Annotated in this window: 89 protein-coding genes and 2 tRNA genes; 36 read left to right on the forward strand and 55 right to left on the reverse strand. The window is 48.5% G+C overall.

From position 1 onward, the window contains the following. Positions 1-266: 266 nt before the first annotated feature. Entirely contained in the window at positions 267-2,024 is a 1,758-nt protein-coding gene (locus LG219_RS12250) for an EAL domain-containing protein (RefSeq protein ID WP_226764772.1), read from the forward strand. A gap of 37 nt (positions 2,025-2,061) precedes the next feature. On the opposite strand, the gene LG219_RS12255 is transcribed toward LG219_RS12250, so the two are convergent. Then, on the reverse strand, positions 2,062-3,189 hold the full coding sequence (locus LG219_RS12255; protein WP_226764773.1) for a diguanylate cyclase domain-containing protein: 1,128 nt from the start codon (positions 3,187-3,189) through the stop codon (positions 2,062-2,064). A gap of 148 nt (positions 3,190-3,337) precedes the next feature. On the opposite strand from LG219_RS12255, the gene LG219_RS12260 reads away from it, so the two are divergent. Then, on the forward strand, positions 3,338-3,703 hold the full coding sequence (locus LG219_RS12260) for a hypothetical protein (RefSeq protein ID WP_226764774.1): 366 nt from the start codon (positions 3,338-3,340) through the stop codon (positions 3,701-3,703). A gap of 104 nt (positions 3,704-3,807) precedes the next feature. Here LG219_RS12260 and rpsT read toward each other — a convergent pair whose 3' ends face one another. Then, complete coding sequence (gene rpsT, locus LG219_RS12265) at positions 3,808-4,077, reverse strand: 30S ribosomal protein S20 (RefSeq protein ID WP_226764775.1); 270 nt, start codon at positions 4,075-4,077, stop codon at positions 3,808-3,810. A 156-nt stretch (positions 4,078-4,233) separates the two neighbouring features. Between rpsT and murJ the strand changes: the two genes are divergently transcribed. Further along, positions 4,234-5,769, forward strand: coding sequence for a murein biosynthesis integral membrane protein MurJ (gene murJ / locus LG219_RS12270; RefSeq protein ID WP_226764776.1), 1,536 nt, complete (start codon positions 4,234-4,236; stop codon positions 5,767-5,769). Positions 5,770-5,923: 154 nt separating this feature from the next. Here murJ and LG219_RS12275 read toward each other — a convergent pair whose 3' ends face one another. Next, the gene (locus LG219_RS12275) at positions 5,924-8,860 is read right to left on the reverse strand and encodes an HD domain-containing phosphohydrolase (RefSeq protein ID WP_226764777.1); all 2,937 of its coding nucleotides are present in this window, start codon (positions 8,858-8,860) and stop codon (positions 5,924-5,926) included. 208 nt (positions 8,861-9,068) lie between these two features. Here LG219_RS12275 and LG219_RS12280 point away from each other — a divergent pair, with 208 nt between their 5' ends. Then, positions 9,069-10,271: an amino acid aminotransferase gene (locus LG219_RS12280; RefSeq protein WP_226764778.1), complete on the forward strand. Its 1,203-nt coding sequence runs from the start codon at positions 9,069-9,071 to the stop codon at positions 10,269-10,271. 63 nt (positions 10,272-10,334) lie between these two features. Here the strand turns inward: LG219_RS12280 and LG219_RS12285 are convergent, their stop codons facing one another. From LG219_RS12285 to LG219_RS12295, 3 genes are all read right to left on the reverse strand, one after another. Beyond that, complete coding sequence (locus tag LG219_RS12285; RefSeq protein ID WP_226764779.1) at positions 10,335-10,898, reverse strand: hypothetical protein; 564 nt, start codon at positions 10,896-10,898, stop codon at positions 10,335-10,337. Between the two features lie 117 nt (positions 10,899-11,015). Continuing rightward, a tRNA-Asn gene (locus LG219_RS12290) sits at positions 11,016-11,091 on the reverse strand. A 58-nt stretch (positions 11,092-11,149) separates the two neighbouring features. Then, a tRNA-Asn gene (locus LG219_RS12295) sits at positions 11,150-11,225 on the reverse strand. Positions 11,226-11,299: 74 nt separating this feature from the next. Between LG219_RS12295 and LG219_RS12300 the strand changes: the two genes are divergently transcribed. From LG219_RS12300 to LG219_RS12315, 4 genes are all read left to right on the forward strand, one after another. Further along, on the forward strand, positions 11,300-12,577 hold the full coding sequence (locus LG219_RS12300; RefSeq protein ID WP_226764780.1) for an AsmA family protein: 1,278 nt from the start codon (positions 11,300-11,302) through the stop codon (positions 12,575-12,577). A 64-nt stretch (positions 12,578-12,641) separates the two neighbouring features. Further along, positions 12,642-13,661 carry a CAF17-like 4Fe-4S cluster assembly/insertion protein YgfZ gene (gene ygfZ / locus LG219_RS12305; protein ID WP_226764781.1) on the forward strand — a complete coding sequence of 340 codons (1,020 nt, stop codon included), beginning with the start codon at positions 12,642-12,644 and terminating at the stop codon, positions 13,659-13,661. Positions 13,662-13,721: 60 nt separating this feature from the next. Beyond that, positions 13,722-14,507 (forward strand): enoyl-ACP reductase FabI, encoded by a 786-nt coding sequence (locus tag LG219_RS12310; RefSeq protein ID WP_226764782.1) that lies wholly within the window; start codon positions 13,722-13,724, stop codon positions 14,505-14,507. A gap of 103 nt (positions 14,508-14,610) precedes the next feature. Continuing rightward, positions 14,611-15,390: a class II glutamine amidotransferase gene (locus LG219_RS12315; protein ID WP_226764783.1), complete on the forward strand. Its 780-nt coding sequence runs from the start codon at positions 14,611-14,613 to the stop codon at positions 15,388-15,390. A 317-nt stretch (positions 15,391-15,707) separates the two neighbouring features. Here the strand turns inward: LG219_RS12315 and LG219_RS12320 are convergent, their stop codons facing one another. The 8 genes from LG219_RS12320 to rplM all read right to left on the reverse strand — a co-directional run bounded on the left by LG219_RS12320 (position 15,708) and on the right by rplM (position 22,290). Further along, the gene (locus LG219_RS12320; protein ID WP_226764784.1) at positions 15,708-16,787 is read right to left on the reverse strand and encodes a hypothetical protein; all 1,080 of its coding nucleotides are present in this window, start codon (positions 16,785-16,787) and stop codon (positions 15,708-15,710) included. A gap of 157 nt (positions 16,788-16,944) precedes the next feature. Then, the gene (gene pap, locus LG219_RS12325; protein WP_226764785.1) at positions 16,945-18,444 is read right to left on the reverse strand and encodes a polyphosphate:AMP phosphotransferase; all 1,500 of its coding nucleotides are present in this window, start codon (positions 18,442-18,444) and stop codon (positions 16,945-16,947) included. 197 nt (positions 18,445-18,641) lie between these two features. Then, complete coding sequence (erpA, locus tag LG219_RS12330) at positions 18,642-18,992, reverse strand: iron-sulfur cluster insertion protein ErpA (RefSeq protein WP_173532332.1); 351 nt, start codon at positions 18,990-18,992, stop codon at positions 18,642-18,644. A 70-nt stretch (positions 18,993-19,062) separates the two neighbouring features. After that, the gene (locus tag LG219_RS12335; RefSeq protein ID WP_173532333.1) at positions 19,063-19,479 is read right to left on the reverse strand and encodes a bactofilin family protein; all 417 of its coding nucleotides are present in this window, start codon (positions 19,477-19,479) and stop codon (positions 19,063-19,065) included. A 10-nt stretch (positions 19,480-19,489) separates the two neighbouring features. Next, positions 19,490-20,170, reverse strand: a complete 681-nt coding sequence (locus LG219_RS12340) for a DUF6776 family protein (RefSeq protein ID WP_226764786.1) — start codon at positions 20,168-20,170, stop codon at positions 19,490-19,492. A gap of 42 nt (positions 20,171-20,212) precedes the next feature. Further along, entirely contained in the window at positions 20,213-21,256 is a 1,044-nt protein-coding gene (gene argC, locus LG219_RS12345; protein ID WP_226764787.1) for an N-acetyl-gamma-glutamyl-phosphate reductase, read from the reverse strand. Positions 21,257-21,439: 183 nt separating this feature from the next. Next, complete coding sequence (gene rpsI, locus LG219_RS12350) at positions 21,440-21,832, reverse strand: 30S ribosomal protein S9 (protein WP_173532336.1); 393 nt, start codon at positions 21,830-21,832, stop codon at positions 21,440-21,442. Between the two features lie 29 nt (positions 21,833-21,861). Continuing rightward, positions 21,862-22,290 carry a 50S ribosomal protein L13 gene (gene rplM, locus LG219_RS12355; RefSeq protein WP_226764851.1) on the reverse strand — a complete coding sequence of 143 codons (429 nt, stop codon included), beginning with the start codon at positions 22,288-22,290 and terminating at the stop codon, positions 21,862-21,864. 376 nt (positions 22,291-22,666) lie between these two features. Between rplM and LG219_RS12360 the strand changes: the two genes are divergently transcribed. Continuing rightward, on the forward strand, positions 22,667-23,086 hold the full coding sequence (locus LG219_RS12360; RefSeq protein ID WP_226764788.1) for an OsmC family protein: 420 nt from the start codon (positions 22,667-22,669) through the stop codon (positions 23,084-23,086). An 82-nt stretch (positions 23,087-23,168) separates the two neighbouring features. On the opposite strand, the gene LG219_RS12365 is transcribed toward LG219_RS12360, so the two are convergent. Together LG219_RS12365 and coq7 are read right to left on the reverse strand one after the other, a co-directional pair. Next, positions 23,169-23,966: a formate/nitrite transporter family protein gene (locus LG219_RS12365; protein WP_226764789.1), complete on the reverse strand. Its 798-nt coding sequence runs from the start codon at positions 23,964-23,966 to the stop codon at positions 23,169-23,171. A gap of 190 nt (positions 23,967-24,156) precedes the next feature. Further along, positions 24,157-24,792 (reverse strand): 2-polyprenyl-3-methyl-6-methoxy-1,4-benzoquinone monooxygenase, encoded by a 636-nt coding sequence (gene coq7 / locus LG219_RS12370; protein WP_226764852.1) that lies wholly within the window; start codon positions 24,790-24,792, stop codon positions 24,157-24,159. Positions 24,793-24,881: 89 nt separating this feature from the next. On the opposite strand from coq7, the gene LG219_RS12375 reads away from it, so the two are divergent. From LG219_RS12375 to LG219_RS12390, 4 genes are all read left to right on the forward strand, one after another. Then, the gene (locus LG219_RS12375) at positions 24,882-25,481 is read left to right on the forward strand and encodes a peptidylprolyl isomerase (protein ID WP_226764790.1); all 600 of its coding nucleotides are present in this window, start codon (positions 24,882-24,884) and stop codon (positions 25,479-25,481) included. A 26-nt stretch (positions 25,482-25,507) separates the two neighbouring features. Next, positions 25,508-26,011, forward strand: coding sequence for a peptidylprolyl isomerase (locus tag LG219_RS12380; RefSeq protein WP_226764791.1), 504 nt, complete (start codon positions 25,508-25,510; stop codon positions 26,009-26,011). 80 nt (positions 26,012-26,091) lie between these two features. After that, entirely contained in the window at positions 26,092-26,820 is a 729-nt protein-coding gene (locus tag LG219_RS12385; RefSeq protein WP_226764792.1) for a UDP-2,3-diacylglucosamine diphosphatase, read from the forward strand. Between the two features lie 102 nt (positions 26,821-26,922). Then, entirely contained in the window at positions 26,923-27,963 is a 1,041-nt protein-coding gene (locus LG219_RS12390; RefSeq protein WP_226764793.1) for an extracellular solute-binding protein, read from the forward strand. A gap of 172 nt (positions 27,964-28,135) precedes the next feature. On the opposite strand, the gene LG219_RS12395 is transcribed toward LG219_RS12390, so the two are convergent. The 5 genes from LG219_RS12395 to dnaQ all read right to left on the reverse strand — a co-directional run bounded on the left by LG219_RS12395 (position 28,136) and on the right by dnaQ (position 31,962). Further along, the gene (locus LG219_RS12395) at positions 28,136-28,690 is read right to left on the reverse strand and encodes a hypothetical protein (RefSeq protein ID WP_226764794.1); all 555 of its coding nucleotides are present in this window, start codon (positions 28,688-28,690) and stop codon (positions 28,136-28,138) included. Positions 28,691-28,863: 173 nt separating this feature from the next. Then, positions 28,864-29,349: a 2-C-methyl-D-erythritol 2,4-cyclodiphosphate synthase gene (ispF, locus tag LG219_RS12400; protein ID WP_226764795.1), complete on the reverse strand. Its 486-nt coding sequence runs from the start codon at positions 29,347-29,349 to the stop codon at positions 28,864-28,866. A gap of 68 nt (positions 29,350-29,417) precedes the next feature. After that, positions 29,418-30,182, reverse strand: coding sequence for a 2-C-methyl-D-erythritol 4-phosphate cytidylyltransferase (gene ispD, locus LG219_RS12405; protein ID WP_226764796.1), 765 nt, complete (start codon positions 30,180-30,182; stop codon positions 29,418-29,420). After that, positions 30,179-31,102, reverse strand: coding sequence for a glycoside hydrolase family 26 protein (locus LG219_RS12410; RefSeq protein ID WP_226764797.1), 924 nt, complete (start codon positions 31,100-31,102; stop codon positions 30,179-30,181). The genes ispD and LG219_RS12410 overlap by 4 nt, the downstream gene beginning before the upstream one ends. A gap of 8 nt (positions 31,103-31,110) precedes the next feature. Continuing rightward, complete coding sequence (gene dnaQ, locus LG219_RS12415) at positions 31,111-31,962, reverse strand: DNA polymerase III subunit epsilon (RefSeq protein ID WP_308444084.1); 852 nt, start codon at positions 31,960-31,962, stop codon at positions 31,111-31,113. Positions 31,963-32,627: 665 nt separating this feature from the next. Here dnaQ and LG219_RS12420 point away from each other — a divergent pair. Beyond that, entirely contained in the window at positions 32,628-33,428 is an 801-nt protein-coding gene (locus tag LG219_RS12420) for a DODA-type extradiol aromatic ring-opening family dioxygenase (protein ID WP_226764798.1), read from the forward strand. On the opposite strand, the gene rnhA is transcribed toward LG219_RS12420, so the two are convergent. Then, entirely contained in the window at positions 33,425-33,853 is a 429-nt protein-coding gene (rnhA, locus tag LG219_RS12425) for a ribonuclease HI (protein WP_226764799.1), read from the reverse strand. The genes LG219_RS12420 and rnhA overlap by 4 nt on opposite strands. Positions 33,854-33,880: 27 nt before the next feature. Between rnhA and LG219_RS12430 the strand changes: the two genes are divergently transcribed. After that, positions 33,881-34,174, forward strand: coding sequence for a hypothetical protein (locus LG219_RS12430; protein WP_226764800.1), 294 nt, complete (start codon positions 33,881-33,883; stop codon positions 34,172-34,174). Between the two features lie 91 nt (positions 34,175-34,265). Here LG219_RS12430 and LG219_RS12435 read toward each other — a convergent pair whose 3' ends face one another. Further along, the gene (locus LG219_RS12435) at positions 34,266-35,000 is read right to left on the reverse strand and encodes a class I SAM-dependent methyltransferase (RefSeq protein WP_226764801.1); all 735 of its coding nucleotides are present in this window, start codon (positions 34,998-35,000) and stop codon (positions 34,266-34,268) included. A gap of 32 nt (positions 35,001-35,032) precedes the next feature. Between LG219_RS12435 and gloB the strand changes: the two genes are divergently transcribed. The 9 genes from gloB (at position 35,033) to LG219_RS12480 (ending at position 44,781) form a co-directional block, all read left to right on the forward strand. After that, positions 35,033-35,782: a hydroxyacylglutathione hydrolase gene (gene gloB / locus LG219_RS12440; RefSeq protein WP_226764802.1), complete on the forward strand. Its 750-nt coding sequence runs from the start codon at positions 35,033-35,035 to the stop codon at positions 35,780-35,782. 83 nt (positions 35,783-35,865) lie between these two features. Then, a complete protein-coding gene (locus LG219_RS12445; protein WP_226764803.1) occupies positions 35,866-37,440 on the forward strand; it encodes a LysM peptidoglycan-binding domain-containing protein in 1,575 nt (524 codons plus the stop codon). Positions 37,441-37,569: 129 nt separating this feature from the next. Beyond that, positions 37,570-37,968 (forward strand): hypothetical protein, encoded by a 399-nt coding sequence (locus LG219_RS12450; RefSeq protein ID WP_226764804.1) that lies wholly within the window; start codon positions 37,570-37,572, stop codon positions 37,966-37,968. Between the two features lie 121 nt (positions 37,969-38,089). Next, positions 38,090-38,878 carry a HesA/MoeB/ThiF family protein gene (locus LG219_RS12455; protein WP_226764805.1) on the forward strand — a complete coding sequence of 263 codons (789 nt, stop codon included), beginning with the start codon at positions 38,090-38,092 and terminating at the stop codon, positions 38,876-38,878. Further along, positions 38,875-39,900 (forward strand): substrate-binding domain-containing protein, encoded by a 1,026-nt coding sequence (locus LG219_RS12460; protein ID WP_226764806.1) that lies wholly within the window; start codon positions 38,875-38,877, stop codon positions 39,898-39,900. Before LG219_RS12455 ends, LG219_RS12460 begins: the two co-directional genes overlap by 4 nt. A 224-nt stretch (positions 39,901-40,124) precedes the next feature. Then, the gene (gntK, locus tag LG219_RS12465; RefSeq protein ID WP_226764807.1) at positions 40,125-40,640 is read left to right on the forward strand and encodes a gluconokinase; all 516 of its coding nucleotides are present in this window, start codon (positions 40,125-40,127) and stop codon (positions 40,638-40,640) included. A 6-nt stretch (positions 40,641-40,646) separates the two neighbouring features. Further along, positions 40,647-41,990, forward strand: coding sequence for a gluconate transporter (gene gntU, locus LG219_RS12470; RefSeq protein ID WP_226764808.1), 1,344 nt, complete (start codon positions 40,647-40,649; stop codon positions 41,988-41,990). A gap of 181 nt (positions 41,991-42,171) precedes the next feature. Next, on the forward strand, positions 42,172-42,645 hold the full coding sequence (locus LG219_RS12475) for a putative pterin-binding protein (protein WP_226764809.1): 474 nt from the start codon (positions 42,172-42,174) through the stop codon (positions 42,643-42,645). Between the two features lie 3 nt (positions 42,646-42,648). Further along, positions 42,649-44,781 (forward strand): ATP-binding protein, encoded by a 2,133-nt coding sequence (locus LG219_RS12480; protein ID WP_226764810.1) that lies wholly within the window; start codon positions 42,649-42,651, stop codon positions 44,779-44,781. Here the strand turns inward: LG219_RS12480 and LG219_RS12485 are convergent. The 5 genes from LG219_RS12485 to LG219_RS12505 all read right to left on the reverse strand — a co-directional run bounded on the left by LG219_RS12485 (position 44,771) and on the right by LG219_RS12505 (position 48,816). After that, a complete protein-coding gene (locus tag LG219_RS12485) occupies positions 44,771-45,271 on the reverse strand; it encodes a GNAT family N-acetyltransferase (RefSeq protein WP_226764811.1) in 501 nt (166 codons plus the stop codon). The two genes, LG219_RS12480 and LG219_RS12485, sit on opposite strands and share 11 nt — an antisense overlap. Before the next feature lie 120 nt (positions 45,272-45,391). Then, complete coding sequence (locus LG219_RS12490) at positions 45,392-45,868, reverse strand: YHS domain-containing (seleno)protein (RefSeq protein WP_226764812.1); 477 nt, start codon at positions 45,866-45,868, stop codon at positions 45,392-45,394. A gap of 141 nt (positions 45,869-46,009) precedes the next feature. Continuing rightward, positions 46,010-46,801, reverse strand: a complete 792-nt coding sequence (locus LG219_RS12495) for an ABC-2 family transporter protein (protein ID WP_226764813.1) — start codon at positions 46,799-46,801, stop codon at positions 46,010-46,012. Between the two features lie 228 nt (positions 46,802-47,029). Further along, a complete protein-coding gene (locus LG219_RS12500; protein ID WP_226764814.1) occupies positions 47,030-47,818 on the reverse strand; it encodes an ABC transporter permease in 789 nt (262 codons plus the stop codon). Next, the gene (locus tag LG219_RS12505; protein WP_226764815.1) at positions 47,812-48,816 is read right to left on the reverse strand and encodes an ABC transporter ATP-binding protein; all 1,005 of its coding nucleotides are present in this window, start codon (positions 48,814-48,816) and stop codon (positions 47,812-47,814) included. Before LG219_RS12505 ends, LG219_RS12500 begins: the two co-directional genes overlap by 7 nt. Before the next feature lie 404 nt (positions 48,817-49,220). On the opposite strand from LG219_RS12505, the gene LG219_RS12510 reads away from it, so the two are divergent. Further along, positions 49,221-50,120 carry a helix-turn-helix transcriptional regulator gene (locus LG219_RS12510; RefSeq protein ID WP_226764816.1) on the forward strand — a complete coding sequence of 300 codons (900 nt, stop codon included), beginning with the start codon at positions 49,221-49,223 and terminating at the stop codon, positions 50,118-50,120. A 53-nt stretch (positions 50,121-50,173) separates the two neighbouring features. On the opposite strand, the gene LG219_RS12515 is transcribed toward LG219_RS12510, so the two are convergent. Continuing rightward, complete coding sequence (locus LG219_RS12515) at positions 50,174-50,947, reverse strand: TatD family hydrolase (protein ID WP_226764817.1); 774 nt, start codon at positions 50,945-50,947, stop codon at positions 50,174-50,176. 128 nt (positions 50,948-51,075) lie between these two features. On the opposite strand from LG219_RS12515, the gene LG219_RS12520 reads away from it, so the two are divergent. The 3 genes from LG219_RS12520 (at position 51,076) to LG219_RS12530 (ending at position 54,573) form a co-directional block, all read left to right on the forward strand. After that, positions 51,076-52,692, forward strand: coding sequence for a methyl-accepting chemotaxis protein (locus tag LG219_RS12520; protein WP_226764818.1), 1,617 nt, complete (start codon positions 51,076-51,078; stop codon positions 52,690-52,692). 329 nt (positions 52,693-53,021) lie between these two features. After that, complete coding sequence (locus LG219_RS12525) at positions 53,022-54,032, forward strand: TerC family protein (RefSeq protein WP_284691691.1); 1,011 nt, start codon at positions 53,022-53,024, stop codon at positions 54,030-54,032. Between the two features lie 130 nt (positions 54,033-54,162). Continuing rightward, the gene (locus LG219_RS12530) at positions 54,163-54,573 is read left to right on the forward strand and encodes a globin family protein (RefSeq protein ID WP_226764819.1); all 411 of its coding nucleotides are present in this window, start codon (positions 54,163-54,165) and stop codon (positions 54,571-54,573) included. Here LG219_RS12530 and LG219_RS12535 read toward each other — a convergent pair. Continuing rightward, positions 54,570-55,628 carry a DUF475 domain-containing protein gene (locus LG219_RS12535; protein WP_226764820.1) on the reverse strand — a complete coding sequence of 353 codons (1,059 nt, stop codon included), beginning with the start codon at positions 55,626-55,628 and terminating at the stop codon, positions 54,570-54,572. The genes LG219_RS12530 and LG219_RS12535 overlap by 4 nt on opposite strands. Before the next feature lie 218 nt (positions 55,629-55,846). Here LG219_RS12535 and LG219_RS12540 point away from each other — a divergent pair, with 218 nt between their 5' ends. After that, complete coding sequence (locus LG219_RS12540; RefSeq protein ID WP_226764821.1) at positions 55,847-56,707, forward strand: PIG-L deacetylase family protein; 861 nt, start codon at positions 55,847-55,849, stop codon at positions 56,705-56,707. 68 nt (positions 56,708-56,775) lie between these two features. Beyond that, complete coding sequence (locus LG219_RS12545; protein ID WP_226764822.1) at positions 56,776-57,120, forward strand: DUF1622 domain-containing protein; 345 nt, start codon at positions 56,776-56,778, stop codon at positions 57,118-57,120. 388 nt (positions 57,121-57,508) lie between these two features. Here the strand turns inward: LG219_RS12545 and LG219_RS12550 are convergent, their stop codons facing one another. The 3 genes from LG219_RS12550 to coaD form a co-directional block, all read right to left on the reverse strand. After that, on the reverse strand, positions 57,509-58,948 hold the full coding sequence (locus tag LG219_RS12550; RefSeq protein WP_226764823.1) for an exonuclease domain-containing protein: 1,440 nt from the start codon (positions 58,946-58,948) through the stop codon (positions 57,509-57,511). 141 nt (positions 58,949-59,089) lie between these two features. Beyond that, entirely contained in the window at positions 59,090-60,028 is a 939-nt protein-coding gene (locus LG219_RS12555) for a class I SAM-dependent methyltransferase (protein ID WP_226764824.1), read from the reverse strand. 87 nt (positions 60,029-60,115) lie between these two features. Next, the gene (coaD, locus tag LG219_RS12560; protein WP_226764825.1) at positions 60,116-60,601 is read right to left on the reverse strand and encodes a pantetheine-phosphate adenylyltransferase; all 486 of its coding nucleotides are present in this window, start codon (positions 60,599-60,601) and stop codon (positions 60,116-60,118) included. 242 nt (positions 60,602-60,843) lie between these two features. On the opposite strand from coaD, the gene LG219_RS12565 reads away from it, so the two are divergent. Continuing rightward, complete coding sequence (locus LG219_RS12565; protein WP_226764826.1) at positions 60,844-61,998, forward strand: ABC transporter substrate-binding protein; 1,155 nt, start codon at positions 60,844-60,846, stop codon at positions 61,996-61,998. Positions 61,999-62,064: 66 nt separating this feature from the next. On the opposite strand, the gene dnaJ is transcribed toward LG219_RS12565, so the two are convergent. From dnaJ to grpE, 3 genes are all read right to left on the reverse strand, one after another. Beyond that, positions 62,065-63,201: a molecular chaperone DnaJ gene (gene dnaJ, locus LG219_RS12570; protein ID WP_226764827.1), complete on the reverse strand. Its 1,137-nt coding sequence runs from the start codon at positions 63,199-63,201 to the stop codon at positions 62,065-62,067. 71 nt (positions 63,202-63,272) lie between these two features. Then, complete coding sequence (gene dnaK, locus LG219_RS12575; protein ID WP_226764828.1) at positions 63,273-65,198, reverse strand: molecular chaperone DnaK; 1,926 nt, start codon at positions 65,196-65,198, stop codon at positions 63,273-63,275. A gap of 126 nt (positions 65,199-65,324) precedes the next feature. Further along, complete coding sequence (grpE, locus tag LG219_RS12580; RefSeq protein WP_226764829.1) at positions 65,325-65,876, reverse strand: nucleotide exchange factor GrpE; 552 nt, start codon at positions 65,874-65,876, stop codon at positions 65,325-65,327. Between the two features lie 371 nt (positions 65,877-66,247). Here grpE and aceA point away from each other — a divergent pair, with 371 nt between their 5' ends. The 3 genes from aceA to LG219_RS12595 all read left to right on the forward strand — a co-directional run bounded on the left by aceA (position 66,248) and on the right by LG219_RS12595 (position 69,954). Next, positions 66,248-67,528, forward strand: a complete 1,281-nt coding sequence (gene aceA, locus LG219_RS12585) for an isocitrate lyase (protein WP_226764830.1) — start codon at positions 66,248-66,250, stop codon at positions 67,526-67,528. A gap of 99 nt (positions 67,529-67,627) precedes the next feature. Next, positions 67,628-69,199: a malate synthase A gene (gene aceB, locus LG219_RS12590; protein ID WP_226764831.1), complete on the forward strand. Its 1,572-nt coding sequence runs from the start codon at positions 67,628-67,630 to the stop codon at positions 69,197-69,199. A 131-nt stretch (positions 69,200-69,330) separates the two neighbouring features. Beyond that, positions 69,331-69,954, forward strand: a complete 624-nt coding sequence (locus tag LG219_RS12595; protein WP_226764832.1) for a glutathione S-transferase N-terminal domain-containing protein — start codon at positions 69,331-69,333, stop codon at positions 69,952-69,954. A gap of 63 nt (positions 69,955-70,017) precedes the next feature. Here the strand turns inward: LG219_RS12595 and LG219_RS12600 are convergent, their stop codons facing one another. The 7 genes from LG219_RS12600 to LG219_RS12630 all read right to left on the reverse strand — a co-directional run bounded on the left by LG219_RS12600 (position 70,018) and on the right by LG219_RS12630 (position 79,126). Beyond that, positions 70,018-71,106 (reverse strand): ABC transporter ATP-binding protein, encoded by a 1,089-nt coding sequence (locus LG219_RS12600; protein WP_226764833.1) that lies wholly within the window; start codon positions 71,104-71,106, stop codon positions 70,018-70,020. Between the two features lie 51 nt (positions 71,107-71,157). Continuing rightward, positions 71,158-72,012, reverse strand: a complete 855-nt coding sequence (locus LG219_RS12605) for a carbohydrate ABC transporter permease (protein ID WP_226764834.1) — start codon at positions 72,010-72,012, stop codon at positions 71,158-71,160. Positions 72,013-72,174: 162 nt separating this feature from the next. Next, on the reverse strand, positions 72,175-73,074 hold the full coding sequence (locus LG219_RS12610) for a carbohydrate ABC transporter permease (RefSeq protein ID WP_226764835.1): 900 nt from the start codon (positions 73,072-73,074) through the stop codon (positions 72,175-72,177). 92 nt (positions 73,075-73,166) lie between these two features. Continuing rightward, on the reverse strand, positions 73,167-74,411 hold the full coding sequence (locus LG219_RS12615; protein WP_226764836.1) for an ABC transporter substrate-binding protein: 1,245 nt from the start codon (positions 74,409-74,411) through the stop codon (positions 73,167-73,169). Between the two features lie 199 nt (positions 74,412-74,610). Beyond that, positions 74,611-75,261 (reverse strand): response regulator transcription factor, encoded by a 651-nt coding sequence (locus LG219_RS12620; protein WP_226764837.1) that lies wholly within the window; start codon positions 75,259-75,261, stop codon positions 74,611-74,613. Then, the gene (locus LG219_RS12625) at positions 75,258-77,636 is read right to left on the reverse strand and encodes a PAS domain-containing sensor histidine kinase (protein WP_226764838.1); all 2,379 of its coding nucleotides are present in this window, start codon (positions 77,634-77,636) and stop codon (positions 75,258-75,260) included. Before LG219_RS12625 ends, LG219_RS12620 begins: the two co-directional genes overlap by 4 nt. A gap of 35 nt (positions 77,637-77,671) precedes the next feature. Further along, a complete protein-coding gene (locus LG219_RS12630; protein WP_226764839.1) occupies positions 77,672-79,126 on the reverse strand; it encodes an aminoacyl-histidine dipeptidase in 1,455 nt (484 codons plus the stop codon). Between the two features lie 380 nt (positions 79,127-79,506). Here LG219_RS12630 and rquA point away from each other — a divergent pair, with 380 nt between their 5' ends. Then, positions 79,507-80,214 (forward strand): rhodoquinone biosynthesis methyltransferase RquA, encoded by a 708-nt coding sequence (rquA, locus tag LG219_RS12635; RefSeq protein ID WP_226764840.1) that lies wholly within the window; start codon positions 79,507-79,509, stop codon positions 80,212-80,214. Positions 80,215-80,580: 366 nt separating this feature from the next. Here the strand turns inward: rquA and LG219_RS12640 are convergent, their stop codons facing one another. From LG219_RS12640 to LG219_RS12655, 4 genes are all read right to left on the reverse strand, one after another. After that, positions 80,581-81,900: a hemolysin family protein gene (locus LG219_RS12640; RefSeq protein ID WP_226764841.1), complete on the reverse strand. Its 1,320-nt coding sequence runs from the start codon at positions 81,898-81,900 to the stop codon at positions 80,581-80,583. Between the two features lie 160 nt (positions 81,901-82,060). Continuing rightward, positions 82,061-82,537, reverse strand: coding sequence for a hypothetical protein (locus LG219_RS12645; RefSeq protein WP_226764842.1), 477 nt, complete (start codon positions 82,535-82,537; stop codon positions 82,061-82,063). A 123-nt stretch (positions 82,538-82,660) separates the two neighbouring features. After that, positions 82,661-83,998 carry an ATP-binding protein gene (locus LG219_RS12650; protein ID WP_226764843.1) on the reverse strand — a complete coding sequence of 446 codons (1,338 nt, stop codon included), beginning with the start codon at positions 83,996-83,998 and terminating at the stop codon, positions 82,661-82,663. After that, complete coding sequence (locus tag LG219_RS12655; RefSeq protein WP_226764844.1) at positions 83,974-84,636, reverse strand: response regulator; 663 nt, start codon at positions 84,634-84,636, stop codon at positions 83,974-83,976. The genes LG219_RS12650 and LG219_RS12655 overlap by 25 nt, the downstream gene beginning before the upstream one ends. Positions 84,637-84,792: 156 nt before the next feature. Here LG219_RS12655 and LG219_RS12660 point away from each other — a divergent pair, with 156 nt between their 5' ends. Continuing rightward, positions 84,793-85,596 (forward strand): pseudouridine synthase, encoded by an 804-nt coding sequence (locus LG219_RS12660; RefSeq protein ID WP_226764845.1) that lies wholly within the window; start codon positions 84,793-84,795, stop codon positions 85,594-85,596. A gap of 164 nt (positions 85,597-85,760) precedes the next feature. Here the strand turns inward: LG219_RS12660 and LG219_RS12665 are convergent, their stop codons facing one another. From LG219_RS12665 to tmk, 8 genes are all read right to left on the reverse strand, one after another. Beyond that, complete coding sequence (locus LG219_RS12665) at positions 85,761-85,994, reverse strand: TIGR02450 family Trp-rich protein (protein ID WP_226764846.1); 234 nt, start codon at positions 85,992-85,994, stop codon at positions 85,761-85,763. A 79-nt stretch (positions 85,995-86,073) separates the two neighbouring features. Further along, positions 86,074-86,328 carry a TIGR03643 family protein gene (locus LG219_RS12670; RefSeq protein WP_226764847.1) on the reverse strand — a complete coding sequence of 85 codons (255 nt, stop codon included), beginning with the start codon at positions 86,326-86,328 and terminating at the stop codon, positions 86,074-86,076. A 29-nt stretch (positions 86,329-86,357) separates the two neighbouring features. After that, positions 86,358-86,735, reverse strand: a complete 378-nt coding sequence (locus tag LG219_RS12675) for a DUF2237 family protein (protein WP_226764848.1) — start codon at positions 86,733-86,735, stop codon at positions 86,358-86,360. Positions 86,736-86,754: 19 nt separating this feature from the next. Next, a complete protein-coding gene (locus tag LG219_RS12680; protein ID WP_226764849.1) occupies positions 86,755-87,531 on the reverse strand; it encodes an MBL fold metallo-hydrolase in 777 nt (258 codons plus the stop codon). Next, the gene (locus LG219_RS12685) at positions 87,528-88,316 is read right to left on the reverse strand and encodes a TatD family hydrolase (protein ID WP_226764855.1); all 789 of its coding nucleotides are present in this window, start codon (positions 88,314-88,316) and stop codon (positions 87,528-87,530) included. The genes LG219_RS12680 and LG219_RS12685 overlap by 4 nt, the downstream gene beginning before the upstream one ends. Positions 88,317-88,380: 64 nt before the next feature. Next, positions 88,381-88,749 (reverse strand): PilZ domain-containing protein, encoded by a 369-nt coding sequence (locus tag LG219_RS12690; protein ID WP_221021382.1) that lies wholly within the window; start codon positions 88,747-88,749, stop codon positions 88,381-88,383. Next, positions 88,746-89,783, reverse strand: coding sequence for a DNA polymerase III subunit delta' (gene holB / locus LG219_RS12695; protein WP_226764856.1), 1,038 nt, complete (start codon positions 89,781-89,783; stop codon positions 88,746-88,748). Before holB ends, LG219_RS12690 begins: the two co-directional genes overlap by 4 nt. Beyond that, positions 89,776-90,414 carry a dTMP kinase gene (gene tmk, locus LG219_RS12700; RefSeq protein ID WP_226764850.1) on the reverse strand — a complete coding sequence of 213 codons (639 nt, stop codon included), beginning with the start codon at positions 90,412-90,414 and terminating at the stop codon, positions 89,776-89,778. Before tmk ends, holB begins: the two co-directional genes overlap by 8 nt. Positions 90,415-90,681 lie beyond the last annotated feature (267 nt).

Here is a 90,681-nt window from a genome sequence, read left to right on the forward strand (position 1 = left end):
AGCATCAATCCACCGTCCCATGGTGCGCTCCCAAAAATCAAAAGCGCAGCATGCCTGAATTAAAACGACAATTGAGGTGGAACGGCTGAGCCCTTACGTTTTTTCTACATCCGGTGAGCCCAAGCGATTCATGCTTGGGCTTTTTCTTATGTAAAGCGGCGTGCTATTTCAAAAAATGGTAATAAATAGGCTGTTGGCATATTTTGTAACAAAACATTCATCTCCCACTGTTACCTTACAGCCTCACACGAAACCATTGAGTTTGTATGATCCGCCACAGCAGCAATGAGCGCGCTTGCGCCGAACTCGCCGATATCATTCAACAGCAGCAACTGAGCGCCGTCTTTCAACCGATTGCGGCACTCAATCAAGCCAGCGCCTATGGTTTTGAAGGTTTGATTCGTGGCCCTAGCGATCATCCTTTACACGCCCCACAGCAATTATTTCAAGCAGCCGCGCAGAACCAATGCCTTGCCCAATTAGATTGGGCCTGCCATCAAGTGATTATTCAAGCGTTTATCGAACAGCAACTCCCCGGCAAATTGTTTCTCAATGTCTGCCCACTGAGCCTGATGCAAGACGCATTTCGCGCGCAAGCAATGCTCGATTTACTGCAAGCTGTGGGTTTAGATCCTCACCGAGTGGTTATCGAGCTGACTGAAACGCAAGCCACCAGCGATTACGCGCGCTTAGCCCAAGCGTTGCAACACTATCGAGAAATGGGGTTTCAAATTGCGCTGGATGATTTGGGCGAAGGTTATTCGAGTTTACGGCTGTGGTCTGAACTCAAGCCAGACTTTGTCAAGATTGATAAATACTTTATTCAAGGCATTAGCCAAGATCGACAAAAGCGCCAATTTGTACGCTCAATCCAACACATTGCCCTCAGCACCGGCTGCAATGTGATTGCAGAAGGCATTGAAAATCATGCTGAATTGGCAGTCATTGAGCGCTTAGGCATTCATTTAATCCAAGGATTTTTAATTGGCCGTCCCGAAATACAGCCCAATCCGTTGCTCGATATGCCCAAACACCGCACCGAACAGCCAGTCTACATCGGCCAAAGCAGTACTCACGCCGGTGCTTTGCTCCAAATCGTTCCTAGTGCCTGTCAAACCGATAGCAACGAAGCCGTTTGGCGACGTCTAACCCAGCAAGCCGATCTAAGCGCGATTCCGGTGGTCGACAACGAGCGTCCGATTGGACTAATCAAACGCAATGATTTATTAGAGTTATTTTCACGGCCATTTAGCCGCGAACTCTTTGGCGCACGCAGTTGTAGCACCCAAATGGATCGCCACCCCTTAATTATTGAGCAAGCCACCAGTCTGACTGAGCTGGCCCGTTTACTCACTTGTAGCGAGCGCAGTGATCTTAACGATGGTTTTATCATTACCGAGCAGGGACGTTATTTAGGGATGGGCACTGGCCGCGACTTGATCCGCGCAATGACTGAATTACAAATTAGTGCTGCGCGCCACGCCAACCCGTTAACCGGCTTACCCGGGAATGCCCCCATTCAAAACACCATCAGCCAATATCTACAAACTGAATGCAACTTCACCGTGGTGTACGTCGATCTGGATCACTTCAAGCCTTATAACGACGTTTATGGCTACGCTCGAGGTGATGAGCTGCTGCAGCTGTGCGGGCAACTGTTACAAAGTAGCGTCGATTCTCAGCTGGATTTTGTCGGGCACGTCGGTGGGGATGACTTTATTTTGTTATTGCGATCACCGAATTGGCGCTCGCATTGCGAGCAAATACTCAGTGATTTTCAACAACAATTAGCGCCATTTTTTAAACCCGCACACTGGCAAGCGCAAAGCTATTTGGCGCACAATCGCCACAATAAATTGCAATTACACCCGCTGGTTTCGATGTCTTTAGGCGCAGTAGAAATAGTCGCCAGCGAGTATCAAAGCCACCATGAAGTGGCGAACCATGCATCGAGCGCCAAACATATGGCCAAAATGCAAAGCGGGCATAGCCTATATATTGCCCCGCTAAGTAGGGGTATTTAACTGAAGGCCTTGCTCCATAAGGGCTAGATTAAAATACTCACGACGCGTTCAAATCATCGTTCGCTTCAATTTGCGACAGATCCCAATCTAAAGCCAAATCTTGTTGAGCCAAGACCAATAAAGGCTGTAGATTTTTAAGTAAGGCGCGCAGATGTGGACGCAATTCGTCCGTCATCCCTTTATGCAGCATCACCAAGGCCTCGGCGATCAGCGGCGTGTGCGGCATACTCTGGCGTTCGGGCATAAACACTTGGTTTGCCATCGGCGTAGCGTATAAACGATCTTGCGCGATGTGTAATATGCGCTCGCATGAATGCGCCTCATCGTGCCAAGAATTGGCAACGGCAATACTCGCGGTCACTCGCAATAATTGTTCACGATAATTAATGCGGGCATTGGCGACTCGATGTCGCAAACGCTCGGCGACAATTTTCGCTTCAGTCAATGGCGTGGCTGGGGAAATAATCGCAAACAGTGCCCCTGTTAAATGCGCCAAGGTGTCTTCTTTGCGCAAAGTGCTTTCGAGTAATTTGGCCAACATGCCTAACATTTGCCCGCACACGCGCTCGCCGAGTTTGTCGGTTAACATTTGAAAATGATTCACCTCCAATAACAATAAGCTCACTTGGCTATTGTGCCGAAGCGCAAAAGCTAAGGCTTGTTCCAATTGCAAATTCAATAAATAAGAACTGGCGACGCCGGTTAACTCATCACTCGTAGCGTGCACTTGCATCGCACGTGCGGCGGCCAATTCGCGCCGTGTCGCGGCCAATTCAAGATTGGCCTGAACCCGCGCCAGCATTTCGGTGCGATCCGTCGATTTGGTGATAAAGTCATTGGCGCCACATTCCACACAGCGCAGTTTGGTCGCCTCATCTTCTTCGCCCGAGATAATGATCACCGGCAAATAATGCAAACGCGCATCACCCGAGCTGCGCACGCGCGCCAGTAAACCCAAGCCATCGAGCTCAGGCATGGTTAAATCTGAAATCAACAAATTAATCATCGGCTCAGCCAGCAACAGCTTCCAGCCCGCCTCGCCATCGGCGGCCTCAAATAAATCAAAATGCACGCTTAAATGCTTACGCACCGTCGCACGAACGATACGAGAATCATCCACAATCAAGATTTGAGGTCGTGGATTTAATTCTTCACTTTCAATCATTGTCAATTCCACCTCATCCAACGCAGGCTTTAGCCTAGCACATGCAATTAAACGACGAGAGGCCGAAATAAGGCGGGATAAATCGGTCTACAACGATTCAATTGTCATGTAAGCTATCAGCTTACTCGCCTGCATCTAGGATGTGATCATGTCCAAGACTTATCGTTTACAGCTCAGTGTCTCTCCTGTCACCCGCCGTGAAGCCGACTATACGCTTGGTGCGATTCAACGCGCTTGGTGCACGCCGTCATGGGCCAATAAGCAATCGCTAGGTAATGAGATTTTATTGCTAGAAGTACGTCACGAGGCAGAAATCAAGGTTGGAGAAAGTGCCGATTGGTTTATAGAGCGCATCGCTGCGGCCATTTGGCAAGAAACCGGCCGCTTTGTGCGAATAGCCATTGATCTGGTCGCTGATGAAGCCGCTGATGGGCAATTTATTATCTTAGATGAAGCCGCGTATTGGCGAATTATGCAAAATTTTCGCCTCTCATCGCCGCGCTTTCACGCTTGAAATAGCGCCGCGTCTCGCTTTAAAACCGACGCCTCGCCGATTGACAGGCACAAAAAAACCCGTTTACACGGGTTTTTTGCTTTAGAACCTGTTACTTACAAAGCTTAGGCAGCAGCCATTGCTTTGATCGCAGCAGACAAACGGCTCTTATGACGAGCTGCTTTGTTCTTATGGTAGATCTTTTTGTCAGCCAAGCTGTCGATGGTGCTAACAGATGCTTGGTAAACAGCTGTAGCAGCCGCTTTGTCGCCAGCCGCGATCGCTTTCAATACTTTTTTAACTGCAGTACGGAATTCTGAACGTTGAGCGCCGTTGTGTAGACGTGCAACTTCAGCTTGACGAGCGCGTTTGCGTGCTTGTGCGGTATTTGCCATGGTAATTCTCCAAAGGTATAAACGGGTCTACTGCTTCGCCGGAGACACGGACTTTCGGCAGCACACACACCCTAGAAAGGGGGCAATTTTATGCCTTCTTCACGGCAAGTGCAAGTAGGCGTTATCATGCGCGCTATCAGGGACGGAAAAATAACAATGAATCTACTCAAAGCACTGGCCGCGGTCAGCTCGATGACCTTGGTTTCACGCGTGCTCGGCTTTGCCCGTGACGCGATTATGGCGACTATTTTTGGCGCTGGCGCCATGATGGATGCGTGGGTGGTTGCCTTTCGCTTGCCGAATTTATTGCGACGTATCTTCGCCGAAGGCGCATTCTCACAAGCGTTTGTGCCAATACTGGCCGATAAAAAAACCCGCGAAGGCGATGAAGCGGCCAAAATCTTTATCGCGCATGTGGCCGGTTTGTTAACTTTAATTTTAGCGGTGATCACCTTAATCGGGATTTTGGCAGCGCCATGGATTATTTGGAGTACCGCCAATGGTTTAACCAATAATCCCAATCAATTTGCCGTTACCACCGATTTATTGCGCATTACTTTTCCTTATATCTTGCTGATTTCATTGTCATCACTCGCCGGCGCGGTGCTCAATACTTGGAATCACTTTTCTGTGCCGGCCTTTACGCCAACGCTGCTCAATATTTCATTTATTATTTTTGCACTATTTTTAGCGCCCTATTTTAATCCGCCGATTATGGCGCTCGCTTGGGCCTTGTTGGTGGGCGGCGTTGCTCAGCTGGCGTATCAACTGCCTTATCTCAAAAAAATTGGCATGCTAGTTCGCCCGCGCTTGGATTTTAAAGACCCCGGTGTTTGGCGCGTGGTTAAGCAAATGGGTCCGGCGATTTTGGGGGTTTCGGTCAGCCAGATTTCTCAAATTATCAATCAAAGTTTGGCGTCATTGCTGGTCGTGGGTTCGATGTCGTGGATTTACTACGCCGATCGCTTAATGGAGCTACCTACTGGCTTATTGGGCGTGGCGCTCGGGACGATTTTATTGCCGTCGCTGTCTAAAACCTTGGCCAATAACGACACCGTAGAATATTCCAAACTACTCGATTGGGGCTTGCGATTGGCGCTGTTGCTGGCGCTCCCCTCGGCGGTCGCCTTGGCGGTGATTGCCGAGCCGCTGACGATTTCATTATTTCAATACGGCAAATTTACGGCCCATGATGCGCAGATGACGCAATTGGCATTAATGGCTTACGCAGTGGGCATTCCTGGTTTGATTTTGATTAAGCCCTTAGCGCCGGCATTTTATGCGCGTAAAAATATTAAAACGCCAGTCAAGATTGCGGTGTTTTCTTTAATTGTGACCCAAGGCTTAAACCTGATTTTAGTGCCCTATTTGCAACACGCTGGCCTCGCGTTATCGATTAGTTTGGCGGCCATCGCCAACGCAGGTTTGCTGTATTACCAGTTAAGAAAACAAGATTTGTATCAGCCTGAAACGGGTTGGTTGGGCTTTTTGATTAAACTGATTGTTGCGGTCAGCTTAATGGCATTGGCTTTATTTGGCGTGATGCAAATCATGCCGGAATGGGCGCAGGGCAATATGCCGTCGCGATTGCTACGCCTCTCAGGCTTAGTCATCGTTGGCATCGCGGTGTATTTTGCCGTGCTGGGTTTACTGGGATTTAGACCACGGCAATTCTCTCGCCGTAGCGTTTAAACTGCAAGGTAGGTATTTGCTGCAAGGCTTTTATATTAAAGCGCTGCAAGCAAATACCCTCTTGCTTATGCTGATATTCAGATTGAGTGCTGTGCCGCGCGCGTCGCTCTGGCACTTAAAACCGCCACACCGAATCCAAACAGCAGCGGACTGATTACGCCGAACTCACTGGCGTCGATAAATAAGCCTCAATCGCCACCGCATCAATTTGCTCCGCTTGCATAAATTGTTTGGCGTATTTCAAATACACACCCGACGTTAAAAACAATTGAAATAGCTCACGATCAATATGCTGATTTTCCACCATGCTCTGCATAATGCGGATCGCTTCCGAGAGTAATTTACCTTTTTTATACGGTCGATCCACCGCCGTGAGCGCTTCAAAAATATCGGCAATCGCCATCATTCGCGCCAATGGGCTCATTTGCTGTTGTGTGAGTTTACGTGGATAACCGGTGCCATCCATTTTTTCATGATGACCACCGGCAATTTCGGGCACTTGCTGCAAATGCCGAGGGAAAGGCAGTTTTTCTAACATAATGATGGTTTGCACAATGTGCTCGTTGATTTTATAGCGTTCTTCTTCGCTTAAAGTGCCCCGCGCTACTGATAGATTATAAATTTCACCTCGGTTATATAAGAGCTCAGGCACCTTGAGCTGAAAGCCCCAAGGGTTAATCGCTGGCATTTGCTCGCGCGGCGAGCGGGTAAATTGATGCTCGACTTTATCGGCCAATAACGACTCAAAAACCGGCAGTTCCGCGGCTGGCTCACGCGCTTTACGGCTATTTTCTTCATGCGAAATACCGATTCTATCGTCCAAAGTACGTAGCCATTGGCGCTGGGCAATGGCATTTAATCGCACAATTTTATCCTCGGCCATAAACTCACCGCCCTGATTACACTGCGCGATAAAGGCAAAGTCATCGTCAAGCTGCGCCAATGCTTGGGCCAATTGCATGGCCGATTGCTGCGGATCTGCTCCCTCGATTTGGGCTTGTAGCGCCTGAATTTGCGCGTCGCGCTTTAAGACTTCAAAGCGCATCCGCACTTCATGCAATCGATCGTAGAGCGTTTCTAATTTAGTGGCTTTATCCACCACGTATTCTGGCGTCGTCACTTTACCGCAATCGTGCAGCCAGCACGCAATATGCAAAGCTTCGCGCTCGGTTTCAGTTAAATTGAAATCCGCATATGGACCGATCGTCGTTTGACATGCCGCATTCGCGAGCATTTTGGTCAGTTCAGGAACCCGCTGGCAATGACCGCCGGTATATGGACTTTTGGCATCAATGGCACCGGCGAGTAATTGAATAAAGGCTTCTAGTAATACTTTTTGCTCTTCAATTAAGCGCTGCGTATTGAGCGCCACTGCCGCAGTGCCCGACAAAGCCGTGACAAAAGACAAGCGCTTGGCCGTGATGGCTTCTTCGGCGGTGAGCAATAAAGCCAACACGCCCAGCAGTTGCCCCGATTTATCCTTTAAGGGCAGGCCGACGAGTTGATAGGCGGCGGGCTCAGCGATCACAAAATTAAAATAAAGCTGCACCTGTTCAGGCGTCAGCAATATTGAACTGACTTGTTGCTGCAATAGTTGCAACACCGGATGCGTCTGATCGGCCTCCAGTTTAAGGGTGGCCAATTCGCCAAAGGCTTCACGAATTTGATCGTTATTTTGTGCTTGTACTACTTCGAGCGTGCCTTGCTTGGGCTCAGCTAAATATAAAATGCCACAAGGGGCTAAAGCCGCTTTTCGCATCTCGCTGACAATCAATACCAATAAACGCTGAAAGTTCGTTTCTGCCGCGAGCGCATTGGATAAATGTAAAAAGTCTTCAATCGTCCCCTTCATTTGATCCATCGATTTAGCCAGCGCAATAATTTCGGTAATTCGTGCTTCAACCTGAATGGGCTCACTAAAATCAAAGCGCGCAATTCTTTGAGCTTCGCTATTGAGTTGGATTAATGGTCGCGATGCCATTCGTGCCAGCCATAAAGCCAAACTCACCCCCAGCACTAAAAGCAGCGCAGAAATGACTAAAGCACGATTACGAATTTCAATCGCTGGCCCGAGTAATTCAGAATGCGGCGATGCCAACCATAATTGCAGTGATGCGCCACCGAGTACCGCAATGGATTTAGCCGACACCGCCCATTGCTCACCTTGAGTCGTCATCGTGATGCTTGTTCCGGCTGCAAGCGGTAAATCTTTTAATTGATTTAACCAATCTCCTTTTAATTCTGCCAGTAATGGCAGGCGCAATTGACCCTGTTCAGTGCGCTGCATATTGGGCAGACCATCTTGCATTAACATCACGCCCGTATCGGCCGTCATGAGTAAAAATTTTGATCCCGGTGTTTCTTGATAATAAGAAAGCACGGCTTCAATCGTTTCTAAACGAACATCAACGCCAACCACGGCCGATTGTTGATTGGCCGCCATCGAAATGGTCACCCCAGCTTTATCGGTCGTATAAAAAACATAGGGCAAACTACTTTGTACACCAACGTGGGATTGCGCGGCTTTAAACCAAGTGCGCGAACGCGGGTCAAATTGATAATCAGGTTTAATTCTATTTTCAATTAAATGCGCGTTTTGATCAAAAAATAGATAACGCCCAATTAAATGACCATTAATCACTTCAATACTTTGAGCAATCCAAGCGGTATTTTTAGGCGGATTAAAACGTTGAATCAGCGCCGCCTCATTACGCCAAGGCCGCAATAAAAAAAAATCGCCATTGGGATAGCCCACATACACCGCAGCTAAAGTGGGCCGCGTGCGCAATGCGGTCAATAAATACGGCATACTGTCCAGCCGTTGCTCGAGCGTTGTTGCACGCACAATCCGTTGATCGGCCATCAGTTCTGCGGTCACTGCCGCATTGCGATAGAGATTATCCAAATGATCGGTGGCCACTTTCGCAAAATTGTTCACTCGATTTTGCGCGTTCAACATTAATATTTTTTCTGTTGAATTTTGAAAAAACCAAGTTGTTACCCCAGCAAATAACACCATTAGTCCCACAAAAAAATAGCCCAGATGCAAATGAAATGGGATATGTTTCGATTTTTGTAACTGCGAGCGCATACCAGCAAGTCCTTTTGTTTTGTTCTTTCTACAAAATTAAAACGAATGAAATTATAAATATCATATTAATACTGATCTCGAAAGAAAATCGAAATTAATCCCGTAAAGCCTGCAGCGCCACTGGCCAGAGTCATGCTAAAATCACTTTTAAATTGATAGTAATTTAAGGCAAAACTGGCCTTTTCTCTTTATTTGAATGGAGCACTGCATGTCGTCCTCGATTTTTGCCGCCGTTGAAATGGCGCCACGCGATCCGATTTTGGGTCTAAATGAATCTTTTAACGCCGATACCCGTGACTTTAAAGTCAACCTAGGGGTCGGCGTTTATTTTAATGACGAAGGCAAAATTCCTTTATTGGCGGCAGTAAAAGCGGCAGAGAAAGCGCGCCTTGAAACGCAACCACCACGCGGCTATCAGGCGATTGAAGGCAATCCAGCCTACAACGCTGGCGTGCAAAATTTGTTGTTTGGCTTGGACAGCGAATTAACCGCTGCAGGCCGTGTTGTCACGGCACAAGCGCTCGGCGGCACCGGCGCACTGCGCATTGGTGGTGATTTCTTATATCGCCTCAATCCTAATGCCACCGTGTACATCAGTAATCCAAGCTGGGAAAACCACCGCGCCATTTTTGAAGCGGCCGGCTTTAAAGTGGCTGACTATCCTTACTATGATGCGGCAACGCGTGGCGTTGATTTTGTTGCAATGAAAGCCAATCTACTCACCTTGCAACCGGGCTCAGTCATTATCTTGCATGCTTGCTGCCACAACCCAACGGGCGCGGACTTGTCAGATGCGCAATGGGCAGAAGTGGTTGAGGTGTGTCGTGAACGCGGCTTAGTGCCCTTCTTGGATATGGCTTACCAAGGTTTTGCTGAAGGCATTGCTGAAGATTCAGTCGCAGTTAATGCATTTGCCGCATCGGGTCTGCAATTTTTGATTTCGAGCTCGTTCTCAAAAAGCTTCTCTTTGTATGGTGAACGTGTTGGCGCGCTGTCGGTTATCACCGCCAGCAAAGAAGAATCTAGCCGCGTGCTCTCGCAACTCAAACGCGTGATTCGCACCAACTATTCAAATCCACCGATCCACGGCGGTGCAGTGGTTGCTGCGGTATTGGCCAGTCCAGAGTTGCGGGCAATGTGGGAAGAAGAACTTGGCGGCATGCGCGTGCGTATTCGCAGCATGCGCTCAGGCTTGGTTGAAAAGCTCGCCGCTCGTGGTGTGGCGCAAGATTTTAGCTTTGTTACAGCGCAGCGCGGTATGTTTTCATATACCGGTTTAACGGCCGATCAAGTTGAAAAGCTCCAAACTGAATACGGTATCTATGCCGTATCGACGGGCCGGATCTGCTTGGCCGCATTGAATAATAAAAATATCGACTATGTTGCAGATGCAATTGCCAAAGTGCTCTAATAACTGCGCTTAGCCATCAAAAAGCCCACGCAACTGCGTGGGCTTTTTTGCTGCTCTGCTCAATTAATGCGCTGCTGATGGCTGCTCTGCGGCGACTTTCTTACCTTTTTTCAAGCATTCCCGCCAATTGGCTGCCGTAGCGCCGGCACTTCCTTCGACCAAGCAATCACCTGCCTTGAGGCGTAAATAATTTTCACTTTGCTGATCGACGCTACTTTCAGCATGATTCGCTTCCGTTTTAACCGCCGTACTACCTTCGCCATTGGGTTTTAATTCCTGTCGACGCGTCGTGCGCTCTTGCTCGGCCAGTTTGTCTTCTAGCTCGGTAATATGGTCTTTTTTAGCACGCAGCTCGACTTTGAGCTCGGTAATGTCGTGCTCTAATTCCGTACGTTTTTCCAGAGAACCCGATAGTGCATCTTTTAATTTTTCAATCTGGGTGAGATAAAAATTCTTTTCGAAGTTTTTTTTCGCCATCCCAAGGGCAATGCCAATCATTAAAAAGATCAGCACTAAAAAAAAACCACTCAAACCGAAAATAATTAAACGATAGCGCGAGAAAAAGCTGACAGGATGAGGTGGCGCTTCAGTCTCAGGTAAGTCAATGGCATGCTCTTCAGCAGACATCTCTACATCCTTCTTGATATGAGGGGTAATAGAGACAGCATAATCGTGAAAAAGCACAAAGGGGAAGAAAATTAATGCAATAAAAAAGGGCTAGCTTTTCAGCTAACCCTTTTAATTTGGCTCCTCGACCTGGGCTCGAACCAGGGACACACGGATTAACAGTCCGTTGCTCTACCAACTGAGCTATCGAGGAATTGATCGGTAAGATCAAAACTTGCAGTGCTATTTACAGGAAATAAACACAGAATTCTTGGCTCCTCGACCTGGGCTCGAACCAGGGACACACGGATTAACAGTCCGTTGCTCTACCAACTGAGCTATCGAGGAATTGGTATGGGGCGTATAATAGACACTCTCGACTGTTTAGTCAAGAACATCCTAATAAAATAATCGATAAAATGATGACTAGCACCAAAAATTTCCTCATCGGCAGCACGATTTTGCTTAGCATTGCCGCGTCCTTACCGCTGATTATGCCCTACGGAGTTTTCAAAAACAGTTTAGAAACAAAGCTCTCCCAAATGAACGGCGGGAAGACGCAAATTGCACAGATCGAATTTAGTTATCAACCTAAGCCAGTCTTTATTTTACGCGATGTGGTGATCGAGCGGCCTGAGACCGCCAAAATTGCAGAGATTATTATTCCAGTCACGAGCTACAATATTTTAAATTGGGGTCAGTCGATGCGAAATGTATTGATTCGCAACGCCGTTTTATCGCGCTCCTTTGCGCTTGATTTGCCAAATCGAATCAAAACGGACCAGCGCAATGGCTTTAAAATCGATCGACTGGCGCTAGAGAACGTCTCGATCAAACTGGATCGCCGCACGGTAGGACCCATCGATGGTGAGTTACGCTTTAATGCCAATGGCAATATCGAAGACCTCGTTATTCGTGGCGATCAAAACCGCGTAGAAATTCAAGTCCACCCCACAGAACCGGGGCAATTCAAAGTACAATTTAACGCCAGAAACTGGGAGCTGCCTTTAGGTCAACCAGTTAAATTTGAATTTCTTAAACTCATCGGCACCGCCGATGTCAATGGCTGGCGCATTTCAGATATTCGCGCGGATCTGTATGGCGGCCTTGTCACCGGCTCAGCACAACTGAACTGGCAATCGAACTGGCAACTCACCGGACAAATTTTTGCCACGAATATCTCCGTCGAGCCACTAATGAGTTTATATAGTCCGATTACACGCAGCACCGGTCGCATGAATGCCGATGCCCGCTTTAAATATCAAGGTGCAACGGAACAACAATTGTTTAAACAAGCGCAAATCCAAGGCCGCTTTCTTATTCAAGATGGTACTTTGCATAACTTTGATTTGATCACGCCACTTAAATCGCAAAACCCAACGATATTACGGCGTGGCGGGCAAACCAGTTTTAGTAGTTTTTCAGGGGGTATTGCCCTCAACGACAATACTGTTGTGCTACACAACCTAATACTCCAGTCGGGTAAATTTCAGGCCCGTGGCGATTTACGCATTTCACAACAAAAAATGAGCGGATCGATCAACACTCAACTCGCAGCAGGCGCAATGATGGCCAATAATCAGCTCAGTATTTCCGGCCTATTGGCTGCGCCTGAATTGAATAGTCGTGGTGCGCTACGCCCCAATCATGAAGAACGAACGCCCATCATCGACACCGAAGCGCTTAAATCCGAAAACTAATCACTCAATATCAATGGACGATACGGCCTAGCAAGCCTGCCGCATCGCTAACAAGGAAAAACACATGACCTGGACCGCATTTTTACAGCAAGCTGGCGCCCAATTCGAGCAGCACCTCGTCACCCACTTTACGCAGACCGACACAGAATTGGCCGCTCTAGAACAAAATTGGGTCATCTGCCCACTCAGCCAATACGGTTTAATTCGCTTTAGTGGCGAAGACAGCCAAGCGTTTTTACAAGGCCAACTCTCGAGTGATGTGCGAGCGCTAGACGTGAATACCGCGCAATACTCAAGTTACTCAACGCCAAAAGGTCGCATGCTCGCGAGCTTTTTAGTATCGCGTCAGCAAGATGACTATGTATTGCAAATTGCCGCCGAGCTGCAAGCCAGCATTCAAAAACGCTTAAGCATGTTTATTATGCGCAGCAAAACCAAGGCCAGCGATGCCAATGCTGACTGGGTGCAAATCGGTGTAGCAGGTCCTGCAGCCAGCGGACAAATTGCAGCATGCTTTGGCAGTGTACCGGCCGCAATGGCTGTTCAGCACCACGCCAATGCCAGCGTGATTGGACTGGCGGGCGAGCGCTTTCAAATTATGGCCTCACCCGAAGCGATGGCGACTCTCTGGACTGAATTGATCAGTAAGGGCGCACAAGCAGCGGGAACACCCGTTTGGCAGCTCACCGAAATTCGCGCCGGTTGCCCATGGGTCACTGGGGCCACCCAAGAAGAATTTGTGCCACAAATGGCCAATATGGAATTAATTGGTGGGGTTAACTTTAAAAAAGGCTGCTACCCAGGCCAAGAAATCGTCGCCAGAATGCAATATTTAGGCAAAACCAAACGCCGCACCTACCGGATGTATGTCGATAGCCGTGATGTGCTTGCGGGACAAGACGTGTATAGCTCGGATTCGGACGGCCAAGCCAGCGGCAAGATCATGCTGGCAGCGCCAAGTCCTCAAGGCGGTGCAGAAGTCTTAGTCGTTGCACAAATTGCCAGTTTGCCGCTGGGATTGCATTTAATTGACGCCAATGGTCCGCAATTGACGCAATTAAATCTGCCCTATGCACTCAACTGAAGCCAAAACAGTAATTTCATCATATAATCGCGAAATTCGCACAAGCAAGGATGTCACCCCATGGGGTTTCTCGCTAATAAAAAAATCTTAATTTGCGGTCTGCTTTCAGATCGCTCTATCGCCTACGGTATCGCCCAAGCCTGTCGCCGTGAAGGCGCTGAGTTGGCTTTCACTTACGTGGGTGAAGACCTAAAAGACCGTGTTGCTCGTTTAGCGGCCGATTTTGACTCAACCATCGTCTTGCCCTGTGATGTGGGTAGTGATGAGCAAATCGAAGCGCTATTTCCGGCATTGGCTGAATATTGGCCAACGTTTGATGGCCTCGTGCACTCAATTGGTTTTGCGCCACGCGATGCCTTAAAAGGCGACTATCTAGATGCCGTGACGCGTGAGAACTTTAAAATCGCTCACGATATCAGTTCGTACAGCTTTGCCGCACTCGCTAAAGCCGCGCGTCCAATGCTCAATGAAAAAGCCTCATTAGTCACGATGTCGTATCTTGGCGCTGAACGTGCAATCCCCAATTACAATGTAATGGGATTAGCCAAAGCCAGCCTCGAAGCCAATGTTCGCTATATGGCGGCGGCATTGGGCACCAGCAAAGAAATCCGTGTCAACGGCGTTTCTGCAGGCCCAATCAAAACTTTAGCAGCGGCGGGGATTTCCGACTTTGGTAAATTGCTCAGAGGCGCGGCAGAAGCAACGCCGTCAAAACGCAATGTCACCAAAGAAGAAGTGGGTAATGTCACCGCCTTCTTATTGTCTGACTTATGTTCAGGCATGACCGGTGAAATCTTGCACGTTGATGTGGGCTTTAGTATCGGCGCAGGCGCATTGGCAGGTTAATTCACCCGCAATTTCGCCCAAAACAAAGCCCGCAATCGCGGGCTTTATTGTTATTGACGACGGCGTAACTCAAGCAAGCCCCCAATTTAAAAGGTAGTAAGCAATGTGCCAATTACTCGGAATGAACTGCAACACCCCAACCGATATTGTGTTTTCTTTTGAAGGATTTCGCCGCCGTGGCGGACTCACCGCCGAGCATGCCGATGGCTGGGGGATTGCATTTTTTGAAGAAAAGGGCTGTCGGCTGTTTCTGGACTATCTACCGTCGAGCCATAGCCCCGTCGCTGATTTGGTACGTAGCTATCCAATCAAAAGCAAAAATGTCATCTCGCATATCCGCAAAGCCACCCAAGGCGTGGTAAATCTTGCCAATACCCACCCTTTTCAGCGTGAATTGTGGGGTGAATACTGGATCTTTGCCCATAATGGCAACCTCACCGAGCTACCCAAGCCTGAGCAATCGCGCTTTCAAGCCGTGGGCTACACCGACAGTGAGCAGGCTTTTTGCTGGTTGCTCGATCAATTGGCACAACAATTTAGCGTTATGCCCAGCCGCGCCGAGCTCCATCAGGCACTCAGCCGCATTGCGGCACAATTAGCACAACATGGCTGCTGCAATTTTTTACTCTCCAATGGCGACACGCTATGGGCGCATTGCTCAACGGCGCTGCACTACATCGTGCGCCAAGCCCCATTCACCGTCGCGCATTTATCGGATATGGATTTATCGGTCGATTTTTCCAATGAGACTCGGCCCAATGATCGCGTGGCCGTCATTGCCACCCAACCGCTCACCGACAATGAAACTTGGACGGCTATGCAGGCCGGTGAGCTATTGATGTTTGTGGATGGTGAGATACAAAAAACAGAGGTATATTCGTAGAGGGATTATTTTATATATTCTTGCGGAATATACTACCGCACATTAACGTTTGGTTTTCCGCCGCTGCTTACGCACTTTTCGCAGCGAATCAAGGCGTAGTCAGCGATGCATAGTCATTCTATGTGCACTTGCTACAACGTACGGTGCGCCGCGAAAAGCGCCCAGCCCGCAGGGTTTGGCGGCGGCCTTTTTAAAGAATGTCAGCCTGATGCTGCGTTACCAAACACTCGCGTAGAATGACTACGCTGCGCGCCTCGTGCCTTGCCTCAGGCCAAAATCCGCACAAACGCGGCTGGCAAACCAAACGTCAACAGACCCTAGGCCTCATGCTGATGCAGTCCAAGCAAGGCAAATACCGTATCATCAAAATATTCGCCCTGCTCATCGAGCTGGCGCAATTGAAACGACAGGCGCTCGAGACTGATTTGGTTGTGTGCAAAGCGGTCTCGCGTCATCTTCATGCTACTTGCGCGTGCGGCGAGTTGACTGCGCCGCGCTTCAATCTCTTTACGCTCACGCTGATGCCCACCGACCGATAAATACAGCCATAAAATCAAGCCACCTGCAATCCACCATAATTCAAAAAATAAGCTTGCGATCGCAATCAAGGTGATCAGTAAATACCAAATTTGATCGGCTTGTTCAAATTGAGGCATCATCACCGATAAGGTCGGCCAGCGTCGCTTCATCATTGCGGCAATCCGTGCATCATCCGTGGCATCGCGCTTTTTGCGCGCTAAAGCTCCATCCAAGGCCAAGCTAATATACCAATGGGTAATCACTTTTGAATGCAACCAATGGGCCGCTAAATACTGCGCCATTTTTTCGTGCAATTGATCGCGAAATGAACTGCTCGACAAAGGTGGTACGCTGTCGTTATATGGATCTTTAAGTGCATTTTGCACTTGCAAGGGGTATCCAGCTACATCCATTAATAATCGCCGACGCTCATTCAATACCTCGGGATTAATCATGATATCAGGATGGTCTAGGTGCAAATAATGCTGCAGCAATTTATCTACATCATCAAACGCCGGATGCGTGCCGGGATGCTCCTTGAGCAAACCCCGCAAACGCGCAACTTCTTGACGAATCAAATCGGCAATTGGCCCTGCTTCAGGCACCCATGAGCGACGCAACAAACCGTCAATTTTCTCTAATGGCTCATCATAATGCCGATAATAAGCCTGATGGTAACGGCCAATTTCTTCATCATCACGCAGTTTATTGCCCGTCAGCAAAGGACGAGTTGGTGCCTCGCGCCGTAAATCCAAGCCAATACGATTGACCAAACTATCTAACTCTGGCGCAACCCCCGCCCGAGCAAAGACCGGATCTAATTCATGTCGCTTATTTCGCCATTCTTCGAGCGCCTGCCAAATACTCCAATCGGCCATTATTTATTTTATTCCCTCAACCTTGACCACTGCGCTCACGCGCCTCATCTGCCCCCATGGCCTTACCGCACAACGACGACCGTAACTCTGCATGATCTGGGCGCAGCATAACATCAATCCAAAGCCTGACTCTGCAGCAAAATCCTGTGCGCACGACTCAAGCGGATTGTTCTTGTTGGCTTAACGCCGCTTCAATGCGCTCGCACAAATGGCGAAGCACTGCAATCCGTGCATAATATTTGTTATTTGCCCCTACCCTGAGCCACGGTGAATTCGGAGTACTGGTTCGCTCAATTAAATCACTGGCGGCAGTAATATAGTCATCCCATTTTTCTCGGTTACGCCAATCTTCTTCGGTAATTTTGAAACGTTTATATTCAATCGCTTCGCGCTCATGAAAGCGGTTTAATTGCTCTTCATTACTAATCGCCAGCCAAAATTTAACCACCAGCACATTCGCGGCAGCAATTTGTGCTTCAAAATCATTGATTTCGCCATACGCCCGCATCCAATCTGCACGGCTAGCAAAGCCCTCTACGCGCTCGACCAAGACGCGACCATACCAAGAGCGATCAAACAGCGTGAGTTGCCCATGCGGTGGCAGATGCCGCCAAAAGCGCCATAGATACGGCTGAGCACGTTCTTCTTCGGTCGGAGCGGCAATTGGAATGGTTCGATATTGCCGCGCATCTAAGGCGGCAGTAATCCGGCGAATCGCACCGCCCTTACCCGCAGCATCCATACCTTCAAACACACAAACAACCGATATATTTTTAAATTTAGGCTGTCGAACTAAGCCATTGAGTCGACCTTGCCATGCTTCGAGCTGAATTTTGTAATCTTCTTTGCTTAAAACATAATCTAAGGGCAGTGTATCGAGCAGGCGAACGCCATCAATGGACGGCATTAAAGGCGCGGCATCGATGCGATTTTGCCGAACGGAGGCCCGTGCCATATGATGGCGAATCGCCTCTTCAATATGCCGACCGACTGAGATGTTGCGATAATTACTGTCTGAGCTCTCAACCACACGCCACGGTGCATCGGCTAAATTGGTTCGCAATAATAAATCGCGATAACGATCAATCATCTGATCATAATTTTTTAAAAACCACCGATCCGATTCTTCAACTCGCCAAGCCGTGCGTGAATCTGCGCCAAGTTTTTTGATTTGCTTTTTTAGCTGATCTTTAGGCAAATGCAGCCAAAATTTTAAAACCAATACGCCTTCATCCGACAGCATTTTTTCTAACCGTAAAATTTTGGCCAACTCATGCTCATAAGCGATCGGTTCAGCCGCATCTTGCATTTGATCCCACATCGGGCCGCTATACCAGCCACCAAAAAGAAGGGCCATCTTGCCTTTGGGCGGCAAGATCCGCCAATAGCGCCAAAATGGCGGTCGCGCCGCTTCTTCATCACTGGGCTGAGCAAACGCATGCGTGGCAATTAAGCGCGGATCTAACCACTTCAATAACAGATTGGCCACCTCACTTTTACCTGCGGTCGGCACGCCGCCAAGCAAAATAACCACCTGAAAATCAGCGCGTTGTTTTAAATCGTATTGAATCGACAACAAGCTCTGCCGTAATTCAGTTTCAAATTGCTGATAAGCCTGCTTATCCAATTGATGCCCTAACTCTGCCGATTCAAACATACACTGACTCCAAGTCATGATGCGCCATTATTCAGCGTTAGCCGCATTTCGGAAAGTCTTTGCTGATCAGGACAACCAGAAAAGCCATATCGATCGATGCAACCGGCTTAAATCAGCAAACGGTTCATCCACCACAACAAGACAGACGAAAAAAAAGAGGCTGACGCCTCTTTGATTTTTGAATCATGCTTGGATATTTAAACCGAAAATGACGATCCACAGCCGCAAGTAGATTGTGCATTCGGATTTTTAATCGTAAATTGCGAGCCTTCAAGGCTTTCAACGTAATCAATTTCAGCGCCGACCAAATATTGATAGCTCATTGGATCAACCAATAAGGTCACACCATTTTTAGTAATCGGCGTGTCGTCTTCATTGACGATTTCGTCAAAAGTAAAACCATATTGAAAGCCTGAGCAGCCACCGCCCGTCACGAAGACGCGCAATTTCAAATCTGGATTACCTTCTTCCAAAATCAATTCATTGACTTTACTGGCCGCATTATCGGTAAAGACAAAAGGAAGTGGCATCTCGGTTTCAGTGGTCATAACAGCTCCGCCCATAATAGTTGACTAAATTGATAGGGTATATTATCCACGTCTGGCCCAGCAAGGTCAATCACTCTGCCTTGCTGTCCGCTACACGTGGCAAATCATCAATGGCCATCTCTTCACGCTGGCCATTGTGCACATGAATTAATCGCCCATCGACAATCGCACCGGGGTGCATTTCTAGCGTTTTATACGCTAAATCACCACGAATTCGCGATTTACTCTGCAATTCAACATAGTGACTGACTTCGATTGGCCCACAAATTTCACCATTTAAAATCAAATGCGAGCACACCACTTTGCCTTCGATTTTGGCCTTATCACTCACCACCAAAGTGCCGTTTTTTTCATCGGTCATACTCACATCACCGATAATGGCACCGTCTAAACGCAGGCCACCAGCAAACTTCACATGCCCAGTCACCGTCGTGCCTTGACCAATCAGGCTATCAATTTTGGTGCTGCCTTTTTTCTTATTAAACACACACGTCCCCTTAGATTTTTTTTTGGCAACTGGCTAATACTTTACTGCCTTCTGGCTCTACAAAACGGACTTCCATCACCAATGGGCCCGTTGCACCGACGGGTAATTCAAACTCACCTTCGGCACGATGATAGTGCGCCACCGCAATCGATGCGCCTTGCGTATTGGCGGTCAATTGCTGTTTTTTTCCGGCAAGCTGATATTGCAAACTAACGAATAAACGCCCAGCCAGTTCGGTTGTTTTGTCCGTCCCCTGTACCAATAACAAACGATAACGCAGTCGATCAACGCTACTGGTTTGCAATTCACAAGCCACAAAACTGGCAGAGCGATTTCTATCATTGCTTTGTAATAAAGATTCAAAGAACGATAAAGTTTCTCGCGTAATGGCGAAATCTTGCTGCAAGGCAGTCAGTTCACGCTTGAGCGCATCTCGCTCAGCGCCCACAACAGTGAGCTGTTGCGAGACTAACGCTTGGCTTTTTTGCACAGCATCAACTTGTTGCTGCAAACTTTGTACTTGATTTTTCTGCCGAGCGAAATGGCTAGACTCCCATTTTTCTTTGCGGTATTCGCCCAGCTGCATGCCAGCATAAAGCGCGCCCAGCAATACCCCCATGAGTAGCGCAATACGAAAAAATTTTGCTTTGAGAGTAAGCTGAGGGCGTAGCGACAAAGGCGTCGCAGTCATGCGCGCCCTTTGTGAACGATAGAGGCGTTTAATTGGCATCACTTAAGGCAGCAATGGCACAACATCTAAACCATGCTGTTCAGGCAGACCAAACATCAAGTTCATCACCTGCACTGATTGCCCTGAAGCGCCTTTAACCAGATTGTCTTCTACCACCAGTATCACCAGCAAATCGCCATTCCCCGGGCGGTGCACGGCAATACGTGCGGTATTACTGCCGCGTACTGAGCGGGTTTCTGGGCAAGAACCCGCTGGCATTACATCAACAAACGGCTCAGCAGCGAAACGATCTTCAAAGAGTTTTTGCACATCCGCCGCTTTACCCGCGTCCGTTAAGCGCGCATAAATCGTCGAATGAATACCACGAATCATCGGCGTAAGATGCGGAACAAAGGTCAACTCAACGGGTGCGCCGTGAATTGCAGATAACCCTTGCATGATTTCTGGCGAGTGGCGATGACCTTTTACGGCATAGGCTTTAAAGTTGTCGCTGCTTTCCGCAAACAAAGTACCCACTTCGGCTTTACGGCCAGCACCGGAAACACCCGATTTGCAATCGGCGATAATGCCGCTGGTTTCAATCAATTGCAGGCCATTTTCAATCAGCGGCAATAAACCGAGTTGTACCGACGTTGGGTAGCAGCCTGCCATACCAATCAAACGTGCGTTTTGGATGGCCGCGCGATTCACTTCTGGCAAACCGTACACCGCTTCAGCGAGTAAATCGGTACAGCTGTGCGCCATCGCGTACCATTTTTCAAATTCAACCGGATCTTTGAGGCGGAAATCAGCAGCCAAATCGATGACTTTAACGCCCGCATCAAGCAATTCACGCGCTTGCGCCATCGCCACACCATGTGGCGTGGCAAAAAATACGACATCGCACTCGGTCAGTTTGGCGTCTTCAGGGCTAGAAAAAGCAATCTCAACGTGGCCACGTAGACTAGGAAACATCTCGGATACTTTCATGCCGGCTTCTTTACGCGAAGTGACCGCCTTGAGTTCCACATCAGGATGGCGCGACAATAAACGCAGCAATTCAACCCCTGTGTACCCCGTACCACCCACAATCCCAACCTTGATCATGCTCTTCTCCCTGTTCAAATTATCACCGCGATAATAAAACAAAACACTAGAGCGTGGGGAATAGGGAAGAGGGAATAACAAAGAAAAACCATTCCCCAATCACGACTCCCAACCACTCGGTCGATAGACGTAAAAAAGCCACCCCGCAGGATGGCTCTTTGATCCAAACAATCTGTAAACGAATTAACGTTTAGAGAATTGTTTACGACGACGTGCGCCGCGTAGACCGACTTTCTTACGTTCAACTTCACGAGCGTCACGAGTAACCAGACCAGCCGATTTCAGAGTTGGTTTCAACGCTGCATCGTACTGAATCAAGGCACGAGTGATACCGTGACGAACCGCGCCAGCTTGGCCAGATTCGCCGCCGCCAACCACGTTTACCATGATGTCGAAAGCTTCAAGATTGCTAGTCAACACGAGTGGTTGACGAACGATCATACGGCCAGTTTCACGAGCAAAATATTGGTCCAATGCTTTGCCGTTAACGATGATTTGGCCAGTACCTTTTGCCAAGAACACACGAGCTACAGAGCTCTTGCGGCGGCCAGTACCATAATTATATTTACCTACCATGATGCAATTCCTTTAAGTTTTGCGATCGCTTAGAGAGCAAGAGTTTTAGGTTCTTGCGCAGTGTGCGGATGTTCGCCACCGGCATAAACTTTCATTTTCTTGATCATTGCGTAGCCCAATGGGCCTTTTGGTAACATGCCTTTAACAGCAAATTCCAACGCACGGCCAGGAAATTTCGTTTGCATTTCAGTGAAGGTACGCTCGTAAATACCGCCTGGGTGACCAGTGTGACGGTAATAAATCTTAGCCGTTGCTTTATCGCCAGTAACGCGGATCTTGTCTGCGTTTACCACAACGATGTAGTCGCCGGTATCGACGTGCGGAGTGTATTCAGCTTTATGTTTGCCACGCAGGCGTTTGGCGATCTCGGCAGCGAGACGGCCCAGCACTAAGTCTGTGGCGTCCACAACGAACCACTCGCGCTTCACCTCGTGCGGCTTGGCAGAAAAGGTTTTCATGACTGCTAGTCCACGTTTTTGAATTTGAGAAAGTCGCGGATTGTAGCGGGTTAAATGCCACTCTGTCAAATGCATTTGCAAACAGATTCCAATCCAGGACAAAAAAAACGCAATCAAGGCATGCCTAGATTGCGCGAAATCCTACCAAATAAATGGAGGATGGAGGAGACGACATCGAGCAAAGCCCAATGTCGCCGTCGATTATCACAGAAATTTAGGTGTAAGACAACCAAGTTGTCAGCACTGCGACCAATGGTTACAAGCCAAATAGACTGGATCAATTTATACCATCGCGCCATCGCTTCGCCCGCCTTTCCCCGTTAGAATAGTGACCGATATTCCATCGTATTTCCTTAATACCAAGGACAAATGAACTATGAAAGTACGCATTAAATGGGTCGAAGAAGTGAGCTTTTTGGCGCAGTCCGAATCTGGCCATGCGGTGCTAATGGATGGCCCGCCTGAAGGCGGAGGGCGTAACCTCGGGCCACGGCCGATGGAGATGCTCTTGATGGGGATGGCAGGCTGTTCTAGCTATGATGTCGTCCACATCCTTAAAAAAGGCCGTGCTGACATTAGAGACTGTGTGCTTGAGGTGGATGCCGAACGCGCTACAACCGATCCCAAGGTTTTCACCAAAATTCATTTACATTTTATTGTGACCGGCAAAGCACTAAAAACGGAAGCCGTTGAGCGGGCGATCAAATTATCGGCCGAAAAATACTGCTCTGCGTCGATTATGCTCGGCCAAGTTGTCGCCATTACACATGATTTCAGCGTAATTGAAGCCGATTAATTCGCAGGCTTGCCACAATAAAAAACGGCAAGAAAGCGATTCTTGCCGTTTTTAATTCAATGCTGATGAACGAGTCTAATGATTACGAATGCGCGGCAACTGCTTGACGGCGAAAAATCCACGCATACGGCAAGCCAATAAATAAAGCCCCACCCACAATATTACCGAGTGTTGCGGGCAATAAATTATGCAGTAAAAAATCACCCCAGCTGGCATCTAGCCCAAGCAACATTGCTGCAGGAATAAAGAACATATTTGCAATACTATGCTCCATGCCCAGCGCAACAAATGCCATAACTGGCAACCAAATCCCCATCATGCGACCCAGCGTATCTTTCGCTGAATAGCCCTGCCAAGCGGCAACACAAACCAAAATATTGGCCAAAACACCTTTAAAGAAGGTAACCATAAATGGATTTTCTAATTTGTGATGTGCAATAGAGAGTAAATAGAGCGTTGCAGAATCATTGGGCTTAAAGATGCCCGTCATATAGGCAAAGGCCCAAGCCGTGAATAATGCGCCCATAAAATTACCCAAATAAGAGAGCCCCCACACTCTGGCCACTGCTCGCTTGGCCAATAAATTGCGTTGCAATGGCACCATTTGTGTTGCGCAATTACTGGTAAATAGGTCTACCCCTGTCAACACCACCGCAATAAAACCCAAAGGAAAAACCGCGCCAAATAATAATTTGCCTAAGCCAGGATTGCCCTGCATTAACTCTGGCGACCCACCAGCGACATAAACCGCGAGCAAAGCTCCCAGAGAAATAAACATACCGCCGATAATGGCCATAACCGCTAATCGTGAACAAGGCAGCGCAGACTTTTCTAAAGCACTGTGTTCTACATAATCAACAATGGCAGAAGGAGCTAACATCCCATTCATATCAAGGCCTGCACTTCTAATTATTTAGATGGCGCTATTTTATAACGTGCATACCCATAACAAGCGGCAGTATTGCCATGACGTTGGTATTGAATACGACAAATCTGATCTGGCGCAAGTTCTAGCAGGGCTAGCTAGCCATCTAAATCCTCACAATATGCTATTTAACTTTAAAAATTGATCAAAAACGATAACTCAGCTGTGTCATTAACTTAGAAGTTAGCTGCATCAATTGCAGCACAGGTCGCGGCAAAGGGACTGCCCCCATTTGATCCGCCAATTCGGCATGACTCATTTCGTCTAGATACATTTGCGAAACAATGGCTCGGCTTTTTTCATCCTGTTGCGGTAGCTCAGAGAGGTGACTTTGCAAATGTGCCCCTACTTGTCGTTCAGTTTCGGCCAAAAACCCCAAATTCCATTTGTCACCGATCACCCCAGCGGCAACACCCATCGCCAATGAGCCAGCATACCACAATGGATTAAGCACACTGCGATGACTACCTAGCTCAGCCAAACGACGCTGAGTCCAAGCTAAATGCTCCACCTCCTCATCGGCGGCATGGCGTAATGCTTGCCGTGCTGCGGGGTCTCTCGCTGTCAACGCTTGCCCTTGATACAGCGCTTGCGCGCACACTTCGCCGCAGTGATTCACCCGCATCAATCCTGCTGCGTGCGCTTTTTCTGCGCTACTCATTTCTGCATCGTCAATTTTGGCATCAGGATGCGCCCGAGCACTCACCGCAGGTGCAGCTAAAGTGCGCAACACCGTGTCAAATTCAGTAATAAATTGGTCCAAAGAAGGTAATTTCAGCATCATCAGTTCTCCTTAAGCTGGCAATTCTACACTGTGCACATGTTATGATTGCGAGATTGTATTTTTACCCCCAATTTGCAGGAATTTTCATGAAACGCTTCGTTATCGCCGCCGCTTTAGCACTGTCAAGCTTGACCGCTATCGCCGCCAATCCGCAAGTCGAGCTCAACACCAGCAAAGGTAAAATCATCGTTGAACTCTACCCAGAGCAAGCGCCGATCTCGGTGGCTAATTTTTTGCAATATGTAAAAAGCAAACATTATGACGGCACGATTTTTCATCGTGTAGTGCCTGGATTTGTAGTGCAAGGTGGTGGTTACGATGCCAAACAAGAACAAAAACCAACTAAAGCATCAATTCAAAATGAAGCCAAAATCACGGCTGAAAAAGGCTTGAAAAATGACCGTGGGATGTTGGCCATGGCCAGAACCGGCCAGCCGCATTCGGCGACCAGCCAGTTTTATATCAATCTAAAAAACAATGACGCTTTAAATTACCCATCATTTGATGGCTGGGGTTACGCGGTATTTGGTAAAGTATTAAGTGGTATGGACGTCGCGGATCAAATGGCAAAAGTAAATTTACTGCCTGGCGATACCCCAGCCGAGCCGATCATTTTAATCAGCGCCAAAGAATTAGCCGCCAAGCCAGAAAAAGCCAGTGCCAGCAAAAGTAGCACCAGCAAATAATTTATATTTTTTAAAGGACAAAACAGATGACTAAAGTAAAACTCACCACCAGCATGGGTGACATTGTTTTAGAACTAAACGAAGAAAAAGCGCCGATTACAGTGGCTAACTTTATTCAATACGCCACTTCGGGTCACTACGATGGTACGATTTTTCATCGTGTTATCGATGGTTTTATGGTGCAAGGCGGTGGCTTTGAACCCGGTATGAAAGAAAAGAAAGACAAACATCCAACTATTCAAAATGAAGCGGATAATGGTTTAAAAAATGACATTTACACTGTCGCTATGGCCCGTACACCGGAACCCCATTCGGCCTCTTCGCAGTTTTTCATCAATGCCGCTGACAATGATTTTTTAAATCATCGCAATAAAACAGCCCAAGGCTGGGGCTACGCCGTATTTGGCAGCGTAATTGAAGGCCAAGACATCGTTGATAAAATCGAAAAAGTGAAAACTGGCAGCAATGGTTTCCACCAAGATGTGCCAAAAACCGATGTGGTCATTTTAAGTGCCGAAGTACTGGCCTAATTACGTTGCTTCACGATCGATTTAATTTTAAGCGCAGCAAGTCTGCGCTTTTTTTATAATCAAACTACCAAGCCTATCGAATGACTCAAGCCACTTACTTTATCTCTGATCTACATTTATCCCCTAGCGACGCGCCAACGGTGCAAGCGTATCAACAATTTATGCGCCACATCGTCGCCAGCAAAGCCGAATATTTATATATTTTGGGGGATTTATTTGAATACTGGTTGGGTGACGATCAACTCGACGAGCCTTTTTACGCTGAGCAAGTTGCTGAAATCGCAGCCGTGGCGCAAACCGGCGTCAAAGTTTTTTTTATGGCCGGTAATCGCGATTTACTCGTTGGCCGCCGATTTGCCAGCAGCGCTCAACTCACCGTGTTGCCAGACCCCAGCTTGATATACCTACAAGGGCAAGCGATTTTATTGGGCCACGGCGACCGTTATTGCACTGATGATATTGCCTACCAGCGCTATCGCCGGCTAACTCACAACCCGATTGTGCAATGGATTTGGCTGCATTTACCGAAAAAAATCCGCGATCAGCAAATTGCCAACTTACGTTTGAAATCACAAAAATCAAATAAAAACAAAAACCGCATGATTATGGATGTCAATCTGGCCAGTATTGAAACTGAACTACAGCGCAGCCCTGCACGCGTGCTGATTCATGGACACACCCATAGACCAGCGCAACATCAACACCAGCACGGTATTCGCTGGGTCATTCCAGATTGGAAAAAAGGCCATGGTGGCTATTTATTAAGCCAACACGGTCAAATTAGCTTGCATATGTATCCAGACTCCTGATTTTTTAAGCAAAATATATCAGTGAAGCGCAGACATGCATTTGTTTTTACAACAAAACCCACTACTATTGGGGTTCGTTAACTTACTTGTCGCAACATAAAAATGAAGTTAATTAGTAAAGTAAAGACAATACTATTGTCATTAATATTGCTATCGCCAATGGCAAACGCTGAGAATACTTTACGTATTTTGACTTGGCACGGTTACGCCGACCCCGACTGGATTGCTGAATTTGAACAGAAGTACCATGCCAAAGTTGAGCTGACTTATATTTCAAGTGATGATGAACTATGGGAAAAACTCAATCGAAAACAACAAAACACTTATGACGTTTTTGCCGTTAATACCGCTGAATTACAGCGCTACATTGATCATAACCTCGTCGCACCGATAAAAATAACTCAAATTCCTAATACCAAGAATCAATTACCTCGATTTCGTAAAACCGAGAAAATTTTAGGCCTAAATAGAAATGGAAATTTATATGCAATTCCATTTACCTATTCAGAAATGGGGCTAATTTATGATAAAAAACAATTCAAAACGGCGCCGGTATCAATGAATGATCTATGGCAAACCCAATTCCGTGGAAAAATCGTTCTCTACGATGGCAGCAATCACAATTTCAGCTTAACGGCACTCACATTACAAGCCAATAATCCATTTAAACTCTCTGCCAATGAGATGAAACAAACCGTCGATAAACTACTCCAATTACGCCAACAAAATCCTGTTTTTTATACCACCCCAGAACAAGGCACTCAAGCTTTTATTAAAAACAAAGCCGCTTTAATGTATGCTAATTATGGTCAACAACAAGTTAAATTATTACAACAAACAGGCGCAGATATTGGTTATATTATTCCGCAAGAGGGTGTACTGGCTTGGTTAGATTGCTGGGCCATCAGCAATACCACCAAAAACCGCAAGCTGGCTGAAAATTGGATTAATTACACATTAGAAAAAACCGTCAGCCAAGCTTTAAGCCAACGACAAGGATTATCTAACACTTTAAGCGGAAGTAATTTAAAAGACAGTGATAAAATTTTATGGCTAGAACCCTCTGAAAACTTTACCCTTCGCAGTCAATATTGGGATCGAATTCGGGCAGGAAAAGCACGAAAAAACAATCAACGACAATAAATAAATCCAATAGTGATTTATCCTAAAATTCAACAATATCAAATTCACTCTAAAATTCAGACTATCTATTATTGAAAAAACGCATATCATTTTGCAATTGACTCACAAGCCACAATAAAAAAGCCCACCATCGTGGTGGGCTCAGCAGCAAACAGTGAATTTGAATTAGCGCTTAGTTCGCAAATGCCATCATTGAGGCGCGTGTCACCACCAGTAATTGATCACCCGCTGCCGCTTGTGTTAGCCATTCTTTGTTTGCAACAGGAACGGTAATGATTTTGCCTGCAAAATCTTTCACGCGCAGTGTCCCCGCGGCCACATTCACTCCGACAATATCATTGTAAACCGTGTGCGTTAGCGTCATGCCTGCGCCATCAACAGATAAATCCTGTGTATTGGTATCAATCACTTTGCGAATGCCTGCAGTGCCTTTTTGCAAGACAAAAGCCATCGTTTCAGAGCCTGCCACCGTTGCGGTGTCATTGGGCTTTAAGGTATTCAGACGCGTGACCTTAGGATTAACATTTGTAAACTCTAGCATTTGCCCGTTTGGCATTTGGAGCACAACGCTGCGCGTTGCCAAATCGACAGAAACCACCCGTGCCTCATCAATCTTACGTTCAGAAGTCGCCACGAGTAATTCATCTTGCCCAGTTGCGGCAATCGACGCCGTTCCGGCCAATAAACCCGCAGTGAGAAAGATAGAAGCAAGTAATTTAGTGCGCATAATTGATACCCCTAGATTTGTTTATTCAAACGATAAGCATAAAGCAAATTATCACCCATCGAGGCTAACACGCAGTGTCAGCAAAAAACCAGTCTAGCGCGAAATTGACAGGCTAGAAATAAATAATTTGCCTAATCAATATAATTGAAAAACCAGCAGAATCCAGCACAAACTTACCTGATAGAGAGTAAGGCAACCGCCTGCGCTTCAACCGCAGCGCCCTCTCCCACCGGTCCGAGCTTCTCATATGTCTTGGCTTTCACGTTAACCAAAGCCACATCTATTTGCAGATCTTCGGCAATATTTACCCTCATTGCGGGGATATGCGGCGCCATTTTCGGCTGCTGAATTAAGATCGACGCATCAATATTCGCCACTTGCCAGCCTAGCTCTGCCACTCGACGCACTGCTGCGCGCAATAAAACGCGACTATCTGCGCCTTTAAATTCGGCGGCCGTATCTGGAAAATGCCGACCAATATCGCCCAAGCCCGCCGCACCCAGAATTGCATCGGTAATCGCATGCAACAAAGCATCGGCATCAGAATGCCCCAGCAAGCCTTTCTCATACGGGATATGTACGCCGCCCAAAATCAAAGGACGATCGGCCACCATACGATGAACATCCCAGCCTTGGCCGATACGAAAAGGTAAAGTCATGTTGAATTCTCCAGCGAAACGCTTGCCAACAAGCGCCATACAATAAGGTTTACGTTACAGCAGCAAGATCAACGGTTGGCCTGTAGCAACAACTTCGCCATCTCCAAATCCTGCGGATAAGTCACTTTCAGGTTCCATGGGCTGCCCATGATGAGTTTGGGTGAATGGCCGAGGCGTTCGAGCGCGCTGGCTTCGTCGGTGATCTCTGCAACGTGTTCGGGCAGCGCGTCTTGTAGCGCGGCGAGTAATGGGCCACGGCGGAACATTTGCGGTGTTTGTGCTTGCCAAAGTCCCGCGCGCGGCGTGGTGTGAGCAATGCGTGGCTCGGCAGAATGATTGACGGCGACCTTGAGGGTATCGGCCACTGGAACAGCTAAAATGCCGCCTACAGCGTCATACTCCAACTGAACAATCATGGCATCCACTTGCTGACTGGTGATACAAGGGCGAGCGGCGTCATGCACCAGCACCCAAATGTCGTCAGACGTCGCAAAATCCTGCGCTTGTTGATCCGCTTGAGGACTTTCAATGGGAGCAGCGGCAAGTGCCGTCAAACCATTCATCACCGATTCAGCGCGGCTAACGCCACCCACGCGCAGCACCAGCAAGCGGGCCAACGACTCGCCCAGTAAAGCGGCCCAATCGTAGCTTGCCCACCATTCATCTGCTGGCGAAATCACCACCACCACTTGCGCGATGCCCGCAGCGCCCAGCAAGGCGCGCAGCGTATGCGCGATCAGGGGCTGGCCAAGTAAGTCTAAATATTGTTTCGGCGTCGCAGACGCCATCCGGCTGCCGCTTCCCGCGGCAGGAACTAAGGCAATGGCAGTCATTGCGCAGCCTCATTCATAGCTTCTTTTTCCGCGTCATCTGCTTGTGCATCGAGCGCGTTATACACTTCGATGATCTCGACTTCAGGATGCGCGGTTTGCCAAGCGTCGAGCACGTCAGCCAAGGCTTGGTCGTTCAACGCCGCAACGCCCAGTTGGCGTTCAGGCTGCCAAGCGACTTTAGCTTCGCTCGCGGCATCTAGTGCATGCTGCGTTTCTTCGCCACCCGCTTGGTGCTGCATTGGCATAAGCCTCGACCAATCTTCCAGCGCCATCTGGCTGTCTGCAAGGAGTTTATCTAGGGTATTGACCGCTAGATCATTAGATATATTGGCTTCGATCACATACGTCGAATAATTTGCGCGTTGCCAGAATTCTAGCCAATCAAAAACCGGAACGTCTTTGCCGTTGAGTTCACGCGTGCCGCGCGGTGCGCCGTCAATCAGTACGATATCGTGATAACGCACGCCGCAATCAGGCAGCGGGACGCTGACAATCTGCGCGCGCGCCGAATCAAGGCGATTGGCCCACAACACTTCAACCTGATCGCCCTGCGTAATTCGCACTGGAATCAAGCCCAATTTTAAATCGGGCGCAGCATTTTCCACCGCATCCAACGGCAACGTAATGCCAAAGAATGCCCACGCTTTGGCCGCCGTTGCCCAATCAGCAATCGCCGTTGCCGCGATGCCCATATTCCACCACGCGGCGGCGTCTTCAGGATTGAGCTCGGCTGCGCGGCGGTTGTAGCGCAGCGATTCAGCCCAGCGGCTTTGATATTTATACAGCAGCGCCAAATCGTAATTGGTCACCGCGTCTTGCTCGTCAATCGCCAGCGCCGCCAAAAAATGCTGTTCGGCCAACGCTTCGTCGTGCTCTTCCCACGCCGCATGCGCGGCAGTTTTGAGTTCGGTGGTATTCATGCAAACGCTCATTGTGGACTGCCCTCGCCATTGGGCAACGCGGCGAGCGGCTCAATTTGACGCCACACGCAGCTGCCCTTGACGGCTTTATCCAGCGCATCAAGATACTTTTGATGTAATGCGAGTTCTTCACTGCTGGCTTGCGTCACGATCAGCGGCAAGCTATTGCTGCGGCGGGCTAAATTACTGGCGTTTTCTTCTGCAGTTGGCGCGTAGTCGATCAACAGACTATCTTGGCCGCGCGTCATCGCCATATACACTTCGGCCAGCAATTCGCAGTCAATCAACGCGCCGTGTAATGTTCGGCCAGAACGATCGACGTCATAACGATCGCACAGCGCATCCAGGCTATTGCGTTTGCCCGGCCACAGATCTTTGGCCATTTTCAGCGTGTCGGTCACGCTCGCGACGTAATCATCTAACTTGCCACGGCCTAACTTGCCAAGCTCCATATTCAAATAGCCAACGTCAAATGGCGCGTTATGGATGATGATTTCGGCGTCTGTTACAAATTCCAGAAAGTCATCGACGATTTGCCCGAACTTGGCTTTATCCGACAAAAATTGGGTGGTTAAACCATGGACATTCAAAGCGCCCTCTTCAGAGTCGCGGCCCGGATTGATGTAGCGATGAAAATGGCGCTCGGCTTTGGATAATTTACGATCGATCATTTCAACCGCAGCGATTTCCAAAATTCGGTTACCGTCTTCAACCCGCAGACCTGTCGTCTCGGTATCGAGGAAAATTTGACGCATGATGATTCCCAACAAAACAATGGCGCTATTGTAACTGATGTTGATCACTGGCAAAAAACCGTCCACCGCGTGAAAAACCACGCGTTCTGCTTTTATGTTTTTCACCTCAAAATCTTTTAACGCAGAGACACAGAGGCGCAGAGAAAACCAATTTAGGTCTCAAACCATCACCAACACGCTGATTTAAACTGCGATTGGCTGATGTTTTGTTCTGCGTCTCGGCGTTGGCTTTTCAATATTGAACGCTGAAGTGAACCGCAGGCAATTGGCTTTGACGCTATTCACCTCAAAACCTTACAACGCAGAGACGCAAAGGCGCAGAGAACACCAATTTAGGTCTCAAACCATCGCCAACACGCTGATTTAAACTGCGATTGGCGGATGTTTTGCTCTGCGTCTCGGCGTTGGCTTTTCAATATTGAACGCTGAAGTGCACCGCAGGCAATTGGCTTTGAGGCTATTCACCTCAAAACCTTACAACGCAGAGACGCAAAGGCGCAGAGAACACCAATTTAGGTCTCAAACCATCACCAACACGCTGATTTAAACTGCGATTGGCTGATGTTTTGTTCTGCACCTCGGCGTTGGCTTGTCGTTTAACGCTAAAGTGAGCCGCACGCAATTGGCTTCGTTTTTTCTCACCAATTCGTTCAAATCATTTCGCCGCAGCGCCAACGGCAAACTCGTATGATAAAAAAATCGCGCCAGACCCACGGCAGCGCGAAGGCCAACACGGCCAATATCACAATATCAATACACTCAGGAAGACCATGCCCCGCACTCTTTTTATTAGCCACGGTGCGCCATCGCTAGCGATTGAGCCCAGCCCAGCACATGATTTTTTGCTGTCACTGGGCCAAACCTTACCTCGCCCCAAGGCCATCGTGCTGATTTCGGCGCACAATATTCAAGCGCAGTTCACCGTTGGTGTCGCCCAGCAATGGCAGGAATTCCATGATTTTAGTGGCTTTTCGCCCGAGCTTGATCCACTGCAATATCGCCCACAGGGTGAACCCGAATGGGCCCAACGCCTGGCTTTACAACTGGCCAACGATGGGCATTCGATCGCCATCAGCGCTCATCCGGCGATTGATCATGGCGCTTGGGTACCGTTAATGCTGATGTATCCCAAGGCCGATATTCCTTTGGTAACGATTTCATTGGCGGCATCGCTAGACAGCGCCGCGCATTTAGCGCTGGGCCAATCTCTGGCCAAATATCTACCCGATGAGGTGTTGCTGATTGGCTCAGGCAGCATCACGCATAATTTAAACGACGCTTTTAGCCGAATGAAAACCGGGCAAACTGATTATCAAATTGAGCCGTATGCGGCGCAATTCATTGCTGCGACTTACTCAGCGCTCAATACCCAACCTTTATTAGATTGGGTTAATTGGCAACAAAACTTGCCGCATGCGCGGCAAGCGCACCCCACGATTGAACATTTTTTACCGCTACTGATTGCGCGCGCCGCCGCTGACGATCAAGCCGACGTGCTGGCGCTGCATCAAAGTATGTCGCTGGGGGTGCTGGGGATGGATGTGATTGGCTTTACGCCAAGCGCGCGTTAAGTGAGTGATTCAACGCCGCGATTGGCCAATTGATCGGCGCGCTCATTGCCCGGATTACCGGCATGGCCTTTCACCCAACGCCATGCCACAGTATGCCGCGCCACTTGCGCGTCGAGCTGCTGCCACAAGTCTTCATTTTTAACGGCTTGTTTGGCAGCGGTTTTCCAGCCGTTTTTTTTCCAGCCATGAATCCACGTTTCAATGCCATTTTTAACGTATTGTGAGTCGGTATGAATGGTGACTTCACAGGTTCGAGTTAACGCCGCTAAAGCGCTAATCACCGCCAGTAATTCCATGCGGTTATTGGTGGTATGTGCTTCACCACCGAATAATTCTTTTTCATGCTCGCCAAAGCGCAAAAAAGCGCCCCAGCCGCCAGGACCGGGATTGCCTTTACAAGCGCCGTCGGTATAGATTTCTACCATGATGTTCTTCACTTTTGGAGTGCCGCAATGCGTGTTTCTGCACTGGTTTTAAGTTGGATATTGCCGCTCAGTTTAACCGCTGTTCCGCTGTATGCCGCGACTTTTTGTCCGTGGAAAATTCCCAGCGACAGTAAAACCGAACGTTTAATCAATCTCACCGTGGTGCAATTTATTGATGTAAATGATGAAGAAGTCAAAATCGCTTTTGGCGGCGGCAATTTGGGCAGCGGCCATGATATTCGTTTAGCGACTAAAAATCGCGACGACGGCAATAAATTGATTAAATCGATGCAAGACGCGGCGAAACAGTGTGACAAATAAACCCGCCAATCAAAATCAAATAGGTATGTACTTGTAGAGCATTAAATTTAAAGCCTACCAGCACATACCCTTAATAATTATCAAACTTTCTCTATTTACAACGATCTTTGCGGGCTTGCTGGCGGAGTTTTTCTATGGCCATTGCTGAATTAGCGGTGGCGGTGGCTGTACGCCATTGCGGCTCAATCAAATGCATGCCGCGCACCCGCTTGACTGCTGCAATACAATACACCCCACCACCAGCGGGCCATAAGCGATCACCGGCTTGATCGAGAAAACGACTTTTTTCTAGCCAGCCGGGGCGTTGCACCGGTGGCCGATAACATAAATGCTCGTCTTGCAGCGTTTGAAAATCCAGCACACTTAACCAATCTTTTAATTTGGGCAGCGCCACAAAATTACCTTTCCACGGGATTTCTGAATTAGGCTTTAAACGGCGTAAACCCCATAAACTCCATGGATTGAACCCGGTAATCAACAAACGCCCCTCAGGGCGCAAGGCGCGCTGACATTCGCGCAGCACCGCATGCGGGTCCTGACAAAAATCCAGCACATGCGGTAAAGCAATCAAATCCAAGCTTTGCTCATCAAATGGTAAAGCTTGTACCGAGCATTTTAACTGCGTCCCTGCCGCTTCACCCGCTTGCAAACGCCAAGGCATGCGATTACTGCGTAGACAATCAATTTGTGGCAATTCAAGCTGCACCGCTTTGTAGCCAAAAATATCCACCACCGCGCGCTCAAACCAAGCTAACTCGCTCATGGCCACATAGCGCCCTAGCGGAGTGGCGAGCCACGTAGCAAAATGATCAAACTCAGCATTCATTTTTTGATGCCCACAGGATTTAAATAAATAAAATGTTCAAACTACACTGCCTACCGATTCTGGATGACAACTACATCTGGCTGATCGAACATCAGCACCAAGTCATTGCCGTTGATCCGGGTCTTGCCGCCCCATTACAAAGTTGGCTAGCTGCCCATCAAGCGCAATTAGCCGGCATTCTCATTACACACCATCACCACGATCATATTGGCGGCTTAAGCGCATTCGCGGCCAGCGCGCTGCCCATTTACGGCCCCGCAGGCATCGCAGGGGTGAATCATCCTTGCCATGATGGCGATACCCTCACTTTATTGGGAGAGCCGTTTCAAGTGATCGCCACGCCCGGCCACACCTTAGATCATTTAGCCTATTTTGGCGCTGGCCTACTGTTTTGTGGTGATACTTTATTTGCTGCCGGCTGTGGCCGACTATTTGAAGGTCAACCGGCGCAATTATTTGATAGTTTACAACGACTGGCACAACTTCCTTTGCAAACCCAAGTTTGCTGTACCCACGAGTACACGCTGAGCAATCTACGCTTTGCACTGCATGTGCAGCCAGATAACAGCGCCTTGTTAGAGCGTCAGGCTATCGAAAGTGAAAAACGTTCCCAGCAACAAGCCACGTTACCCAGCACGATTGCGCTTGAATTGGCGACCAATCCTTATCTACGCTGCACAGATGCGGCGCTGTTTGCCCAAGTTAAAGCCCACCAGCCACAGATCACCACGCCATTAGATTGCTTTACCGCACTGCGCAGCTGGAAAGATTCTTTCCGTTAATCCAATTTAAGCCGTTAACTCGTTGACACAGCAGGAAAGCCGACATTAGTATCGGCAGATTCATTTACTTTGGGGCTCAGCTTATGCTGCTGCGACTACCTGCGCTCATCCTGAGCGCTTTTTTAGCCACGCCGCTGCTTGCAGCCGATCCCAATACTCGCTTTGATTACGCACTTACCCAGCCAACAGCACCGATCAGCGCCGATACCCAACGCGTGATGCAGGCTTTATTTAGCCATCAAGTGATCGCCCCAGCAGAGGCTGATATTTGGGCCCGTGTTCGCAAAGGCTTTGCCATCCCTGATATTGACAGCCCCTTAGTCAGTAAATGGGAAAACTACTACGCTAGCCGACCCGACTACCTCAATCGCATTATTAGCCGCAGCACCCCGTATTTATATTTTGTGGTCGAAGAAGTTGAAAAGCGCGGCATGCCGATGGAAATGGCGCTCTTGCCCATGATCGAGTCGGCCTACAACCCTAAAGCGCTGTCTTCGGCGCAAGCGGCCGGCATGTGGCAATTTATTCCCGCCACGGGCAAACGCTATGGTCTTGAGCGCACTTGGTGGTACGACGGCCGTCGTGACGTGGTCGCGGCAACTGGCGCGGCACTTTCTTATTTACAAGAAATTCACGGCCTGTTTGACGATTGGCAACTGGCACTGGCATCGTATAACTGGGGTGAAAATGCCGTTCGCCGCGCAGTCGATCGCAATCAAGCTGCGGGCCTGAGTGCTGGCTATAGCGATTTAAGAATGCCCGATGAAACGCGTAACTACGTGCCTAAACTACTCGCCATCCGCAATATTATTGCCGACCCAGCGGCCTATGGCGTTGAACTCAAGCCGATGGCCAATCAAGCCTATTTCACCACTTTGCAGCCGGGCAAACATATGGATGTATCCATTGCCGCGCAATTGGCCGAAATTAGCGTAGATGAATTACTGCGCCTCAATCCTGGATTTATTCGCCCAGTGATTGCCCACAAAGACGACCGGCAATTAGTTTTACCCATTGCCAACAAAGCCATCTTTGAGCGTAATTTAGCGCAATACACCGAGCCACTGCTCAATTGGCAGCCTTACGTTACCAAAACCGGTGAACGCTTTGAAGATTTAGCCACCACCTTTGGCATTGCTGCGGCTGAATTGCGCGATATGAATGATATTGCCAGCAAAGAAAACATGGCGCGCGGTCAAACGATTTTAGTACCGCGTCTTGCTGGGCTGGATATTTCCGAGCGACAAACCTTGGCGGCGCTACATAAAAATCGCGAATCCGATACCATCGATACCGGCGCCAATGACCAGCCCAAAGCGCAACCGGTGTTAGCGAAAAACAGCAAAACCACCGAACATAAAGTCGGCAAAGGCGATACTTTATTTAATATCGCCAACCGCTATGGCTTAAGTCTGGCGCAGTTAAAATCGCTCAACGGACAAAATACCAACCATATTGCGATCGGCGATACCTTACTGGTGCAACGCCAACAAAACACGCTGGCGACCAAATCTCCGAGCAAATACGTCGCTCAGCGCGGCGATACCTATAGCTCGATTGCGCGTAAATTTGATGTTGAGCTGGCGGATCTCAAAAAATGGAATCGGCAAAATTTAGTCCCAGGCATGAAAGTCGTGCTGTCGCAAGCCAGCCGCTAAACCCCAAAGAAATGCAAAACACCTTCTGAGATGGATCCAGAAGGTGTTTTTTTTGCACATAAATCAGTGCAATCGTACCAAGAAAAGCTTAATCTATTTGGGTGATATCTCTTATTAAGAGGCTAGATCATGTCCAAGCTACTCGAAGATTGCATTCAACACGACATTGTTTTTAATCCTAGCGCAATCGAGCAAGCCAGCGCTGCAGCGCACTTTTTGGCGCAGCTCAAAGGCATTCAAGCGCAAGCGTTCCCAGCAGAACATAAAATCACCATTCGCTACTCGCTGCGCGACTATGCCCTGCTGGATATTGAGCAGCAACTGCAACATGCCGGATTTGAACTGGACACGCATTTTTGGCAAAAAGTAAAACGTGAATTGGTGCATTACAGCGAAACCGTCCAGCGCGATAATCTGGCCATGCCAGAACACAATTTAAAATCGCCACAAATTTATATCCATGTTTGGGAAAAACACCCGCATGGTGATCATGACGATACGCCAGAAGAGCTGCGGCGTTACCTTTAAAGATCTCTACACGTCATTTGGCTACGGACAGCCAGCTACAATCACGATACCAATATCGCAATAATCCCGAATACAACGCGACGCGCTATAATCGGCGCTTACTCTTCAATCCTCTGCTGCCATGACTTTTTGCCCGACTCGTAGCGCCCAAATCGATCTCGACGACAACGCCCTGCTGCGCTATAGCCGCCATATTTTGCTCGACGAGATCGGCATTGAAGGACAAACCGCGCTCAGCCAAGCGCATGTCTTAGTCATTGGCGCTGGCGGTTTAGGCTCGCCGGTCACACTGTATCTGGCCAGCGCCGGCATAGGCACACTCACCATCGTCGACGACGATCTGGTCGATTTGAGCAATTTACAACGGCAAATCGTTCATAGCGAAGATCGTGTTGGCCAAAATAAAGCCCTCTCGGCCAAGCAAACCCTCGAAGCGCTCAATAGCCAAATTCGCATTATTGCCCTCAATGAGCGCGCCAGCAGCGAGCGTTTGCTGGAATTAGTCGCTATCGCTGATATTGTCGTTGATTGCTGCGATAATTTTGCCACCCGCCATGCGATTAATCGCGCCTGCGTCGCCAGCAAAACGCCCTTGGTGTCGGGTGCGGCAGTGCGTTTTGATGGGCAGCTCACGGTATTTGATGCGCGAATCGACGGCGCGCCGTGTTATCACTGCTTGTTTGGCGAAGCAGGCGAAGCCAATGATGGCCCTTGCGCCACCTTTGGCGTTTTTGCCCCGCTGGTGGGCATTATCGGCGCCGCACAAGCGGCCGAAACGCTTAAAGTCTTAATGGGTTTGGGTGAAACCTTGATGGGTCGCTTACAACTGTATGACGCCCGCACCGCTCGCTGGCGCGAAATGAAATACAAACAAGATCCGCTCTGCCCAGTGTGCGGTACTCAAGCATGAACGACAAGCCACGCCGTCCTTCCTTGCAAGACGTTGCCGATTTAGTCAACACCTCGAAAATGACCATTAGCCGCTACTTGCGCTCTCCTGAGCAAGTGGCCCCACTGACGGCAGCGCGCATCGCGCAAGCCATGCAAACACTCGGCTATATTCCGAGCCGCGTTCCGGCGATGCTATCGAACTCGCGCAGCCGAGCGATTGGCGTGCTATTGCCTTCGATGTCCAATCAGGTGTTTTCTGCAGTTGCCCATGGCATTGAACAAGTCAGCACCCCGGCGGGCTATCACACTTTATACGGCCATTATGGTTACGAGCCCGAGCGTGAAGAACAACAAATCGAGCAATTACTGTCATTTCATATTGATGGCTTAATTTTATCGGAATCCAATCACACCGCGCGAACCCGAAAAATGCTGGAAGTGGCCGCGATTCCAGTGGTGGAAATCATGGATTTACCGGCTCAGCCCATTGATTTGGCCGTTGGCCTAGATCACGCGGCCGCCGCCAAAGCCATGACCGAAGCGATGCTGGCGCACGGTTACCGGCGTATCGTGTATTTAGCGGCGCGCATGGATACCCGCACTCAGCAGCGTAATGACGGTTATGGTCAAGCCATGACCGCGCAGCAATTACAGCCACACACCATCCAAACCAGCGAATCATCGAGTTTTACTTTAGGCGCCCGCTTAATTCGCCAAGCTTTACTCGAAGTGCCGGACTTAGACGGTGTTTTTTGTACCAATGATGACGTTGCCGCCGGCGCACTACTTGAATTGCAAAGCATGGGCCGGCGTATTCCAGAAGAGATTGGCATTGCGGGTGTGAACCATCTCGACATTGGCTTGGCACTCAAACCTCAGCTGGCCAGCATCGTGACACCGCGCGAAGCCATTGGTCGTCATGCGGCCGAACGCCTCATTGGCCGCATCAACGGCCAACACTATCCCGAACGCACTCTGGATCTTGGTTTTGATCTTTTTCTGGGTGCCAGCATTTTAAAACACGCCAAATCAAGCGTGTAGCTCAAATACCCACCTAACGTATTGACTTGTAAGCCTTTAGCTTACTAGCACCTATGCACATACATTGCGTAGTAAATATTCACTCGACTACGTAAGTGTAATCCCTAGGTCAAAACAGCCCTTAAAGCCCCGTCAACACTTGAGCGAAGATAAAAATAAAGGCAAGATGTTACCGAAAACATGTTACCAGTAACATCTTCAAATATTTCGATTGGAGTCGAAAAATGACAAGTACAAAAGTTTACGTTTTGATGGGTGTTTCAGGCTGTGGTAAAACGGCCGTCGCCAATCAACTCGCAAAAGATCTGAATGCCGCATTTTTAGACGGTGATTTTTTGCATCCACGCGCCAATATTGAAAAAATGGCGTCTGGCCAACCGCTCAACGACGACGATCGTGCGCCTTGGTTGGGCGCAATCAATGATGCCGCTTTTGCCATGCAACGCACCAACCCAGTGTCGCTGATTGTTTGTTCAGCACTCAAAAAATCTTACCGTGATCGTTTGCGCCAAGGTAATCCCAATCTCTCTTTCGTTTTCTTGAAAGGCGATTACGAATTGATCGAGCAACGTCTAATCGCGCGCCAAGGTCACTTTCAAAAGAGCGGCATGTTAGCGTCGCAATTTGCCACGCTAGAAGTCCCGAGTACCGACGAAAGCGATGTCATCGTGATTGATATCGCGCCACCACTTGAAAGCGTGATTGCTGCGGCTCATCAAGCGATCTTGGCACAGGAGTAATCGAGCATGGATACGTTTACACTCATATTTACCTCGCTGGGCTCAGTGCTACTTTTACTGTTCTTAGTGATGAAAGCCCGGATGCACGCCTTTGTTGCCTTGATGATTGTTTCTATCGGTGCCGGTATTTTCTCTGGTATGCCAGTGGATAAAATCGCCGATACCATGCAAAAAGGGATGGGCGGCACGCTCGGGTTTTTGGCGATTGTGGTCGCCTTGGGCGCGATGTTCGGCAAGATCTTGCATGAAACCGGCGCTTTGGACCAAATCGCCGTCAAATTACTCGACAAATTTGGCCATAGCCGTGCCAACTATGCACTGGGTATTGCCGGTTTGATTTGTACTTTGCCGCTGTTTTTTGACGTGGCGATTGTGTTATTGATTGGTGTGGTATTTGCTGTGGCGCGCCGTACTGGCGGCAATGTGGTTCGTTTGGCGATTCCACTGTTTGCTGGGGTTGCCGGTTCTGCCGCCTTCTTATTGCCAGGCCCAACCGCAATGCTGTTGGCTTCGCAAATGAAGGCCGATTTTGGCTGGATGATTTTGCTCGGCTTGGCTGCTGCGATTCCTGGCATGCTGCTCGCCGGTCCCCTATTTGGTAACTTTATTAGCAAGCACGTGCATTTACCATTGCCCGATGATGTCAGTGAACCGAGCCTGGGTAAAAATCAAATGCCATCGTTTGGCTTTAGCTTGGCGCTGATTTTATTCCCACTGTTGTTGGTGGGTCTGAAAACCATCGTGGCGCGCTTTATTGATACCAGCGGCACTTTGCACCAATGGCTGCAATTAATCGGTCATCCGTTTACTGCTATTTTATTGGCTTGTTTACTCGCGACCTACGGCTTAGCGTTACGCCGTGGCATGAGCAAAGAAAAAGTCATGGAAATCTGCAGTGCCGCCTTGCAACCTGCCGGTATCATTTTGCTGGTGACTGGCGCAGGTGGGGTATTTAAACAAGTCTTGGTTGATTCGGGTGTAGGCCCAGCGTTGGGCGACGCCTTAATTAGCGCCGGTTTACCGATTGCGATTGCTTGCTTTGTGCTCTCTGCAGCAGTCCGCGTGATTCAAGGCTCGGCCACGGTAGCTTGTTTAACCACGGTGGGTTTGGTATTGCCGGTGATTGAAGCGTCACAATTGGCCTATTCAGGCGCCCAATTGGCCGCCTTGTCGATCTGTATTGCGGGTGGTTCAATTGTCTTGAGCCATGTGAATGACTCAGGTTTCTGGCTCTATGGCAAGTTTACTGGCGCCAATGAAATGCAAACGCTGAAAACTTGGTCGGTCATGGAAACCATCTTGGGAACAACAGGTGCCGTTGTCGGTATGGTGGCATTCTCAATGATGTAAACCCGCGACTCACATCGCTCATTCATGCCCAACCCAGCGCTAATGCGGGGTTGGGCATGATGCTATTGGGCGAGTAATCGATAACCGATCATCATAAATCCCATTGACCAGCCCGGCAAAAAACGACATCCACAACGTATTCACGTTACAATTTGCGCAAATCAAATCAACGAGATGCCCAATGCGATGGACACTATTTTTTGGCCTATTTTTATGCAGCACTTTAGCTTTTGCCCAAGCAATCAATTCGAATGTCATTCTGACCGTCACTGGAAAATCAACTAAGCCCGAGGTGCAGCTCACAGAAGCGATGTTGGCGGCGATGCCACAACAAATTTTCACCATGCCAACCGCTTGGTATCCGACCGAACAAACCTTTGAAGGCCCTTTGCTCAGAGACGTTTTAAAACTGGCGGGCATCCAATCGGGCAATATCAAATTGCGATCACTTAATGAGTACACGATCAGCATACCTGTGAGCGATGCACTGCAATACGACGTGATTATCGCCAGAAAGCGTAATGGGCAGCTAATGACAATTCGTGATAAAGGGCCGTTGTTTGTTATTTATCCATTTCATCAACATGAAAATCTGCGTCGAATTGAATATTATCGACGCTGTAGTTGGCAATTACGCAGCATTGCTGCAGAGTAATCAATGACCCGATTTCGCATTATCTTAAGTTTAATTTGTCTCGTCTTACTGGCTAATTTTAGCTTGATGGTGCACTTTGAATTAAAACAAAAGCAAGAGCTGAGTCGGACCAATCAATTGGGTTTAGACAATCAGCTCTGGCAGTTTTTCCAACTCAATAATGAATACCAACGTTTACGCGAGGCCGTAGAACATGGCCAAAAAAACCAATTAAATGATATTCGGCTACGTTTTGATATTTACTACAGCCGAATTGATAGCATCGATAAAAACGAAGTTGAAGACTCCGCTTTTTTTAAAAACTCGCCTTTGCAGCATCGCTATATCAGCCCGCTAAAAACCTATATTGATAACGGCGCGAAACTACTCGAGCAAAACACCATCAGTCAGAGCGCATGGAAAGCATTCCAAGCGCAAACCTTGGCCCAACATGATGCGGTGAATGACCTGATTCAAGAGGCGCGCACACAAGATGCGCGGGCCATGGCGAAATATCAGCAAAATATTGCGCATTGGAGTGAATTGCGCATTATTTTGGCGGCGATTCAAGTGTTATTGCTGATTATTAGCGCTTCACTGGGCGTTTATGCGCTATGGCGCTCTGAGCAAAGCCGCAAACAACTGGCCGAAACGGCACATTCTTTACAAGAAGCGCGGCAACAAGCCGATGTGGCCAATGCGGCAAAAAGCCAATTTCTGGCGCACATTAGCCATGAAATTCGCACCCCACTGACCTCGATTCTTGGCTATACCGACCGCCTTTCCCGCAAAAAAAATATTGCCGCAGAAGATCAAAAAGAAATCGGTTATATCGCCAATAGTGGCGCGCATTTATTAAGCCTATTAAATAATGTGCTGGATTTTTCAAAATCAGAACAAAATAAACTCAGCCTACTCAATGAAGCGCTCAATTTAAAACAGCTCAAACAAGAGTTAGAAACGATGTTTGAAATGATGGCGAATGCCAAATCAATTCAATTTAACATCACCTTGGCCGATGACTTAGCCAGCAACGTCAGTCTAGATGCGGGTAAATTTCGGCAAATTTTAATTAATCTAATTGGTAACTCACTTAAATTTACCGATTCAGGATCAATTACAGTTCATTTTTATGGGCAACAATTGCCGCAAGGCTACCAACTGAGTGCCGCAGTCAAAGACACCGGTTGCGGCATTAAGCTGGCCGATCAAACGCGGATTTTCTTACCTTTTGAGCAAAGTGAATCCGGGCAACTGGCGGGCGGAACAGGCCTCGGTCTGGCGCTTAGCCGTGATTTTGCCAGTTTGATGCAAGGCAATATTCGCTTTACCAGCCGAGTTGGCCAAGGTAGTGAGTTTATTGTTAGCGTGAAAGCGCAAATTATTGCCGCACTTTTAGCCCCTGCCCCTGAGCCAGTCCCCAGCAAAATCAGGCTAGATGGGCGCTCACTGGCCAATCGACTGATCTTAGTCGTCGAAGACCAAGCGGTTAACCGTGAAATGATCTGTGAAATCTTGCATGACTTTGGCGCTCGTACAGTGGAAGCGGCCAACGGCAAAGAAGGCTTACAACAGGCCAAACAGCACCCAGACATTGACGACATTATTATGGATTATCAAATGCCAGAAATGAATGGCATGACCGCCGCCCGCCTTTTACGCGAACAAGGCTGGCTCAAGCCGATTTATCTGGTCTCTGCCAGTCCATTGAGTGAACTGCAACAGTCGCCAGACTTTGCCGCTTTTAGTGGCCATCTTAGAAAACCATTCAAAATCGACGACATCATTGGCTTACTCAATTGCCATTTTATTGACGATCAAGCCCAACCCAGTGCCTTATGCCTACTTGATGCGCCCACTGCGATGCTGCGCCTTGGCTTTTCTGCGCAACGATTTTGGAGTCTGTGCAATAAAGGTCTACTGCGGCTCAAAGCACTCGAAACCGAATACCAAACAGCCATCGAGCAACACGCCAAACACGATGCAATACGCCACGCCCACAGCGCCAAGGGCATTGCCCAGCAAATTGGTGCTAATTTATTGGGGCATTATTGGGGACAACTGGAGATCGAGCCAAACTCACATTCAATCCAAACGCTGATTGAATTACGTATTCGCACCCAACAAGCCGCACAAGAGCAAGCCCCTAAGATTTAATTTTTAAGCCCATAATCAGCAAATCACGCGCGATACCATCGAGTTCAGCGACTCCGGGTAAGTGGCCCCACACGGCAAAGCCATGCGCCTCAAATAAGCCAATACTCGGGGTATTGTGCCCAAAGATAAATCCAAGCAAGGTATGTAGACCAATACCTGCTGAATATTCAATTGCGGCCTGCAATAAAAATTGCCCCAAGCCTTGCCCACGAGCCGATTCCGCCAAATAGATACTCACCTCTGCCGTGCCTTGGTAAGCAGGTCGGCCATAAAAGCTTGAAAACGACAACCACGCAATAATCTGCCCAGCGTGCTCGACCACCCATAGCGGACGATCGGCTTGCTGATGTGCCGCAAACCACGCTTGCCGACTGGCGACCGAGACAGGCTCGGTATCTGCCGTTACTTGCCGCGAAGCAATGGTGGCATTATAAATGCCAACAATCTGCGCCAAGTCATCCCTCGTTGCGAGGCGATATTCCCAATTCAAAGCGACGCTCCTCTAACACTGACACTGCGCCAGTAAAGTAAGGCAAACCCAGCAAGACTTAAAGCTTGCTCAATTCAATCCACGTCGATTGTAACCGTAAGCTGGCATTGAACTGACGATTTATAAACCTTTAGGCGCAATATTTTTAATCGTCGCCCATTCGCTAGTCGCCACTTTTAGATTGGATGACACATCCACCAGCCAGCTTTTTTGTACTTCTTTCGTTTGCAGTACAAATAAATAGCCATCAACAATCCGCCATGCCATTGGATCGCTATCCAGTTTTTTGCTTTTTGCCACGCCCATCGCGCAAAACCCGCCAAACTTAGGGGCAAATTGGCTGGCATTGGCTTTGAATTTGGCCATGTTTTCTTTGCTAGAAAAGTAATAAATTCCACCTTCAAAGCTCACGCTATAGTCTTTATCACCTAACACAGGTCGGCCGCTAAAGTAAGACACCGCATCGTAGCCCGCCAAAGCCACGCCTTTATCGTTGAGATTTACGGCGCGATTGGAACTGGCATCAAACGCAGCCACAGAAAGCGATAAGCCCATCAAAATAGCCAAGGCAGTAGAACGGATAAAGACTGAAGCCATATAGAATCCTTACGAATTACCGGTGCATGAAACTGACGGCGGCAATTAGGCCAGAGTCATGTAGTCAGCGTCAATCGCAATACAAAATACACCATAGAAACCACACACTTCTTTACATTCTACCGCCAGCAGCTCAAACCCTTAGCCGCCAGCACCGGCATAACGGCGCATACCCAGCTTCCACATGCCATTTAATAAGCCAACGCAAATCACCGCCAAAACAGCCATGCCCAGCCAAGTGAGTGGCAAACTCGCGCCGCGTAGTAACGCTTGGCACGGCCACCACACCGTACCGGCCAGCGGCAAGGCCATAAAAATCATCGTCGCCAATTTAGGAAATAAATCCAGTGGATAGCGCGACATATCGGTGAGTTTTCCCGACATCGAAAACACCGGATCGGACTCGCCAATCCAAAAACACGTTGAAATCGCCGCCAAATTAATCACCCACAGCACCAACGCCGAGAGCGGCAGCAGCAACACAAATCCAAGGTAAAACAGCGGCTCTAGCAATAAAGGACTGCCCCACAGACCAAATAGGCAATACGCCAAACCAATCGCCAGCACCACAAAGCCTTGCGGATGAAAACGCTCGAGCGCCAGCAGCAAGAGTGGATTGGCAGGACGAGTATAAAAACGCAGAAACGCCCCCGTTTTGAGCCAATGCTCCAACCAGAACATGCCGTTGTAACACCCGCTTTGCGGCGCAAAAATGCAGAACATAAACCCCTGCATAAAAATCAACTCGCCACGATGCCAACCGGCAATCGTGCCCGTCGCGCCGAGCATAAAATACAGCGTGGCCGCCGTCGACAAGGACGTCGCCAGCACACCTAAAATAATCAGCGCAAAATCCGCACGATGCGCCAACCGCGCCCGCGCCTCAGAACCAACCATGCGCCAATACGCACGCCAAAATGGACTCAGTTGCATTTTATTTCCTTTAATCAAAGTAGGTCGGATGAGCCGAAGGCGTTATCCGACTAAGGATCTGGTTCGTATTAACTTCCTTATTTTTACCTGTGCAGGTCGACTAAAGTCGACCCTACGTAGGGTCGGCTTCAGCCGACTGATTTCAAATCGGGAAGTTATTTCGAGCCATATCCTAAGCAGGTGTCGGATAACGCTACGCTCATCCGACCTACGACTTCCTCATACCAATTAAGCACCAAACACAATCAGTTTTCGCAGCACCACGCGCCCAGCCCAGGCTGCAGCAGCAACAAAGCTCAGCGCCCAAGCCGCTTGGATCAATAGCGGTTGCACACTCACGATCTCGCCGGTGATATAGCCGATGGGCGTATTAAAAAAGTGCCCAAAAGGCAGGTAGCCCAATACTTCGCGAAACCCAGCAGGGAAAAACGCCATCGGGATCAGTGCCCCGCCCAGAAACATCACCAAAGCGTCTTTGCTGGCGGTGATACCCCATAAATCAGTGGCAATAAATCCCGCCAAAGCAACGACAAAGTCGATGCAAAACAGCAAGACAAACGACAAGCCAATCGAGGCTAACGCCAACGGAATCGTTTTCGGCATCAGGCTTAAATCGAAATACCATAAAAACAACGCAAACGCCGGCAAGATATAGATCGCCTGCGCCAAAGCACGCCCCACCGAAATGGCAAATTGTCGCAGCGGCAACGACATCGGCTGAATCAATTGCGTGGCCACTTCGCCCGAGCGAATTTCACGTGCCAGCCGCCAATCGGTGCCCGCGGGCAAAAAAGCCAACAGCGTTTGCGCCACCAACACATGCAGCACCGCGCTATTAAACGTCATCCCCGCCCGCGTTGGACTATCGGCATATAGCGCCGCCCACAGGTAATACAGCAACCACATCGCAATCAAATAACCAGTGGTCACCAACCAGCGGCCTTTGCGATCGGTCGCCACTAACCGCGCACTGCCCCATGCCAGCGCGGCACACCCCTTGAATGGAATACCTAACATACTGCCTCCGCTTGGTTAGCCAGATAAAACCCATGCAGCAATTCTTCAAACTCTTGCTCCACCGGCTTCAATTCGCTCACTGAATACGGCGCGAGTAATTGCATCAATTCGGCAAACGGCAAGGTATCGTGGCGGGCAATTTCTAGCCATTCCCCGCGCAAGCGCACTGGCAAAGCGGAATGATGCGCACGCAATCGCGACTGGGCGGCGGCGATCAAATCGGGCTGCAAACGCGCCGCCCACCAGCGACCATCGCCCGCGTGCAAACGAAAATCGGCCAAGCTGCCATCAAAGCGCAGCTCTCCTTTGTCAATCAACAGCAATCGCTGCGTCAGCCGCTCAATGTCGCCCACATCATGCGAAGTAATCAGCACCGTGGTGCCCGATTCTTGGTTTAGTTTACGAATCAAACCGCGCATTCTGGCTTTCATGTCCAGATCAAGCCCAATGGTTGGCTCATCCAAAAACACCACGTCGGGGCTGTGTAAAAAAGCGGCGGCGATTTCGCATAACATCCGCTGCCCGAGTGACAAGGTACGCACCGGGCGATGATAAAATTCATCCAGATTGGCTTCACGGCGAAATAAATCTAGCCGGGCCTTAAACGCCGCCTGTGGCACGTCGAACAAAGCCTGCAAAATTTCAAATGAATCTTTCACCGGCAAATCCCACCACAATTGGCTGCGCTGACCAAACACCACGCCAATTTTCTTGACGTATTTCACTCTATCCCTTTGTGGATGAAAGCCTGCGACCAATACCCTGCCTGAGCTTGGCTCTAAAATGCCGGTTAACATTTTGATCGTCGTAGATTTGCCTGCGCCGTTGGGGCCGACCAAACCCACGCACTCGCCAGCGGCAATATTAAAATTCACTTCGCTGACCGAGAGTTTGTCCTCATAGTTGGCGCGCAGTAGATGCTTGAAACGCTCGCCCCAATTTTTTGGCGCAACCGGCGTGCGGTACACCCGACTTAGGTTTTCGACTTGAATCAGCATTTTTTTCTCCGGTAGATCGAGTTAGCGTTGCTTGACAAGACGTCACCGTCATCTGTCATGCGCGTAAGTGAGTTTCAGACAAAACCAGAAGTGTCCGATAGTTCAGCGCGGCGTCATCCCCCTGCTGCGCGTTCACTTTCTCTGGGGATTGATCCGCCATCAATCCCTGATATGGCGCGTTGAGGCGTTGATTTCGACGACTGTGGGTTTATCTTTGCGTTGTTGACAGCAGATAGACAGCTAAATTACAGGCTTGTGGGATTAATGAACATGTTGCAATATGACATATGACTTGTTGAAAACTCACATCGCGCTTAACCCTGACCCACTCACCTTTGGACGCACTTCGGACGCCACAGGATAAAGCGGGATAACACGCATCAATGACGGATTAAATTCAAGCTATGGCACTCATTTACCGCGAAAGACTCGACATTGGTAGCGAATCTCCACAAATCATGGTCGGCACACATGTGTTCCATAAAGAACCCTATCCGCCGCTGCGCGACCGTGGGATTTTGCTTTGCGGCATTAGCGAAGGGCAGGCATTTTTTGAAGTCGAACGGGTTGATGCGCCGTGGCATGTACTGGCTTTTTGCCTAACAGGCAGCGGTGAAGTGTTTACGCCCGATGGCAGCACGCACACTTTTGCTGCGGGGCAACTGGCGTTAATGCCGCAAGGCGTGCATAGCGGTTATCGCCGTAAGGGGGAGCAAGCGATGCAACACGTGTGGTTTTTGTTGTATTGCAGCTCGCGCTGGGATTATCTCAATCGCGCGCAACCTGCCATTTTTAATAGTCAAGACGGCGCAGCGCTGGCTGATGCGGTACGGCAATTTCATCGTGAAGTGCTGCGGTTTAATCTTGGCGACACCCACAGTTTAGCGGTGCCCGCTTTGGATTATTTATGTCTGCTGCTCGAGCGCGCCACCCAAGCACTCAATGCCAAGCGAGGCTGGGCTGAACAATTAGAGCAATTATTTGCCCACGTCCAAAAAAACTTACAGCAAGACTGGAGTAATGCCGCTTTGGCGGCGCAACTGCACATCACCACCACCCATTTACATCGGCTGTGCATCCAGCATTTGGCTGAAACGCCAAATAAAATCGTTTTTCGGCTCATCATGAATCAAGCCAAACAATTACTAATGCACGGCGCCAGCGTTGGCGAAGTAGCTCGCATCAGTGGCTATCAAGAAATCGCCAGTTTTTCCCGCCGCTTTCGCCAACATTTTGGCTATAACCCCAGCCAAGTTTTAAGCAAGCACATTGCCAGCGCGGGACATCAGCAGATTTGGACATAAGAAGCGCGGGCAGACTCAACCCAACAAGGGTATATGGATACAGACTATATCTATCAAGCCCCAAGCAGCAATACCCGCAGTGTATTTTGAGTACAGGCCACCGCCAAGTCGGCGATGTCCATCCCGCGCAGTGCGGCGAGTTCAATGGCGATTTGCGGCAACTGCGCTGGCTCATTGCGCTGTGGTGGATGGCCAGCTAACCAGCTCGGCGGCATGTCGGGGGCGTCGGTTTCCAGCACCAGCGACTCCAGCGGTAATTGCGCCGCCAAACGCCGAATCCGTTGCGAGCCACTGTAAGTGAGTGCGCCACCAAAGCCCAAACAAAACCCCAGCTTGATAAATTCAGCGGCTTGCTGCTCGCTGCCATTAAACGCGTGCGCAATCCCGCCTTTGACTCGCCATTTACGTAAGTATTTGAGCACCTGATCTTGGCTACGCCGGATATGCACAATCACCGGCAAATCATAATCGCGCGCTATTTTTAGCTGCGCCTCAAAAAAATAAATTTGCCGTTCACGATTGAGATCGGGTAAATGAAAATCCAAGCCAATTTCCCCGACAGCAATTACCCCGCCTTGATCAAGCTCAGACCGTAGCAACGGCAAGTGGTCCTCACGATGCTCCGCCTCATAAATGGGATGTAAACCCAAGGCAATATGCGCGCCATATTGCTGATCCATTGCGCGGGTTTTTGCCATCGTCGCCGCAGTAATTCCCGGCACAAGCCAAGCGGTAACGCCAGCGGCGAGCGATCGCGCCAGCACCGCGTCTCGATCCAGGTCGAATTGATCTGCGTCTAAATGACAATGGCTATCGATAAACTTCACTTTGCTTCCTTTTCTCGAATTAAAGCGCCAAAAAACCGCTAAGTCTTTCTAAATAAATGCAAAAAACTTGCTACAAATTGACCAAGAGCTATCGTACAAGAAGATATTTTTCTCTGTGAGGCTTAAGAATGAAAATCATACACAAACTGATCCTATTGACTGCCACCCCAGTGCTGGCACTCCTACTTATCACAGGGATAAATTATCAGCAGCTCAATAAAATCAACAACGCCAGCCATGAAGTAACCGATAACATCGTACCTTCGATCAATCTACTGGCGAATATCACGGACCAATTTTCGAGCTTACGTCGAGATTATCTATTGCATATTTTGGAGGCGGATAGCCAAAAGAAAAATGAAATCGAGCAGTCGTTCAAAGCACAAGTCAGTGAAATTCAAAACGACCTACAAAAGTATGAAGCGCTGCTTTACGATGATACCGACCGAACCAACTTCGCTAACATCAAAAATGAGTTCAATGCTTGGCTACCTGTCACTGGGCCTGTTTTTAAAAGCTCGCACGAGAATAACACGACCGCAGCGATGCTACTGATCACTCAAACCGCAGCACCGCAAGCCAAAAAGGTGGCAGCCGCATTGCAAAAAGCCGAGGATTACAATACTGAACTCACGCAAAAAATGCGCGCCGACGTTAACAATGCAATTAGTAGCTCTGTCAGCATGGGCGTGACTTTAGGGCTACTGGCCATTGCCTTACTCTGTGTATTAAGTTTGATTATTGCTCGCAGCATTAGCGGGCCCTTAAATAAAATGCAAAATTTTATTGTTGAGCTGAGTACCCGCTTTGATTTTACCAAACGGATTGATGTGCATAGCAATGATGAGATTGGGGTTTCTTTAGTTGCACTCAACGGCCTACTCGATACCTTGCAAGCAAGTTTAAAAAAACTAGCTCACGTTGGCAGTCAAGTTGGGGTCTGTGTGAATGGCTTATCGAGCTCAAGCTCAGAGCTGTCTAGCGCCTCACGCGGTGTGAGTGAATCAGCGTCGAGCATGGCCGCCGGTGTTGAGCAAGTGACGGTGAGTGTGACGCATGTAGCCGATCGAGCGCAGCAATGCGATGTCACCGCACGCGAAGCGGGTCGTTTAGCAGGGACTGGCGGACAAGTGATTGACAATACCATTACCAGCATTAACCAAATCGCCGATCAAGTGCGCCAATCTGCCGAGCAAATTGAAAACTTAAAAGATCGTACCAACAGCATTACCTCCGTGGTGAATGTCATCAAAGACATTGCCGATCAAACCAATTTGCTAGCCTTAAATGCCGCAATCGAAGCGGCGCGTGCCGGTGAGCTTGGACGGGGTTTTGCGGTGGTGGCCGATGAAGTACGCAAATTGGCAGAACGCACCTCAAGCTCAACGCAAGAAATCACCACCATGGTCGCGGATATTCAAAACGAGGCCAATCACACCGTGCAAACCATGCAGCAAACCGTGCGCCAAGTGGATAATGGCGTCAGTATGGCGCATGAGGCCAGTACGGCGATTAGCAATATTCGCAAAAGCGCCGATGATGTTGTGGCGCAAGTAAGTGAAATCTCTAGCTCGATGCGTGAGCAAAGCACCGCCAGCGCAATGATGGCGCAGCAGGTCGAACGCGTGGCACAAATGAGTGAAGAAAGTAGCAGTGTGGCCGAACAAACAGCGTCTGAAGGTGGCCGTTTAAAACGCCTTGGCAACGAGCTGGATGAGGCGATTTCTCGCTATAAAGTGCAATAAGCACTGCAATCTTACAACGGCTGAGTTTGCAATGGCATACTCAGCCGTTTTCACGTTCTATTTTGGCAATTATTTGTTACTACTTAATCGCACAAGAAAGCACTCAAGCCGCAGACTCGACCTCGAGTACGGCGAGGTGAGCAGCCTTTTGCTGAACGACTATTACTGAACGACTAAAGTAATCCATTCAATTTAAAATGACGCAATTTGCTGCATTTTTGTCGCTCAATTGTGCTTGATCCTCACTTAGATTTATTTTTGTGATCTTGGCAAATGATGCAACTTATTTTGGATGTTTTAATCCAATACCCATTAGAATTCACAAATTAATGACGACAGGTGCAGTGATGGATATTTTAATGAATTTATGGGTCGGCTACCCCGTTTGGGTTTGGTTGATGTTTTTTGTGGTGGTAATTTCTTTATTGGCATTTGATTTAGGTGTATTGCAAAAAGACGATCACGAAATTAGTGTTAAAGAAAGTTTAAAACTTTCAGCAATGTATATTGCAATGGGCTTATTGTTTGGCGCTTGGTTATGGTGGTATCGCGGCGCAACGTCTGGTATGGAATACATTACCGGCTACTTAATTGAAAAATCACTGTCAATGGACAATGTTTTTGTCATTGCGTTGATTTTTACTAGCCTTGGCGTGCCACGAATTTACCAACATCGGGTGTTATTTTGGGGGATTCTCGGCGCCATCGTGATGCGCGGTGTGATGATTAGCGTCGGGGCGGTCTTGGTTTCTGAATACCAATGGATCTTAATGATCTTTGGTGCGTTCTTGATTGTGACCGGGATTAAAATGCTGTTTGCCGATGATGAACATGGCAAATTAGAAGACAATGGGTTTTATAAATGGCTACGTAAGCACATGCGCTTTACGTCTGCGATTCATGGCAACCTGTTTTGGGTGCGCGGCGAGCAACATGGTTTGGCCAAAGGCTGGTGGGCAACACCGTTATTCTTGTGCTTGATCTTGGTCGAAACCGCGGACTTGGTGTTTGCTGTGGATAGTATTCCGGCGATTTTTGCCATTACGCAAGACCCGTTTATTGTCTACACCTCGAATATTTTTGCCATTTTAGGTCTGCGCGCATTGTATTTTGCTTTGGCGGCAATGGTGCATCGCTTCCATTATCTAAAATATGCCTTGGCAGTGGTGCTGGTGTTTATCGGGATCAAAGTCGGTTTGGTGTATCTGAACGATATTCAATTGGTGGCGTTTAAGATTCCAACTTTGGTGTCTTTGGTGGTCACTTTTGGCTTATTGCTCTCTGGTGTCTTGTACTCGCTGTGGAAAACCCGCGACGAGCCGAATGATTCAACAAAATAATTAACGCAGTACTTTATTCTCAACCCCGCTGATGCGGGGTTTTTTATTATCCTGACAAAAACCATCGATCAGCTTTCTAATTAATACAAGCATCAAGCAACTAAAGTAAAGCTTCCCAAAGGAACACGCCATGTCATTGACCCCGAAACAGATTCATTTGGTACAAGACAGCTTTGCCAAAGTGGAGCCCATTGCCGATCAAGCGGCGGTTATTTTCTATCAGCAGCTGTTTGCTATTGATCCTTCTTTGCAAAACATGTTTAAACACGACATGAAAGCGCAAGGAAAAATGCTAATGAGTACACTCAAGCTCGCAGTGGGCAGCCTGAATAATTTACCTAAACTAATTCCAGTATTAGAAAAACTGGCGGTACGCCATCTTGACTATGGCGTTAAAAATGAGCATTACACCCTGGTTGGCAATGCCTTGTTAAGAACGCTCAAGATTGGTTTGGGCGATGCTTTTAATGATGAAACGCGTGAAGCATGGTCGGCAACCTACCGTTTAATGGCTAAAGTCATGAAAACCGCCACGGTTTAATCTGGTTTCGCTGAGATTTGCAAGGCCGGGCGAATCAACCAAGAGTGAATCGCCGCCAATAAAATCAAACACGCCGCCACGCCGCCCGTCACAACCTCAGGAATATGAAACCGAGCCGCCAAGAGCATGACCGCAGCCAGAGCACCAATGGCCCAAAATGCGCCATGCTCCAGATATTTAAACGCATTGAGCGTGCCCTTCTCCACCAATAGCAAAGTAAAACTACGCACAAACATGGCACCAATACCCAGCCCAATCGCAATCAAAAAGATATTGGTGGTTAATGCAAATGCACCTAAAACGCCATCAAATGAGAAAGAAGCATCGAGCACTTCCAGATAGATAAATCCAGCTAGGCCGGTTTTTGCTGCAGCGCCTTCATCACCGATCAGCGCTCCCAAACCATCGACCAACATAAAAATAATCATTCCCCAAATACCAGCGACTAAAAACCGATAGGCTTCAGCCACGGGCAAGGATCCCGCCAATACAATCAGTAATAATAAGCACAATAATAATGCCGCCAAATCTAACTTACCCAGCTTGGCTAAAAGTGGCTCTATCGGCCGCAGCCAATGAGTGTCTTTTTTTGAATCAATAAAAAAATTCAAAAATACCAGTAGTAAAAAAGTCCCTCCAAAAGCTGAGACCTCAATATGCGCTGAAGTTAAAATTTCAGCGTAGCGATGCGGTGCCGCAATGGCCATCGACAACACATCATTGGCCGGCCACAGCCCTGAGCTCAAATAATGCCATAGCGCCATTGGCCCCGGTAATGGTGGCATTTGGGCAATCACCGCCACAATCAGCAAGGGAAACAGCACCCTCATTCCAAATACCGCGATGAGCATACCCCACAGCAAAAAGCGTTTTCGCCACTTTTCGTCCCAATGCTGAAGTACCGAGGCATTCACCACGGCATTATCAAAGCTTAAACTGGTTTCTAATAGGGCCAAATTAAAAGCAATCCACAAGCCGCCCCAGCCCGCAATGAACCATGCGCCAATCAACCCAATCAGGGTCACGATCAATGAACTGTGGAAATAGCGAATCATAAAATGCCTCGATTAGATTTGTCTTATTATGCCGCACTTTAGGCCGCACAATAAAATCACGGCGCCGGCGATAAAAATCCAGCTTTTTTCCACAAAAAAACTGTGAAATATCAATTCAGCAGCCACTAGATAGCGACTGACTCTTGGTCTCAAGAGTGTGAAAGCCTATACTCTTACCTATTGATTTTGTCTTTGGCTCACTGCCCCGGAGTTTCCTAATGAGCAATCCTTACCTCGCGCTGGTTGAAGCGCACAATGCTTTATTACAAAAAACAGATGCCCCTTTATTCGCCAATTTAGATACCTTGGGACATAGCCCAAAAGCGGCATTGGCTGCCGATGCCCCTGTCGTGATGATTTTTGCGCCGCATCCTGACGATGAATGCATTATCGGCGCGCTGCCACTCCGCTTGGGCCGCGAAGCGGGCTTTCGCGTAATGAACGTAGCTGTTTCTCAAGGCTCTAGTCTAAAACGTCAGCCTGAGCGCTGGGTTGAAGTTAAAAATGCCTGTGATTACCTCGGTTGGGATTTACTTGAGACCATTCCTGGTGGTTTGATGGATGTGAACTGCAAAACCCGCGACAACAACCCAAGTGCGTGGGCTGAAAAAGTCGCCGTGATTCGCCAATTGATCGAGCAATACCAGCCACAGGTCGTGGTGTTCCCACATAATAACGATTACCACTCTGCGCATATCGGCACACATTACTTGCTGATGGATGCACTCAAAGCGGCTCAGCACGCTTGCACCGTGGTGCAAAGTGAATTTTGGCGTCAGATGGAAGCGCCAAACGCTTTAATCGCAAGCAGCCAGCAAGACACGGCCGATCTCATCGCCGCACTCGCTTGCCACGTAGAAGAAGTTCGTCGCAATCCATATCATTTACGTTTGACTGGCTGGATGGCCGATAACGTTCGCCGTGGCGCTGAAGTCTGTGGTGGTCAAGGTGCTGCTGCACCAACTTTCTCATTTGGCACGATTTATCACATTAGTCGTTTTGATGGTCAGCAATTGCTCGCAACAGATCAAAAATTCACCCTGAGTGAGAGCGATGAGATCCAAGCGATTTTAGCTTAAACTCCCCGAAAAAGCCGCAGCCAAACACTGCGGTTTTTTTGGCATTTGATATGGATAAATAGATCGCCATGGAACTCACATTACATACCCTAGCGACAGGCGTTGAATACCTAGGGATCGCTATTTTATTACTCTCAACCTTACTCGGTTTGGGCTTTTTTTTGCGTGATGTTTACCGGCGGAACACCATGGATGTCGCTTACAATGCGCTGCGTGAACAACTGGGCAAGGGCATTTTATTAAGCTTAGAATTCCTTATTATCAGCGATATTATTTACACCATCGCGATTGAATTGACGGTGAATAACTTACTCAAATTAGGCTTAGTTGTACTCATCCGCACCTTTCTGAGCTTCACAATGGAGCTTGAACTGTCTGGCCGCTGGCCGTGGCAAAAAAACAATAAAATGTAGCTTAATCATCCCAAACTGAATGATGCCCATACCAGCTGGCAGCGGGTCAATCACACGTTAGCGCCTCAGCCATCACCGCTCATTTTACCAAGCTAGACGCCCTCTCCCTAGATACGCCTGATACCCAAGCGGCAAAAGCGATTAATGGGCATTGACTACGCCAACATTTCTTTCTATAAACGAAAGATTGAAATGGCGTTTTAAACAGGGAGTAACATGAAATCAGTGCTGGTTTTGATGCTTTGCTTCGCGGCAACCATCGGCAGTGCGGCGCTATTAACGCCGCGGCCCCTATCGAGCAAGCCCAGTGCCTCACAGGCTTTATGCCAACCGAGCGACTCCGTCAAATGTTGCTGGCAGCATTTAGAGTATCGCAGCTATTAGCCAATCAGCTCGCCAAACTAGCCCAATCGAGTACGATGGTTTTGGTTTTTTTAAGCTCAGAGCGAATCAACTTCGCCATATCAACATCAAATGCAGGTCGTTCTGCCGCCAACAATGCCGTCAATTGATCAAGATGATCAATGGTTCCCAAATAACACCAATGATCCAATACATGCCAAACAGTCGACCACTCCGGTCCCTCGGCAATGGCCACTGCGCCGGCATAAGGCCATGCGGCTAATCGATGCTTGGCCAATGCCGCCAGTAAACGTCCATTGTGCAGCCCCATTGGTTCGCGGCCAATGCAAGCGCCACGACAATCGCCTTGCAAGTGCGCCTGACAGGGTGAGCCGTCTTTTTTAGCGGCTTCCAATCCTAAAGCTTGTCGGCATAAGCCTTGCGCTTTAATGATTCGATTCATGATATTTTGCGCTTCGCGGGCGCCGCGAAATGGGCCAAACAATTCTCCGCTGGCTTGACTTAATGCTGTCAAAGCAATCAATTGAGGTTGCAACGGCAATATGGCTTCGCCACGCACTGCTTTGGGCAACTCAATCTGCCATAGCGACTGAGTTTGATCTGTTTTATGCCGTATGGATGAGTTCATTCTTGGCCGCAAGGTTTGAATCAATTGCCGCTCAAGCAAGGTATTGCCTAGCTCTCCGGCGGTTTCAATCCAAGCAATTCGACGTAGATCACGCGCCAGATAAGCTGCTGGGCCTTCATTGGCTTTTTTGCCAAAATGCTGCAAGACCCGACGGCGTAGATTCATACTGCTACCCACCCACAAGGCTTCGTCTTGCTCACCATAAAAAATATATACGCCTGCGATGTCGGGTAGATCGTCGATAACCGACTCAGGAATTTGACTGGGTAGCGCCGGTGGCCGAATCAGTTCATTAATCGCCGCCGTGACGCGCTCCGCGCCTAAATCTAGCACTGCCGCTTGCAAGAATTGATAAATCAACTGCGCATCGGTCAAAGCACGATGCCGCTCGCCGCTATATTGCAAATCATGCCGCGCAATTAAGGCGTCCAAACTGTGTTTGTATTCGTCTGGGTAAAGTTTGCGCGAAAGTTGCACAGTGCATAGCACTTGACCACGAAATGCCCGCCCGCAACGCTTAAATTCATTACGCAAAAAGGTGTAATCAAATCGGGCATTGTGCGCGACAAAAATTCGATGATGCAGCTTATCGAGCACCTCATCGGCTAAGTCTGCAAATACTGGCGCATCGGCCACCATCGCGTCATCAATGCCCGTTAAATGCTGAATAAATGGGGGTATTGCTTGGCAAGGATTAACCAATGTAGACCATGGAGATATACCCATTGAATCAACTTGAATTAAACCAATTTCAGTAATTCGATCACTCGAAGGGTTGGCACCCGTTGTTTCCAAATCAAGCAACACCAGCGGCGCGGGATAAAACGGATGCGTCATACGTCAGCTCAATAAATAAAATATCAATCAATGCCCGCAGCAAGATATTGCGCGAGCCATAAAACCAAAAAGCTTGGAATGCCTCAGCCCGGTAGGCCAAAGTCAATCCAAGCTAGGTGCATATTTTTACTGCGTTTACGGCTATTTCTTTACGAATCGGAAGCACTGATGAATGCGCTTATTGCGAAAATCTTCAGGGATCGATGCTGCCGTTAGATTTTCGCTACGATCAACAAACATTGGATCTAATTCAAAGCTACGTAAATTATTCGAAAAATACAATACGCCGCCCGGTGCCAACATCGCCATACAAGATTCAATTAAATAAGCATGGTCACGTTGCACATCAAGCACACCGAGCATTTTTTTTGAATTAGAAAAACTCGGCGGATCCATCACGATCAAATCATATTTTTGTGGGCTACACGTCGCTTCACGCAAAAACTCAAACACATCAGCACGCACTCGCTGATGATTGATTTCATTCATGCCGTTCAGCGCAAAGTTGCGCCCAGCCCAATCCAAATAGGTATTAGACAAATCCACCGTTAAGGTCGACACCGCGCCACCCGCAGCGGCGTACACACTAAACGCGCCGGTATAGCTAAATAAATTAAGGAATCGTTTGCCCTTCGCTTCCATCATGACGCGTTTACGCGTATTGCGATGGTCTAAAAACAGGCCAGTATCGAGATAAGCCTCAAGGTTCACTTCAAATTTTAAGCCGTTCTCTTCAACAACAAAAAATTCGCCCGCGCCTTCGGCTTTTTCGTATTGAGTCAGCCCTTTCATTCGTTTGCGAATTTTGAGCGCCACTTGCTCAAGCGGAATGCCAAACACCTCGGCCGTTGCCGCATGGACTTCGTCGACCCAGGCTGAATACGCCTCGTCAGTTTCCATCCAGCCGGTATCGTATTCTTGTAAATGAACACGGTCGCCATACACATCAACAATCATTGGAAATTCAGGCACATCACGATCATAAATGCGATAGCAAGTCAGCCCCTGACGGCGCGCCCATTTACCCCAATGGCGCATATTTTTAGTGAGACGATTTTTATAACTGGAGAGATCAGACATAGCAGCAACTGAAAAGCAAAAGCGTAGTTTAACAGCTCAGACCGATCTCGATGAGCTTAGTGGTATTTATTTCCACAAAATCAAGGTTTAACGGCCTGCCAGCAAACGCAAAAAGACCGGGTCAGGAACATATTGCTTAACGACATTTTCCCAGCCGGTCGGGCCAACTAAACCCTTCACCATCGTCGAGCTGATTTCGGCGATCTCACGCGGTGGCATCAAAAAGACCGTATCAATGTGTGGCGCTAGATCAGCATTCACATAGCGCATTTTACGTTCAAATTCATAATCAGCCGCTTCACGAATCCCGCGCAAAATAAATTGCGCGCCCTGCTCGCGCGCATAATCAACTAAAAAACGATTTTCAAAGGTTTCAACGCGTAAATTAGGCCATTGATTGGTGGTTTCGCGCAGCATCGCCACACGATCTTCAACGCTAAACGTGTAACGTTTATCGGGATTTTCACCAATGGCGACAATCATTTCGTCAAATAATTTAACGCCATGTTCGATCATCCATAAATGCCCCTTTGTTACCGGGTCAAAACTACCTGCGTAAACGGCACGCCGCATGACAACACTCCAAAACAACGGGACGCTTAAGGAATGGCGCAACCCAAAAAATAAAAGATTCAAACTATCCGCGCACAGTGCACTGCACCATTAACGTTATTCTAACTCAGTCACCGCCCCTAAAACGCTCAAATTGACGGTACTTCGTCGCATTACAACGCCGTATTCGCTGAATACTATACCATCAGCAAACAATAATTTAAGATGCTCGATAAAGAATGACACTTGGAGGGGAATAGGACGTGTTAAAAAAACTTATCATTAGCGCCAGTTTATCCATCGCGACTTTTGCAAATGCCGAAATTGTCATTGGGCAATCCGTGCCAACCACGGGTATTGCCGCCGAAACCGGCAAAGCGATTGCACTGGGTGCTTCGCTCTATTTTAATAGTATTAATGGCCGAGGCGGTATCAACGGCGAATTAATCAATCACATAGTGCGTGATGATGCCTACGATGCACAAAAAACACTAAAAAATACCCAAGACTTTATTGAAAAAGAAAATGCAGTGGCATTAATTTCTTATTTTGGCACTTCAGGCATTTCTGAACTCATCAAAACCAAAACATTAGAGCATTCAGGGATTCCTTTAGTTGGTGTTCATAGCGGAGCAGAATCGATTCGCAATCCCGGTAATTTATTTATCTTTAATACCCGTAGTAGTTACAATCAAGAAACCGATCGTTTAATCAAATTGCTCGTCGGTAACTTAGGTGTTACTAAAATTGCGGTCGTTGCCGAAAAAGGCGAATTTGGTGATGCCGGCGTAGCAGCATTAAAAGCTTCGCTCGAAAAGCATCAGCTTAAATTAGCCGGAGAAGCTTGGTATGACAATAAATCAGGCGACACCAATAAAGCCGCCCAAGAGCTAGCCAAAATGAATCCGGAGGCCATTATTATCGTTGCGCTCTCCAAACCAGCCGCTTCATTTGTACAGCAATATAAAGAGAAAGGTGGCACGTCACAGCTTTATTCTCTTTCGCCCGTCCAATTTGAAGAAGTCGCCAAAACAATTGGCAAGAAAGGGGCGCACGGTTTAGGAATCAGCCAAGCCTATCCTTATCCATATAATACGCGCAGCAAGTTGATTCAAGAATTTCAAGCCGCCGTATTTAATGAAATGGGAACCGGTTCAGGTAAAGAAGAATCAAAGTCAGCGATTGCCAATTACCCAAGTTATGCCATGCTCGAAGGCTATATTTCTGCTCGGCTTATTGTTGAAGCCATTAAAAGAGCAGGAAAAACCCCAACTCGTTCTAGTATTTACAACGCCTTAACTACAATGAAAAAATATGACTTAGGCGGATTTACCATTGATTACAGTGATAAAAATCGCAATGGCTCTAGCTTTGGCGAAATTACGATGATGTCACCAACAGGGGCATTATCCCGATAGTTGCTCTATGCAATAAAAAAGAGCCGATTTCGGCTCTTTTTTATTGTTAACACAAATTCAAACGCATTAAGTTGCAAAAAAATCTTTCACTTTATCCATAAATGATTTTGCACGAGGATTGTGCTTATCTGAATCACCTTGACTGATTTCTTCAAACTCTTTTAGCAATTCTTTTTGACGAGCAGTGAGCTTCACTGGCGTTTCCACCACAACATGGCACATTAAGTCGCCAGTCATTGCGCTACGCACGCCCTTAATTCCTTTGCTACGCAAACGAAATACCTGTCCGGTTTGCGTTTCTGGTGGAATCGTAATTCGTGCTTTACCCGATAAAGTTGGAATCTCTATTTCACCGCCCAATGCTGCACAACTAAAGCTAATTGGCATTTCACAGTGTAAATCATTACCTTCACGATTAAATACGGCGTGCTCTTTTACATGAATCACAACGTATAAATCACCTGGAGGGCCACCATTCACGCCGGCTTCGCCCTCTCCGCTCAAGCGAATACGATCACCTTCATCCACACCAGCAGGGATTTTCACCGCCAATGTTTTATGCGTTTGCACACGACCAGTGCCTTTACAATTACGACATGGATCAGGAATGTATTTCCCTGAACCATGACATGTCGGGCAAGTCTGCTGAACGCTAAAGAAACCTTGCGACACACGAACTTGACCATGACCACCACAGGTATGGCAGGTTGTTGCTTCGGTACCGGGCTTTGCGCCAGAACCATGGCAAACATCACATTCATCATGCGATGGAATTTTAATCTGCTTTTCTACGCCACGTGCTGCGTCTTCCAGTGTGATTTCCATGTTGTAACGCAAATCAGCACCGCGATAAACATTACTACGCCCACCACGGCTACTACCGCCGCCACCGCCAAAAATATCACCAAAAATATCAGCGAAATCACCAAAACCGCCGCCACCACCAAAACCACCGCCGCCACCCATCCCAGCTTGCTGATCAACACCGGCATGCCCGTATTGGTCATAAGCTGCGCGTTTTTGCGAGTCCGATAGTATTTCGTAGGCTTCTTTGCCTTCTTTAAATTTATCTTCAGCTTCTTTGCTGTCTGGATTGCGGTCCGGGTGGTATTTCATCGCCAGTTTACGGTATGCTTTTTTAATTTCTTCGTCCGAAGCGTCGCGATTCACGCCTAAAACGTCATAAAAATCTTTCTTTGCCATGATGCATTTCCCCGAGACAAAAAAGCACAGCCGCTTGCAATGCAAGCGCTGTGCCTAATTGAATATGCTGATTACTTGTCTTTTACTTCGGTAAATTCAGCATCAACTACATTGCCGTCATCTTTATCATTGGCGCCCGCTTGCGGACCTGCAGCTTGAGCTCCGGCAGCATCGCCTTGCTCAGCATACATTTTCTCAGCCACTTTATGACTTGCTTGCATCAAAGCTTCTGTTTTCGCTTCGATCACTTCTTTGTCATCGCCACGAACGACTTCTTCCAAGTCTTTAATTGCCGCTTCAATGGCTACTTTTTCATCTTCAGTGACTTTATCTGCAGCATCGGTCAGCATTTTTTTCACTTGGTGAATCATTGCTTCACCCGAGTTACGTGCTGTCACCAACTCATGCAATTTTTTGTCTTCTTCTGCATTGAGCTCAGCGTCTTTAACCATTGCTTCGATTTCTGCTTCTGACAAACCAGATGACGCTTGAATCGTGATTTTGGCTTCTTTACCTGATGCTTTGTCTTTCGCACCTACGTGCAAGATACCATTGGCATCGATGTCAAAAGTCACTTCAATTTGTGGCACACCGCGTGCTGCTGCCGGAATATCGCCCAAGTTGAATTGGCCCAAAGATTTATTGGCCGATGCTTTTTCGCGCTCACCTTGCAGCACATGAATCGTTACTGCACTTTGATTATCATCCGCAGTCGAAAACGTTTGTGATGCTTTGGTTGGAATCGTTGTATTTTTTTGGATCAGCTTAGTCATAATGCCGCCCAAAGTTTCGATACCCAATGACAACGGAGTTACGTCGAGCAATAAGATATCTTTACGATCGCCACCCAATACCGCACCTTGCAATGCCGCACCAACGGCAACTGCTTCGTCTGGGTTCACGTCACGACGTGGTTCTTTACCAAAGAATTCCTTCACAGCATCCATGACTTTAGGCATACGCGTTTGACCGCCGACCAAAATCACATCATCGATGTCCGATGCTTTCAAACCAGCGTCTTTCAAGGCGATTTTGCACGGTTCAATTGAACGAGCGATCAAATCATCAACCAAAGATTCAAACTTCGCGCGGGTAATTTTCAATACCAAATGCTTAGGACCGGTTGCATCCATTGTTACGTATGGCAAGTTGATTTCAGTTTGTGCTGCACTCGACAATTCGATTTTGGCTTTTTCTGCCGCTTCTTTCAGGCGTTGCAATGCCATTACGTCGTTTTTCAGGTCAATGCCTTGTTCTTTTTTGAACTCAGCAATGATGTAATCCATCAAACGTTGGTCAAAGTCTTCACCGCCCAAGAATGTATCGCCGTTGGTAGCCAATACTTCGAATGCAGTCGAGCCATCCACATCAGCGATGTCGATAATCGAAATATCAAACGTACCACCACCCAAGTCATACACCGCCACTTTGCGATCGCCTTGGCCTACTTTATCCATACCAAACGCCATTGCCGCAGCTGTTGGCTCATTGATAATACGTTTTACGTCCAAACCAGCGATACGCCCCGCGTCTTTAGTGGCTTGACGTTGGCTATCGTTAAAGTACGCAGGAACGGTAATCACCGCTTCAGTTACTTCTTCACCGAGGTAGTCTTCGGCGGTTTTTTTCATTTTGCGCAAAATTTCCGCAGAGATTTGCGGTGGCGCCATTTTTTTGTCGCGAACCGAAACCCAAGCATCGCCATTGTCGGCAGCGACAATCGTGAACGGCATTGAGTCGATGTCTTTTTTCACTTCTTTATCGACGAATTTACGGCCGATCAAACGCTTTACTGCGTACAAAGTATTTTTTGGATTGGTTACTGCTTGGCGTTTAGCAGGAGCACCTACCAAAATTTCGCCATCTTCTTGATAAGCAATAATCGAAGGTGTCGTGCGTGCACCTTCCGCATTTTCGATCACTTTAGGTTGGCCATTTTCTAAAACGGCAACACAAGAGTTGGTTGTACCTAAATCGATACCAATAATTTTAGCCATGTCGTATTTTCCTTCTTTCTAATTGCGGCTCACGCTAAGCGGAGCACCTTGTTCAATTAACCTTAATAATCAAGTGGGGATTGCCGTTTACATTTCAAGCCCACCGACTTCATTTATGCTAATAAATTATTTTGCTGCCGCAACCACAACCATTGCTGGACGAATTACGCGGCCAGATAATTCATAGCCTTTTTGCATTACTTGAATCACCGTATTGGCTTCTTCATCACTTGGGGCCATTGAAATCGCTTGATGCTTGTTTGGATCTAATTTTTCACCGATGGGGTTGATCTCCAATAGATCAAACTTTTCAAACACATTGGTTAGGCTTTTCGCGGTTAAATCAACGCCCGTTTTCAGCCCTTCAAAATTGCCCGACTCATCCAGCAAAGCCATATCAATCGCGTCTTTGACGGCAATGACTTCACGCGCAAATTTTTCTAAAGCAAATTTGCGGGTGCGTTCATTTTCTTCTAATGCACGACGACGGGCATTTTCCGCCTCGGCGCGAATATACAAAATATCTTGGCGTGCTTTATCTAGGTCAACCAAAGCCGCGCTCAATTGCGCCTCAATGCCACTAGCAACTTCATCAGCCACGGTTTCTACCGCAGGGGCCACGATGGACTCTTGTTCAATTGCATCTTGATTTACGTCTTGAATATTGTCTTGACTCATTGCTGCACTCCAAATTTGTTACGTTCCGATATGAAATGGGGGTAGGCACTTGCTTTTCAAGAGCGGGATCACCGACAAAATCGAAACCCTCTACAGGCAAGCCCCAATATGTAGTAAGAATAATTCGACTACACTATGGTGCAGCGCAATAAAAACATTGCACTGAATAAAAACCCTGCTTCAATGAAAGCAATAGTGAGTGCACACGATAAACAATTGAAATACCGTGCTTGATCACCGAAGCCAAGGCTTTAAAACCACCCTGAGTATTTTATATACCCAATGATTTTAGACTGCCGCCAAAGTGAAAATTTAAAAGGTGTTTCAAAATAAGTACACTCAAAATTGCCCTAACCAACACGGAGATCAGTATGAGCACGCAAGCAAAACGCATCGCAGCAATCGAAAATGACTGGCAGACCAACCCGCGTTGGAAGGGCATAACACGCCCTTATACCGCAGCGGATGTTGATCGTTTGCGGGGTACTTTATTGCAGGAATATACCCTTGCAAGTCACGGCGCTAAAAAACTGTGGCAATTGATGCACGAAACACCTTACGTTCACGCCTTGGGCGCATTGACTGGCAATCAAGCGATGCAACAAGTCAAAGCGGGTCTTAAAGCCATTTACCTTTCTGGTTGGCAAGTGGCTGCGGACGCCAATCAAGCGGGTGAAATGTACCCTGACCAATCGCTCTACCCAGCCAATTCAGTACCCCAAGTTGTTCGCCGCATTAACAATACTTTAGCGCGTGCCGACCAAATCAATCACGCCGAGGGCGACGATAGTCTTGATTTTTATGCGCCAATTGTTGCCGATGCCGAAGCGGGTTTTGGTGGGGTACTGAATGCGTTCGAGTTGATGAAAGCGATGATTGAAGCCGGTGCCGCTGGGGTTCACTTTGAAGACCAACTGGCCTCAGTTAAAAAATGCGGCCACATGGGCGGCAAAGTCTTGGTGCCAACGCGTGAAGCGATTGAAAAACTGGTTGCAGCGCGTTTAGCGGCCGATGTGATGGGCGTACCGACCATTATTGTGGCACGCACTGACGCCGAAGCTGCTGATTTACTCACTAGCGATGTGGATGACAACGACAAGCCATTCTGCACTGGCGAGCGCACGATGGAAGGCTTTTACAAGACGTATCCCGGTCTAGACCAAGCCATCTCTCGCGGTCTAGCCTATGCCCCATATGCTGATCTGGTTTGGTGCGAAACTGGTAAGCCCGATTTGGAATATGCGCGTAAATTTGCCGATGCTATCCATGCCAAATTCCCTGGCAAATTGCTGGCTTATAACTGCTCGCCATCATTTAACTGGAAGAAAAACCTCGATGACGCAACGATTGCCAAGTTCCAAAAAGAACTCGGCGCCATGGGGTATAAATTCCAATTTATCACCTTGGCAGGCTTCCATGCCTTGAACTACGGCATGTTTAATTTGGCACACGGCTATGCGCGTGAAGGCATGAGCGCTTTTGTTGAATTACAAGAAGCTGAATTTGCGGCTGCAACTCGCGGCTTTACCGCAGTTAAACACCAGCGGGAAGTCGGTACCGGTTACTTCGATCAAGTGACTCAAGTAATTCAGCAAGGCCAATCATCCACCACCGCCTTGCAAGGTTCTACCGAAGAAGAACAATTTCACTAATCAGGTATTAGCATATAGACCATGCTAAATAAGGTGTAGCGACAAATACCCTGTGACGGCACTTTGTGTCGTCACAGTCTCTTGCAAGGGAGCATCACGATGAATATGCGAATTAAAGGTCAAACGAGTCCAGAAGTCAGCAGCATCCTAACGCCAGCGGCACTTGATTTTTTGGCGCAACTACACCGTCAATTTGAGCCCCGTCGCCGTGAATTAATGACCGCTCGCCAAACTCGCCAAGCGCAATTGGATGCGGGCATCAAACCTGATTTTCTCGCCGAAACGGCAAACATTCGCACTAGCGACTGGCAAATTAGCCCATTACCAGCTGATTTATTAGACCGGCGCGTCGAAATTACTGGCCCAGTAGAAAGAAAAATGATGATCAATGCCCTTAATTCTGGGGCGAAATCATTTATGGCCGATTTTGAAGATTCCAATACCCCAACTTGGAACAACCAAATCGAAGGCCAAATCAATGTGCGCGACGCTTATCGCCGCACGATCAGCTTTACTAGCCCAGAAGGCAAGGTTTACGCGCTCAACGATACAATTGCCACCCTCGTCATTCGGCCACGTGGCTGGCATTTAATGGAAAAACATTTCGAAGTCGATGGCGAAATCATGTCCGGTTCGCTATTTGATTTCGGTTTAGTGGTATTTCACAACCTGCAATATCGCCTCAGCCAAGGCAGCTCTTGTTATTTCTACTTGCCAAAAATGGAATCGCACCTCGAAGCACGCTTATGGAATGACGTGTTTACTTGGGCCGAACGCCAGCTTGAGGCACCACATGGTTGTATCAAGGGAACGGTTCTAATCGAAACGATTTTAGCCGCTTTTGAAATGGACGAAATTTTATATGAACTCCGTGAGCATTCATCAGGCTTAAATGCCGGTCGTTGGGATTATATTTTTAGCTGCATCAAAAAATTCCGTATGGATCGCAACTTTTGCCTTGCCGATCGCAGCCAAATCACCATGACCGTGCCATTTATGCGCGCGTACTCCTTATTACTACTAAAAACCTGTCATCAGCGTGGCGCGCCAGCGATGGGCGGGATGTCGGCATATATTCCGGTTAAATCCGACCCGGTGGCCAACGAAAAAGCCATGACCCAAGTGCGTGCCGATAAAGAGCGCGATGCCGGTGATGGTTACGATGGCGGCTGGGTAGCGCATCCAGGTCTAGTGCCGGTGGCGATGGCTGCTTGGGATGTAATCTTGGGCGAGCAGCCCAATCAAATTCACAAACAGCGTGCTGATATTGCCTGCTCGGCTGCAGATTTACTCAACTTCCAACCCGAAAGCCCAATTACTGAGGCCGGTTTACGCGGCAATATCTCAGTCGGCGTGCAATATCTGGCATCGTGGTTAGCGGGCATGGGTTGCGTGCCAATCCATAACTTGATGGAAGACGCGGCCACAGCTGAAATTAGTCGCTCGCAAATTTGGCAATGGCTACGTTCTGACAAGGGCGTGCTGGTGGATGGTCGCAAAGTCACCGTGGAAATGTTTCATCAATGGTTGCCTGAAGAAGTGGTTAAAATCGAGGCGCAAGGCCGTTTTAGCGCCACCTTGACTGAGGCGGCCAAGCTCTTTGACCAAATCACCACGGCAGATGAATTTATTGAGTTTCTGACGCTACCGGGCTACGCCAGAATTGCTTAATGCCTATTTGATTTAATGCTTGATCTGCCTCGGGAAACCGAGGCATTTTTGTTGTATCTGCGTTGATTCACTAGCCTATCTTACCAATGCCTCCTAGAATCTTACTTCGGTCTCAAGAGAAGCCAATAAAAATGAAGCTAATTACCGCACTACATAGCCCATTCGGTAGGAAAATTCGCATTGTCTTGGCGGAAAAAAAGATCGATTTTGAGCTGATCATCGCCAAACCCGGCGAAGATGATGCCCTGATTCAAAGCTATAACCCACTGGGTAAAGTACCGGTTTTAGCGCTCGATGATGGTCGGGTTATTTATGATTCAAGCGTCATCGCTGAGCACTTAGACTACTTATCGCCAGTGTGTAAGTTATTTCCCAGCGATCAACGTCCGATGATTAGCGCCAAACGAACTGCGGCTTTAGCCGATGGGATTTGTGATGCTGCCGTTGCCATCGTGATGGAATTGCGCCGTCCTAGCGCCTTGCAAAGCCACGATGCGATCAGCCGCCAGCAAGATAAAATCATCCGTGGCTTAGCCGCATTAGAAAGCCAACTTGAAGAAAAACGCTGGTTTTCTGGGGATGCGTATAGCATTGCGGATATCGCGGTGATTTGTATGCTTGAATATTTGGATTTACGCCTACCCCAACTGCAATGGGCCACCCACTACTCCGCCTTGCAACAATATCACCAGCGCGTCGGCGAGCGCGCGGCCATCATTGAGACTCGGCCAGTAGAGATGACTTCTGTCGCTTAAATCTAAGCAATAAAAAAAGCGCAGATCTTTATCTGCGCTTTTTTTATTGGCGGTGTACTGAGTTTAAATTCTAGCTTCAGTCGCAAGATCGAATAACACTACTTTTTTCATATCCAGCACCAGCTTAATGCTCTGCCCAGTCGGTGGCACCAGTCGCGGATGCACCCGCGCAATCACTTCCACCCCGTTGATTTCGGTGTACACCATCGTATCAGGCCCTGTCGGCTCAGTGATTTTCACCTTACACTCCAGCGCGCTCGACTGCATCTCAGCCACATCCAGCTGTTCTGGGCGAATCCCTAGGGTAATTTTCTCACCCAAGCGTGCACGCAAATTTGGCCGCTCCGCCAAGCTAATGAAATAAGGGCTCGCCACCCCTTGCAAAGAAACCCCCAACTCGCCGTCATGTTCAATTAAATGGCAGGGAATAAAATTCATTGAGGGCGAACCAATAAAACTCGCCACAAAAAGGTTGGCTGGGTTTTCATAAATATCTTGTGGGCGGCCAAATTGTTGAATCACACCGTCTTTCATGACCGCGATTTTGTCGCCAAGCGTCATCGCTTCAATTTGATCGTGCGTCACGTACACAATTGTCGTTTTCAGGCGCTGGTGCAATTGCTTGATTTCAACGCGCATTTCAACGCGCAATTTGGCATCCAAATTCGATAGTGGCTCATCAAATAAAAATAGCTTGGGATTGCGGGCCAATGCGCGGCCCATCGCCACACGTTGCCGTTGCCCGCCCGACAAAGCGGCTGGTTTGCGCTCAAGCAAATGATCCATTTGCAGCATTTTGGCAACGCGAGCAATGATTTCATTTTGCTCCGCCTTCGCAATGCCGCGCGTTTCTAAACCAAAAGCAATATTTTGCCGAACGCTCATCGTTGGATAAAGCGCATAGCTTTGAAACACCATTGCGATATCGCGATCTTTTGGCGCGACATTGGTGACTGCACGATCCGCAATACAAACCTCACCCGTCGTTGGGCTTTCTAGTCCCGCAATAATATTCATCAAGGTCGATTTACCACAACCGGATGGCCCAACCAAAATCAAAAACTCACCGGACTCAATATCAATATTGATGCCTTTTAAAATTTGCGTATCACCAAATGTCTTGGTGACATTTTTAATGGCTAAAGCACCCATTGCATTCTCCAAATTGATTGAATAACCCAAGTTATCACTTGGGCCAACGACTTAACCTTTGACCGCACCTGCCGACAAACCTTTTACAAAATATTTGCCGCAAAACACATACACCGCAATCGTTGGTAACGCCGCAATCAGTGCCGCAGCCATATCGACGTTGTATTCCTTCACATTGGTTGAGGTATTGGCCATATTATTCAAGCCAACAGTAATCGGCTGACTATCCCCCGCTGAGAAAACCACACCAAATAAGAAATCATTCCAAATATTGGTAAATTGCCAAATCAACGTCACCATAATAATTGGCGTCGACATGGGCACAATAATTCGCCAAAAAATACGCCAAAATCCAGCCCCATCCAGCCGTGCGGCTTTAATCAGCTCATCGGGAATGCCCACGTAGTAATTACGAAAAAACAGCGTGGTTGAAGCTAAACCACACACCACATGCACAAAGACCAAGCCCGTCGTGGTACTGGCAATGCCTAGCCAACCCAGTGTTTGTGCCATCGGTAGCAGCAAGACCTGAAATGGCATGAACACCCCAAATAAAATCATCGCAAACACAATATTGGAACCCGGAAAACGCCATTTCGATAATACATAACCGTTAATCGCGCCCAACGTCGTTGAAATCAACACCGCAGGAATGACCATTTTGACTGAGTTCAAAAAATAGCCCGACAAACCATCACAAGAAACCCCAGTACACGCCGAGCTCCACGCCTTGCCCCACGCAGCAAAACCGATGTTTTGTGGGAAGGACAATAAGTTGCCCGTGCGGATTTCTTCCATATCTTTCACCGACGTCGTCAGCATCACATACAGCGGAATCAAGTAATACAGCGCGGCAAACACCAGCGCGGCATACACCAAACCCCGCCAAAAACGATCTTGAGTCATACCATTCTCCCTGATACGCAAACCCGACGCAGAGACGCAGAGGCGCGGAGCAAAACATCAGATGGCATCGTGCAGATTTGAGCTAAGTTCATGCTCAAAGGCGTTCCTCTGCGTCTTTGCGTCTCTGCGTTCGCCGTTGTTTTTATATCTTGTGATAGGACATTAACCATTACCGTCTTTCCTCAGTTCTGAATACAAATACGGCACCACAATCGCGGCTACCGCCATCAGCATCATCATCGCGCTGGCCGCACCGACCCCCATTTGTCCCCGTGTAAACGCCATTGAATACATAAAGGTCGCCGGCAAATCGGATGAGTAGCCTGGGCCGCCGCCGGTTAATGCCATAATCAAATCGAAGCTTTTAATCGCAATGTGTGAGAGCACCATCAAGGTTGAAAACACCACTGGCCGCAATGCCGGCAACACAATCTTCCAATAAATCCGTGGCAAGCTCGCGCCATCAATTTGCGCCGCTTTAATAATCGAGTCATCAACCCCACGCAAACCGGCCAAAAACAGCGCCATCACAAAGCCCGATGATTGCCATAATCCGGCCAGCACCACGGTATAAATCGACATTTCGGAATTAACTAACCAATCAAACGTGAACTGGGTAAAGCCCCAGTCATGCATTAATTTTTCTATCCCTAAGCCGGGATTCAAAATCCATTTCCACGCCGTGCCGGTCACAATGAAAGACAGCGCCATAGGGTAAAGATAAATCGTGCGAATCGCCCCTTCAAAGCGAATTTTTTGATCCAATAAAACCGCCAAAACGATACCGATTCCCATTGCGCCACCAATAAATAGCACCGCAAAAATCACTAAATTACGCACTGCGACCCACCAGCGCTCATTTTCAAATAAGGTGATGTATTGCGCTAAACCCGCCCATTCATAATTGGGCAGCATGCGCGAGGTGGTGAATGACAAATAGCCATTCCAGACAATAAAGCCATATAAAAAAACTAGGGTCAGAACAAACGACGGGGCTAAAACGAGGCGCGGCAGCCAGCGCTCCGCAAACCCATATTGGGCCGTACGGACAGGCATCGTCATATTGGATTCTCCGCAAAAGCAAAGATAAATAGATGGGTATATGAATGGGGCTATTTTATTTAAATGCATTCATCCATATACCCTAGAGGAAATTACATTGTTTTCGCTGCTTTAGCGATTTTGACTGCGGCGTCTTTCGCGCTCATTTTATCGTCGTTCCAGAACTGCGTAACCACATCAAACATGGCGCCTTGCGTCGCCGATTTCATCGCCATGCCATGCGCCCACGATGGGATCAAAGTGCCTTTAGTCGATGCCATTTTGAAGTCTTCAGCCGACTTTTGACCACACAGATCAAACTTACTCATATTCACGCCCAATCGAGCGGGAATTGAGCCTTTGTTTAAATTAAATAGCTCTTGAAATTCTGGGCTCATCAACGTGGCCGCTAAAGCTTGCTGGCCTTTTTCAGCCTCTTTGTTTTTCAATTTAAACATCGCAAAACTATCAATATTAAAGGTATACGCATTGGCAGTACCCGGTGCGGCTACGCACAGGAAGTCTTTGCCCGGTACTTTACCGGCCGCCATAAACTCGCCCTTAGCCCAGTCGCCCATAAACTGCATACCGGCTTTGCCATTAATCACCATGCTGGTGGCTAAATTCCACTCACGGCCAGAGCTATTTTTATCGGTAAATGGTTTGATTTTTTTATACGTTTCCAAGGCCTTAATCATCGTTGGGCCACTTAAAGTGCCTTGATCAAGTTGCACAAACGCTTTTTTATAAAAATCAGCCCCGCCGACGCCCAAAGCAACGGTTTCAAATACGGTACTGTCTTGCCACGGTTGGCCACCATACGCCACGGGTTGCACGCCAATTTTTTGTAATGCCGCAGCGGTGACAAAAAACTCATCCCAAGTCGTTGGCACTTTGGCATTGGCTTTTTTGAGTAGCTCGGGGTTCACCCATAACCAATTCACCCGATGCACATTCACAGGGGCAGCAACGTATTGACCTTTGTATTTCACAACGCTAGAGACCACGGGAGGCAATAATTTATCCCAGCCGCCTTTTTTCGCCACGTCATCAATTGAAGCGAGCACGCCTTCAGCGCCCCACTCTTGAATCGAAGGTCCTTTAATTTGCGCTGCCGCTGGTGGATTGCCAGAGACCACGCGCGTTTTGAGCGCCGTCATGGCGTTTTCACCGCCGCCACCGGCCACGGCAAAATCTTTCCAAGTGTAACCTTTGGCTTCCATCATTTTTTTTAATTCAGCCACAGACTTGGCTTCACCGCCTGAAGTCCAATAATGCAAGACTTCGACTTCAACAGCCTGTGCTGCGAATGCAACGCCCATTCCCGCGACCAACAAACCCAACTTGGTAAGACGCATTATCGTAATCTCCAGATGATTTTAATTTTGCCGAGTGCAGCCCTGCCTTCGGTTGTAGTCAGAATATAGTAACTACATATTGAGTAAAATCAGGTGATCACCGGACAGGTATTCAACCTAGGGTGAATACCTTACATTCAGACGTAAAAAATGCCGTCCACCAAACACATGAACGGCATTGTTTTCTGACACGTATCTTTTACATCTTAACAAACCAATCACTCGCAGGCACTTCTTTGAGCATGGCGGCCAATTCCATCGCCGAATGCACATGCATTTTGGTGAAAATGCGAGCCCGATGCACCTCAACCGTTTTGGTACTGATATCCAATCGATCGGCAATTTGTTTATTGAGCTTACCCAATAAGATCTCTTGCAGTACTTCGCGCTCGCGCGGCGTTAAATCGGCCAGCAATTCCACCACTTTTTGTTGGTGCTGTGCATTGCCTCGGCGCTGCTGATCTTCACTCAAACAGGCTTGTACGCGGGTCAGCAATAAGTCTTGATCACAGGGTTTTTCCATGAAATCACTCGCGCCATCTTTGAGTGCATTCACCGCCATTGGCACATCACCATGCCCCGTTAAAAAAATCACGGGCGGCAAATAACTGCCTTCGCGCAGCTCGGCAAACAGCTCAAGGCCGCTCATGCCGTCCATACGCACATCGACAATCAAGCAAGCAAAACGGCTGGCATCGCCCTCATCCAAAAAAGCTTCGGCCGACGCATACGTTACGACAGGGCAATCGTGCGTTTCTAGCAACAACGCCAATGAATCACGTACTGCTTCATCATCATCAATCACCGCCACGGTTCGAATTGCCGCTTTGCTTGTCAAAACAGGCTTCATGATATTTCCTCACTCACATTAAAAGGCAGGCGAAACCGCATTCGAGTTCCACCACCGGGATTAGGTTCGGCCCACAAATGACCGCGATGTTGCTCAATCACTGAGCGGCAAATATTCAAGCCCATGCCCATCCCTTCGGACTTGGTACTATAGAACGGTTGAAATAATTGAGCTGGATCGGCCAAGCCGCTCCCTCGGTCAGCGACCGTCACCTTTAAGGTATCGGCGCTAAAGCTCGCACTGACGATAATTTGCCGCTCGCTAATCGGCGTATCACTCATTGATTCGAGCCCATTTTTAATCAAATTAAGCAGCACTTGCTCCAGCATCACCGGGTCCCCATTCAGGCTGGGTAAATCACTCGGAATATCGAGCACAATGCGTGCCTTCATTTTTTGCACCATCGGCCCTAATAATTGCACCGGCACACTGACTAAATCATTTAACTTGCACAGTTCTCGCGTCGGTGCCCGTTTGACCACAAACTGCCGAATGCCCCGAATAATCTGCCCAGCTCGGCGCGCTTGTGCCGTCATTTTGACTAATGTTTCTTGCACTTTACCCAGCGGAGGATCTTTCTTATACAACATGGTCTCACACGCCGCGCTATAGCTGGCAATCGCTGCCAATGGTTGATTCAGTTCATGCGCTAAGCTCGACGCCAATTCGCCCATATTGACCAGCCGGGCCGTGTGTTGCAATTGATCATTGCGCGTGCGTGCGGCCTCTTGCGCTTGTTGCCTTGCCGTAATATCGGTACAGATTTCCAGAATGGCGCTGCGATTATTCACCCAATCGACCTCACGCTGCTCAATTTGATAAGTCCGCCCAGTGTGCATATCAACGCGTTCAAAGACCCCATCGTGCGCCGCTAAATCGGTGGGCCAGCGCATCAAACAATACGCCTCGGCCTCTTTAGGGATTGCAAACGTCTTGCTGTGATGCCGATTGCGATACAACAAGACACCGGTTTCAATATCAGTGACCGACACGGCCACCTCCAGCCCAGCCAATACCGTTCGCAATTGCTGACGCGAGCTAGCGAGCGCTTCACGCTCTTGCTTGAGCTCTGTCACGTCATACATGGACGCCATCCAGCCACGATGAACGCCGTGACTATCGACTAATTTCGAAGAATACAAACGCACATCAAAGCGCTCGCCATCATTACGCATAAAGCGCAATTCAAAACCATTGGCCGGACATTCCCCCCGCAAAATCGCCTGATAGGCATTGGCACATGCGTCCAAACATTCAGGAGGCCAAAACACCATCGGCGGCTTAGCGCCAATTAATTCCGCCTCAGTCCAGCCCACCATATTGGCAAATGCCCGATTCACATAGCTCAGCTTGCCCTCTGTATCCATCGCACGTAAGCCAGTGACTAGCGAGGTTTCCATCGCCGAGCGAAATAAGATCTCATCGCGCAGCGCATACTCGGCATATTGCCTTTCACGCATCCGTAAACGCAGCATTTTCAGCGCCCACAACAGCAACAATAACAGCGCCGTAATTAAGCCAATCAACCAAAAATTAGACTGCTTGGCCACCGGATCAACAGATCTAGCCAATAAACGTAAGCTCTGCTGGCTCGCCCCGCCAAATGGCACTTCACGAATATCCTTACCGCTTAATCGCGCGTGATAGCGATTGGGCGCAATCACTTGGTTGTTACTATCGACCAGTTGCAATTGATAGCGCTGCACCATCCACCACGGCACGCGCTGCAATAATAAAATCGACAAATCGTAAACCGCCAGCACCGCGCCCTGATATTCCGTTTGATGAAAAAACGGTACCACATGGACCATTTGCGGTGAATTACGCCAAATCACATTACTCACCATCGGGTAACCCAAGGTGGCCGCACCATCAATCACTTCGGTGAGTAAAGAATCATTTAAAGCCACCAAACTCTCGGGACGGCGCTCAAAATTGGGAAAGCCATCACCCCGCTGGCCTTTGGCATTCACCCACTCAATATTGACAATTTCTGGATTGGACTTCATCAGCGCCTCGGCGCGACGTTGAAAATCCAGCTGCTGCATGCTGTCCGATGCCAAGCCATACGCCAGATTTTCTAAAATATTTTGATTGCTTTGCAAGCGGCCGCGGATTTCTTGCTCTTGCCACAGCATGTCTTGCGCCATAGTCGCCTCACGGGCGAACAGCTCATTGCGATAATCTTGCCAAGCGTAAACCAAGACAGCGGTCAGCAACGATGCAATCGCCAAATACGCCAAGGCCCACGGCCAATTACGTTGCCAACTGCTTAAATTAGGCCATTTTTTCATAGGGGAGAGGATACGATGAACTGGGTTCGATTCCCCATACAGTAATACCCATGCCGCAGAAAAACAAAAACCCTGCTTCATTTGCAGGGTTTTGCGTCTCAATCACCACATCGGCGTTAATTTGCCACTGGCACCGCCGCCAAACTGGCGGTCAGTAAAGCCCAAAATTGCGTCACCGAGGCCATCTCAACGCGCTCATCCGGAGAATGCGCGCCGCGAATTGTCGGCCCAAATGACACCATATCTAATGCCGGATACGCTTTACCAATCAAACCGCATTCCAAACCAGCATGAATCACCTTCACTTTGGGCGCTGCGCCATACAGCGCTTGATAGGTCTGTTGCAGCACCGTTAAAGCCCGCGATTGCAGATTGGGCGCCCAGCCTGGATAAGCGCCGCTACTTTCCACCGCAAATCCACCTAAGCGCGCAATCGCCCGAATGGTTTGAACCAATTCGGTAATCCCTGTTTCAGTTAAAGAGCGCACCATTAACACAGCATCAAAACGCCGGCCATCAAACTGCACCACCCCCAAATTATTCGAGCTTTCCACCACGCCCGCCACCTCGTTACTCCAGCGACGAATGCCATGCGGTAAGCCCATCAATAAATTCACCACCTTGGCACTATCTGCATGACTGAGCACCTGCTCGGCCTGTCCATCAACCACCTGCAGTGCAATATCGCTTTCAACGGCTTGTAACTCTTGCTGCCATTCGGCCAAGCATTGCGCAGCAAACGCCGCAAAATTCGCCGCATCACACGCCGGAATTGCAATCCGCGCAAACGCTTCACGCGGTAAAGCATTGCGTAATGAGCCGCCACGCAAACTCACCAAGCGTAAATCAAATAGGGGTATTGCTTGGAACAACAGACGAGACATGAGCTTGATGGCATTACCCCGCTCAAGATGAATATCAACCCCAGAATGCCCGCCCTTCAAACCGGTTAACGCCAGATCACGCACCACCCAACCTGCAGGCATCGGCTCAGGATGTAAAGTTTGCCCGACACTGATATCAATGCCACCGGCACAGCCAACGTACAACTCGCCCCAATCTTCAGTATCTAAATTAAACAGCAACTGCCCTTGCAAGCAATTGGGCTGCAAGCCCTTCGCGCCGCTCATGCCCGACTCTTCGTCGATAGTCAGCAACACCTCAAGCGGGCCATGAGCCAGATCTTGACTTTCCAACACCGCTAACGCCGCAGCCACCCCAATCCCGTTGTCAGCCCCGAGTGTCGTCCCCTCGGCATGCATCCAACCATCGGCAATATAGGTTTTAATTGGGTCACGCAAAAAATCATGCGTTACGGCTTCGTTTTTTAACGCCACCATATCCAAATGCCCTTGCAACACCACGCCCAGACGATTTTCCATCCCCGGCGTCGCGGGCTTGCGAATCAGTAAATTACCAACGGCATCGAGCTCATGACTTAAGCCCAATTGCGCGGCCCAAGCTTGAATGTGCGCTCGCAACGCCGCCTCATGATGCGATGGTCGCGGATAAGCACACAACACGGCAAAGTGCTGCCACAACAAGCTCGGTTCAACGTTTTTACAAATCATGCAAAGCCTCAAACAACATTCAACTAGGGCGACAATCTACGGGAATTCGCCAATTTCAGCTGCAGCATTTTAGCTGAATAGGTATTTTTCACACCGAGCACCAACCCGCACAAACCAAAACATCGCGACACATCAAAATTTTATACCGATGTATTTGAATAAAGACCAACAAATTCAAGCGCTAGATTGAGATACCCTATAAATCAATAAAAATAAATCCTAAAAAAATAAAAATAAAACCCCAGTATTACCAACAGCAAAAGCAATTATTCTTATCGCCTATTCATAATGAATTTGGTTTAAAGCAAATTCCATCTACCTCTTTTGTCTTAGTCTAGAGCACGTTGATCTAGAGATCCGTCGCCTAAGGAATTGCCGCCATGACCCAAAATCACCCCAAACTGACCACTGATCCCTATTACGACGGCGTGCCCAAATACATGACCGAAGTGTACGACTGGGCCTATGTTGACCCCAAATGGGTGAAAGTCCTTGATCGCAATATCGTGGTGCGCGTTTTGCTGTTTTTAAACGATCAACGACTGATGAAATGCTATCTGGACGAAATCCAACCGGGCATGCGCGTTTGGCAATTAGCCCATGTCTATGGCGATTTAGTCCGCCGCGCCGCGCAACGCGTTGGCCCCGCCGGCGCCTTTCATTTAACCGATATCACGCCGATCCAAATTGAACATGGCAGCGAAAAACTAAAAGACCTAGATTGGGCCAAAGTCATTCGCAGCGATGCGGCAGGCTTTACTGGCATCGGCGGCGACTATCAACTGATCTGTAGTTTTTTCTTATTGCACGAAGTACCCGACGACAAAAAATACGAAATCGTCAATCATATGCTGGCTCAATTGCCAGTTGGCGGCAAAGCCATTTTTGTCGATTATCACAACCCCAAAAAATGGCAACCGATTCGCTACATCCTCAAACTCGTCAACCACCTGCTCGAACCGTTTGCCAATGCCTTATGGGACAACGAAATTCAGCACTACGCCAGTGACGCCGACCAATACACGTGGAAAAAACGGACGATTTTTGGTGGGGTGTATCAGTGCGTGGTGGTGGAGCACGCGAAGTAAACGGGGACTGGGGACTGGGGACTGGGGACTGGGGACTGGGGACTGGGGACTGGGGACTGGGGACTGGGGACTGGGGACTGGGGTAGTATGCTCGCGATTGAGCCGCTGCCGCGTCAATCCAAAAGTCACCGCCCGTCCGCTCACCAACCTTTCCTCAAAACCTCAGCGCAGCCGCCATTAAAAACAACACCACCGGATGAACATCCGAGCGGTTTTATATCCATCATACGGCGCACTACGCTGCGCTTTGAGTGCGCCCTACTCGCTGCTAGCGGAAAAACGCCGGGTTACGCCTAAAGGCTAACCCGCCCATGTGATGTATTCAGCTGCAGCTATTGATCAACAAGGGCTATAGAGCAATACCCATCAATGATCGCCGGCACTTCCCTCTTCTTTTGCTGCTGGCATCACTTTCACCAACACAATCCGTGGGCCGTTCATTTTTTTGACGACGATGGTAAAGCCATCAAATTCGATACGTTCGCCTTCGGTGGGTAGATTGCCGAGTTTCCATTGAATCAGGCCGCCAACGGTTTCGGCTTCGGGGTGATCGATGTCTTTGCCCAGCATTCGGCCCAGTGAATACAGCGATAAACTGCCTTTGCCCAACAGCGCGCCGTCGTCTTGCTCTAACCAGTCATTGCGCGATTGCCGAAATTCATCACGGATTTCGCCGACCAGAGCGGCCATCAAATTATCCAACGTAACAAAGCCCATCGGTTGCGCTTCGTCGGCGTAGGCGACGATGGCAAAATGCGGTGCGCCTTCACGAAAGCGACGAAATAGCTCAAGCACCGGCGTTTCTGGCGTGACTTGTTCAACTGGGCGCACGTAATCGCTTAAATCGGACACGTCGGCGTGGCGTAATTCGGCCAAAAATAGGTTTTTTAAATGAATAATCCCCAGCACTTCGCCGTCTTCATTCACAAATGGATAGCGGCTAAAGCGTTGCGTGGCGATGACTTGTAAATTTTCGGCCAGCGATACATTGCTATGCAGCACCGCTGCCTCATGAAAAGGTCGCATCAAATCGGCGACTTTGAGCTTGCCAAAATCCAATGACTGCTCAACGACATTCCATTCTTCGCGGCTATTACTACTATCGCCATTACCACGCAAAATCATTTTCAACTCATCGGCAGAATAATGGCTTTCATGACCGGAATGCCCATCCAAGCCCAATCGGCGTAACAAGCCATTGGCGCTGTGATTGAGCAACCAAATTGCCGGATACATTAACCAATAAAAGAAATACAAGGGGACAGAAGTCCACAGCGCCACGACTTCAGGGCGGCGAATCGCCAATGATTTGGGCGCTAACTCGCCAACGACGATATGCAAAAATGAAATTAAGGTGAAGGCAAAAAAGAACGAGACGCTATGAATCAAAGCCGCCGATTCAACGCCCAAGACCATAAAGACCGGCTCAAGTAAGCGAGAGAATGCCGGTTCACCAATCCAGCCCAAACCGAGCGATGCCAAGGTAATACCGAGCTGGCAAGCCGATAAATAGGCGTCCAGCTGACTATGCACTTTGGCGAGAATTCGCCCGCGCCAACCATAGATTTTGGCTAAACCCTTAGCGCGAGTCGCCCGTAATTTAACCAAGCCAAATTCGGCAGCGACAAAAAAGCCATTGAGCAGCACCAGCGCTAAAGCGATAAGGCTTAAAAAGAAATTTTCCATAATGCGGGCCAAGCCCGTCCAGAACGATCAGCTGTTTATTTTAAGCGCTACCTTCCCATTGCTGGGACAAATCTTCAGCAAAGCCTCAAAAAGACCACGAATACGGCAAAAAGAGCGCATAAGCGCTCTTTTTGATTGATCCTGCACTGCCAGAAACAAATTATTTTTTGACTGCAGTTTTAGAAGCTGCGTGTGATGCTTTTTTGGCTTGGGCTTTTTGTGCTGCTGAAGCAACATGCGATGCTTTTTTAGCTTGGGCTTTTTGCGCTGCTGAAGCGACGTGTGATGCTTTTTTAGCTTGGGCTTTTTGCGCTGCTGAAGCAACATGCGATGCTTTTTTAGCTTGGGCTTTTTGTGCTGCTGAAGCAACGTGCGATGCTTTTTTAGCTTGGGCTTTTTGTGCTGCTGAAGCAACATGCGATGCTTTTTTAGCTTGGGCTTTTTGTGCTGCTGAAGCAACGTGCGATGCTTTTTTAGCTTGGGCTTTTTGATCTTGAACTGCGGCTGGTTTTACTTTTTTTGCTTGTGTATGGTGTTTTGTTGCGTGGTGTTTAGCTGGTGCAACATCAGCAGCAAAGCCAGATGCCGCAGTCAATGCAAAAGCGCTAGCAACTACAAGAGCAAGAATTTTTTTCATGGTCATCACCTTGTCAAAACAGAGTTAGGAAACACGAACTTCGTGTTAGCTCGCACTATAAATTTGTAAACTTAGTGAATACTTAGCCCTACAAACCAAGATGTAACCAAATGTATGCCGAATTTAAACGCGCGGTAAACGCACTTTAACGACCAGCCCAGTGCCATGAATGGCATCCAAGAGTTCAATATCGCCCTGCAAACGCGCAATCGTATTTTTCACAATCGCCAGTCCCAAACCGCTACCTTCTGCTTCTTGTCCCAAAATACGGTGAAATGGTTCAAAAACATGCGTTTTTTCCGCATCGACAATCCCCGGCCCACTATCGGTGATTTCAATACAGAGCGATCCGGCGACAGCATTCGCACACAGATCAACTACGCCGCCTTGCGGGGTATAGCGCACGGCGTTATCCAATAAATTACGCAATAAAGTGCGAATTTCTAAATCATGAGCCAATACACTTAAGCCCTCCTCGACTGTAGCGCCTAGATCAATGTTTTTCGCTTGCGCTTGCACCGCGATATCTTCGAGTAAGTCACGCACAATCGGCAATAACAAAATCGGCGTAACCGCGGATTTAACCAATGCTTGGCTACGTGCAAAAGCCAGCAATTGCTCAAGTAGATTTTTGGCGCGATCAATCCCTTGCTGCAAAGGAATCAAGCGAGCTTGCGTTTCGCTCGATAGTTCAGTCGCCATCACATTTTGGGCCTGCAACGACAGTGCAGTCAGCGGCGAGCGAAGCTCATGCGCAGCATCGGCGACAAAGCGCCGCTGTAAATCCATCGCTTGTGCAACGCGTTCTAATAAGCGATTAATGGAGGCGACAAAAGGACGGATCTCGTCCGGAATCTGGTGCGCTGCCAATGGCCGCAAATCTTGCTCGGCACGGCTATCAACTTCATGCGAGAGCCGTGTAATCGGCTTGAGCATGCCGCCGACCATAATGCTAATCAAGGCGGTCAAAATCGGAATTAACACCACTAAGGGCAATACGGTTCGATAGCTACTATCGGTCGCGATTTGATCGCGGATTTCTGATTGTTGCGCCACCGCCAAACGCTCGCCAGAGCGCAAAGTCCGCACAAACACCCGCCAACGCTCACCATTGAGCACAATGGTTTGAATGCCGTCGTGCAGCAACTTGGCAGGCAAGGCGATTTTTTCGCCGCCGGTGCCCGCGCCACTATCGCCCAAAGTTTGAATAATCAACTTCAGATCAGGGTCGGCCTCTTTGTCTTCTCGACTTAAATCAGGTGGCTCAACCGGTAAGCCATGCTCGTCGACCAAGGCCGCCACTTGCCGCAATTGATCATCTTGCAGCACTTTGGCCTCTTTAAATGCCGTAAAAAAAGACAACGATCCCGCAGCGACCGCCACCAGAATAATCGCCAGCGAGAGCCAAAGCGATAAGCGAAAGCGCAGCGACGATGTTAATTTGCTTTGGAAACCATCCATCCCATTCCCCGAATGTTTTTAATCGCGGTCGCGCCGAGTTTTTTACGCAAGCTGTGAATTAAAAATTCAACCGCATTGCTTTCTACTTCTTCATTCCAACCATAAATCCGATTTTCTAATTCTTCTCGCGACAAAATCGCCCCAGGGCGCAGCAATAATGCCTGCAATAAAGAAAACTCCCTTGCTGACAATCGCACGGTTTGATCGGCGCACTGCACTTCACGCAAGCTTGGATCCAAAAATAACACGCCATTATTTAAAATCGGACTGGCATTGCCCGCTTTGCGCCGCACCACGGCCCGCATTCGTGCCAACAGCTCGCCCATTTCAAATGGCTTAACCACATAATCGTCCGCGCCCAAGTCAAGGCCGGCGATTCGATCATTCACCGCATCCCGCGCCGTCACCAACAAGACCGGCAAAGCATGATTATTTTGTCGCGCCCAGCGCAATACCGCCAAACCATTACAGCGTGGCAAACCAACATCAAGCAGCATTACCTCATAGCTTTGCACGCCTAAAGCGGCCATTGCCGCTTCGCCGTCTTGCGCCCAATCCACGGCGTAAGCGGCGTCTTGCAATGCCATTTGAATCGCAGCGCCAATCATTGGATCATCTTCTACTAGCAATACTTTCATATTTGCATCCTTTTTCGCCGGCCCTAGTCAGTATACGATGAACACCCGTCAGCGCGTATTTTGCTCTCCAACCTGAGTAAGGCGACGCTCAGCACACGAAACCCTATTTGACACTGACTCCAGCTAAAATAGGCGATTGCTTTATAAATCGACGCCATGATTCCCGCCAAACCAAAACCCAAAGCTAAGACGTATTTATCTGCAGGCTCCAAAAATAAAGCGCCGCAAGGCAATACCCAAGTAGCCAGTCTAGCGAGAGCTTTATCCAAGCTCGGGTTTTGTTCGCGCAGCGAAGCCGAAGCCTTGGTCTTACAAAGCGCGGTGAGCGTGAATGGCAAGGTGTGCGTGGAGATCAATCGCCGCGTCGATCTCGAGCGCGATCAACTGAGCGTTAACGGCCAACGTGTTGCCGCCGAACAGAAAGTCTATTTAATGCTCAATAAACCGCGCGGCTTGATTACCAGCGCGCAAGACGAGAAAAACCGCGACACGGTGTTTAGTTGCTTCAAAAACAGTCCGGGTGCAACGCTGCCACACATCGGCCCCGTTGGGCGACTGGATAAAGCCAGCGAAGGCTTGCTGCTGTTTACCAACGACACCCAATGGGCGGCGCGCCTCACGGATCCGGCCAGCCATTTGGATAAAATCTACCACGTGCAAATCGATAGCCTTGCCACACCAGAGCTGATCGCCGCCATGCAAGCCGGTGTAATCATGAATGACGGTACGTCTCTCAAAGCCAAGCGCGTGACGCTATTACGCAGCGGCGAAAAAAATGCTTGGCTGGAAGTCGTACTCGACGAAGGCAAAAACCGCCACATCCGCCGCCTGCTTGAAGCCAATCAAATCAACACGCTGCGATTGATGCGCGTGGCGATTGGCGGCTTGCTGCTGGGTGAATTGGCAAAAGGCGAATGGCGGGAATTGAGTGCGGCGGAAGTGGCGAGTTTAAAAAGCTAATTGATCACGAGAAGCCAGAAAATATTCACCCGACGTAGATGGGTTGAACGCAGTGATAGCCATCAAATTGCGCTTGATGGATATCGCCCAAAATCCGGACCCCACCCATCTACCAAGCAATCATGCCGATTTTCTGTGCGCAGTTTTCATCCCTAACAGCAGCGTTACAGCCAACCGACTCGCCATTGCGTTTCATTTTCTAGCTCACTCCAATGCAAAGTGAAATGCCGTTTACTCAGCACCGCTTCTAGCGTGACCTGCGCGACTTTTTGCGCATCCAGCGGATCGAGTTCGACTTTAACGACGAGAAAATGCTTCTCGCGTTGCTGCGGCTCAACGGCGGTCCATTTGGTATTGAGTAATTTTTTGGGGTGCCAGCTGCGCTTTGCTTGAGTCATGGTTTACTCCCGTTTCTCTCAATTGGCGCTAACCATTGACAATAGTGGCTTGCAAAGCCAGCTTGATCGATCACTCGCATTAGCGTTTATATTGAGACGGCGCGTAGGCGCGAGAAACTTCAGGTGAGCGTAGCCCTAAATGCTTGGTCGCTCGACCACTCGTTCGGGCGCGCCAAAGCCGGAAGCTGCCGGCTTTCAACTCGCAGCGCATCAGCCGAATCAGCTGATGCTGATTCAATCCATACAGCTGTTCAATCGCCTCAAAAGACGTACGGTCTTCCCACGCCATTTCGATAATTCGGGATAAATCAGCAGGGCTGTATTGTATTGGCATTATTCGTTCCCAATCAAAAATGAGCGCATTTAGGCAGTAAACGTAGGTCGATCCGACGCATATGCCACCAAGGTCTCTAATGAAATCAAATCCAGAATGTTTTCATGCGTGGCGGCGAGAACGATTTGCGGGGCGGCGCCGGCTTTGAGCGCTTCGAGCCAGCGGGCGGCGCAAAGACACCATTGATCACCGGGTTTGAGCCCCGCAAAGCCGTATTCTGGCCGTGGCGTGGATAAATCATTGCCGCGCTGTTGAGAAAACCTTAAAAATGGGCTGCTGAGCACCACGCAAACAATATGCTCACCGATATCGGTTTCATGAGTTCGGCAACAACCATCACGGAAAAATCCAGTTAAAGGCACAAAACTACAAGGTTTGAGTGCTTGACCTAATACATTGATATCCATGGGTATTGCTCGCTAAGGTTTAAATGGTAATGCGTTGACCGTCATACCCCACTTCAATGCCAGCAGGTAACGTCGCAGTTAAAGCGTGATATTCCAATTCATGCGTCATGTGAATTAACACCGTGCGTTTAGCGGCTACTTTAGCGGCGACTTGCAGTGCTTGTTCTACCGATAAATGCGTTGGATGCGCTTTGTGGCGCAAACAATCCAAAAACAATAAATCTAAATTCTGCAGCAAGGCTTCACTCTCGGGCGGGATTTCTGAGACATCGGTCAGGTAGGCAACATTGCCAATCCGCCAGCCTAAAATGGGCCATTTGCCGTGAATCAACGGTATTGGCTGCACCGTCACCGCGCCAACTTGAAACGGCTCAGCATCGACTTCGTGAATGGTGAGCACCGGTTTATCCCAAAATTCATTGGGTTTAAACAGCGTATACGGAAAGCGCTCACGGATATGGCCGAGCATTAAACGATTGCCATACACCGGCAAGGCGGCTTTTTGTAACCAGCAAAAAGCGCGTAAATCGTCGATACCATTCAGGTGATCAGCGTGCGGATGCGTATACAGCACCGCATCCACGTGCAAGATCTGTTCACGCAGAGCTTGGCTGCGCAGGTCTGGCCCGGTGTCGATCAAAAAAGTTTGCCCACCGGCACGAATCACCGCCGAGGCGCGGCTGCGGGTGTTTTTCGGATCGGTCGATATACACGTTGGGCAGCTGCACCCCAAGGCGGGTGAGCCACCACTGGAGCCGACGCCCAATAAAATGCTTTCTACAGCAAGGCGGGTCATTGTGGATGGTGCGCTTGGCGCGCACGAGCAAACAGTTTAAAGAAATTTTGCGTGGTCGCCTCAGCAACCTCACTCAGTGGAATGCCTTTTAATTCAGCAATATGCTCGGCAACATAGCGCACCCAAGCTGGTTGATTTTGTTTGCCGCGATGCGGCATTGGCGCTAGGTAAGGCGAGTCGGTCTCGATCAGCAGGCGATCGAGCGGCATTAGCCGGGCCAGCTGTTTTAAATCTTCGGCTTTTTTAAACGTCACAATACCTGAGAGTGAAATATAAAAACCTAAATCCATTGCTTGTTGCGCTACTTCCCAGCTTTCGGTAAAGCAATGCATGACACCGCCAACGTCTTGCGCGTTTTCTTCGCGCAAAATCCGAATGGTGTCCTCAGACGAGGCACGAGTATGAATAATTAGCGGTAAGCCCGCTTCTCGCGCCGCGCGAATATGCGTGCGAAAACGCTCACGCTGCCATTCTAAATCACCGGTTAGCCGGAAATAATCCAAGCCTGTTTCGCCAATGGCGACCACTTTGGGCGATTGCGCCAGCTCGACCAATTGCGCCACCGTCGGCTCGGGCGTGTCTTCGTAATCGGGGTGTACGCCCACCGAGGCAAAGATATTGTCATGCTGCTGCGCCAGCGCCAGTACCGATGGCAGCTCAGGTAAATTAACAGCGACACAGAGCGCATGGCTCACATCGTAATCTTGCATATTGGCCAATAATTGCGGCATATTGGCCGCAAGATCAGCAAAATTAATATGGCAGTGCGAATCAACAAACTTCATCATTTTTCTTCATTCAATAAAAAAGCCGCACCTGAAGGCACGGCTTGAATCATAACTGAAACAGTTACATCGTGTGCGTTGTCCGCCCTGATTGCAGATAACCGCCGAGTAAATTTTCAATTTTCACCCGTGCTAAATTACCCGCTTCATTGCTGGAAAATTGCACACCAATCCCTTGCTGATGATTATTATGCGCGCCAGGCGGTGTAAGCCAAACCACATTGCCCGAAACGGCAATCCGCGCCGGATCATCCAACAGCGCCAACAACATAAAAACTTCATCGCCTAAGTTGTACAGCTTATTGGTTGGGATAAAAATCCCACCGCCTTTAATAAACGGCATATACGACGCATATAAGGCGGCTTTTTCTTTAATATTTAGCGACAGCACGCCAGGACGAGAGGCGGCTGCGCGTACTGGATCTTCGCTCATATTTTTCCTTGGCGAGACGGCCCACGTAAGGCATCCACATAGGCAAACAGCAGATTTTCAAACACCAATCGCTGATTGAGTGGATGACGAGATAATTTTTGCGCATCAGTGAGTTGATTCACGTATTGCATCAACAACGGCGCTCGTGGGGCAAGACGGGTTAATGCATCTTGCCAATCTGGATAATAACGAATTTTCTCGGCCAAGCCCAAACTAATCAGATCGTAAATCCACTTCTGTAGCCATGTAATCACTAAATCGGTATCTAATTTGGCTTTATCTAATTCCGCACTCAGTTTTAATACATCCAAAGTGCTCGGCTCAGCAATATGGGTCAAAAAACTTTGTCGCACGGCAAGCCATTCTGCTGCGGCATCCTCCATCGCCGCCAACGGCGCTCCGCCAGTATGCGCCAAGTGCAATGCCGGATTAACGATGCCCTGTGTGTTGAGCCATTGCATCGCCACTGCTGAATCAGGCAGCGACAAAGGAAAAACGCGGCAACGACTGCGTATCGTTGGCAATAACCGTCGCCAGTGATCGGCTACCAAAATAAACACCGCTCCAGCGGGCGGCTCTTCGAGTGTTTTTAAAAAGGCATTGGCTGCCGCCACATTCATGGTGTCGGCCGGCACGACTAATGTCACCCGCACACTGCGTCGATGCGCCGAGAGATTAACAAAATCAGCCAAAGCACGTACATCTTCAACCCGAATCACTTCTGATTTTTTCTTGGCTTTTTTGCTTTCAGTCTCATCAGGGCGCTCTTCTTCTGCGTCCTCCGGCTGCAACACCCGATAGTCCGGATGATTGCCGGCTAAAAACCAACGGCAGCCATCGCAAACACCGCAAGGTTGCGTTGATTTTTGTGTGTCTTCGCAAAGGAGAAATTGCGCGAGATAAACCGCAAAAGCACGCTTACCAATACCAGGCTCACCCGTCAGCAATAAAGCATGCGGCCAGCGTTCTCGCTCGCGTAGCAATTCTTGCCATGCGGTCTGTAACCACGGGTATAAAGTCGGTGTTTTATTCATAATCAGCAAAAATTTCCGCCAATTCGGCCTGAATCACATCTAACGGCCGATTGGCATCAACGACACGAATCCGCTGCGGATTTTGCTGAGCACGTTCAAGATAAGCGGCACGAACACGCGCATGAAAATCATGTTGCTCACGCTCAAATCGATCTAACACTCGGCCATTGGCCATGCGCGCCTGACTCACTTCAAGTGGCACATCAAAAATCAACGTCATATCCGGCTCGATCAAGCCCGCTTCGCGCGCTTGCACCCACGCTTCAAGCTGGGCAAACTTAGTTTGATCAAGGCCACGGCCGCCGCATTGATAGGCAAATGTCGCATCCGAAAAACGATCACATAAAACCCATTCACCGCGCGCTAATGCCGGCTCAATCACCTCAGTCAAATGCTGAGCTCGCGAGGCAAACATCAACAAAGCTTCGGTTTCTAAAGACATCGACTCATTCAGTAACAACGTCCTGAGTTTTTCACCTAAACTCGTACCGCCGGGCTCTCTTGATTGTTGTAATACGACGCCTTTCTTAAGCAACCAAGCAGCAAGCCACGCTAAATGCGTGCTTTTACCGGCACCATCAATGCCCTCTACCGAAATAAACCGCCCTCGTGCAACACTTGCGCTCGTCATGAATCAACCAAATACAAAAAGAATCCCTGAATTGTCGCACAAACCATACAAGACAATAAACAAATTCAAGTACTAAGGGGTATATCAAGCAGAAGATTTACTGGTAAAGGCTTCTATCGGATACAGCATATAGGTATCTACGATAGCCCTCCAGCGCATAACCGCCGAACAGCAAAAAGCCCGACTCTTTCGAATCGGGCTTTCTGGTATGGGGAGTCTGGCAATGACCTACTTTCACACGGGCAATCCGCACTATCATCGGCGCTG

This window comes from Deefgea salmonis (genome assembly GCF_020531905.1).
In the GTDB taxonomy this organism is placed as follows: domain Bacteria; phylum Pseudomonadota; class Gammaproteobacteria; order Burkholderiales; family Chitinibacteraceae; genus Deefgea; species Deefgea salmonis.

Excerpts from the sequence above, each read along its gene's own strand:
- LG219_RS12275 (WP_226764777.1), bottom strand. The coding sequence starts at position 8,860 with ATGCGCTCGCAGTTACAAAAATCGAAACATATCCCATTTCATTTGCAT.
- LG219_RS12490 (WP_226764812.1), bottom strand. The coding sequence starts at position 45,868 with ATGGCTTCAGTCTTTATCCGTTCTACTGCCTTGGCTATTTTGATGGGC.
- LG219_RS12550 (WP_226764823.1), bottom strand. The coding sequence starts at position 58,948 with ATGACGCATCCGTTTTATCCCGCGCCGCTGGTGTTGCTTGATTTGGAA.
- gntK (WP_226764807.1), top strand. The coding sequence starts at position 40,125 with ATGACAAGTACAAAAGTTTACGTTTTGATGGGTGTTTCAGGCTGTGGT.
- LG219_RS12610 (WP_226764835.1), bottom strand. The coding sequence starts at position 73,074 with ATGACGATGCCTGTCCGTACGGCCCAATATGGGTTTGCGGAGCGCTGG.
- LG219_RS12530 (WP_226764819.1), top strand. The coding sequence starts at position 54,163 with ATGTCATTGACCCCGAAACAGATTCATTTGGTACAAGACAGCTTTGCC.
- LG219_RS12410 (WP_226764797.1), bottom strand. The coding sequence starts at position 31,102 with ATGAATACCACCGAACTCAAAACTGCCGCGCATGCGGCGTGGGAAGAG.
- dnaK (WP_226764828.1), bottom strand. The coding sequence starts at position 65,198 with ATGGCTAAAATTATTGGTATCGATTTAGGTACAACCAACTCTTGTGTT.
- LG219_RS12555 (WP_226764824.1), bottom strand. The coding sequence starts at position 60,028 with ATGTCTGATCTCTCCAGTTATAAAAATCGTCTCACTAAAAATATGCGC.
- ispF (WP_226764795.1), bottom strand. The coding sequence starts at position 29,349 with ATGACTTTACCTTTTCGTATCGGCCAAGGCTGGGATGTTCATCGTATG.
- LG219_RS12380 (WP_226764791.1), top strand. The coding sequence starts at position 25,508 with ATGACTAAAGTAAAACTCACCACCAGCATGGGTGACATTGTTTTAGAA.
- LG219_RS12365 (WP_226764789.1), bottom strand. The coding sequence starts at position 23,966 with ATGTTAGCTCCTTCTGCCATTGTTGATTATGTAGAACACAGTGCTTTA.
- LG219_RS12385 (WP_226764792.1), top strand. The coding sequence starts at position 26,092 with ATGACTCAAGCCACTTACTTTATCTCTGATCTACATTTATCCCCTAGC.
- LG219_RS12450 (WP_226764804.1), top strand. The coding sequence starts at position 37,570 with ATGTCCAAGCTACTCGAAGATTGCATTCAACACGACATTGTTTTTAAT.
- gloB (WP_226764802.1), top strand. The coding sequence starts at position 35,033 with ATGTTCAAACTACACTGCCTACCGATTCTGGATGACAACTACATCTGG.
- LG219_RS12445 (WP_226764803.1), top strand. The coding sequence starts at position 35,866 with ATGCTGCTGCGACTACCTGCGCTCATCCTGAGCGCTTTTTTAGCCACG.
- tmk (WP_226764850.1), bottom strand. The coding sequence starts at position 90,414 with ATGACGAGCGCAAGTGTTGCACGAGGGCGGTTTATTTCGGTAGAGGGC.
- LG219_RS12595 (WP_226764832.1), top strand. The coding sequence starts at position 69,331 with ATGAAGCTAATTACCGCACTACATAGCCCATTCGGTAGGAAAATTCGC.
- LG219_RS12255 (WP_226764773.1), bottom strand. The coding sequence starts at position 3,189 with ATGATTGAAAGTGAAGAATTAAATCCACGACCTCAAATCTTGATTGTG.
- rquA (WP_226764840.1), top strand. The coding sequence starts at position 79,507 with ATGACCCAAAATCACCCCAAACTGACCACTGATCCCTATTACGACGGC.
- LG219_RS12500 (WP_226764814.1), bottom strand. The coding sequence starts at position 47,818 with ATGTTAGGTATTCCATTCAAGGGGTGTGCCGCGCTGGCATGGGGCAGT.
- LG219_RS12260 (WP_226764774.1), top strand. The coding sequence starts at position 3,338 with ATGTCCAAGACTTATCGTTTACAGCTCAGTGTCTCTCCTGTCACCCGC.
- LG219_RS12625 (WP_226764838.1), bottom strand. The coding sequence starts at position 77,636 with ATGAAGCAGGGTTTTTGTTTTTCTGCGGCATGGGTATTACTGTATGGG.
- LG219_RS12310 (WP_226764782.1), top strand. The coding sequence starts at position 13,722 with ATGGGGTTTCTCGCTAATAAAAAAATCTTAATTTGCGGTCTGCTTTCA.
- LG219_RS12280 (WP_226764778.1), top strand. The coding sequence starts at position 9,069 with ATGTCGTCCTCGATTTTTGCCGCCGTTGAAATGGCGCCACGCGATCCG.
- LG219_RS12690 (WP_221021382.1), bottom strand. The coding sequence starts at position 88,749 with ATGAGCGAAGATCCAGTACGCGCAGCCGCCTCTCGTCCTGGCGTGCTG.
- LG219_RS12520 (WP_226764818.1), top strand. The coding sequence starts at position 51,076 with ATGAAAATCATACACAAACTGATCCTATTGACTGCCACCCCAGTGCTG.
- rpsT (WP_226764775.1), bottom strand. The coding sequence starts at position 4,077 with ATGGCAAATACCGCACAAGCACGCAAACGCGCTCGTCAAGCTGAAGTT.
- pap (WP_226764785.1), bottom strand. The coding sequence starts at position 18,444 with ATGTTTGAATCGGCAGAGTTAGGGCATCAATTGGATAAGCAGGCTTAT.
- LG219_RS12360 (WP_226764788.1), top strand. The coding sequence starts at position 22,667 with ATGAAAGTACGCATTAAATGGGTCGAAGAAGTGAGCTTTTTGGCGCAG.
- LG219_RS12320 (WP_226764784.1), bottom strand. The coding sequence starts at position 16,787 with ATGGCCGATTGGAGTATTTGGCAGGCGCTCGAAGAATGGCGAAATAAG.
- LG219_RS12640 (WP_226764841.1), bottom strand. The coding sequence starts at position 81,900 with ATGGAAAATTTCTTTTTAAGCCTTATCGCTTTAGCGCTGGTGCTGCTC.
- LG219_RS12315 (WP_226764783.1), top strand. The coding sequence starts at position 14,611 with ATGTGCCAATTACTCGGAATGAACTGCAACACCCCAACCGATATTGTG.
- LG219_RS12650 (WP_226764843.1), bottom strand. The coding sequence starts at position 83,998 with ATGGATGGTTTCCAAAGCAAATTAACATCGTCGCTGCGCTTTCGCTTA.
- LG219_RS12455 (WP_226764805.1), top strand. The coding sequence starts at position 38,090 with ATGACTTTTTGCCCGACTCGTAGCGCCCAAATCGATCTCGACGACAAC.
- aceB (WP_226764831.1), top strand. The coding sequence starts at position 67,628 with ATGAATATGCGAATTAAAGGTCAAACGAGTCCAGAAGTCAGCAGCATC.
- LG219_RS12670 (WP_226764847.1), bottom strand. The coding sequence starts at position 86,328 with ATGCCAATACAATACAGCCCTGCTGATTTATCCCGAATTATCGAAATG.
- LG219_RS12495 (WP_226764813.1), bottom strand. The coding sequence starts at position 46,801 with ATGCAACTGAGTCCATTTTGGCGTGCGTATTGGCGCATGGTTGGTTCT.
- LG219_RS12510 (WP_226764816.1), top strand. The coding sequence starts at position 49,221 with ATGGCACTCATTTACCGCGAAAGACTCGACATTGGTAGCGAATCTCCA.
- LG219_RS12685 (WP_226764855.1), bottom strand. The coding sequence starts at position 88,316 with ATGAAGTTTGTTGATTCGCACTGCCATATTAATTTTGCTGATCTTGCG.
- LG219_RS12475 (WP_226764809.1), top strand. The coding sequence starts at position 42,172 with ATGCGATGGACACTATTTTTTGGCCTATTTTTATGCAGCACTTTAGCT.
- aceA (WP_226764830.1), top strand. The coding sequence starts at position 66,248 with ATGAGCACGCAAGCAAAACGCATCGCAGCAATCGAAAATGACTGGCAG.
- LG219_RS12545 (WP_226764822.1), top strand. The coding sequence starts at position 56,776 with ATGGAACTCACATTACATACCCTAGCGACAGGCGTTGAATACCTAGGG.
- LG219_RS12375 (WP_226764790.1), top strand. The coding sequence starts at position 24,882 with ATGAAACGCTTCGTTATCGCCGCCGCTTTAGCACTGTCAAGCTTGACC.
- LG219_RS12430 (WP_226764800.1), top strand. The coding sequence starts at position 33,881 with ATGCGTGTTTCTGCACTGGTTTTAAGTTGGATATTGCCGCTCAGTTTA.
- LG219_RS12680 (WP_226764849.1), bottom strand. The coding sequence starts at position 87,531 with ATGACCCGCCTTGCTGTAGAAAGCATTTTATTGGGCGTCGGCTCCAGT.
- murJ (WP_226764776.1), top strand. The coding sequence starts at position 4,234 with ATGAATCTACTCAAAGCACTGGCCGCGGTCAGCTCGATGACCTTGGTT.
- coq7 (WP_226764852.1), bottom strand. The coding sequence starts at position 24,792 with ATGCTGAAATTACCTTCTTTGGACCAATTTATTACTGAATTTGACACG.
- coaD (WP_226764825.1), bottom strand. The coding sequence starts at position 60,601 with ATGCGGCGTGCCGTTTACGCAGGTAGTTTTGACCCGGTAACAAAGGGG.
- LG219_RS12395 (WP_226764794.1), bottom strand. The coding sequence starts at position 28,690 with ATGCGCACTAAATTACTTGCTTCTATCTTTCTCACTGCGGGTTTATTG.
- LG219_RS12630 (WP_226764839.1), bottom strand. The coding sequence starts at position 79,126 with ATGATTTGTAAAAACGTTGAACCGAGCTTGTTGTGGCAGCACTTTGCC.
- LG219_RS12390 (WP_226764793.1), top strand. The coding sequence starts at position 26,923 with ATGAAGTTAATTAGTAAAGTAAAGACAATACTATTGTCATTAATATTG.
- LG219_RS12645 (WP_226764842.1), bottom strand. The coding sequence starts at position 82,537 with ATGAAAAAAATTCTTGCTCTTGTAGTTGCTAGCGCTTTTGCATTGACT.
- LG219_RS12460 (WP_226764806.1), top strand. The coding sequence starts at position 38,875 with ATGAACGACAAGCCACGCCGTCCTTCCTTGCAAGACGTTGCCGATTTA.
- LG219_RS12285 (WP_226764779.1), bottom strand. The coding sequence starts at position 10,898 with ATGTCTGCTGAAGAGCATGCCATTGACTTACCTGAGACTGAAGCGCCA.
- LG219_RS12660 (WP_226764845.1), top strand. The coding sequence starts at position 84,793 with ATGATTCCCGCCAAACCAAAACCCAAAGCTAAGACGTATTTATCTGCA.
- LG219_RS12665 (WP_226764846.1), bottom strand. The coding sequence starts at position 85,994 with ATGACTCAAGCAAAGCGCAGCTGGCACCCCAAAAAATTACTCAATACC.
- LG219_RS12605 (WP_226764834.1), bottom strand. The coding sequence starts at position 72,012 with ATGACTCAAGATCGTTTTTGGCGGGGTTTGGTGTATGCCGCGCTGGTG.
- LG219_RS12480 (WP_226764810.1), top strand. The coding sequence starts at position 42,649 with ATGACCCGATTTCGCATTATCTTAAGTTTAATTTGTCTCGTCTTACTG.
- holB (WP_226764856.1), bottom strand. The coding sequence starts at position 89,783 with ATGAATAAAACACCGACTTTATACCCGTGGTTACAGACCGCATGGCAA.
- LG219_RS12340 (WP_226764786.1), bottom strand. The coding sequence starts at position 20,170 with ATGACTGCGACGCCTTTGTCGCTACGCCCTCAGCTTACTCTCAAAGCA.
- LG219_RS12420 (WP_226764798.1), top strand. The coding sequence starts at position 32,628 with ATGCCCCGCACTCTTTTTATTAGCCACGGTGCGCCATCGCTAGCGATT.
- rpsI (WP_173532336.1), bottom strand. The coding sequence starts at position 21,832 with ATGGTAGGTAAATATAATTATGGTACTGGCCGCCGCAAGAGCTCTGTA.
- gntU (WP_226764808.1), top strand. The coding sequence starts at position 40,647 with ATGGATACGTTTACACTCATATTTACCTCGCTGGGCTCAGTGCTACTT.
- LG219_RS12675 (WP_226764848.1), bottom strand. The coding sequence starts at position 86,735 with ATGGATATCAATGTATTAGGTCAAGCACTCAAACCTTGTAGTTTTGTG.
- grpE (WP_226764829.1), bottom strand. The coding sequence starts at position 65,876 with ATGAGTCAAGACAATATTCAAGACGTAAATCAAGATGCAATTGAACAA.
- LG219_RS12505 (WP_226764815.1), bottom strand. The coding sequence starts at position 48,816 with ATGCTGATTCAAGTCGAAAACCTAAGTCGGGTGTACCGCACGCCGGTT.
- LG219_RS12655 (WP_226764844.1), bottom strand. The coding sequence starts at position 84,636 with ATGAAAGTATTGCTAGTAGAAGATGATCCAATGATTGGCGCTGCGATT.
- ygfZ (WP_226764781.1), top strand. The coding sequence starts at position 12,642 with ATGACCTGGACCGCATTTTTACAGCAAGCTGGCGCCCAATTCGAGCAG.
- argC (WP_226764787.1), bottom strand. The coding sequence starts at position 21,256 with ATGATCAAGGTTGGGATTGTGGGTGGTACGGGGTACACAGGGGTTGAA.
- dnaJ (WP_226764827.1), bottom strand. The coding sequence starts at position 63,201 with ATGGCAAAGAAAGATTTTTATGACGTTTTAGGCGTGAATCGCGACGCT.
- LG219_RS12540 (WP_226764821.1), top strand. The coding sequence starts at position 55,847 with ATGAGCAATCCTTACCTCGCGCTGGTTGAAGCGCACAATGCTTTATTA.
- LG219_RS12250 (WP_226764772.1), top strand. The coding sequence starts at position 267 with ATGATCCGCCACAGCAGCAATGAGCGCGCTTGCGCCGAACTCGCCGAT.
- LG219_RS12300 (WP_226764780.1), top strand. The coding sequence starts at position 11,300 with ATGACTAGCACCAAAAATTTCCTCATCGGCAGCACGATTTTGCTTAGC.
- LG219_RS12535 (WP_226764820.1), bottom strand. The coding sequence starts at position 55,628 with ATGATTCGCTATTTCCACAGTTCATTGATCGTGACCCTGATTGGGTTG.
- LG219_RS12525 (WP_284691691.1), top strand. The coding sequence starts at position 53,022 with ATGACGACAGGTGCAGTGATGGATATTTTAATGAATTTATGGGTCGGC.
- LG219_RS12620 (WP_226764837.1), bottom strand. The coding sequence starts at position 75,261 with ATGAAGCCTGTTTTGACAAGCAAAGCGGCAATTCGAACCGTGGCGGTG.
- erpA (WP_173532332.1), bottom strand. The coding sequence starts at position 18,992 with ATGACCACTGAAACCGAGATGCCACTTCCTTTTGTCTTTACCGATAAT.
- ispD (WP_226764796.1), bottom strand. The coding sequence starts at position 30,182 with ATGACTGCCATTGCCTTAGTTCCTGCCGCGGGAAGCGGCAGCCGGATG.
- LG219_RS12435 (WP_226764801.1), bottom strand. The coding sequence starts at position 35,000 with ATGAATGCTGAGTTTGATCATTTTGCTACGTGGCTCGCCACTCCGCTA.
- rnhA (WP_226764799.1), bottom strand. The coding sequence starts at position 33,853 with ATGGTAGAAATCTATACCGACGGCGCTTGTAAAGGCAATCCCGGTCCT.
- rplM (WP_226764851.1), bottom strand. The coding sequence starts at position 22,290 with ATGAAAACCTTTTCTGCCAAGCCGCACGAGGTGAAGCGCGAGTGGTTC.
- LG219_RS12615 (WP_226764836.1), bottom strand. The coding sequence starts at position 74,411 with ATGCGTCTTACCAAGTTGGGTTTGTTGGTCGCGGGAATGGGCGTTGCA.
- LG219_RS12600 (WP_226764833.1), bottom strand. The coding sequence starts at position 71,106 with ATGGGTGCTTTAGCCATTAAAAATGTCACCAAGACATTTGGTGATACG.